Genomic DNA, 87,568 nt, shown 5'->3' with positions numbered 1-87,568 from the left:
ATGTGAGGGAGGGTCGGTGGGTGGGGCTCCGGATGTGAGGGAGGGTCGGTGGGTGGGGCTCCGGATGTGAGGGAGGGTCGGTGGGTGGGGCTCCGGATGTGAGGGAGGGTCGGTGGGTGGGGCTCCGGATGTGAGGGAGGGTCGGTGGGTGGGGCTCCGGATCTGAGGGAGCGTCCGTTTGGAAGCGGGGAAAGTTGCCGTTTCGTTACCGGGGTGGGCGGGAATTCCATTGACAGGCTGTGAGCCGCATCATAGGTTTGCCGTAATCTGAATCACCTTTCAGGTTCAGCTGCCCACTCCCTGCCGGATCTCCTGTTGAGATTCCGCGGACTCCCAACGAAAGGCATCCCGTGAAGGATACAAAGAAGTTCCTGATGGCCGCCGTGATGGCCTCGGGGCTCGCGCTCAGCGCCTGCGCGCCCACCGCCGGGTCGGCCGCGCCGGCAGGCTCAGGCGGTGCCGGCAACGCTGCCGAGCCCGTCAACGTCGGCATCATCTACTCCAAGACCGGACCGCTCGCGGCCTACGGCGAGACCTACTACGAGGGTCTCCAAGCCGGCATCGACTACGCCACCGGCGGCACCGGCGAAGTCAAGGGCGCCAAGATCAACCTCACCTACGCCGACGACGGCGGCGACCCGGACAAGGCCGTCACCGCCGCCAAGGACCTGATCGGCAAGGGCTACAAGGTCATCGGCGGCACGGCGTCGTCCGGCATCGCGCTCAAGCTCGCCGAACAGGCCCAGCAGAACAAGGTGCTGTACATCTCGGGCCCGGCCGCCACCGACGCGATCCAGGGCATCAACAAGTACACCTTCCGCTCCGGCCGGCAGAGCCTGCAGGACGTCGCCACCGCCGGCACCTTCATCGATATCAAGGGCAAGAAGGTCATGGTGTTCGCGCAGGACAACGCCTTCGGCCAGGGCAACGTCGCCGCGGTCAAGGCCGTCCTCGGTGCCAAGGGCGCCACGGTGGACTCCATCCTCGTCGCAGAGGGCCAGGAGCTCACCCCGTTCGCCCGCCAGCTCCTCGACGCGAAGCCGGACATGGTCTTCGTGGCATGGGCCGGCGCGACCACCGGCAGCATGTGGCAGGCGCTAAGCCAGCAGGGCGTATTCGACGCCGCCCCCGTCGTCACCGGCCTCGGTGACGCGGCCAGCTTCGGCGCCTACGGCGCGGCGAGCTCCAAGATCAGCTTCCTCAACCACTACTTCCCCGGCGCGGCCGGCAACGAGGTGGAAAAGAAGATGATTGCCGCCGTCGAGAAGGCGGGCCACAAGGCCGATCTCTTCACCCCGGACGGCTTCGTCGCCGGCCAGCTGATCGTCCAGGCCATCAAGGAGGGCGGCTCCGATCCCGATGCGATGGTCAAGGCCCTCGAGGGCTACAGCTTCGACGGCCCCAAGGGCAAGGAAACCGTCCGTGCCTCGGACCACGCCCTGATCCAGGACATGTACCAGGCCAAGCTCGTCCAGAAGGGCGGCACCTGGGCTCCCGAGCTCGTCAAGGTGGTTCCCGGCGACTCCGTCGCCCCGCCGGAAAAGAAGTAGCGGCCGGGCGCACTGGCGCCCGGCACCGCTTTCCGGACTAGACCGCGAGAAACGAAGGACCCGTATGAAAACCCCAGCCCTGCCCGCCCTTGCGGTGGACGGCCTAGGCCTGCAGATCGGCGGTGCGCGCATCCTCCAGGATGTGGGCTTCGCCGTCGACGCCGGTGAAATGATCGGCGTGATCGGCCCCAACGGAGCCGGCAAGACCACCTTGTTCAACCTGATTTCCGGCGTGCTGCGTCCCACCGCGGGCAGCATCACGCTGAACGGCAGGGAGATCACGGCCGCGCCCATCCACCGCCGGTCCCGGGCAGGGCTGGGACGGACCTTCCAGACCTCCAACCTGTTTCCACGGCTCAGCGTCCTGGAAAATGTCCGGCTCGCCGCCCAGGCGAAACTCGGCGGCAGCTTCAGCCTGCTGCGCTTTCCCTCGGCCTCGGACGAGGCCGCCCGGATCGCCCGCGGCACCATCGACGAGGTGGGGCTCACGGGCAAACTCATGACGCCGGCGGGGGACCTCTCGCACGGCGAGAAGCGCAAGGTGGAAATCGCGGTGCTGCTGGCGACGGATCCCGCCGTCGTCCTGCTCGATGAGCCGATGGCCGGGGTGGCGTCGGGGGACGTCCCGTCCCTCACTGCGATCATCGCAGGGCTGCACCGGGACCGCGGCTGCACCGTGATGATGGTGGAGCACCACATGGACGTCGTCCTGGGCCTGGTGGACCGCGTCGCGGTGATGCACCACGGCAGCCTGCTGGCCCTGGATAGCCCGGACGCCGTGATGGCCGACCCCACCGTGCAAAGCGCCTACCTTGGAGAGCCCGTATGAGCACCGCAGCGGACAACCGCGGCACAGAGACCCGCCCAATTCTGAAGGTCGAGTCCTTGTGCGCCTCGATCGCGGGCCAGCAGGTGGTGGAGGACGTGTCCTTCACCGTTCCGGCGACGGGGATCACCGCCCTGCTGGGCCGTAACGGCGTCGGGAAGACCAGCACCATCAAGGCCATCATCGGCCTGATCGAGCGCAGCGGGACCGTGGAACTCGACGGCGCGCGGATCGAGAAGGAAGCCACCTTCAAGATCATCCGCAGCGGCGTGGGCTACGTGCCGGAGGACCGCGAGGTCTTCTCGAAGCTCACCGTCGCGGAGAACCTCCGGCTCGCCGAACGCGACGCCGCGCCCCGCCGGCAGCTTGTCGAGGAGCTCTTCCCGGATCTGCTCGCCCGCGCCGGACAGATGGCCGGAACGCTTTCCGGCGGCCAGCAGCAGATGGTCTCGCTTGCCCGTGCGCTGCTGAATACCAACAAGATCCTGCTGGTCGACGAACCCACCAAGGGCCTCGCGCCCAAGATTGTCGGCGAGGTCGCCGAGACCCTGGCCGAGGCAGCCAGGAGTGTCCCGATCCTGCTCGTCGAACAAAACCTGCAAGTGGTCCGCCAACTGGCCGGGGACGCCGTCGTGCTCTCGGGCGGCCGCGTGGTCCACACCGGCCGCGCGCTCGACTTCCTCGATGACCCCGGGCTGATCCAGCGCCATCTTGGCGTCTCCACCGATGCCGCCGACGCCGCCAACGCGGCCCCGGCCGGGAGACCGGCTGGGAGATCGGCCGGGAGACCAGCCGGGGAACCAGCCGAGAAAGGCGCCGCCCTGTGAGCACCCTCGTCCTGTTGCTGTTCACCGGCCTCGGCCTCGGTGCACTGTACTTCCTGGTGGCCGCCGGCTTGTCCCTGATCTATGGCCTGATGGGCGTGCTGAACTTCGCCCACGGCGCATTCCTGACCCTGGGCGCGTTCACCGGCTGGGAAATCGCCCGCCGCACAGGCTCCGACAACTGGGGGACGTTCCTGCTGTCCCTAGTGATCGGGGCCGCCGCCGGCGCCGCCTTCGCCGCCTTCACGGAGTTCGTGCTGATCCGCCGCCTCTACCAGCGCCACATCGAGCAGGTCCTCGTCACGGTGGGCCTCTCACTCGCCGCAGTGGCACTCTTCGACGGCATCTGGGGCACCGACCCGGTCTTCATCAAAGGCCCGGCCTGGTTCAAGGACACTACCGAGATCCTCGGCGCCCGGATCCCCAATGACCGTTTCATCTGCATCATCGCCGCCGGCCTCGTGTTGCTGGCCCTGGTGTTCTTCCTGAAGAAAACCCGCTACGGCATGATCATCCGCGCCGGCGTGGAAAACCGCTCCATGGTCACAGCCCTGGGCATCGACGTCCGCAAGGCCTTCACCCTCGTCTTCACGATCGGCGGGGCGGCGGCCGGCCTCGGCGGGGTGCTCGCCTCGCACTACTTCGGCTACGTCTCGCCCATGCTCGGCGGCTCGCTGCTGATCTTCGCTTTCATCGTCACGGTGATCGGCGGGCTCGGCTCGCTGACCGGAGCGGCGATCGCCGCCGTCGCCGTCGCCGTCCTGCAGCAGTTCGCGAACTTCTACCTTGGCGGCACCGGCGACTTCGTCGTCGTGCTGGCCCTGGCGCTCGTGCTGCTGTTCCGTCCCACCGGCCTGCTTGGGAGAACCGCATGAGCACCGAGACCGACACCTCCAGCACCGACGGCACGCGCGCTGGCGGCCCCGGCACCGACGGACCCCTCACCGGGCAAACGGCGCCCGACGGCGGCCCCGCCGGCCGCCGTCGGGCCAACACCGGGGGAGGCCCCGCCGCCCCGGACGGCGGCCGCCGCGGCCGGGCACCGCGGCGGCTCGCGGCGTTGGCAGCGGGCGCGGCCGGCGTGCTGCTCCTGGTGCTGCTGCCGCTGCTGAACATCTCCCTGCCCGGCGTGCTGCCGGGTCCCAGCTACACGCCCGGGTCCTTGCAACTGCTGGCCATGTGCATGCTGATGGCAGCCGCGGCCTTGACCTACCACCTGCTCCTGGGCGTGGCGGGCCTGCTGTCCTTCGGGCACGCCCTCTACTTCGGCGCCGGCGTCTACGGGCTCGCGATCATCCTGCAGAACTTCGACATTCCGCTGCTACCGGCGATGGGGCTGACCCTGCTGATCGTGATCGTGCTGGCCCATGTGGTGGGCAGCATCAGCCTGCGCGTCAGCGGCATCCCGTTCGCCATGGTCACGCTCGCCTTTGCGCAGGCCGGGTCGGTGATCGTGGGCCGCAATCCCGAGGGCAAGACCGGCGGCGACGAGGGCCTGACGCTGCGCACCGACAACCTGCCCGATTTCCTCGTGGGCGTGGTCAACACCCGCAACCTCTACTGGCTGGCCCTGGCCGTCCTCGTCGCGGTCTTCGTCATCGTCACCTGGGTGCAGTCCTCACGGGCCGGCCACGCTGCGGCGGCCGTGCGCGAGAACGAACTGCGGGTCCGCGTCCTGGGCCTGCAGCCCTACCTCGTGAAGCTGCTCATCTTCGTGGTCGCCGCCGTGCTCGTCTGCATCATCGGCATGGCCTTCCTGCTGCTGCAGAGCGGCGCCGTGCCCCGGGCGGCATCCGCGGACTTCACCATCACGCTGCTCGTGATGGTGGTACTGGGCGGTGTCGGATCGCGCTGGGGTGCCGTGATCGGCGGCGTTTTCTACACCATCCTCGACCAGCGGCTCACCACGCTGGCGAACTCCGACGCGGTCAGGTCACTCCCGGACGTGCTGCGTGTACCGTTGTCCGAACCGTTGTTCATCCTCGGCACGCTCTTCGTCCTGGTGGTGCTGTTCCTGCCGGGCGGAATCACCGGAGCCGCCGAGCGGCTGGGGCAGCGCCGGAACCGGGGCTCCCGGCGCGGTGGTGGCCACGGTACTTCGACGTCGCGCGAAATCCTGGAGGAAGCCGCATGAGCAATCCGATCGGGCCGAATCCGGCCGACGGCCTGCACACCCTGGGCCGCTGGACCACCGACCGCAGCCTGTCCACCCCGCACCGGGTCGCCATCGACGACCGCGGCTGCACCCTGCTGTACAGCGAACTGGAACGCCGCGCCTCGGCCCTGGCCGACGGGTTCCGCGCCGCGGGCTACCGAATCGGGGACCGAATCGCCAGCCTGACCGGCAACAGCTCGGACCATGTGGTGGCCTTCTTCGCCTGCGCCAAGGCCGGGCTGGTCCTGGTCCCGCTGTCCTGGCGGCTCTCGCCCCGGGAGCTCGCTGCCCAGCTTGAACTCGCCGAGCCCCAGCTGCTGCTGGTGGAGGGTGAGCTGGACGCCCTCGCCGCCGCAGCCTGCGCGCTGCTGCCGCACCGGCCGCGGACCGCGGCCCTAGGGCCCGGCGGCGTCGAGCGGTCCGTGCCGCCGCCCTCCCGCGTGCGGCCGGCCGCGTCCGTCGCCGCCAACCCGGCCCGCCGTGAGGTGCGCGACGACGACGCGCTGCTGATGATTTTCACCTCCGGCACGGAGGGCGCCAGCAAGGCCGCCGTCCTGACCCACGCCAACTGCTTCTGGAACAATCTCTCGCTTTCCCGGACCCTGGATATGGGCAGCAACGACGTCGTGCTGGCCGTGCTCCCGCAGTTCCACGTGGGCGGCTGGAACATCCAGCCGCTGCTGGCCTGGTGGGTCGGCGCCACCGTGGTGCTGGAACGCGGCTTCGACCCGGGCCGCGTGCTGCAGCTCATCGCGGAGCGGGGCGTGACCATGCTGATGGGGGTGCCCACCCAGTACCTGATGCTGGCCGAACACCCGGACTTTGCCCATGCCGAACTGGGCAGCCTGCGCCACGCCGTGGTGGGTGGCGCCCCGATGCCGGCCCCGCTGCTGCGGATCTGGCACCGCCGCGGCGTTGCCCTGAGCCAGGGCTACGGCCTGACCGAGGCCTCGCCCAACGTGCTGTGCCTGCCGAACGAGGACGCCGAACGGATGCTGGGCTACTCTGGCAAACCGTACCCGCACGTCGCCGTCGCCGTGGCGGATCCGGTCACCGGTGAAATCCTCGACGGCGCCGCCAGCGGCGAGCTGCTGGTGGGCGGGCCGGGCGTGTTCGCCGGCTACTTCCGCGACCCGGCCGCCACGGCAGCCGTCCTCGCCGGCGGCTGGCTGCGCACCGGCGACCTGGTGGAGCGCGACGCCGAGGGGTACATCAAGGTTGTGGACCGGCTCAAGGACATTTACATCTCCGGCGGTGAAAACGTGGCCCCGGCCGAGGTCGAGGCCGCCCTGCTGACCCATCCCGCCGTGGCGCAGGCCGCCGTCGTCGGGGTGGAGGACGAACGCTGGGGCGAGAGCGGCAGGGGATTCGTGGTGGTCCGTCCCGGCATGGCCACCGACGAGCAGGAACTGCTGGAACACTGCGCCTCCCAGCTCGCCCGGTTCAAGGTGCCGTCGACGATCGAGTTGGTCCCCGCGCTGCCGCGCACGGCCCTGAACAAGGTGCTTCGCGCCAAGCTGCGCCAGGAACTGGCCGGGCGTCCTACGGCAGGGCGTACTTCCGCCGGGCGGGGTTCCGATGCACGCAGCTCCGCCGCAGGGGGCCGGGCATGAGCGCCGCGCCCCGCACCGCCCGGGGCACCCGCACCCGGGCCAAGCTGCTCGAGGCGGCGGAATCGGTCTTCGCCTCGGTGGGCTACCACGAGGCCTCGATCGTCAAGATCACCGAGGCCGCCGGCGTCGGCCTCGGCACGTTCTACCTGTACTTCGACGGCAAACAGGCCATCTTCGACGAGGTGGTCGAGGACCTGAACCGGCGGGTCAGGCACGCGATGACCGACGCTGCCAAGAGCGCCGGCACCCGGCTCGAGGCGGAACGGGCCGGCTTCCGGGCCTTCTTCCGCTTCACCGCGCAGCACCCGGCCCTGTACCGGATCATCCGGCAGGCCGAGTTCGTCTCGCCCGGCGCGCTGAGGCTCCACTACACGCGGATCGTCAACGGCTACATCGAAGGCCTCAAGGCTGCCCAGCTCAGCGGCGAAGTCCAGGAGATGGATCCCACCGTCGCCGCCTGGGCCCTGATGGGCATCGGCGAGCTGATCGGCATGCGCTGGGTCCTCTGGGATGAGGAAGGCGCCGAACCCGCGGCCGGCGCCCGGCCCGACGTGCCAGAAGAAGTCTTCGAGGAAATGATGCAGTTCATCGAACGGGCCCTTGCGCCCACGCCCGGTTCCGCCACAGGAACGGACGCGAACACCACCCCGCCCCAGGAAGGGACAGCCCCATGACCCAGACAGCCAGCAAGGACACCTACCGCACCGCCGAGGTGGAGGTCCGCGGAGGCACGCTGCACACCGCTATCTGGGGCCCGGACGACCCCGACGCCCCGACCATCCTCGCCGTGCACGGCGTCACCGCCTCGCACAAGGCGTGGCCCTACCTGGCCGAGGCGCTGCCGGACGTCCGGATCATCGCCCCGGACCTGCGCGGACGCGGCCGCAGCAATTCCTTGCCTGCACCGTACGGCATGCCCTCGCACGCCGAAGACCTCGCGGCCGTGCTGGCGGCGCTGGCACCGGGACCGGTCGTCGTCGTGGGGCACTCGATGGGCGCCTTCGCCTCGGTCGTGCTGGCGAACCTGTACCCGGAACGCGTCCGCTCGCTCGTGCTGGTTGACGGCGGGCTGCCGCTCCAGGTCCCGGAGGGAATCTCGGACGAGGAGCTCATCTCCTCGGTGCTGGGCCCGGCCGCCGAACGCCTCAACGCCACGTTCCCGAGCCGCGAAGTCTACCGCTCCTTCTGGCGGCAGCACCCGGCGTTCAGCGCCGGCTGGGGCCCGCTGGTAGAGGCCTACGTGGACTACGACCTCACCGGCGAAGAGCCGGAACTGCGGCCCGCCACGCGCTACCAGGCCATGGCCGAGGACACCGCGGAACTGCACCGCGGCGCCTCGCTGCTCAAGGCGCTGGACGAACTCACCGTGGACGCGGTCGTGCTCCGGGCCCCGCGCGGACTGCTCGACGAGCCCGCCGCGCTCTACGCCCCCGGCTACCTCGACGACTGGGCAGCGAAACTTCCGTCCCTGCGGGTCCGCGAGGTGCCGGACGTGAACCACTACACGATCGTGATGGGCGAGGCCGGCGGCGCGGCCGTGGCGGAAAGCGTGCGGGAGGCGCTGGCGGGAAGTTAGGGGTCTCTAGCCGCCGGCGAAGGGCGGCAGCACGTCGACGACGTCGTCCTGACCCACGGCCGCCGCGGTGTTACGGACGGCCACCTCGTTGAGCAGGAAGCTGGAGCGGGACAGGATGCGGGCCAGCGGCGGGGTGCCGGCCGGCGGTTCGGGACGCTCGACGGCGAGCACCGCCTCAAGCAACTCGGCGAGGGTTGCACCCTCGGCCAGCTCGAACTTTTCTTCCTCCATGCCGGCGGCAGCGCGCGCGGCAGCGAAGTAGCGTACGTTCACGGGTGTCTCAGCCTCCGATGGCGCTCATGCTGCGGTCCGGCTGGACGAAGTCCGGGGCGTCCAGTCCAACGTGGTCCATGCCGTGCGCCTTGGGCTTGATCCACATGGCGTCCTGCCAACGCTCGGCGAGTTGCTCGTCGCTGGCGCCCTCGCGGAGCAGCCCCAGCAGGTCAATCTCTTCGCGCGAGAAGAGGCAGCTCATGATTTTGCCTTCCGCGGTGATCCGCGTCCGGCGGCAATCTGCGCAGAACGGCTCGGTGACCGAGGCGATAATCCCCACGGTGCCCAGCACGGGCCCGGTGGCCTGATCCGAGCCGGGCACGCGGGCGCGGACCTCGAACCGCTCGGCCGGTGCGCCGTCGCGTTCGCGCGGGTCGGCGCTGAGCACGTAGTCGACCGAGAGCAGCTCCCGGATCTCCGCGGCCGTGATCATGTTCCGGCGGGTCCAGCCATGGTCGGCGTCGAGGGGCATCTGCTCGATGAAGCGCAGCTCGTAACCGCGGTCCAGCGCCCAGGCCAGCAGCGAGGGGGACTCGGCGTCGTTGATCCCGCGCATCAGCACCGCGTTCAGCTTCACGGGTCCCAGCCCGGCGGCCCAGGCGGCGTCGACGCCGGCCAGGACGCGGTCCAGGAAGGGGCGCCGGGTCAGCTTGGTGAAGGTTTCCTCGTGCAGCGAATCCAGTGAGACGTTGATCCGGGTGAGGCCGGCCGCCTTCAGCCCGGCCGCCTTCTTATCCAGCCCGACGGCGTTGGTGGTCATCGAGATCGGCAGCTCCGGGTGCGCCTGGCGGAGGGCGGAGATGATGTCCAGCAGGTCGGCGCGGACCAGGGGTTCGCCGCCGGTGAGCCGGAGTTCGCGCACACCCAGTTGTTCGACGCCGATCCGCACGATCCGCACGATTTCCTCTGCGGACATCACGGCCTGCTTGGCCAGCCACTCCAGGCCCTCGGCCGGCATGCAGTAAGTGCAGCGCAGGTTGCATTTGTCCGTCAGGGACAGCCGCATATCGGTGGCGCGGCGGCCGTAGCGGTCCACCAGCCCGGCAGGCATCCCGGCCGGGCGCCCGGCCAGCTGCGGCGCCGGTTCGCCCGCGCCGGAGCCGCTTTCCGCGCGGGGCTGGGGCATGCCAAGCTGAACACTCATAAAGTCAGGCTACGCCACTGTGGCCCAGGCATCACGCCTGCGGGGTCTGCGAACTTATGCTGGAAGCGTGAACACCTCCCGGGACGTTCCACCTTCTGCTCCCAGCGGCACCCCGCAGGCCGCCCCGCGGCGCGAACTGTGGTGGTCGGCCGCTGCCGGCGTAGCGGCCGTCGGCGCCGGCGTCGTCCTCGGCGAACTGGCAGCCGGGCTGCTGAGCCCGTCGGTTTCGCCGGTGACGGCCGTCGGGGGAGCGGTAATCGACGCCGTCCCGCCGGGCGTCAAGGACTGGGCCATCTCGCTCTTCGGCACGGCGGACAAGCTGGCGCTGCTCAGCGGAATGGCCCTGGCAATCGCGGCCCTGGCGGCCTTGGCCGGAGTGCTCGAACGGCGCCGCCGCTTTGCCGGGCTGGCCGTGATCGCCGTCTTCGGCGGGGTGGGCGTCGCGGCGGTCCTGACCCGGGCCGAGGGGAGCGCCAACGCCGTCCCCGCCCCGCTGCTCGCCGCCGCGCTGGGTATGTCGCTGCTGCGCTGGCTGATTCGCCGCCTCACGGAGTGGTCCGACGCCGCACCGCCTGGCGAGCAGGCCGCCCTTGCCCGCCGCCGCTTCCTGCAATCTATTGCCGCTACCGCGGTCATCGCGGGCGTGGGCGGGGTGCTGGCGTCCACGCTGCGCGGCGCGGCGGCCGCCGTCGTTGAGCTGCGCGGCAAACTGGTGCTGCCCCGCCCGGCCTCGGCCGCGCAGCCGATACCGTCCGGAGCCGAGCTGTCCCTGCCCGGGCTGGACCCCCTCGTCACCCCGAACAAGGACTTCTACCGCATCGACACGGCCCTGCGTGTCCCGGTCGTCGATCCGGACCAATGGAAACTCAAAGTCACCGGCCTGGTGGACCACGAGGTGGAACTGGACTTCGCCAGCCTGCTCGCCAAGCCGCTGACCGAGCGGTACGTCACGATCGCCTGCGTCTCCAACGAGGTGGGCGGCGACCTCATTGGCAACGCGCGCTGGCTCGGCTGGCCGGTCCGGGAGTTGCTGGCCCAAGCCGGTCCGAAACCGGGAGCGGACATGGTGCTCTCGCGCAGCGCCGATGGCTGGACCGCCGGGACACCGCTGGAGGTACTCACGGACACCCGGGACGCGCTGCTGGCGGTGGGAATGAACGGCGAGCCGCTGCCGCTCGAACACGGCTTCCCGGTCCGGCTCGTGGTGCCCGGACTCTATGGATACGTCTCGGCGACCAAGTGGGTCACCGAGCTGAAGGTCACCCGGTTCGCCGATGACGTCGCCTACTGGACGCCGCGCGGCTGGAGCGAACGCGGACCGATCAAGACCTCGTCGCGGATCGACGTGCCGCGGGCCGGCCGGAGTGTGAACGCCGGGCCGGTGGACTTCGGCGGGGTGGCGTGGGCGCAGCACCGCGGCATCGGCCGGGTGGAAGTGCGCGTGAACCGCGGCGAGTGGAAGCAGGCCGAACTGGCCGCCGCGATCTCCACTGATACCTGGCGGCAGTGGAAGCTCACCCTGCCGCTGGACCCGGGGCGCTACGAGGTGCAGGTCCGGGCCGTCGACCTCGCCGGTGTACCGCAGGTTGAGGAGCGCGCGCCGGCAGCGCCCAGCGGCGCCACCGGCTACCACACGGTTACAGTGGACGTGAAGTCCTAGCCAGCCGAGCCAAAGGTCGAGAATCCATGCACCGCACCGCGAACAGGCCCGTCACCGTGGAAGCACACCGGGACAAGGTCCGCGCGCTGCTGGCGCCGCTTTCCGCCCGCGTTGACACAGTGCCGCTCCGCGAAGCGCTCGGCCGCGGACTGGCCGCCGACATTACGGCCCCGTTGGACCTTCCGCCCTTCGCCAACTCGCAGATGGACGGCTTCGCCATCCGCAGCGCCGACGTGCCCGCCGGCGGCACCGAACTGAGCGTCGCGGCCCCGGTCCCGGCCGGCGCCCGGCCCGCCGAACTGGCCCCCGGCAGCGCCGCGCCCATCATGACCGGCGCCATGATCCCGCCCGGGGCGGACGCCGTCGTCCCCATTGAACAGGCCGTCCCCGATTCCTTCCCCGTCCCCGGGGGAGCCGCCACCGTGCGCCTGCCCGCGACGCCGGCGGGGACTTTCGTCCGCGATGCCGGCAGCGACATTGCCGCCGGGGCGCAAGCCCTCGCCGCCGGGACCTTCCTCGGCCCCGGGCAGCTGGGGCTGCTGGCCGCGCTGGGCCTGAGCGAGGTGCCGGTGCACGCCGTGCCAAGGGTCCTGCTGGTCACCACCGGCGACGAAGTCGTGGAACCCGGCAGCCCGCTGCAGCCCGGCAAAATCTACGATGCCAACGGCACCCTGCTCGACTCGGCGCTGCGCCAGGCCGGCCTCCGCGTCACCCGCACCGGCATCTCGGCCGACAACCCCGAGGAGCTTGCGGCGCTGCTGCGCCGGCACGCGCCGGAGGTGGACCTGATCGTCACCACCGGGGGAGTCAGCAAGGGCGCCTACGAGGTGGTCCGGCAGGCGCTGGCCGGCCACGACGTCGAGTTCGGCGGCGTGGCGATGCAGCCGGGCGGCCCGCAGGGCATCGGCACCTTCGACGGCGTTCCCGTCCTTGGATTCCCGGGCAACCCGGTCAGCTGCCTCGTTTCCTTCGAAATGTTCCTTCGGCCCGTGCTGGCGGAACTGTTCGGCTCGCCCGCGCCGCGGACCGTGGTGCGGGCCCGGCTGGCCGAAGCACTGACTTCCCCCGAGGCCAAGCACCAGGTGCGGCGCGGCACCCTCGGCCCCGACGGTATCGTCCGGTTGGAAGGAGGCACGGGATCCCACCTGGTGCACGCCCTGGCGCATTCCAACGCGCTCGTGCACATCCCGTGGGGAACCGCGGCGCTCGCCGAGGGCGACGAGGTGGAAGTATGGATGCTGTGAACCCAGCAGATAACCCAGATAAGCCCGTGCTGACCCATCTCCGGCAGGACGGCACCGCCCAGATGGTCGACGTGTCGAATAAGGCCGAGACCACGCGGGAGGCCACCGCTACGGCCACGGTCAACAGCACCGCCGAGGTCCTGGCCCTGCTCGGTGCCGGCGAATTGCCGAAGGGGGACGCGCTGGCCGTCGCCCGGGTCGCCGGGATCCTCGCCGCCAAAAAGACCCCGGACCTGATTCCGCTCTGCCACCCGCTGCCGATCACCAAGGTGACCGTCGATTTCGAGCTCGACGCCGAGTCGGTCACCGTGTTCGCCACGGTCAAAACCCGCGGCGTGACCGGCGTGGAGATGGAAGCACTCACGGCTGTCTCCGTGGCTGCGCTGAGCGTGTACGACATGATCAAGGCCGTGGACAAGCACGCGGTCCTCACGGACATCAAGGTGCTGGCCAAGAGCGGCGGCAAGAGCGGGGACTGGACACTGTGAACACCACCGAACCGCACCGCCACGGCGAAGCCACCGGCCGGAAAGCCGGCATCGTGATCGCCTCCACGCGCGCGGCGGCCGGGGTCTACGAGGACCTCACCGGCCCCGTCATCGCGGACTGGCTGACCGAACACGGCTTCGAGCCGTTTCCCGCGATGGTGGTGCCCGACGGCGAACCCGTCGGCGCCGCCCTGCGCGCGTTGCTGACCCAGCACCCCGCCGTCATCATCACCAGCGGGGGCACCGGCCTCAGCCCAACCGACGCCACCCCGGAGCAGACGCTGCCGCTGCTGGACCGCGAGATCCCCGGGATCATGGAAGGCCTGCGGAGCGCGGGCACGGCCAAGACGCCGACCGCCATGCTGAGCCGGGGCCATGCTGGCGCCGCCGGCAGCACCTTCATCGTCAATCTCCCCGGGTCCCCGAAGGGCGTCATGGACGGCCTGGGCGTGCTGGACCCGATCATCGGACACCTCTGCGACCAGCTGGAAGGCAGCCATGGACACTGAATCCGGCTTTGAAATCGTGCACGCCGTCCTCAGCGCCCAGCCCATCTCGGTGGATCAGGCCATTGCCGCGGTCGAATCGGATACGGCCGGCGCCGTGGTGAGCTTCAGCGGCGTCGTCCGCAACCACGACGGCGGCAAGGCCGTGCAGCGGCTCAGCTACAGCGCCCATCCCACGGCGAACCAGGTGCTGGCAGACGTCGTCGCGCAACTGGTTGCCGAACATTCGGCAACCGGGGCCGAGGGGCTTGACCAGCCGGTCCGGATCTGGGCCGCGCACCGCATCGGGCCGCTGGAGATCGGAGATCCCGCCCTGGTCTGTGCCGTCTCCGCTGCCCACCGCGGCCAGGCCTTCGCGGTGTGCGCCGAGCTTGTGGACCGGATCAAGGAGCAGGTTCCGATCTGGAAGGAACAATTCTTCACCGACGGCACCGTCGAGTGGGTCGGCGCGGGCGGCTAGATTCGTCGGTGGGAGTGGTTGGAGCGAAGGTAACGCACCCGACCCGGTTCCAGCCGGGACCCACCCCGGCGGTAGGGTTGATGCCATGACCGAACAACTCGCCGTCGCCGTCCTGGGCGCCAACGGGCGCATGGGCGCCGAGGCCGTCAAGGCCGTGGATGCCGCCGAAGACCTGAAGCTCGTGGCGGCCCTGGGCCGGAACGATTCCCTCGACAAATTGGTGGACGCCGGCGCCCGCGTTGTGGTGGACCTGACCGTGCCCGAAAGCACGGAAGCAAACGTCCGCTTCGCCGTCGAACACGGCATGCACGCAGTGGTCGGCACCACCGGCTGGGACGCCGACCGGCTGGCCCGGCTCGAAGCCCTCCTGGCCGGCCAGTCCGGCGTCGGCGTCCTTATCTCCCCGAACTTCGCCCTTGGCTCGGTTCTGGCATCTGCCTTCGCAGCCAAAGCGTCCCGCTATTTCGAATCGGTCGAAATCATTGAACTGCACCACCCGGACAAGGTTGACGCCCCGTCCGGTACCGCCGTCCGCACCGCCCAGCTGATCGCCGCCGAGCGCGCCGACGCCGGTGTCGCGGCGAGCCCGGATGCCACCACGAGCGAACGCCCCGGGGCGCGCGGCTGCGAGGTCGACGGCGTCCGGGTCCACAGTGTCCGGCTGCGCGGCCTGGTGGCGCACCAGGAGGTCCTGCTGGGCGGGCCGGGGGAGCAGCTGACCTTCCGGCACGATTCCTTCGACCGTGCCTCCTTCATGCCCGGCGTGCTGCTGGGCGTCCGCAACGTTGCGGCGCACCCGGGGCTCACGGTGGGCCTGGACGGCTACCTGGACCTGGGCCTCTGATGGCCAACGTTCTGGCGACCTTCAAGGCCAACCGCACCAAGATCTGGGTGGGCGCGGTGACGCTCCTGCTGGTCTTCTATCTGGTGGTATCGCTGCAGCGTTCGGTGCTGCTGCTCTCCGATGCGAACCTCGTGGCCAAGGCCCTCGGCCTGGCCTACCTCGTGCTGCCGATTGTGGGGGCCTGGGCGCTGGTCAGGGAGCTCTTGTTCGGTGCCCGGACCGAACGGCTGGCCAAGATCCTCGAAGCGGAAGGCGGCCTGCCGGAGGACACCCTGCCGCGCACGCCCGCCGGCCGGATCATCCGCGAGGCCGCGGACCTGGAGTTCGAAAAGTACCGCGCGGAAGCCGAGGCTGCGCCGGAAGACTGGCGCTCCTGGTTCCGGCTGAGCTGCGCGTACGACGCCGCCGGGGACCGCAAGCGCGCCCGCGCCTCGATGCGCGACGCCGTACGGATCTTCCGCGCCGGTTCAACCAAGACCGGGGCCTAGCCCCTCAGCGTTGCCTTGCCCAGCGCCCATGGCCCAGCTGGTTCGCGCCGTGACCGAGCAATTCCAGCGGACCACGCCAGGACTGTGCCGCGAAGACTCCGCCAATGACCAGGGCGGCAACGGCCTGCGCCCAGTACACGCCTTCCACGGTCCAGCCGGCCGGAAGAGGGTGCCCGTGCAGGGACGCCATCACGCACACGTGCGCCGTATACAGGCTGAGGGTCATGGCACCGGCACCGCGGAACGGGAGCAGCAGGTCCAGCTGCACCCAGTCGGCGAGCCGTCCCAGCAACAGGCAGAAACCCACCACCGCGGCCGCGACGCCGGCAGTGTGCAACAGGTCCAGCGTGGTGCCCGAGTGCGGGGCGCTTGAGGCCAGCCACCAAACGGAACCGGACTGGTCGATGCCTGCCAGGTTCACCTGCAGCAGGCTTGCCAAGGGATAGTCAGGATCGCCAATCTGTTCCTGCAGCGCCGCCCGGCCGCCCCAGTCCTCCATCATCACTACGCTCAGCCATTTGGCGAGAACCGCGGCGACGCTGCCGGCGGCCAGCAGCAGCCAGGGAACAGCCGCCGTCGCCAGCGCCAGCCGGCCGATCGCCAGTCCGATAAGCAGGTAGGCAAGCCACTGCAGAACAGGGTAGTAGCCGGTCAGGAACAAGTCGCCGAGCAGCCGAGCCGGAGTGCCCAGATCCTCCCAGCCGGGGTTGTGGCCGAGCTGCAGGGGAGGCTCGGCGGCCAACAGCCACGGCCGCAAGAGATAGGCCAGGACGGGGGTTGCCAGCAGCCAGGCCGCCGCCAAGGCCCAGAGGCGTTTCGCGCGGAGCCCGATGAACGGCAGCACACAGAGAAACAGCAAGGCGTAGTTGACCAGGATGACCGCGATGTTGACTTCCAGCCCGCCGAGGGAGAGGCCGACGGCGGCTACGACCAGGGCCCGGAGTGCGATGCCGCGGCGGGCGGCCCATAATTCTGCGCCCTCGAGGGGGCGCTCCTTTCCGGTGGCCAGCGCCAGGCCGATTCCGGCGAGCACGGCGAAGAGGGCAGCCGCGCGGCCCGAGAACGCCAGGCCGACCCAGGTTGGGGTGAGCTGCGCGTCGGCCCCAAAGGTGGGGAGCACGTGGGTCGCCATCATGCCGAGCAGCGCCAGCCCCCGGGCTGCGTCAACGCCCGTCAGCCGCGGCGCTGCCGCCTTGGCCCTGGCGGTCCTTGAAGTCGTTGCCGTACCGCGCGAGGTCATCGTCTGATCGTCTCACGTCCGGCAGGTTAGGACCCATCGCCGGGCTGGCATAACCGTGACTGGACAGGGCCAAGACAGTGCCAAGACAGTGCCAACACCGGGCCAACATAGCCCTTGTGTTCGAATATATGTTCGAATAATATGGCAGGCATGAACACTCCATCAGAGCCGGCACCATCCTCTCCTCATAAGTCAACTGGAGCCCTGGACGCCAACGGCGTCCTCAAGGCGATGAGTCCGGGCGTCGTGGACTTCCTCTTCCGGCGCCTGGTCGCGGGGGAGTCGGCCGAAGACATCCAGTGGCATCGGGAGGGTACGGCGCTGTCCGCGCAGATGCCCGGCGCCGAACTGGCCCGCCGGCTCGCCGACACGGACCTCGAGTCACTGACCCCGACGGAGCTGTTCCACTATGTCCGGGCCGCGCAGCGGTTGTCGGCCTGGGCGGAGGGGCTGCGCGAGGAGGCGGTAAGCCGTTATTGCGCCGTTCCGCCGACGCGTTCCGAGGCCCCGGCAGACGCTGCGCAGGAGGGCCGAATTTGACGCGCATCACTCCGCCGTCATTGTCCTAACAAGGCGCGGACAGGGTAACGTTTTTCCTATGGCTGACTCTGACATTCGCTCTTACACGTTTGGAACCCTCGTGACCGCCATGGTCACTCCGTTCACTAACGACGGTGAGGTCGACTATCAGCAGTCCGCAGAGCTGGCCAACAAGCTCGTCGACGAGGGCAATGACGCCCTCGTAGTCTCCGGCACCACGGGCGAAACTTCCACGCTGGAAGACGACGAAAAAGAGAAGCTGTTCCGTGTGATCGTCGACGCCGTGGGGGACCGGGCAAAGGTCATCGCCGGGACCGGCACCAACCACACCTCGCACTCGATCGAGATGGCAAAACGGGCAGCCAAGGCGGGCGCCCACGGCCAGCTGATCGTCACCCCGTATTACAACAAGCCGAGCCAGGCCGGAATCCAGGCCCACATCGAAGCCGTTGCCGATGCCGCGGACCTGCCCGTCATGGTTTATGACATCCCGGGCCGGGCCGGTGTGCCCATCCTGCCGGAAACCATGATCCGGCTTGCCGACCACCCCCGCATCATTGCCCTCAAAGACGCCAAGGCCGACTTCGCCGCCGTCACCCGCGTGATGGCAAACACGGACCTGGACGTCTATTCCGGCGACGACGGACTGACCCTGCCGTGGATGGCGGCCGGCGCAGTCGGGCTGGTCAGCGTCTCGGCGCACGTGGCCACCAAGCAGTACCGTGCGATGATCGATGCCGCACTTGCAGGCGATTTTGCTACCGCCCGCACCATACATTTCGAACTGGACCCTGTGGTCCGTGCAGTGATGACCCATATCCAGGGTGCTGTTGCTGCAAAGCAAGTTCTTAAGTGGCAGGGAGTCCTGTCCAACTCGGTTGTCCGTTTGCCCCTCGTGGAGCCGGGCGAAGCCGAGATCGAAACAATCCGCGAGGACTTGGCGGAAGCCGGGCTCGTCTTCTCCTGATCCGGCAACCTTGCCTGATCAGGCGCAGACACCCTGCTCCGCCTGGAAAGTAGTGCACTATGACCCAAACCGCCCTTCCCGGCCTTGTCACGCCGCCGAAACTGCCCAAGAACACCCTGCGGATCGTCCCGCTCGGCGGCCTCGGGGAGATCGGCCGCAACATGACGGTCTTCGAAATCGACGGCAAGCTGCTGATCGTTGACTGTGGCGTCCTCTTCCCCGAGGAAACCCAGCCCGGCGTCGACCTGATCCTGCCCGATTTCTCCTACATCGAGAACCGCATGGACGACATCGTCGCCGTCATCCTCACCCACGGCCACGAGGACCACATCGGCGCCGTCCCCTACCTGCTGCGCCTGCGCAACGACATCCCCATCGTCGGCTCCCAGTTGACCCTGGCCCTGATCGAAGCCAAGCTCCAGGAACACCGGATCAGGCCGAACACCCAGATCGTCACCGAGGGCCAGGTCCAGCAGCTCGGCCCCTTCGAATGCGAATTCGTGGCCGTCAACCACTCGATCCCGGATGCCCTCGCCGTCTTCCTGCGCACCTCCGGCGGCACCGTGCTGCATACCGGCGACTTCAAGATGGACCAGCTTCCCCTCGACGGCCGCATCACCGACCTGCGACACTTCGCCAAGCTCGGCGAAGAGGGCGTGGATCTGTTCATGTCCGACTCCACGAACGCCGACGTCCCCGGCTTCACCACCGCGGAGAAGGAGATCGGCCCCACCCTGGACCGGCTCTTCGGCCAGGCTTCCAAGCGCATCATCGTGGCCTCCTTCTCCTCGCACGTGCACCGCGTCCAGCAGGTCCTCGACGCCGCCGCGAACCACAACCGCAAGGTGGCCTTCGTCGGCCGTTCCATGGTCCGCAACATGGCCATCGCCGCGAAGCTCGGTTACCTCGAGGTCCCGGCCGGCATCCTCGTCGACATCAAGAACATCGACAACCTGCCGGACAACCGCGTGGTCCTCATGTCCACCGGTTCCCAGGGCGAGCCGATGGCCGCGCTGTCCCGCATGGCCAACGGCGACCACCGCGTCGTCGTCGGCCAGGGCGACACCGTGATCCTCGCCTCCAGCCTCATCCCGGGCAACGAGAACGCCGTCTTCCGCATCATCAACGGCCTGCTCAAGCTCGGCGCCGACGTCATCCACAAGGGCAACGCCAAGGTGCACGTCTCCGGCCACGCCGCCGCAGGCGAGCTCCTGTACTGCTACAACATCCTGGAACCGCTGAACGCGATGCCGGTGCACGGCGAAACGCGCCACCTGATCGCCAACGGCAAGATCGCCCTCGAATCGGGAGTCCCGGAGGAAAGCATCCTCCTGGCCGACAACGGCACCGTGATCGACCTCCGCGACCACCAGGCAGACATCGTCGGCCAGGTCGAGGTCGGCTTCGTCTACGTTGACGGCTCCAGCGTCGGCGAGGTCACCGAAGCGGACCTCAAGGACCGCCAGACCCTGGGCGACGAGGGCTTCATCTCGATCATCACGGTCATCCACCGCGCCACCGGCAAGGTCGTCTCCGGCCCGGAAATCCACGCCCGCGGCGTAGCCGAGGACGATTCGGTCTTCGACGAGATCATCCCCAAGATCAACGCCGCCCTGGAAGAAGCCGTCCAGAACCGCGACCACACCACGCAGCAGCTGCAGCAGGTCGTCCGCCGCGTCATCGGCACCTGGGTCAACCGCAAGCTGCGCCGCAAGCCGATGATCATCCCGGTGGTCCTCGAAGCGTAAGCGCCCGGGCCGCTCCGGCAAAAGGGCGCGGCATCAGAGCATCAGAGCATCACAGCAACGGCCTTCCCCGCCGGCGCCGCCCTCCGGCGGCGCCGGCGGGGAGGGCCGTTTTCGTTGCTTCGCTGCCTCCGGAAGAGCGGCTGCCGCGGGGGAGGGCAGCGGCCCCGGCGGTTCAACATGATCCCGCCCGCCCCGGAAATCCGCGGTTTTCGGCCAGGCGTCGGGTACCGTTGCGGGTATGGCGACACGCACCTCCTCCGCGCCTAGAGGCAACTCCAGCGGCAACTCACGCGGCACTTCCAAGAGCAACACCGGCGGCTCTTCGGGCCGCGGCTCCGGCGCAGCTGCGTCCAAAACCAGCCGTTCGCAGGGAACCGCGCGCACCCGGCAGCTTGCCGCCGTCGAACCGCATCAGCCCTGGCTCGTGCGGATCGTGGCCGGGGCCTGGCTGGGAATCGGCCACGTGGTGGGCGCCGGTATCCGCCGGATCGGCCACGACGTCAGCGACCTTGACCCGGCCGACCGCCGCGACGGTGCCGCGCTCTTCAACCTCGCGCTGGGCGTCTTCATTGCCACCTTCGCCTGGTGGGGTTTCCAGGGCTGGTTCCCGGATATGGTCTACGGGATTGTCAACGGAACCTTCGGCTGGATGTCCCTGCTGTTGCCGCTCATGCTTTTCGTCTGCGCGTTTCGCCTGTTCCGCCAGCCGGTCGACGGCCGCGGCAACAACCGGATCGGCATCGGCTTCCTAATCATGGCCCTGGCCGGCAGCGGACTGGCCCACATTATCGGCGGCCAGCCCACTGTCGCCGACGGCTTCGACGGGCTCCGCCGTGCCGGCGGCATGCTCGGCTACCTCGCCGCCGCGCCGCTGGCCACCATCCACCCGGCCGTACCGGTCGCGCTGTACAGCCTGCTCGCGTTCACCTCGCTGCTGATCGTCACGGCCACTCCCTTCGGTGCCATCCCGTCCCGGCTTCGCGGGGCCTACGAGCACCTGATGGGCATCGACCTGCAGGATTACGAAGAGACCGATGCCCACGACCGTAGCTACCTCTACGAAAACGACGCGCCCGCGCCTAAGAAGAAGCGCAAGCGCCTCTTTGGCAAGGACGACGACGGCGACGCCCGGCTGGAGGGCTACGTCGGCGACGAAGCTTTCGAGCACGCCGTCGTCGACGACGATGACGACGCTGCCCCTCCTGCCAAGGGAACGAAGGCAGGCAGCGCGGCCGCCAACAGCGTGGCCCCCGGGGTGCGACGCCCCACCCAGGCCGAAATCGCCGTCGAGAAGATCAAAGCGGCCCAAGGCCTTGGCAGCGCCGCGGCCGGCGGCGCAGCGGAGGGAGCCACCGAGGCGATCCCGCTCGTCACCCCCGGCATGGTGGCCGCAGGGTCCCTGAACCCAGCCGCCGGTGCCGTCGCGGGAGCGGGCACTGCCAAGGTCCCGTCGAACCCGGTCGCCCCGGCGCCGCCGCCCACCCCAATCCCGCAGCGCACCGAGCAGCTCTCGCTCGCCGGAGACGTCACCTACACGCTGCCGGCGTCGGACATGCTGACCCCGGGCTCCATCCCCAAGGAACGCACCGAGGCCAACGACGCGATCGTCGCCTCGTTGACCGAGACGCTGACCCAGTTCAACGTCGATGCGCAGGTCACCGGCTTCAGCCGCGGACCCACAGTCACCCGTTACGAGATCGAGCTGAATCCCGGCACCAAGGTGGAGCGCGTCACGGCGCTGTCCAAGAACATCTCCTACGCCGTCGCCAGCTCCGACGTCCGGATCCTCAGCCCCATCCCGGGCAAGTCCGCGATCGGCATCGAGATCCCCAACACGGACCGCGAGACTGTGTCCCTCGGAGACGTGCTGCGGAGCCAAAATGCCCGACGCACCGACCACCCGATGGTCATGGGCGTGGGCAAGGATGTCGAAGGCGGCTACGTCGTCGCCAACCTCGCGAAAATGCCGCACCTGCTCGTGGCCGGTGCCACCGGTGCCGGTAAGTCCTCCTTCGTGAACTCGATGATCACCTCCATCCTGATGCGCGCCACCCCGGATGAGGTGCGCATGGTCATGGTGGACCCGAAGCGCGTGGAACTGACCGCCTACGAGGGCGTCCCGCACTTGATCACCCCGATCATCACCAACCCCAAGAAGGCCGCCGAGGCGCTGCAGTGGGTGGTCCGCGAAATGGACGCCCGCTACGACGACCTCGCCAACTACGGCTTCAAGCACATCGACGACTTCAACAAGGCCGTCCGGGCCGGCAAGGTCCACCCGCCGGAGGGCTCCAAGCGCGTCATCCGCCCGTACCCGTACCTGCTGGTGATCGTGGACGAACTCGCCGACCTGATGATGGTGGCCCCGCGCGACGTCGAAGACTCGATCGTCCGCATCACCCAGCTGGCCCGCGCCGCCGGCATCCACCTGGTGCTCGCCACGCAGCGGCCCTCCGTCGACGTCGTGACGGGCCTCATCAAGGCCAACGTCCCGTCCCGGATGGCGTTCGCCACCTCCTCCGTGACGGACTCCCGCGTGGTCCTGGACCAGCCCGGCGCCGAGAAGCTGATCGGCCAGGGCGACGCGCTCTTCCTGCCGATGGGAGCCTCGAAAGCGATGCGTGTGCAGGGCGCCTGGGTCACCGAATCCGAGATCCACAAGGTCGTCGAACACGTCAAGGGCCAGCTCAAGGCCGTGTACCGCGACGATGTTGCTCCCGAAGCGCAGAAGAAACAGATCGACGACGACATCGGGGACGACCTCGAGGTCCTGCTGCAAGCCACGGAGCTCGTCGTCACGACGCAATTCGGCTCGACGTCGATGCTGCAGCGCAAGCTCCGCGTCGGCTTCGCCAAGGCCGGCCGCCTGATGGACCTGCTGGAATCCAGGGGAGTGGTGGGACCCTCGGAGGGCTCCAAGGCCCGCGACGTCCTGGTCAAGCCGGACGACCTCGCCGCGGTCCTGGCCGCCATGAAGGGCCAGGACGGCCCTGTTGCCGCGGATTCGCATACGGCCGCACTGAGCGAGAACGCAAACGCCAACATCGCCCAGGGCGGCTACGCCGAGGACCTGGTGGCAGCCGACCTGGACAACCGCACCCAAAGCGTCGACTACTACGACGGCGCGGACGGCCCGGGGGACGACGACGAGGGTTCCGAGGACGCCTGGTCGCTCACCGGACGGTAGCCGGCAGCGAGACGGTAGCCTAGGAAGGTGACTAGCGCCGAAACCAACGCCGGGTCCGCCCCGCGGATCTGGAACCTGCCCAACATCCTCACGATGCTGCGGATCGCGCTGGTGCCCTTTTTCGTCTGGTTCCTCGTTGCCGACGCCCCCGGCCTGGACGCGCAGAACGGGCCGTGGCGTTGGGCCGCCGTCGTCGTCTTCGCGCTGGCAATATACACGGACAAGCTCGACGGCGACATCGCGCGCAGCCGCGGGCTGATCACCGACTTCGGCAAGATCGCCGACCCGATCGCGGACAAATTGCTGATCGGCTCGGCCCTGGTGATGCTTTCCCTGCTCGGCGAACTGCCCTGGTGGGTGACGGTCCTGATCCTCGTCCGCGAATGGGGCGTCACGGCGCTGCGCTTCTTCGTCATCCGCTACGGCGTCATCCCGGCGTCCCGCGGCGGAAAACTCAAAACCGTCATCCAGACCGCCGCGATCTTCCTCTATGTCATGCCACTTGCCTCGATCGCGCCCTGGTTGGGAATCCTGGCCTTCGTGGTCATGATGGCCGCCCTGGCCATCACCGTCTGGACCGGCGTCGAATATGTCGTTGAGGCCCTGAAGCTGCGCGCCAGCGGAATCCGGGCCCGGAATGAGCAGGTCCAGGAGGGGACGCCATGAGCAGCCAGCAGCCCGACACCCACCCGGGACCCCACCCGAACCTGCACCGCCTTGCGGAGCAGGCGGTGGGCCGGGCGATTGAGCTCGGGCTGACGGTGGCCACGGCGGAGTCGCTCACGGCCGGCATGGTGGCCGCGGTGCTGGCCGACACCCCCGGCGCGTCCGCCATGCTGAACGGCGGCGTGGTCGCCTACGCGAATTCCGTCAAGGCCGACATCCTGGGCGTGTCCCGCGAACTCCTCGACGCCGCCGGCTCGGTGGACGGCCAGGTCGCCGCGGCGATGGCCTCCGGCGCGCGGACCGCGTGCCGGGCCGACGTCGCCGTGGCCACTACCGGTGTGGCGGGACCGGAACCGCACGACGGCAAGGCTGTGGGGACGGTTTTCATCGGCCTCGCCACGGCGGAAGGCGCGACGTCGTTCGCCTACCACTTCGAGGGGAGCCGCCAGGAAATCCGGGCGCTGGCCTGCGGAGCCGCCCTGGAACGCCTGCTCGAAGCCCTGTCGCCGGCAAGCTACCGCAGGTAAAGTTGCCGGGAACAAAAGTTGATTCCGAATAGTTGTTACATTGTGTCGCCCCGGAATAAGGGTGGCGCCTAGGATGAAATCATCACGACGTTCGCACTCAACCGCGAACTTCACAAACGAGGGAGCAAGGCGATACAGATGGTAAAGCAGCCCGTATCCGTAAACGGCGTTGTCCGCTGGAAGGATGTGGGCCTCGCCGATCAGGCAAAGAGCGAACAGAAGGAGCGCAAGATGGTTGTACTTCGTCACGAAATCGGTGATGTCCTGCGCGATGTCCGCCAGCGCCAAGGCCGTACCCTCCGCGAAGTCTCGCACAGTGCCCGTGTATCCCTGGGCTACTTGAGTGAAGTGGAACGCGGCCAGAAGGAAGCCTCTTCGGAGCTGCTCTCCTCGATCTGCTCGGCCCTCGACGTCCCGCTGTCCAGCATGCTCCGCGAAGTCAGCGACCGCGTCGCCGTGGCCGAGGGCGTAGCAGTTCCGGACACCGTGCCGCAGGAGTTCTCGCAGCGCTACGGCCGCGACCTGGACCGGGAACTCAACAGCGAGCTGAACGACGAGCTGGCCACCGGCCTGCTCTCCGGGGCCCGCTAGCCCCCAAACGATCAAAAAGAAAGGTCCCCGGCGGTGTGCCGGGGACCTTTTCCGTGTCCGGGTTCTTCGGTGCCCGTGCCGTCCGTGCCTGAGCTGCCCGTGGGTCTTGAGGCGACGCTTACCGGGACGCGGCTACGCGCCGTCGTCCCGCGGGAAGCCGTCGCGTTCGTAGCTGGCGTTGAGCTTCGCCATGTACCCGGCGAAGGCCTCTAGTTCGCCGGCAGGCCATTCCGCCAGCCGTTCGCGGAAGACCTCGCGCCGCGCATCCTGGACCAGGTGCATCTTCTCCTCGCCCTTGGCCGTCAGGCTGATGGCCTGGGCGCGGCCGTCGAGCGGGTCCGCTGCCTTTGATACCAGGCCGAGGCCCTCAAGGAAGGCGACCTGCCGGCTCACCGAGGGCTTGCCGACGCCGATGCACGAGGCCAGTTCGGTCAACCGGATGGGACCCTTCGTCCGAAGGACCGACAAGAGCCCGTAGGCCGCAGGCTCCATCTCAGGATGCACCTGGCGGGAGAGCTGCTGCGACATGGAACGGGCACGCCGCCACAGCAGGCTCAGTTGGCGTTCGACGGCGGCCAGCGCCGCCTCCGTAGCGGGTTCGCTAGTCCCGGAATCTGGCGCCGGCTCCGGGGCGGCGTCGCTAGGGTTGCTCATAGCAACCATTCTAGGGTCCGCGAACGTGAGAGACTTTATCGGTGAGGATCAGCGACTTTTGGCGGCTAATGGACGACGAGTTCGGGGCGGGATATTCCCGCGTCCTCAGCGGCTCCCTGGTGCTGGCGGGTGTCGGCGGACGCACCGCTGACCAGGCCCTGAGCGCCGGTGTGCCGCCCAAGCAGGTTTGGCTGGCGGTCTGTGATGTCCAGGATGTGCCTGCCGAGCGACGGCTGGGCCGGGACATCAAGCCGCGCTGACGGATGCCTGCCCGGGCCGCGATACGCAACGACCGGGTCCAAGTGGCGAGGCCTGACACGCCGCCGGATTGTTCGAATATCTGTTCGGGTCGGGCTATGCTTTTTTCAGAGCGTTTTCCACATACGCGACGGCGGCGGCAACTTTGTCAGTGCCTGCCACTAGCGTCAGGAATGACATAACAACGGCCGCGACGGCCACTCTCCAGCGAGAAAGTATTAGAGGTGTGAATCATGGCCGCAGCCCCGGATCGCCAGAAGGCGCTCGACGCAGCGCTAGCCCAGATTGACAAGCAGTTCGGCAAGGGCTCGGTCATGCGCCTGGGCGACGAAGTCCGCGCGCCCATCGAAGTCATCCCCACCGGCTCCATCGCACTGGACGTGGCCCTCGGAATTGGCGGCCTGCCCCGCGGCCGCGTCGTGGAGATCTACGGTCCTGAATCCTCCGGTAAGACCACTGTCGCCTTGCACGCCGTGGCCAACGCCCAGCGCCAGGGTGGCATCGCGGCCTTCATCGACGCCGAGCACGCCCTCGATCCTGAATACGCCGCCAAGCTCGGCGTCGACACGGATGCGCTTTTGGTTTCCCAGCCGGACACCGGCGAGCAGGCGCTCGAAATCATGGACATGCTGGTCGGCTCCGGCTCCCTGGACATCGTGGTCATTGACTCCGTCGCCGCACTGGTGCCGCGCGCCGAAATTGAAGGCGACATGGGCGACAGCCACGTCGGCCTGCAGGCGCGCCTGATGAGCCAGGCGCTGCGTAAGATCACCGGCCGGTTGAGCCAGACCAAGACCACCGCCATCTTCATCAACCAGCTGCGCGAGAAGATCGGCGTGTTCTTCGGCTCCCCGGAAACCACCACGGGTGGTAAGGCGCTGAAGTTCTACGCCTCGATCCGCATCGACGTCCGCCGCATCCAGACCCTGAAGGAGGGTGCGGACTCGGTCGGCAACCGGACCAAGGCGAAGATCGTCAAGAACAAGATGGCTCCGCCCTTCAAGATCGCCGAGTTCGACATCATCTACGGCCAGGGCATCTCCCGCGAGGGCGGCATCATCGACATGGGCGTCGAGCACGGCCTGATCAAGAAGTCCGGCTCCTGGTTCACCTATGACGGAGACCAGCTCGGCCAGGGCATGGAGAACTCCCGCCGCTTCCTGCGCGACAACCCTGAACTCGCCGCGGAACTCGAGCGCCTGATCAAGGAGAAGCTCGGCGTCGGCGTCAAGGCAGCCGACCCGGAGGAATCACCGAAGCTGAAGGCCGTTGACGGCTTCTAACAGCCGGGCCTCCGCTAAAGGACGGCGCAAGGGGTCAGGATTCTCTTCCACGAATCCTGGCCCCGGCGTCGTTGACGGCTTCGGCGGCCAGCAGCGGACCGGGCCTCCCGCTCCGGAGCAGGACGCCGACGCCGATCCCGCGGCCGTGGCCCGCGCGGTCGTGCTGCGGCAGTTGACCAACTCGCCGAAAAGCCGGTTGCAGCTCACCCGCAAACTTGCCGAGCGCAATATCCCGGAAGACGTGGCGGAGGCCGTGCTCGACCGCTTTGAAGAGGTCCGTCTGGTCGACGACGCCGAGTTCGCCGAGATGTGGGTGCGGAGCCGTTCCCAGACCCGGAAACTGGCCAAGGGCGCGCTGCGCCGGGAATTGGTCGAAAAGGGCATTGCCCAGGAGACCGCGGCGGTGGCCCTTGAGCAGCTCAGCGACGAAGACGAGGAAACCGCGGCCCGGGAACTCGTGGAACGTAAGCTGCGCAACGCGCGCGGGCTGGAAGACCGTGCGGAGCGGGACAAGGTGGTCCGCCGGCTGGCGTCCATGCTCGCGCGCAAGGGCTACCAGCCGTCGCAGGCTTTCCGGATCGTGGGGGAGGCCGTAGACGCGGCCATCGAGGAGCGGGACGCCGAGGCCTGACGCGGCCCCCGGCAGCTGGCGCGCGCGAATGCCGCCACGCCGAACCGGTACCCTTAACAGGTGAGTTTGACCATCCCTTCCCCCGCCGCCGGCGGAGCCCCCTTCCCGGCTGAGACTGCCCCGGCCCGTACCTACCAGGTGCGGACGTTTGGCTGCCAGATGAACGTGCACGACTCCGAGCGCATGTCCGGAATGCTCGAAGCGGCCGGCTACGTCCGCTCCGACGGCAAACTGGCGGACGTCGTCGTCTTCAACACCTGCGCGGTCCGGGAGAACGCCGACAACAAGCTCTACGGCAACCTCGGCATCCTGCGCCCCGTGAAGGAGGCCAACCCGGGCATGCAGATCGCCGTCGGCGGCTGCCTGGCGCAGAAGGACCGGGAAACCATCCTGAAGAAGGCGCCCTGGGTCGACGCGGTGTTCGGAACCCACAACGTCGGCGCCCTGCCCGCACTGCTGGATCGTGCACGCCACAACGACGAGGCGCAGCTGGAGATCCTGGAATCGCTCGATGTATTCCCCTCGACGCTGCCGACCAAGCGCGACTCCGTCTACTCGGGCTGGGTCTCCATCTCGGTCGGCTGCAACAACACCTGCACGTTCTGCATCGTTCCCGCACTCCGCGGCAAGGAAAAGGACCGCCGGCCCGGGGACATCCTCGCCGAGATCCAGGCCCTCGTTGACGACGGCGCCATCGAGGTGACCCTGCTGGGCCAGAACGTGAACTCTTACGGCGTCGAGTTCGGCGACCGGCAGGCCTTCTCCAAGCTGTTGCGCGCCTGCGGCGAGATCCCCGGCCTGGAGCGCGTCCGGTTCACCAGCCCGCACCCGGCAGCCTTCACCGACGACGTCATCGATGCCATGGCCGAGACCCCGAACGTCATGCCGCAGCTGCACATGCCGCTGCAGTCCGGCTCGGACAAGGTGCTCCGGGAAATGAAGCGGTCCTACCGGTCCACTAAGTTCCTCGGCATCCTGGACAAGGTCCGGGAGAAGATTCCGCACGCCGCCATCTCCACCGACATCATCGTCGGATTCCCCGGCGAGACCGAGGAGGACTTCCAGGCCACGCTCGACGTCGTCGAAAAGTCCCGCTTCGCCACCGCCTTCACCTTCCAGTACTCCAAGCGGCCCGGCACCCCCGCCGCGGAGCTCCCGGAGCAGCTGCCCAAGGCCGTGGTGCAGGAGCGCTTCGAAAGGCTCACCGCCCTGCAGGACCGGATCGCCGCCGAGGAGAACGCCCGCCAGCTCGGCCGGCGCGTGGAGGTCATGGTGACCGCCCAGCAGGGCCGTAAGGCCGGGGAAACCCACCGCCTCTCCGGGCGCGCCCAGGACCAGCGGCTGGTGCACTTCTCCGTCCCGAACGGCGCCGAAACACCCCGCCCCGGCGATCTCGTCACGGTGACGGTCACGGAGGCGGCAGCGTTCCACCTCATCGCCGACCCGGCAACCGTGGACGATTACAGCCTCCGCCGCTCACGCGCCGGGGACGCCTGGGACCGGTCCCAGGCTGATTCCTGCGGCGCTCCGGCCCCCGGCGCAGCCGGTGCCAGGACCGGAGCCAAGTCCGGCGTGTCACTTGGCATGCCGAGCCTCCCCATCCGTACCCGCTAACGCCGTGGCCGCCTCCGTGCCCGGCGCCGCCGGAAGCCCGGGATCCACGCCGCCGGTCATCGCCGTCGTCGGGCCCACCGGATCCGGAAAGTCCGATCTTGCCGTGTCCCTGGCCCTGGCCCTCGACGGCGAGGTCGTCAACGCAGATGCCATGCAGTTCTACCGCGGCATGGATATCGGCACGGCCAAGATCACCATGGCCGAGCGCAGGGGAGTGCCCCACCATCTGCTGGACCTCATGGATGTGACCGAGGAGGCCAGCGTCTCGGACTTCCAGCAGCGGGCGCGGGCCGTGATTGCGGACATCCACGCCCGCGGCAAACGGGCGATCCTCGCGGGCGGCTCGGGCCTGTACGTCCGCGCCGCCCTGGACGTGCTCGAATTCCCCGGCACCGACCCCGCCATCCGGCGCCGCCTCGAAGCCGAAGAAGCAGCAACAGGACTCGCCCCGCTGCGGGCGAAGCTGGAACTCGTCGACCCGGTCTCCGCCGGTCGGCTGGGGGATGCCCGCCGTGTCATCCGCGCCCTCGAGGTCTACGAATTGACCGGGCGGCCCTTCAGCTCCTTCATGCCCACCCGGGAGTACTTCCAGTCGGCCGTGCAGATCGGGCTCGAGGTGGACCGCGAACAGCTGCGGGCACGCCTCGCCGACCGCGTCCACGCGATGGTGCAGCAGGGATTGCTGGCGGAGGTAAGGCGGCTCGACGGCCAGGGGCTGCGCCGCGGCAAGACCGCCTCGCGTGCCTTGGGCTATGCCCAGTTCCTCAAAGTCGTTGACGGGGAATCGGACCCGGAGCAGGCCGCGGAGGAGACAATCGTCGCGACCCGGCAGTTCGCCCGGCGCCAGCTCACCTGGTTCCGCGCCGACCCGCGGATCAGCTGGCTTGACTGGAAGGATCCCGAACTGCTGGAGAAGGCTACCGCCCTGTCCCGCTAAAGGGGGCACCGCCCCAACGCTGGGCGCCGCTCCGCCCGCCGCCGGCCCAGTGTCACGGTTCTGTCCCGCCCCGGCCGGAACGGTAACCTTGGAGCATGGACGAAACCCTGGCCCCGGCCGCTGACCACCCCGCTGCCGCAGACACGGCTGCCCTCCGCGGCCTGAAGTTCTCGAAGGGCCACGGAACCGGCAACGACTTCGTCCTGATTGCGGACCCCAACGGCGCCCTCTCCGTCACCCCGGAGCAGGTCGCGGCCCTGTGCGACCGCCATCGGGGGATAGGCGCCGACGGACTCATCCGCGCCGTACCCTCCCGGCTGCTCGCCGAAGGCCGGGAGCTGCTGGCCGACCACCCCGGCGCCGAATGGTTCATGGACTATCGCAACGGTGACGGCTCGCTTTCGGAGATGTGCGGCAACGGCGTCCGCGTCTTCGTTCACTTCCTGATCAACGAGGGGCTCGTCGACCTGCCTGCCGGCGAATCGCTCATCATCGGAACCCGCGGCGGCGTGAAGACCGTGGTCCGCACCGCCTCCGGCTACGCCGTGGACATGGGCCCCTGGGAGTTCATCTTCCCGGGCGAAGCCACCGCGCGGGCCATGGATTCGCTGGTCAGCGCCGTCGGACTGGAAGTCGCCAGGCCCGCGCTCTCCGTCAGCATGGGAAACCCGCACACCGTCGTCGCGCTGGCGGAACTCGCCGAGCTGGACGCCACCGAGCTGTTCAGGGCACCCCGGGTCGATCCGGTGCCGCCGCACGGAACCAACGTCGAGTTCGTCGTGCCGTCCGAGCCGCTCGTTCACGACGGCGTCGGGGCCATCACCATGCGCGTGCACGAACGGGGAGTGGGGGAGACCCTGTCCTGCGGGACCGGCGCCTGCGCCGCCGCAGTAGCGATCCGGCACTGGGCCGGCCAGGGCGCCCCGGACACCTGGAACGTCATGGTTCCCGGCGGCGTCGTCGGCGTGAAGTTCTTCCTCGCCGCGGACGGCCACGAGCACGTGGAGCTCAGCGGCCCCGCCGTGATTGTCGCTAGTGGGACGCTTTCCTGACGCGCAGGATGCGGAAGGACTTTGACGTGCTCTCGCGCGTGACCGTGAAGCTGCTGTCCAGCTCCGCCGCGAGCCAGCGCTGAAGCGAATCCGAACCAAGGTTCTTTTGCACCACCAGCCAGGCCGAGCCGCCCGGGGCAAGCCGCGGCAGCCAGAGCAGCAGCAGGGCGTGGAGTTCGTCCTTGCCAATCCTGATCGGCGGGTTGGACCAGATCGTGTCGAAACGCAATTCCGGGTCGACGTCCCCGGGTGCGCTGGCGGTGACATTCTGCAGCCCCAACAGGGCCGCATTCTCATTCGTCAACGCCAGGCAGCGCTCGTTCACGTCCACCGCGTAGACCCGGGCATGGGGCGCCTTCAGGGCCATGGTCAGCGCGATCGGCCCCCAGCCGCAACCGATGTCCAGCAGGTTCCCCTGCGGTGACGGTGCCGGGACGTCCGCAAGCAGGACGGCGGTTCCCTTGTCGATGCCGTCCGGGCTGAAGATTCCGGAGGAAGTCTGCAGTTGCCGCTGCTCGCCGGCAAGCTCCACGGTCAGTGGCTTGCGGGTGAACGGCCCGGCGGGCTGGGCGCTGAAATAGTGTGCAGACTCCATAACTGGCCAGATTAGTTGGCGGTCCGGCGGTATGGGAAACCGGCCGTGGCGCGCCGAGCCACGCCGAGGGCGCCGATGGGCGACCACACCGCCGCCACACCGCGATGCCGCGCCGGGGGCGCTGACAGGTCTGCTAACCTTAAATGCATGATCTTGAACTTCAAGTAGCCGGCGCGGGCCTTCGAATGCCCGTCCCCGCAGCGACGCAGGTAGTTACCTTCCGCTCAGTGCGCCCCCTCTGTGATGCAGTGCATCACCTGCCGGCGCTCGACCCGCTTGAAGTCAATCCGCAGAGGCCCAACAGTCCCGGGCTTGGCTAAGTGCTCAACGCCAGCAGGTGCAAGCGCTGAACGGACCGTAACTCCCCGCCAAACGGCGCCATCCAGCGCCATTTCCGTCCCTTAGCCATCGCTTCGCTCCCTTGTTCAGCGCATCTCCTAAAAGCGCTTCGCCAAGGGGACCCGTCCCGCCAGCGGCACCGCAGCCGCCAGGCATCCCAGGAGGCCCGGATGACCCAAAGTCGTCAGCCCAGCGCGAATACCGCGCCGCGAAACACCGAACAGCACTATCCTGAAGTTGCAGACCCTTCAAAGGAGACCATGACCAGTCAGCCCAACACCGGACCCGATTCAGCCGCCCAGGACATGAGTCCTGCGGAAATCCAAGCTGTCATCGACCGGATCCTCTCCAAAGACGCCCCTGCGACCAAGACCGGACGCAACGCCGACGCCGGACACCCCGGCGAGTCGAAGGCGGTGTTCGGCAAGGCCCAGGCGATTTCGCGGCTGGACGAGGAACACAGCAGCTACGACGGCGACCAGCAGGATCTGGAGGAGCGCCACGCGCTGCGTAGGACCGCCGGCTTGTCGACGGAACTCGAAGACGTCACCGAGGTCGAATACCGGCAGCTGCGCCTTGAACGCGTCGTGCTTGCCGGGCTTTGGACCGAAGGCACCCTGGCCGACGCCGAGAACTCCCTGCGGGAGTTGGCAGCCCTCGCCGAAACTGCCGGGTCAGAGGTCCTCGACGGACTCGTGCAGCGCCGGGCCAAGCCAGACCCGGGAACGTTCCTGGGCTCTGGCAAGGCCCAGGAGCTCAAGGACATCGTGATGTCCACCGGCGCCGACACGGTGGTGGTCGACGCCGAGCTCGCCCCGTCGCAGCGGCGCGGCCTCGAAGACATCGTCAAGGTCAAGGTCATCGACCGGACGGCCCTGATTCTGGACATCTTCGCGCAGCACGCCAAGAGCCGCGAGGGCAAGGCCCATGTGGAACTGGCGCAGCTCGAATACCTGCTCCCGCGCCTGCGCGGCTGGGGTGAGTCGATGTCCCGTCAGGCCGGTGGCCAGGTGGGCGGTGCCGGAGCCGGCATGGGTTCGCGCGGCCCCGGTGAAACCAAGATCGAGCTGGACCGGCGCCGGATCCGTACCCGGATGGCCAAGCTGCGGCGCGAAATTTCCGCGATGAAGCCGGCCCGGGAAACCAAGCGGGCCAACCGCCGTCGTAATGCCGTGCCGTCGGTGGCGATCGCCGGCTACACCAACGCCGGCAAGTCCTCGCTCCTGAACCGCCTGACCGACGCCGGCGTCCTGGTGGAGAACGCCCTGTTCGCCACGCTGGACCCGACGGTCCGTAAGGCCGAAACCTCGGACGGCCTGGGTTACACCCTCGCCGACACCGTGGGCTTTGTCCGCTCGCTGCCGACCCAGCTCGTGGAGGCCTTCCGCTCCACCCTGGAGGAGGTCGCCGACTCGGACCTGATCCTGCACGTGGTCGACGTCTCGCACTCCGACCCGGAGGGCCAGATCGCGGCCGTGCGCACGGTGTTCAGCGAAGTCGACGCCCGCAAGGTGCCGGAGATCATCGTCCTGAACAAGGCCGACGCCGCCGACCCGTTCGTGGTCGAACGGCTCAAGCAGCGCGAACCGCGCCACGTGGTGGTCTCTGCGCGCACCGGGGAAGGCATCCCGGAGCTGCTCAAGGCCATCAGCGAGGGCATCCCGCGGCCAAGCGTGAAGCTGGAGCTGATGATCCCGTACAACCGCGGGGACCTGCTTAGCAAGCTGCACGAGGCCGATGCGGAGATCATCAGCCTGGACCACGAGGAGACCGGCACCCGTGCCGTGGTGATGGTGCGCGAGGGACTCGCGGCCGAGCTGGATTCCTTCGTCAGCAATGACTGAACCAGCGGTGGCCGAAGAAGCCGCGCCGTCCAAGGGGAAGCCGCTTGGAAGCAGCCCGTCCGGCGAGCAGTTCGTAGTTGAACTGCTCGACCGGGCGGTCGCCGGCATGGGCGGCCAGAGCCGGGACGGCCAGCACGAAATGGCCCGCCAAGTGGCTCGCGCCATCGAAACGGGCGACCATTTGCTGGTCCAGGCCGGCACCGGCACGGGCAAGTCCTTGGCGTACCTGATTCCGTTGATCGCCCACTCGCTCGTCAGCGACAAGCCCACTCTGGTCTCCACCGCCACACTGGCGCTCCAGACCCAGATTGTCGGCCGGGACTTGCCGCGGCTGCTCAAAACCATCACTCCGGCCCTTGAACGACCGGTGAAGGTCGCACTGGTCAAGGGCCGCTCCAACTATGTCTGCCTGCATAAGCTCGAAGGCGGCTTCCCCTCCGAAGAACCGTCCGAAGGCCAGTTGTTCTCCCTCGGTGAGGACACTTCGGTGCCGCACTTCGCCGCCGCGATGGGAGGTCCGTCTTCGCAGCTTGGCAAGGAAATCGTCAGGCTCCGCGAATGGGCCGAAAACACCCAGACCGGGGACCGGGACGAGCTGATGCCGGGCGTTACCGACCGCGCTTGGCGGCAGGTCTCCGTCACCTCGATGGAGTGCCTCGGCGCGCAGAAGTGCCCGCTCGCCGCCGAATGCTTCAGTGAGCTCGCCCGCCAGAATGCTGCCGACGCCGATGTGGTGGTCACCAACCACGCCATGCTTGCGGTCAGCGCGTTCGAGGGCCTTGCCGTGTTGCCCGAGTACGACGTCGTGGTGGTGGACGAGGCCCACGAACTGCAGGACCGGGTCACCGGTGCCGTCTCCGGCCAGCTCTCGGTGGCCATGGTGCACGCCGCCGCCTCCGGTGCCCGCAAACACACCGGGATCACCGTGGATGCGCTCAACAATGCCGCCGCCAACCTTGAACTTGCCATTGAGGGCGTCCCCAGCGGCCTGATGCCGAACGGGCTGAACAGCGAACAGCTCGACTGTGTGGACCAACTGCGCGACGCCTGCCGCGCCGCGCTCTCCGATTCCAAGGGTGACAGCGCCAACACGGCCGACGGCGGCCGCCAGCTCGCGCGGTCGCGGCTGATGGTGATCCTGGAACTGTGCGAACGGCTCCTGGCCGCCAAAGAGAACCGCGAAGTGGTCTGGTTCTCCCGCAACAGCAGCTTCGACCCGCAACAGGGCTACTCGCAGCCTGATGACTCGGCGCCTGCCCTGATCAACATCGCCCCGCTCAGCGTGGCCGGCCGGCTCCGCGAGGGCCTGTTCGCCGACCACACGGTGGTGCTGACGTCCGCAACGCTGGCGATCGGTTCGGCCTTCGAGCCCGCGGCCGGGGGACTCGGCCTCGTGGGCCCCGGGGCCCCGAGCTGGACCGGCGTCGACGTCGGTTCCCCCTTCGAATATCCGAAACAAGGCATCCTCTACGTTGCCAAGCACCTGCCCAAGCCCGGACGCGGGACCTCCCCGGAAGCGCTCGATGAGCTCGAGAAGCTGATCCGCGCCTCCGGCGGCGGGGCGCTCTGCCTCTTCTCTTCCCGGCGGGCCGCCGAGGAGGCTGCCGAGGCGATGCGTCCCCGGCTGGGGCTCAGCATTCTCTGCCAGGGCGAATCGACCATGACCGCGCTCGTGAAGCAGTTCGCGGACGAGCCGGACACCTGCCTGTTTGGCACCATGTCGCTCTGGCAAGGCGTCGACGTGCCCGGGAACTCCTGCCGCCTCGTCGTGATCGACAGGATCCCGTTCCCGCGGCCCGACGATCCGCTGATGACTGCCCGCTCCCGCGCCGTGGCTCAGTCCGGCGGCAACGGCTTCATGAGCGTCTCGGCGACCCACGCGGCGATCCGCCTCGCCCAGGGCGCGGGCAGGCTGATCCGTTCGACGTCGGACAAGGGCGTTGTGGCCGTTCTGGACTCCAGGCTGTCCACCGAACGGTACGGCGCCTTCCTCCGGGCCGCGCTGCCGCCCTTCTGGCCCACTACCGACCCCTCGGTAGCCCTGGCCGCCCTCGACCGACTGGCCAAGGAAAGCCCCGCCAAGCAGTCCGCCAAGTAGGCGCCCGCATGCGGCCCGCAAGTAGCCCGCGCCAAGAGCCGTCCTGCACGCGTGAACGCGAGAGGCCCCGTCCGTAAATGGGACGGGGCCTCTTCGATGCAGGCTGGCGATTGGCCGGCGATTGGCCCGGGGTTGCCGGGGGAGGGCTACAGGGAGCGCAGCACCGATACGACCTTGCCCATAATGACGGCATGGTCGCCCAGAATCGGCTCGTACTGGGTGTTCTGTGGCAGTAGCCAGGTGTGGCCGTCGCGCTGGCGGAAGGTCTTCACCGTGGCCTCGTCATCGAGCAGCGCCGCCACGATGTCACCGTTGACGGCGTCGTTCTGGCGCCGGACGACCACCCAGTCGCCGTCGCAGATGGCGGCGTCGATCATCGAGTCACCCGCAACCTTGAGCATGAACAGTTCGCCGTGGCCCACCAGCTGGCGCGGCAGGGGCATCACGTCCTCCACCACCTGGTCGGCCAGGATCGGACCGCCGGCAGCGATCCGGCCCACGAAGGGCACCATCGCGGTGTCCGTAGCGCTGGCGAGTTCCGAGACGGCAAGGCCGCCGACAGCCCGCAGGCCGCTGGATTTTTCCACGCCTGAAATCTTCGTCGCGCCCTCGTCCAGCGTCAGCGGCATAAGAACTTCCATGGCGCGCGGCCGCTTGGGGTCCCGCCGCAGGTAGCCGAGCTTTTCCAGCTGCGAGAGCTGATGGGTGACGCTGGAAAGGCTGGCGAGCCCCACGGTGTCGCCGATCTCGCGCATCGAGGGCGGGTAGCCGTTGTCCGTCACGGAACGCTGGATGGTCTCCAGGATCTTCTTCTGCCGGACGGTAAGGCTCTTCGGCGCCCGGCCGGTCTGGGTGCCCCGCTGGGTGGCCCTCCCGCCGGCGGCTTGTGCTGCCATGTTCGCCATGCCTTTCATTTCGCCCGGCCGCTGAGGCTGCCGGGACCCTCCGAGCTGAAAATGTCAGACCCCGTTGATCAACTGCTATTCACCAGCACAAGTGGTTGTCCTGTGATTCAAAAATAGGCCAGCCATCAGGGTTTTTCAAACATTTGTTCTAGCGAGTCTCGACAAGGTTCGTTCATAGGTGCTAAAAATGAACAGGCAAGGTTCGAATATGTGTTCGAACACGAGGGTTCGAAGTCCGATGGGGTTTTCGGCTCAGTGTTCGAAGATTCATGCTTCGCGGTTTGGGTTCGAAGGTAAGGCCGGTTGGCGGCAGGTACGTGGAGTACGCCGAGCGGCACATGTATTTCCAGCAACACAGGTATTTCCAGCGACACAGATAAGTCCAGGAGGGCTCAGCTCATGTCAGCAGTAAGCGCTATTTCCGGTTCGTTCGATTCCGTTCCTGCGAAGGCGGCCCCGGCCGCTGCAGCCGGCAAGCAGGCTCCGTTGCGCCTGACCCGCCGCGGCCGATTTGTCTTCTTTGGGCTGCCGCTGCTGCTGTTGGCCGTACTCGTCCTCTCCCTGTCCGGCTTCATGAACTCCCCGGCGAAGGCCGCGGACTCGAACGCGGAGCTCTCGCTCACGCCGACCGTCACCGTCACCGTCCAGCCGGGCGAGTCGCTTTGGGCTATCGCCGGCGCCGTGGCGCCGGAGCGCGATCCCCGTGACGTGGTGGCCGACATCGTTCAGCTCAACAACCTCGGCGCTGCCCGCGTCCTCCCCGGCCAACAGCTGTACGTACCTTCAAAGTAGGCCGTCTGCAGGGGACTGGCGTGTCATGCCGCCGGACCGCCGGCCGACTTTTGGCAGTCACGGTTTCGGGGCCGGGCCGGGTCTCACTTAAACTGGGCAAGTGACTGACCAGCTAGAGCGCCTCAACCGACTGCCCCTCCGGACCAACCTGCGGGGACTGCGCCCCTACGGTGCTCCCCAGCTTGATGTCCCCATCCTGCTGAATGTCAACGAGAACACCCACGGGGTCCCGGCGGACGTCCGCGCCGCCATCGCCGAAGCCGTGACCGAGGCCGCTGCAGGACTGAACCGGTACCCGGACCGCGAGTTCACGGAGCTGCGCGAAGCACTCGCCGAGTATCTCGGCCACGGACTGGATGCGGCGAACATTTGGGCCGCCAACGGCTCGAACGAAGTCCTGCAGCAAATCCTCCAGGCCTTCGGCGGCCCGGGGCGCACCGCCCTCGGCTTCCCTCCCACCTACTCGATGTACCCGCTGCTCGCCGCCGGCACGGACACGGAATACATCGTCGGAGTTCGCGCCGACGACTACGGTTTGAGTGCCGAATCGGCCGCCCGCCAGGTCCGGGAGCTCAAACCCAATGTGGTCTTCCTTTGCTCGCCGAACAACCCCACCGGCACCGGGCTGGGCCTCGACGTCGTCGAGGCGGTCTATGAGGCCGGAGAAGCAAGCCAGACCATCGTCATCGTGGACGAGGCGTACCACGAGTTCGCGCACGACGGCACGCCCAGCGCGCTGACCCTGCTTCCCGGTCGTGAGCGGCTGATCGTCTCGCGCACCATGAGCAAGGCCTTCGCCCTGGCCGGCGCCCGGCTTGGCTACATGGCGGCGGCCCCCGAGGTCACTGACGCCCTGCGCCTGGTCCGCCTTCCGTATCACCTGTCAGCCATTACCCAGGCGACGGCGCTGGCCGCCCTGCGCCACCGCGTTGCCCTGATGGCCGATGTTGAAGACATCAAACGGCAGCGCGACCGGATTGTGACGGAGCTGACCCGAATGGGCCTCAAACCCGCCGCCTCCGATTCGAACTATGTCTTCTTCGGCGGGATCGAGAACCCGCACGAGACCTGGCAGGGGCTACTGGACGCCGGTGTGCTCATCCGCGACGTCGGCATTCCCGGCCACCTGCGCGTGACGGCCGGCACTGAGACGGAAACCACAGCGTTTCTGGAGGCCCTGGAACGGATCCTGACCGGCCACGAAGTGCAGTCCGCCTAGACTTAAGCCAGGACCTACGCACACCGCCCTGTTTGCCGGGCGCCCGCCTCATCCAAAGGACACCAACATGAGCAACACCGGATCAGCCGCTGCCCGGACCGCACGCCTGGAGCGGACCACCAGCGAATCTTCCGTCCTGGTCGAGATCGACCTGGACGGCACCGGCGTCTCGGACATCAGCACCTCTGTGCCGTTCTACGACCACATGCTCACGGCACTGAGCAAGCACTCGCTGATTGATATTACGGTCAAAGCCACCGGCGACACCCACATCGACGTCCACCACACCGTGGAAGACGTCGCCATTACCTTCGGCGAGGTGCTGCGCACGGCGCTCGGCAACAAAGCCGGCATCCGCCGCTTCGGCGAGGCCACGGTCCCGCTGGACGAAGCGCTCGCGCACGCCGTCGTGGACGTCTCCGGCCGGCCCTACCTCGTGCACGCCGGCGAACCCGCCGGCCAGGAGTACCACCTCATTGGCGGACACTTCACCGGATCCCTGACCCGGCACGTCTTCGAGGCCATCACCCTGCACGCCGGAATCTGCCTGCACATGAACGTCACCGCCGGCCGGGACCCCCACCACATCGTGGAGGCCCAGTTCAAGGCCTTCGCCCGTGCCCTCCGGGCCGCCGTGGAGCCGGACCCGCGCGTCGAGGGCATTCCGTCCACCAAGGGCGCACTGTGACCGGCAAGGTGCTCCGGGACGGCGCCATCATCAACCCCGATGCCGCCAAGAAGCCGGCCTCGCCGGAGGGCAAACCCACCGTCACCGTCCTCGACTACGGTTCCGGCAACGTCCGCTCCGCAGTCCGCGCCCTCGAACGCGCCGGAGCCGAGGTCATCCTCAGCTCCAAGCCCGAGGACGTGCTCAACGCCGACGGGCTCGTTGTCCCCGGTGTTGGTGCTTTCGAAACCGTCATGAACGAACTGAAGGCCGTTGACGCTGTGCGCATGATCGGCCGCCGCGTCGCCGGCGGCCGGCCCGTGCTCGCGATCTGCGTCGGGCTGCAGGTGTTGTTCGAAGCCGGCGTCGAACACGGCACCGTCGCCGAGGGCATGGGGGAGTGGCCGGGCAAGGTCGAACTCCTGCCCGCCGAAGTCGTGCCGCACATGGGCTGGAACACGGTCACCGTGCCGGAGGGCTCCCGGCTCTTCGCCGGCGTTGAAAACGAGCGCTTCTACTTCGTCCACTCCTACGGCGTGCAGCACTGGGACTTCGACGTGATCCAGCCACGGATGGCGGCCCCGCTCGTCACCTGGTCCGAGCACGGCGCCCCATTCATCGCCGCCGTGGAAAACGGGCCGCTGTGCGCCACCCAGTTCCACCCGGAAAAATCCGGCGACGCCGGCGCGCGCCTGCTGCGCAACTGGGTGGACAGCCTGCGCGGCGGGAATAAGCCGGGCGCCGAAGCCGGCAACGAATCCGGCGCCGTCCAGGCCGGCATGCCGGAACAGACCGCCTAGATGTGGTCCATAGTCCTGATGGGCCTAGCCGGTCTGCTGGTCGGCGGCGCCCTGTCCTTCCGGCAGCAGAAAAGCCCGCTCTGGGTTCAGATCGTCTTCTATATCCTGGCCGGGATGTCGCTGCTGGCCGCCTGGCTCCTGACCCTGCCGGCTAACTGACCCCTGCCGTGCAACCCACTCCAACACCGTGAGGACCCTACGATGACCACCGAATCCGCACTGCCGGTACTCGAACTGCTCCCCGCCGTCGACGTCGTCAACGGCCAGGCCGTGCGCCTGGTCCAGGGCGAGGCCGGCAGCGAAACCAGCTACGGGACGCCGCTGGAGGCCGCGCTCAACTGGCAGGAACAGGGCGCCGAATGGGTCCACCTCGTGGACCTCGACGCGGCGTTCGGCCGGGGCTCCAACGCCGAGCTGCTTCGCGAGGTCGTCGGCCGGTTGGACGTCAAGGTTGAGCTCTCCGGCGGCCTGCGCGACGACGAATCCCTCGAGAAGGCCCTGGACCTTGGCGTCGCCCGGGTCAACCTGGGCACCGCAGCGCTGGAGAACCCCGAGTGGACGGAACGGGTGATCGAGCGCTTCGGCGACAAGATCGCCGTCGGCCTCGACGTGCGCGGCACCACCCTCGCCGGCCGCGGCTGGACCAAGGAAGGCGGCGACCTCTGGGAGGTCCTCGGCCGCCTCGAAGAAGCCGGCTGCGCCCGCTACGTCGTCACCGACGTCACCAAGGACGGCACCCTGCAGGGCCCCAATGTCGAGCTGCTGCGCCAGATGGTCGAAAAGACCGGCAAGCCCGTCGTGGCCTCCGGCGGCATCTCCAGCCTCGAGGACCTCAAAGTCCTGCGCTCCCTCGTCCCCCTCGGCGTCGAGGGCGCCATCGTCGGCAAGGCCCTGTACAACGGCAACTTCACCTTGCCCGAAGCGCTCGACGTCGCCGGCCGCCGCTAGGCACCCGGCCATGGAACACAGCTCCCAGCCCGCCGGGCGCCAGTTGCCCGGCCATATCGCTGCCGCCCTCGCCGGCGCCGGCGGGGCGACGGACTCGGCCGGGCAACCCTGGGCCGGCCGCAGCCTGAGCGGTGACGACGCCAAGATCCACAACTTCGAGGATGACGACGGCGCCGCCGACGCCGGGTACCTCACGGCGCTGGCGGCCCTCGCCGCCGGCACGGACGGCGAGGCCTCCGTGGTGGCATCCCTGGCGACCGCCCGCGTCTTCGTGCCGATCCTCGCCCAGCTCGCCGAGGAAGGTGAGGCTGTAGCGGATGCACACGGCGGGGAGCTGCACGGGGACAAGCAGGCGGACATGGCGCTGGTAACGCTCAAGGCACCTGACGGCCGGACCGCGCTGCCGGTCTTCACCTCGGCCGCGGCGCTGGCCACCTGGCACCGCGAGGCCCGGCCCGTGGCGGTCTACGCGGCCCGCGCCGCGCTCTCCGCCGTCGCCGAGGGAGCCGAGCTGCTTGTGCTGGACCCCGGCTCCGCCACCACCTTCGTGGTGCGCCGACCGGCCGTCTGGGCGCTTGCGCGGCAGCACGCCTGGACGCCCAGTTACAGCGACCCGGCCGTCGCGGAAGCAGTCGAAGCGGCCGCGGCCGGTGTGCCGGCGCTCCGCCGGGTGGAAATACACCCCGGCGGCGGCGTCGCGTCCGCCCAGGCCGGCGGCAGGGAACTTCCCGGCGGCGGCGCCGGCCCGGAACTGCGGGTGGTGCTGTACCTTGAAGACGGGCTCGACGCCGGTGCGGTGCAGACCCTCGTGGCCGGTCTCAACGACGCCTGGGCCCGGAATGAAACGTTTGCTGAACGGGTTGACTCGATCGAAATCAAGTTGCAGCGCGCAGCTCAATAGCCGACGGCCAGTGCGGAGACTTCCGGGGGCTGCCGAAGGCAGTACTCAAAGGAATGCAGTTTCGTGAATTTCGCGCTTTACCGGGACCTGCTGGCCGTGAGGCCCATCAGGAACCTCCTGCTGGTGGGCATGGTCGCCCGCATCCCGCACTCCGCAGCGGGTGTGCTGCTGACCCTGCACATTGTCCTCACCCTGGGACAGGGCTATGCCGCGGCCGGAGCCGCTGCCGCCGTCATGACGATAGGCATTGCCGTCGGCGCCCCGTGGCGCGGCCGCCGGGTCGATACCGTCGGCCTGCGCAGGGCGCTGATCCCGTCCGTCGTCTCCGAGACCGTCATCTGGTCGATCGTGCCGCACGTCGGCTACCAGCTGCTCCTCCCGCTGGTTTTTGTCGGCGGCCTGTTGACGCTGCCGATCTTCAGCGTCGTGCGCCAATCGCTGGGAATCCTTGCCAGCGGAGAGCAACGCCGCACCGCCTTTGCCCTGGATGCGATCAGCACAGAGCTGGTGTTCATGATCGGCCCCGCCGCAGGTGCCCTCGTCGCCACCGCGGGCTTCTCCGTGCTCGGCCTGACCGTGGTTGGTGTCGCCACCTCCCTGTCAGGACTGTTCCTGATGTGGATCAACCCGCCCACGCGCAGTGCCGTGCCCGACCTGGAACCGGACACGGCGTTTGAGGCCGGCCAGCAGGAGGGGGCAGAGACCGCCCTCGTCGCCGCGGCGCCCGCCCACCTGCAGGAGGCCGCCGCCGAACTGGCGCCGCTGGCCGCCGCGGAACAGCGGCGGCAGGGGCGCGTTGGCCTCCGGCACAAGGTCATTCACAACTTCGCCTGGTTCACGGCCGCCGTGGCGGCGGTCTTTGCCGTCGCAGCCGGCGCGGGCATGGTGCTCAGCGGCACCGACGTCGGCATTGTTGCTGCCCTCCAGACGGGCGGCCACCAGGCTCAAATCGGCATCGTGTTCCTGTTCTGGTGCGCGGCGTCGGTGCTGGGCGGCCTGGTGTACGGCGCCATGCACCGGCCGGTCTCGCCGGTCCTGCTGCTGCTGGGCATGTCCGCGCTGACCCTGCCGATGGCGTTCGCTCAGGACACCTGGACGCTCGCACTGCTCTCGCTGCTGCCCGGCCTGCTCTGCGCGCCGGTGCTCTCTGCCGCTTCTGAAAAAGTCGCGGACCTGGTCGAAGAGGGCCGCCGCGGCGAGGCAATCGGCTGGTACGGCTCGGCCCTCACCGGCGGGGTGGCACTCGGCGCCCCGCTGGCCGGGCTCTTCATCGACGGCGTGGGCCCGGGCGCGGGCTTCGTATCGGTGGGGGTGGCCGGCGTCCTGCTGTGCCTGGTGGGACTGGTGCTTCAACACCGCCGCAGGCGGCGGCTCGGCGCAGCCTGACCAGCTTCACGCGCTGTACTGGCCTAGGCAATTAACGACGACGGCGGCGGGTGGACCGTTCTGGTCCGCCCGCCGCCGTCGTCGTTGGCCGCTGCTTCGGCGGCCGGGTTACCTAGTTGACGGGGCCGGTGTACTTCTCGCCCGGACCCTTGCCCGGTGCGTCCGGAATGGCGGATTCCTCGCGGAAGGCCAGCTGCAGGGAACGCAGGCCATCGCGCAACGGTCCGGCGTGCTGGGAGCCGATCTCGGGAGCCGCGGACGTGACCAGTCCGGCCAATGCCGTGATCAGCTTGCGCGCCTCGTCCAGATCCTTGAGCTCCTCGGCGTTTTCCTCGGCGGCCAAACCGAGTTTCACGGCGGCGGCGCTCATGAGGTGGACCGCGGCGGTGGTGATGACTTCGATCGCGGGCACCTCGGAGATGTCGCGGATCTGCTGGGATACATCGCTCTGGTCGCCGGCCTGGGCGTTGGCAGGCTGGTAAACGTGGGAATTACTGTCTGAAGTGCTCATGCGGTAAGCTTGTCACAGACCGACTGATTGTCGTTATTTTGCAGAAGGCCCACCGTTTGAAGTTGAACGGGACGGTGACACCCGGGCGCGCATGTGCGTTGAACGGGTATTTTTCTGTAGAATTGCTTTTCAGTTTGCAAGCGGAGTTCTCTCCCACCCGCGTCAACCGCGAGTATTCCCCAGGAATCAAGGTTGCCGGGTACCTGGTCGGGCATTCTCCCTAGGCTTAGGCCTGGCGGGAACGCATGCCGCCTCCCCGCGAGGTACGGCAGTTCCGATCTTCGAGGCCTTCGATTGCTCCGGCAATTGAGGGCCTTCTTCATTTGCCGGCGGAGTACCCCTCACGAACACAGGAGCTTTAACATTAGCGAGCCAAGAATCAATGAGCGTATCCGCGTCCCCGAGGTGCGGCTGGTCGGCCCTGCAGGTGAACAGGTAGGAGTCGTCCGTATTGAGGATGCCCTGCGTTTGGCTGCCGAGTCCGACCTTGATCTCGTTGAAGTTGCACCGCAGGCCAAGCCTCCGGTGTGCAAGCTGATGGACTTCGGCAAGTACAAGTACGAAGCTGCGGTCAAGGCACGCGAGGCACGGAAGAATCAGACCAACACGGTCCTGAAGGAAATCCGTTTCCGGCTCAAGATCGACACCCACGACTACGAGACCAAGCGCGGCCACGCCCTCCGCTTCCTCGGCGCCGGTGACAAGGTCAAGGCCATGATCCAGTTCCGCGGCCGTGAGCAGCAGCGCCCCGAAATGGGCATCCGCCTGCTGCAGCGTTTCGCTGACGACGTCGCCGAAGTTGGCGTTGTGGAGTCCAGCCCGCGTATCGATGGCCGCAACATGGTCATGGTGGTGGGCCCGCTGAAGAACAAGGCAGAAGCAAAGGCAGAGGCCCGCCGCGCAACGCAGCGCGCAGAAGCCAAGGCTGAGAACGAAGCCAAGGCAGCCGGCGGCGGCCGCGTTGACACGTCCGCCCCCGAAGCGCCCCTGACGCAGTCCCTGGCCGACCTGCTGCCGGAGGGCTACCAGGTCCGGACCGAGGCCCCCAAGGCTGAGGAAGCCCCGGAAACGGCAGCTCCCGCCGCGGCCGAAGAGGCACCGGCCGAAGCGGCGCCCGCCAAGGAAGAGCCGAAGCAGGAGGCCCCCAAGGCCGCCGAGGCGGCCGCTCCGAAGCAGGCGGCTCCCAAGGCCGCAGCGAAGCCGGCAGCGGCCAAGGCGCCCGCAGCTCCCAAGGCCGCGGCACCGAAGGCACCCGCTGCTCCCAAGGCTGCCGCTCCCAAGGCTGCAGCACCGAAGGCTGAGGCTCCGAAGGCGGCGGCCGCCGAGGCAACTCCGGCTGCCGAGAAGCCTGCTCCGAAGCCTGCTGCGGCACCCAAGCCGGTTGCCCGGCCTGCGGCACCGAAGCCTGCGGCACGGCCGGCGGCCCCCAAGGCCGCTCCGAAGCCGGGCAGCAAGAAGACCAACTAGTTCACGGCTGCCGGACAGCAATGTCCGGCAGCAAGCAACCAGCATGCCGCCCGCAGGGGCGGCTGCACGAAAGACTGCAGACCCCGTCTGCGGATACGTAAGGAGATCGGTTCCCATGCCGAAGATGAAGACCCACAGCGGTGCTAAGAAGCGCTTCAAGCTGACCGGTAGCGGCAAGCTGCGTCGCCAGCAGGCCAACCGCCGCCACTACCTCGAGCACAAGTCCTCCAGGCTGACCCGCCGCCTCGCCGGCGACAAGATCGTCTTCAAGGGCGACGCAAAGGTCATCCGGAAGATGCTCGGCATCTAAGTTCCAAGTTCTCGGATCGATTGCCACCTGGCAGCGGTCCACTACCAAAAAGGCTTCTCAGGCCAGCCGGGTTTTCCGGCAGTAGACGCTTGGGATCAGAATTCTGAAGGAGTACGCACGTGGCACGTGTGAAGAGGGCGGTCAACGCCCACAAGAAGCGCCGGGTTATCCTCGAACGCGCAAAGGGCTACCGTGGACAGCGTTCACGCCTGTACCGCAAGGCCAAAGAGCAGCTGCTGCACTCGTTTGTGTACAGCTACGGCGACCGCAAGAAGAAGAAGGGCGACTTCCGCCGCCTGTGGATCCAGCGCATCAACGCTGCATCCCGCGCCAACGGCCTGACCTACAACCGTCTGATCCAGGGCCTCAAGGCCGCTGAGGTCGAGGTTGACCGCCGCATGCTGGCCGAGCTGGCTGTCTCCGACGCCAACGCTTTCGCCGCGCTGGTGAAGGTCGCCAAGGACTCGCTGCCTGCTGACACCTCCGCTCCGGCCGTCCAGGCCGAGGCTGCTGCGGCTCCCAAGGCTGCGAAGAAGCCTGCCGCCAAGAAGCCTGCTGCCAAGAAGGCTGACGCCGAGGCCGCAAAGTAGTTCCTCCCGCCGTCGCAAGACAGCACCGTTCTAGAACCGGCTGCGAAAGCAACTAAGGTTCTTATATGAACGAAACCGGGCGCCCGCAAGACTTTACCCTTTCCAACCCTCGAGCTGATCGAGTGAGGAAGGTGGCACAGCTTGCCGGGCGCCCGGCCCGTTTAAAGCGCCGCGAGTTCCTCGCAGAGGGCCCGCAGGCCGTCCGGGAAGCCCTGGCCCTGCACCAGAAGCGGATTGCCGCGGGGGAGCCCGGGGTCGTCTATGAGGTGTACGCGAGCGAGGCCTGCCTTGACCGTCATCCCGAGCTGGAGGCCCTCGCGGACGGTACCGCCGCCTACCTCGCCACCGACGAGGTGTTGGCGGCAATGTCGGACACCGTCACCCCCCAGGGCATCCTCGCAGTCTGCGGATTCCTGGACGTCAGCCTCGACCAGGTGCTGGACGCCGGCCCGCAGCTGCTGGCGGTCCTGTGCCAGGTCCGCGACCCCGGCAATGCCGGAACCGTGCTCCGGGCCGCCGATGCGGCCGGTGCCGACGCCGTGGTGCTGACCGCATCCAGCGTTGACATCTACAACCCCAAGGCCGTGCGCTCGACGGCCGGATCGCTCTTCCACCTGCCCGTCGTCCTGGGCGCCGATGTTGAGGAACTGGTGGCCCGCTGCAAGGAACGGGGCATCGGAATCCTCGCGGCGGACGGCCAGGGCCAGCTGAACCTGGACCGGCTCCAGGACGAGAACGCGGCACGGCGCCTTGGTGCGTCCGAGGCCGAATCCGGGTACGCCCTGGAGCAGCCCACCGCGTGGCTCTTCGGCAACGAGGCCCAGGGTCTTTCCGAGGAGGAACTGGCCCTCGCGGACCACCGGGTCGCCGTACCGGTCTACGGAGCAGCGGAAAGCCTCAACCTCGGCACCGCGGCAACGGTGTGCCTTTACGCCAGCGCCCGCTCGCAGCAGCGAACCGCCTAGCCGGCAGGAACTTCGGGAAAACGAACGACGGCGGGGGCCCACCGTTAGGTGAGCCCCCGCCGTCGTTCGTTTTCCGCTGCGGCACTGAAGCCGGGGCGGTACTTGAGAATTCTTATGTGGTCCGGTTGCGTCCGGTGATGGCACCGTAGATGCCGGCTACGACGAGGCCGCCGACAATGGCCAGGATCCAGGAGCCGAGGTTCCAGAATTCCATCTTGCCGCCGCCGAACAGCAGGTCGCCGATCCAGCCGCCGACAATGGCTCCGACGACGCCGAGCACGAGGCTGGTGACCCAGCCGCCGCCGACCCTGCCAGGCATGATTGCCTTAACGATTGCACCTACAATGAGTCCGAGAATGATCCAGCCTAGAAAGCCCATGTCTCCTCCTACATATTCGTCGGCATTCACCTTAGGAATCCCGATTATGGCTTCAAGCTAACACAGCCGTGAACGCGTGTCAGCAACATCACACCCAATCGTTACGTACCGCTGACGGGCCCGCCACGGTGCGGGAGCGGGCCCCGAACGGGTACGGTGTTCCTTGCGGCTTCGGGCCAAAAGCGCTCCCCGCACGTCCCCCTGAAAAACCTCCTGAGGAGAAGCTCTCTTGGCTGCAAACGGCGGTACCAAGGCGATTGTCGCGGCGTTGGCCGCAAACCTGACGATCGCCGTCCTTAAGTTCATCGCGTTCATCCTGACGCTGTCCTCGTCGATGCTCGCGGAGGCCATCCACTCGCTCGCGGATTCAGGGAACCAGCTGCTCCTGCTGGTCGGCGGCAAGCGCGCCAAGAAGGAAGCGAGCCCCGAGCACCCGTTCGGCTACGGCCGGGAACGCTACATCTACGCGTTCATCGTTTCGATCGTGCTCTTTTCCGTCGGCGGCCTGTTTGCGCTCTACGAGGCCTGGGGCAAGATCCAGCACCCGCACGGCATTGAGGGTGACTTCTGGTGGGTCCCGCTGGCCGTACTCGTCGGCGCCATCATCGCCGAGTCCTTCTCCTTCCGAACCGCCATCCGCGAATCCAACCCGCTGCGCGGCAAGCAGAGCTGGGTCCACTTCATCCGGAACGCCAAGCAGCCGGAGCTGCCCGTGATCCTGCTGGAGGATTTCGGCGCCCTGCTGGGCCTGGTCTTCGCGCTCTTTGGCGTCAGCCTGACGCTGATCACCGGTAACGGTATCTGGGATGCCCTCGGAACCGCGATGATCGGCCTGCTGCTGGTGGCGATCGCGGCCATCCTGGCGGTGGAAACGAAGTCCCTGCTGCTGGGCGAGTCCGCCACCAAGGCGGACGTCGCAAAGATCCGCGGTGCCATCGAAGCCGACGGCACCACCATCATCCACATCAAGACCATGCACCTGGGCCCGGAGGAACTCCTGGTCGCGGCCAAGATCGGGATTGGCGCGGCCGAGTCGGGCCGGGACATCGCGGCGGCCATCGACGCCACCGAAGTCCGTATCCGGGAAGCCGTGCCCACTGCGCGGGTGATCTACCTGGAACCGGACGTGCAGCGAGTCAGCGCCAACTAGCTCACCCGCTCCACCCGTTTCACCCGTTTCGCCCTGGGGCCGCTGGCCCGGAACCGCATCGCGCGGCTACCGGACCAGCGGCTTCCTGCGTTCCACCGCACCACTGAGGACTGCGACGCCGAGGCCCAGGATGGCCAGTACCGCGCCGACGAGGGCGGGTGCCACATAGCCCCAGCCCCAGGCGATGACGAGGCCGCCGAGAAACGCGCCCAGGGCGTTCGCCACGTTGAGGGCCGCGTGGTTAAGCGAGGACGCCAGCGACGGCGCGTCGGGGGAGGCGTCGAGGAGCCGGGTCTGCAGTGCCGGAACGAGCATGGAGCCGGCGGCGCCCACGACGAAGACCATCACGTACGCGGACCAGGGCCAGTGCACGGCCACGGCGTAGACCACGAGCGCCACGGCGACGCCGGGCAGCACCCAGTAGATGGTGCCCATCACGGACTTGTCAGCGATCCGTCCGCCGACGATGTTGCCGGCCACCATGCCCACCCCGTACAGCGCGACGACGAGCGGCAGCCACTCGGAGGGTATGCCGGCCACCGACGTCATGGTGTGGGCGATGTAGGTGTACGTGGCGAAGAATCCGCCGAAGCCGACCACGCCGATCAGGACGGCAAGCCAGACCTGCAGCCGTTTGAGCGCTCCGAGTTCGCGGCGGATGCTCGCGTCGGCATGGGGTTCCTGGAACGGCACGAACTTCCAGAGCATGGCCATGGTCAGGATGCCGATCAGGCCGACCAGCAGGAAGAGCAGCCGCCAGCCGAAGTTCTGGCCCAGCCAGGTCCCGAACGGCACGCCGATGACGTTGGAAACGGTGAGGCCCGCCATCACCATGGAGATAGCCCAGCCGCGCCGGGTCGGGGCCACGAGGGATGAGGCGATTACCGCGGCGACGCCGAAGAAAGCGCCGTGCGGCAGCCCGGCGGCGAAGCGGGACACCAGCATGGTGCCGTAGTCCGGGGCAATGAAGGAACTGAGGTTGGCGAGGCTGAAGAAGAGCATCAGCCCCAGCGCGAGGTACTTGCGCGGAAGCTTGGCCCCGACCGCGGCCAGGACCGGCGCGCCGACCACCACGCCCAGGGCGTAGGCGGAAATCAGGTGTCCGGCCTCCGGAGTCCCGATGCCCAGGCCATGCTCCACCTCCTTGAGCAGGCCCATCATGGTGAACTCGGTGGTGCCGATGCCGAATCCGCCCATCGCCAGGGAAATGATGGCGAGGGCGAGGTGGCGGGTGCCGGCTTTAGGCATTGCGGGGGCGTCTTTGGTGGTTGTCATCCGTCTGCTTCTCGGGGAACGATCCCGGCGCTGGCCGGGAGAATGCGGCGTAGTGGTTCGGCATGGAGCCGCTGTGCAGGTAACGCGGGGCCCAGGCTCCGGTATTCCGACGCTGTACGCCAGGTCTCCCATCATTCTCTCCCGGAGGCCGACGGCGCCGCGCCCCTAGACTGGTGGACGTGACTGAACTCATCAACGTCGTCGGCGGCGCAGTAGTGGATTCCCTGGCCGCCCCCCGGTCCCTCCTGGTGGCAAGGCGGACCGCGCCGCCCCAGTTCGCCGGCATGTGGGAGTTCCCCGGCGGCAAGGTGGACCCCGGCGAAGCTCCGGAGCGTGCGCTGCACCGGGAATTGCTGGAGGAACTCGGCGTGGAGGTCCGGCTGGGGCCGGAGCTGGCCGCCGAGGCGCCGGCCGGCTGGCCGCTCAACGGCAAGGCTGTTATGCGGGTGTGGTTTGCCGAGCTTGCTGCCGGCACGCCGCAGCCGCTGGAGGACCACGACGAACTGCGCTGGGTGGCACTGACGGACCGGCAGGAAGTCCTCCGCTTGCCGTGGATCCCGGCTGACCTGCCGATCGTGGAGGCGCTCCTGGCAGCCGTCGCGGCAGAACCCTCGCCAAACTAAGGGCTCTGTGGCTACGCTGGGGCGAACCGAGAGGAGCCGGGCGTGCAGGTGGGGGTCAGACGGGAACAACGTGCGGGGGAGCGCCGGGTTGCGGCCACCCCCGAGACGGTGCAGCAGCTCACCGGCCTGGGCCTGTCGGTGCTGGTGGAATGCGGTGCAGGCGTCGAGTCCGGCTACGGTGACGCCGATTACGAGGCCGCCGGCGCCAGCCTCACCCCGGATCTTCCGCTGGACGGCGTGGATGTCCTGCTGCACGTCCGGCCGCTCAGCCCTGATGTGGCCGCCATCCTGCGGCCCGGCACCGTCACCATCGGGTTTGCCTCACCGGCCTCGGAGCTGCCAACCGTGGGCGCCCTCGCCGCCGCCGGGGTGACGTCTTTCGCACTGGAACTCGTGCCCCGGATCTCCCGCGCCCAGTCCATGGACGCGCTCAGCTCCCAGTCCCTGGTCGCCGGCTACCGCGCCGTACTGGAAGCGGCGCTGCGCTACCCGAGGTTCTTCCCGCTCTATATGACCGCCGCCGGGACCATCCCGCCGGCCAGGGTGCTGGTCCTCGGCGCCGGCGTCGCCGGCCTGCAGGCGATCGGCACCGCGAAACGGCTCGGCGCCCGGGTCTCGGCGAACGACATCCGCGCCGCCTCCGCCGACGAGGTCGCCTCGATGGGCGGGACCTTCATCAATCTGGAGCTCGATACCCGGGCTGCAGACACGGCCGCTGAAGGCAGCGGCGGCTACGCCAGGGAACTCGGCGAGGACCGGGCGGCTCGGCAGCGTGCCCTGCTGGCGCCACACGTAGCCTCGGCGGACGTGCTCATCACGACGGCGGCGATCCCGGGCCGGGCCGCCCCGCTGCTCGTCACCGCGGACATGGTGGCCGGGATGCGGGCAGGATCCGTCGTCGTGGACCTTGCCGCCGAGTCCGGCGGCAACGTCGAGGGGGTGATCGCCGGCCGGGACGTCCTGGTTCCGGTCCCGGGCGGCGCCGTGACGCTGGTGGGGATGCAGGACGCGGCGTCGGCCGTTGCCTCCGACGCCTCCCGGCTGTACGCCAAGAATGTCGCCAACCTCCTCGCCCTGATGACCCTGGACGGCAAGGTGATCCCGGACTTCGACGATGACGTCATCTCCGGGGCGTGCCTGACGCACGACGGCGCCGTCCGGCACGCCGGCACGGCGGCAGCGATGGAGGCGCACAACTGATGAATGCAGTCACGTTACTCACGGTGGTGGTCCTCGCCGTCTTCGTCGGCTTCGAAGTCGTTTCCAAGGTCACCAGCAAGCTGCACACCCCGCTGATGTCCGGCGCGAATGCCATCCACGGCATCATCCTGGTCGGCGCAGTCATCGTGGCGGGCCAGGCCGGCGATCCCTGGCTGCTGGCCGTCGCACTGCTCGCTGTGGTCCTCGCGACCGCCAACCTGGTCGGCGGATTCGTCGTCACCGACCGGATGCTGGAGATGTTCGGCCCGCGGAAGGCCGCACGCCGGGGCGATGCGGCCGGAGCGGGCACCGGCCGCACGGGGGAGGACGGCAAATGAGCATCCTTGCCCCGGCGTGGACCGCACTTTTCTACCTGGTGGCGGCGGTCTGTTTCATTCTCGCGCTGAAGGGCCTCAGCTCGCCCCGGACCGCCCGGCGCGGCAACGCCATCGGCGCCGCCGGGGCCGCGGTGGCCCTGGCAACCGTGTTCCTCTCCGCCCGGCTGGACAACATTCCGCTGATCCTGGCCGCGATCGCCGTCGGCGCCGCCCTCGCCGTCCCGGTCGCCCGGCGCGTGCAGATGACCCAGATGCCGCAATTGGTCGCCCTGTTCAACGGGGTCGGCGGCGGCGCGGCCGCGTTGGTCGCGGTGCTGGAACTTGGCCACAGCGAGGAGCCCTGGGTGCGGCTGGCCGTGGTCTTCACCATGCTGGTCGGAGCGGTGTCCTTCGCGGGCTCGGCCGTCACGATGGGGAAACTGCAGGAGCTGATCAGCACCCGGCCGTTGCTCTTCCGGGGCATGCCCGCCGTGATGCTGGTGGTCCTTGCGGGCGCCCTGGCCGCCGGCGGGCTGGTTGTGCTTTCGGGTTCGCCGGCCTGGGCCGGGGCGTTGCTGGTGCTGGGCCTTGCCGCGGGGCTGCTGCTGGTGCTCCCGGTGGGCGGCGCCGACGTGCCGATCGTGATCTCGCTGCTCAACGCCTTCACCGGCCTCGCCGTCGCCGCGTCCGGGATCGTCCTCGGCAACGTGCTGCTGCTCGTGGCCGGGACACTCGTGGGGGCCAGCGGCACCATCCTCACCAAGGTGATGGCCTCGGCCATGGGCCGCGGCGTGGCCGGCATCATGTTCGGCGCCTTCCGGGGCGGATCCACTGCGGGTTCGACCACCGTCAGCGACCGTCCGGTGCGCTCCTCCTCGGCCGAGGACGTCGCCGTGCAGCTCGGCTACGCCCAACGCGTCGTGATTGTGCCGGGCTACGGCCTCGCCGTCGCCCAGGGCCAGCACACCGTCGCCGAGCTCGCCACCGCGCTCACAGCCAGGGGAGTGGACGTCGTTTTCGCCATCCACCCCGTGGCCGGACGGATGCCCGGGCACATGAACGTGCTGCTGGCGGAGGCGAACGTGCCGTACGAGTCGCTCCGGGAACTCGACGAGGTCAATCCGGAGTTCGCCAACACCGACATCGCCCTGGTGGTGGGCGCCAACGACGTCGTCAACCCCGCCGCTAAGTCGTCCCCCGGCTCGCCGATCTACGGGATGCCGATCCTCGAGGTGGTCCAGGCCCAACAGGTGGTGTTCCTGAAGCGATCGATGCGCCCGGGCTTCGCCGGAATCGAGAACGAGCTCCTGCATGATCCCAGAACCACCCTGCTGTTCGGTGACGCCAAGGATTCGCTCTCGAAGGTCCTCGGCGCGGTAAAGGTCCTCTAGGCCGCCGCACGGGTCGGCTATCGGATCCGTCAAACAGGTCCGTCAGAAGAGCGTCGGTTGCGCCGCCCGTGGCCCTGCTCCGGCGCCGGCAGCGGCAGCCCGCTGGGCGGCCGGGTCGGGGATGCTGCCGGCCGGGTACTGGGCTTCCTCTTCCCGGGGATCATCGTCGAGATCCCGGTGGCTGAAGCCCGAGGAGCCGAGGAAGCCGTGCCGGGACCTGAAGTACCTGATCCGGCCGGACAGCCAGGCGCGGTATTCCTTGGAGGCGTAGGATCCGCTGCCGTAGAGCCGGCGATACTTTCCGGCGAGCTGCGGGTGTTCCCGGGCGATCCATTGCATGAACCATTCGCGGGTGCCCGGTTTCAGGTAGAGGGCGCCGGCCGTGACACCGGTGGCGCCCGCGGCGGCGAGTGAGCCGAAGAGGGAATCGAGGGCTTCGTCGGAATCCGAGAGCCAAGGCAGGATGGGCATCGCCATCACGCCGCAGGGGAGCCCCGCCTCGCGCAATCGGGAGACCAGCTTCAGCCGGGCACGCGGGCCTGGCGTGCCGGGTTCCACGGCCTCGGAGAGCCGCTCGTCGGTCATGGCGAGGGAGATCCCCACGCCCACCGGGACCTGGGCGGCGGCGTGCTTGAGCAGCGGGATGTCCCGGGCCAGAAGCGTGCCCTTGGTCAGGATGGACAGGGGGGTACCGGAGTCCGCCAGGGCGCCGATGATGCCGGGCATCAGCTGGTACCGTCCCTCGGCGCGCTGGTAAGGGTCCGTGTTGGTGCCCAGGGCCACGTGCTGGCGCTGCCACGAGGGCTTGGCGAGTTCCTTGCGCAGCACCTCGGCCGCATTGATCTTGACCACCACCTGGCTGTCGAAGTCCAGGCCGGCGTCGAAGTCCAGATAGGTGTGGGTCTTGCGGGCGAAGCAGTACACGCAGGCGTGGCTGCAGCCACGGTACGGGTTTACCGTCCACTCGAAGGGCATCCGGGAACCGGCGGCCACCTTGTTGAGCACCGATTTGGCAGTGACCTCATGGAAAGTGACCCCGGCAAACTCAGGGGTGGAGACGGTCCGGACCAAACCGGCCAGCGGCAGCAATGCCGGAGCGGCCGGTCGCGCGGCGGCAACGGCGTCGGGATCGACGGCGAGGGTTTCACCGCTCGGCCTCAGTGCTTGCGCGTCCCATCTCATGGATACATTCGAATATATGTTCGATCTTAAGTCAAGGACCACGGGCCGGCTCCTTCGCTTCCTGCCCACGCGCACCGGTGCACGTTTCGAGGAGGCGGATCACTCATCCCTGCGGGGGAACTTCCTCCTCATCGGGTAGGAACTCAGCCGAATTGCGGCACTGGGCTGCGGGAGCCCGGGCGCCGCCGGCTTCCACTCGGTGATCAAGAACGCGGCGTTGCTAGGCTGGGCCCATGATTCTCCTGACCGGCTTCGAACCCTTCGGCGGCGAAACTACGAATCCGTCCTGGACCGCCGCGCGCGGGGCGGCCGCCCTGCTTCAAGCCGAGGGCCACGAGGTCGCGGCGGTGGAGCTGCCCTGCGTCTTTGGCGACGCCATCGCCGCCCTGCGCGCCGCCTTGGCCGAGCACCGTCCGGACGTCGTGGTCTGCGCCGGCCAGGCCGGCGGCCGGCCCCGCATCTCGCTGGAACGGATCGCGATCAACTGCGACGACGCGCGGATCCCGGACAATGCGGGCAACGCCCCGGTTGATGAGCCCGTGGTGCCCGGGGGCCCGGCGGCCTACTTCAGCACCCTGCCGGTGAAGGCGGCCCTGGCGGCGCTGGGCGCGGCAGGGATCCCGGCCGAGGTGTCCCAGACAGCCGGAACGTACGTCTGCAACCACGTCTTCTACGGCCTGATGCACGCCCTGGCGTCCACCCCGGCGGTACGCGGCGGCTTTGTCCACGTCCCGTTCGGGCCGGATCAGGTTGCCCCGGGCAGCGGGCTCGTATCGCTGCCGCTGGAACAGATGACGCAGGCGCTCGCCGTCGTCGTCCGCACCGCGCTGGCGACGACGGCGGACCTCAAGCTCGCCGGGGGCGCCACCCACTAGGGCGACCCGGAAGCAACGCCAGGCCGGGCGGGTGAGCTGAGACGGTCAGTCCAGGAGTTCCCAGACCACGTCGACGGCGGCCGTGACGCTGGCGCCGCCGGCTTCGACGGTTAGTGGCTCGGAGGCCGCAACGCGCTGCATCTTGGCCAGCGGGATGGGCGCAGCCGTCCCGGGCTGCTGGGTGACGGAGAGGGTCCTGCCGAGCCGGGCGCCCGCCAGCGAGGCGAAGTGCTCGGCCGCTGTGCGGGCATCGTTCCATGCAGCCTCCCGGGCGCGCACCTCCAGCAAGGCTGGGTCCGCAAATCCGAGCTCCAGGCCGTTGAGCCGCACATCGTCGCCGCCGGCCGCGACCGCCGCGGCAATGACGGACGAGGCGGACGCCAGCTCGCGGAGCCGGACACTCAGCGTGCTGGAGGCGAGATAGCCCGAGACGAGCTGCCCGCGGCCCTCCTGCCAGCTGACCTCGGCCCGCACGTTCAGCCCCGATGTCGTGATGTCCGTGTTCGCCACGCCATGGCCCCGCAGCGCGGCCGTGATCGCGGACGAGGCGTGCGCGGCGTCCCCGTACGCCGCGTCGACATCGGCGCGGCGGCATTCGACGCCGATGGAGAGGGTCAGCAGGTCCGGCGCGGCTTCGGCCGTGCCGGATCCGGTGACCGAGATGGACCGGGGAGTTTCCGTCATGTCATGCCTCGTTCTCTTTGGGTGCCGTGCCGCGAGTGGCCGCGGGGGAGTGTCCGGGCGACTTCCCGGGGAGCGGCGGGTAGCCGCCGGCCTGGAGTCCGGCGTGCCGCTCGAAGAAATTGGCGGATCCGGGGTTGCCTGTCCGGAGCAGGGACCAGGCTGCCGCCAGGAAGTACAGCGGCAGGAACGGGACGCCCAGGCACCAGGCATACTGGGTGCTGTGGCGCTCTTCGTGCCCCAGCAGCACCGGGTTTGCGAGGGCCTCCTCCGGCCCGCTCCGGTACAGCACCACGTTGCCCACGGTGAACGCCGCCGCGAACGGCAGGCGCCAGCGGTAGCCGGTGGCGAGGAGCAGGCCCCGGGGCCCGCGGTGAACTCGGGTCCCGGCGCAGGCGGCCAGCAGCAGCCCCAGCGGGGTCGACGCATTCAACACATTGGCAAGCTGCCGCAGCCGCTGTCCGGAGGTCATGAGGCCATGGTAGCCGGAGGAGCCGCGGTGCCCGGAGGGCCCCGTCCGTCACGTTCGGGCGCCCGGACGCGTTCAACTAGACTGGACGGGAGTGCCCGCCGGGAAGGTTCGGTGGGCCCTGACCTTGGTCCTTGCCCTTGTCGATGACGGGTGCGCGCCGGCGGATACCGCCCGCGGGTGCGCCCGCCGTTGGCACCACCCGACTCGTAGCTAAGAACAGTAGATGACTGAAACTTTGCCGGGCGCCGCCGTCCCGAACCCGCTGGACGAAGCCGCCATCACCGCCGCCGTAGACCAGGCCGTCGCCGCCATTGCCGCCGCGTCGACTCTCGACGAACTCAAGGCCGTGCGACTGGCCCACACCGGGGAGAAATCCGCGCTGAGCCTGGCCAACCGTGAAATCGGTGCCCTGCCCAAGGACCAGAAGGCCGCCGCCGGCAAGCTCATGGGAGCCTCCCGCGGACGCGTCAACAAGGCGCTCGCGGACCGCACCGTGGAGCTCGAGGCGGAGAACGACGCGCGCATCCTGGTCGAAGAGACCGTGGACGTCACGGCGGCTCCCCGCCGTCGTCGAGCCGGCGCACGCCACCCGCTGTCCACGCTGCAGGACCGCGTCGCGGACATCTTCGTCGGCATGGGCTGGGAGATCGCCGAGGGCCCCGAGGTTGAATCTGAGTGGTTCAACTTCGACGCACTGAACTTCAAGCCGGACCACCCGGCCCGCGAGATGCAGGACACCTTCTTCGTGGAGCCGCCCGAGGCCCACCTGCTGATGCGCACCCACACCTCCCCGGTGCAGGTCCGCTCCATGCTGGAGCGAGAGGTGCCGATCTACGTGCTGTGCCCGGGCAAGGTCTTCCGCACCGACGAACTGGACGCCACGCACACCCCGGTCTTCCACCAGTTTGAGGGCCTCGCGATCGACAAGGGCCTGTCCATGGCGGACCTGCGCGGCACCCTGGAGCACTTCGCCCGCCAGATGTTCGGCGAGGAGGCCCAGATCCGGCTGCGCCCGAACTACTTCCCGTTCACCGAGCCGTCCGCGGAGCTGGACATCTGGCACCCCGGGGCCAAGGGCGGTCCGCGCTGGATCGAGTGGGGCGGCTGCGGCATGGTCAACCCCAACGTGCTGCGCGCCGCCGGCATCGATCCGGACGTTTATTCAGGTTTTGCCTTCGGCATGGGCATCGAGCGCACCCTCATGTTCCGCAATGAGGTCGGCGACATGCGCGACATGATCGAAGGCGATGTACGTTTCAGCGAGCACTTCGGGATGGAGATCTAACAGTGCGTATCCCACTTTCCTGGTTGCGTGAGTTCGCAGCCGTACCGGCCGGAGCGACGGCCGAAGACGTCATGGCTGACCTCGTCAAGGTCGGTTTCGAAGAAGAAGCGGTCCACCGCCCCACGGACACCCTCCAGGGACCCATCGTGGTGGGCCAGGTCCTGAGCCTCGTCAAGGAGCCGCAGTCCAACGGCAAGACGATCAACTGGTGCCAGGTCCGGGTCGTCCCCGAAGGCCAGCAGCAGACCCTCACGGGCGACGGCATCGACCCCTCCGGCGTACAGGGCATCATCTGCGGTGCGCACAACTTCGTGGAGGGCGACAAGGTGGTGGTCACCCTTCCGGGCGCCGTGCTGCCCGGCGACTTCCGCATCTCCGCCCGCAAGACCTACGGCCACCTCTCCGCCGGCATGATCGCCTCCGTGCGGGAACTCGGTATCGGTGAGGACCACGACGGCATCCTGGTGCTCTCCCGCATCGGCCTGGACCCGGAAATCGGCACCGACGCCATGGAGCTGCTGGGCCTCTACGACCAGGCCGCGGAAATCAACGTCACCCCGGACCGGGGCTACGCCTTCTCGATCCGTGGCGTCGCCCGGGAGTACGCCCACGCCACCGGCACGTCCTTCACCGACCCGGCGTCTAAGGTGCAGGCCCCCGCGGACCTGGCCGGCGGCTACGGCGTCAAGCTCAATGACGATGCGCCGATCTACGGCAAGCCCGGATGCGACCGCTTCGTGGCCCGGACCGTCCGCGGCGTCGACGCCACGAAGCCGACCCCGCCGTGGATGACCTCGCGGCTCCGGCTCGCCGGCATCCGGTCCATCTCGCTGCCGGTGGACATCTCGAACTACGTCATGCTGGAACTCGGCCAGCCCACCCACTGCTACGACCTCGACACGCTCTCCGGCGACATCGTGGTCCGGCGGGCGGCGGCAGGGGAGAAGATCACCACCCTGGACGCCAAGGAACGCACGCTCGACGCCGAGGACCTCCTCATCACCGACGGTTCCGGTGCGATCGGCATTGCCGGTGTGATGGGCGGCGCCGCCACCGAGGTGTCCGACTCCACCAGCAACGTCCTGGTCGAGGCCGCGCACTTCGACGAGGTGTCGATTGCCCGGTCCCGCCGTCGCCACAAGCTCCCGTCCGAAGCCTCCAAGCGCTTCGAACGCGGCGTTGACTGGCACATCGCCGGCGTGGCCGCCCAGCGGGTCGTCGACCTCTTGATTGAGCTCGCCGGCGGCACCGCCGATGAGGCCGGGACCGACGTCGGCACCGCGCCCGACGCCGTCGCCGTCGACCTGCCCGCCGCCTTCGCCGCGGAACGGATCGGCATCGACTTCACCGAGGAACAGATCCTGACCTCGCTCCAGGACCTCGGCGCGGTCGTCGAAAAGACAGGCACCGGCTACCGTGTCACGTCCCCGAGCTGGCGCAATGACCTGGAAACCAAGGAAGACCTCTCCGAGGAAATCGCCCGGCTGGTCGGCTACGACAAGATCCCCGCGACCCTGCCGGTGGCACCCCCGGGCCGCGGCCTGACCCGCGTGCAGCAACAGCGCCGCCGACTCATCCAGGCCCTGGCCGATGCGGGCCTTACCGAGGTGCTCGCGTACCCGTTCGTCTCCAAGGCCGCCAACGACACCTTCGGGGCCCCGGTTGCCGGCGCGGAACGGAAGGCGCTCAAGCTGGCCAACCCGATCAGCGAGGAGCAAGGCTACCTGCGGACCTCCATCCTGCCGGGCCTGATCGAGGTCGCTAAGCGCAACCACTCCCGCGGTTTCCGCGACCTGGCGCTGTTCGAGTCCGGGCTGGTCTTCCTGCCCGGCGACACGCTGGGTACGGCTTCGATTCCGCCGCTGGGCGCCAAGCCTGCCGATGAGGTGCTGGACGGCCTGTACGACGGCGTCCCGGACCAGCCGCTGCACCTCGCCGCAGTGCTGACCGGCCACGATTCCCCGGCCGCGCCGGCGCACGCGCCGCGGGCCTGGGACTGGGCCGACGCGCTGGACATTGCCCGGCTCGCCGGCGACGTCCTCGGCGTCGAACTCGTGGTCAGCAAGGGCCAGCACCAGGCCTTCCACCCCGGGCGGGCCGCACAGCTGGCGCTCCGCAGCGGCGAAGTGGTGGGCTACGCCGGCGAACTGCACCCGAAGCTGCTTGCGGCGCAGGACATGCCGGCCCGCTCGGTGGCGCTGGAACTGAATGCCGACGCGCTCTTCGAAGCCGCTGCCGACGTGATTGTCGCCCGGCACATCTCCACCTACCCCGTGGCGACCCAGGACGTCGCCCTCGTGGTGGCAGCCGATGTCGCGGCGGACGAAGTGCTGGCCGCCCTGCGCGAGGGTGCGGGGGAGCTGCTCGAGGAGGTGTCCCTGTTCGACGTCTACGCCGGCAAGGGCATCGAGGATGGCAAGAAATCGCTCGCCTTCAACCTGCGCTTCCGGGCCGATGACCGGACGCTGACCGCGGATGAGGCCTCGGCCGCCCGCGACACCGCGGTTGCCGCCGCGCACGAGCGGTTCGGCGCCGTTCAGCGATAACCGGTGCAGCGCTAGCAGCCAACTCCGGAAGGGCGGGACCATGACATCGCAGCTGGTGGTGCGCTCGGTCCCGCCCTTCCGCGTACCCGGAGTACCTTCACCGTCCGGCGCAGCTCCCGCCGCGGCCGGATTCGGCGCCGCCGTGGACGACGCGGCAGCTGGGCTGCTGGACAACGTCGAGCTCGGGCGCGCCGCGGAGATGCAGCCCGGCCCGCGGGCGGCGTTCCTGGCCGGCAGGCTGGCCCAGCGACGGTTCGCGGCGGAGCTGCTGGACGTGCCGCTGGCCTCGCTCACCGCCGTCTACGACTGTCCGCAGTGCGGCCCCGGAAGTCCGCACGGCCGGCCCGGCTACACCCGGAACGGGGCACCGGTGCCGCTGCTGCTCAGCCTGTCCCGCAGCGCAGGCTGGACCCTGCTGGCCGCCGTGCCTGATCCGGAACCCGGGCTGCGCCTCGGCGTCGACGTCCAGGACCCGGCGGGCGCCGACTTTGACGGCTTCGACCGGGTGGCGCTCAGCCCGGCGGAACGCCGGAGCCTGCGCGGCCTGGCCGGGGCGGGCTTGCTGTCCGCCCGTGCCCGGCTGTGGGCACGCAAGGAGGCCTGGCTCAAGCTGTGCGGCACCGGGTTGCTGACAGCGCCGGACACCGTGGAGGTGCTGGACCGGCCCGGCATCCGTGACCTGGCCCCGGCGGAATCCGGGCTGCCCGCGCGGTTTGCCGCTGCTCTGGCCCTGTCTTCGGGCCCGTAGCGAGGGGATCCTGCGTTCGGCGGTTCAGCCGTTCAGCCGTTCGGCAGCGGCGGCAGCGCCTCTTCGTAGAGCCACGGGTGCAGCACGGCCTCGGCGTCCATTCCGGTGACGCGGCCAGCGGCCAGGATGAAATCCTCCGTGGTGACGGAGCCATGCCGGTGGGTGCTGGCCCAGTCGTGCAGGAGGGTGAAGAAGGCAAGATCGCCGCAGCTCAGGCGAACCGAGTGCAGGGCAAGGGCGCCGCGTTTGTAGACTCGGTCATCGAACATCAGTTCCGGCCCCGGATCCCCGACCAGCAGTTCCTGGTCCTCCCGGCTAAGCATCCGCCAGGCCGCCTCGGCGCGGTCGGCCACGCTCATGATGCCGGCCTCCTCGGACCAGATCCACTCCGCGTAGCAAGCGAAACCTTCGTGCAGCCAGATGTCCTTCCACGATGCCGCGGTGAGCGAATTCCCGAACCACTGGTGGGAGAGCTCGTGGGCGATCAGTCGTTGGGATTCCCAGTCGGATGCCAGATGGTTTCGCCCAAAGATGGACAGTGACTGCGCCTCCAGCGGGATCTCCAGGGGATCCTCGGTCACCACCACGGTGTAGCCGGCGAACGGGTACGGCCCAAAGCAGTTGATGAAGGTGCGCATCATCTGCGGCTGGCGGGCAAGTCCGGCGCGGGCCGCCGCTGACAGCTCGGCCGGCACCGCGGCGGTCTGGGCGACGTCCCCGGCCGCCCGGTCCGGGTTGAGCGGCAGCAGCCCGTACCGGCCGATCTGGACTGTGGCGAGGTAGCTGGCCATCGGTTCGGACTGCTCATAGACCCACGTTTCGCGGCTGGAACGGGCCTGGTGCGAGACCAGCACGCCGTTGCAGACGGCACGGTAGTTGGCGTCAGTGGTGACCGCGATGCGGTAGCTCGCCTTGTCCGCCGGGTGGTCGTTGCAGGGAAACCAGGACGCCGCGCCGTTGGGCTGCCCGGCAACCAGCACGCCGTCGCTCAGCTCCTCCCAGCCCACCTCTCCCCAGAGCCCGCGGCGGGGCGCCGGGTTGCCTTCATAGCGGATGTCCAGGGTGAACTCGTCGCCGGGCAGCAGGGCCGTGTCCGGCACGACCACCAGCTGTTCCGCCCGCTGGTTGAACTTGCGGACCTTCCGGCCGGGCATCAGCACCTTCGTGGCGCGGAGCCCGGTCAGGTCCAGGACGATCGCCGAGCTTTGCCGCCTGGCGACCGCGTGCAGCCTCGCCCGGCCGGCCAGATGGTTGCTGTTGATCCGGTAGTCGAGCTCCAGCTCGTAGCGGGTGACGCGGTAAACGTCGGTGCCGTGGCCCGGCATGTACGGATCCGGGGCGCCCGCAGGCAGCGCGGACGGCAATTCCCCGGGAAATTCCTCGGCGGCTGATGCGGTGGGACTCATGGCACGCTTTCGGTCGTTGCGGTGGGCGGGAGGCGTCTTCCGGGCGGTGGGCGGACGGTGGTGGCGGGCTACTTTGGCTTGGGCGCCGGGAGATCCGGGCCGCCCCAGGGGCTGACCGGATTTCCCATCCAGTACGTTCCGGCGGGGACCGTTTCACCCCGCATCACGAGGGACGCCGGCCCCACCGTGCCGCCCTTGCCGATCCGGGCCCGCGGCAGGATCACTCCGTGCGGACCCATCGTGGCCCCGTCGTCGAGCGTAACAGTGTCGATGCTCATGACCCGGTCGTGGAAGAGATGGGTTTGGACCACGCAGCCGCGGTTGACCGTGGCGCTGCGGCCCAGGGTGACGAGGTCGGCCTCCGGCAGCCAGTAGCTTTCGCACCAGGTCCCGGCACCGATCCTGGCGCCCAGGGCCCGCAGCCACCAGACGAGGGCTGGGGTGCCGGACGCCGCGCGCGCGAACCACGGGGCGCTGACCATCTCGATGAAGGTGTCCACCACCTCGTTCCGCCAGATGAAGGAGCTCCAGAGCGGATGCTCGCCGGGGCGGATACGGCCCACCAGGAGCCACTTCGCGACGACGGCGCTGCCGGCGGCAACCGCGCCGGCCAGCAGGACCACGACGCCGCCCAGCAGGGCTGCGACGGCGTAGTTGAAGCTGGTCGCCAGCCAGTCGAAGGCGACCAGCACGGCCGCCGCAATGGCGACCGTGAGCATCACCGGGACAAAGCGGCAGAGTTCCCACAAGGCGCGGGCCAGTTTGAGCCGCAGTGGCGGCTGGAACGTGCGGGTGTCATCGGAGGCGATGGCGGTCCGCCGCAACCGCACCGGCGGGCTGCCCAGCCATGAAGTACCGGATTTCGCCTTCGCCGGGGTCGCGGAGAGCACCGCCACGAGGGAGTTCTTGGGCACGCTGCGGCCGGCGGCGGTCATCCCGGAGTTGCCGAGGAAGGAGCGTTTGCCCACCTTCGCCGGCGCGATCTTCATCCAGCCGCCGCCGAGCTCGTAGGACGCGATCATGGTGTCGTCGGCCAGGAAGGCGCCCTCGCCCACGGTCGTCATTTTCGGGATCAGCAGCACCGTGGAAGCCTCCACATTGCGGCCCACCCGGGCGCCGAGCAGGCGCAGCCAGACGGGTGTGAACAGGCTGGCGTAGACAGGGAAGAGCAGGTCGCGGGCCAGGTCGAGGACCCGTTCCGTGGCCCAAACCTGCCAGCCGATCCGGCTGCGCACCCGGTAGTACCCGGTGCGCAGTCCGACGCCGAGGAGGCGTGTCGTGGCGAGGACCAGGACCAGATTGGTGCCAAACCAGGCGAGGGCGGCGAGCGGGAGCGAGAGCGCCAGTTCGGGCAGGGCCGAGAGCAGCGAGCTGCGGCCCTGGATGAAGAGGAACATCACCAGCCCGGCAGCGGCGGCGGAGAGGTACGGGATCAGGGCCAGGACGGCCGACGCCGAGGCGAAGCCGAGGAACCAGAGCCGGCCGATCAAGTGGTGCTCCGGCAGGGTGTCCGGCCAGTCCTGCTTCGCCTTGCCGCGGCGTTCGGCCGGGGAACCGGCCACCAGGTGGCCCGCCTTGACCCGGCCAAGGACGGCGGAGCCGGGTTCAACCTGCGCCCCGGCACCAATGCTGGCGCCCGGCATGAGCGTGCTGCGGGCGCCGACGACGGCCCCGGCGCCGATCCGGATCGCGCCGATGTGGACCGAGTCGCCGTCGATCCACCAGCCGGAGAGATCGACTTCGGGCTCGATGTTGCAGCCGTTGCCGAGTGAGAGCATTCCGGTCACCGGCGGCAGCGAATGAAGCTGGACGTCGTTGCCAATCGTGGCGCCCAGGGCCCGGGCGTAGTAGGGCACCCACGGGGCGCTGGCGAGGCTGATGGCGCCGGCGAGGTCCTGGATCTGTTCGGCCAGCCACAGGCGTAAATGCACCGGGCCGGAGCGCGGGTAGCTGCCCGGGGAGACGTTGCGCAGCAGCAGCCGTGCCGCGGCCACCGAGATGGCCATCCGGCCGGCCGGGCTGACGAACACCAGCCAGGACGCCCCGACCCACCACCAGGACAGCGTTGGGGCCGCGCTGAAACCGGCCAGGGACGAGAGCAAATTGTTCGCGGCCATCAGGTAGGTCAGCCAGCGCATCCCGACCAGGATGTGCAGCGGGACGCCGAGCAGCGTCTGGACCCATTGGGCGCGGCGGGATGTGGGGCGCACGGAACGCTCGGCGGCGGCCTGTGCGCCGCCCTCCGGGAGGGACTGGCGTGCCGCATCCACCAGGGCGCCGATCCTGGGCGTGGCGTAGATATCCGCCACCGTGATGGTGGGGTAGCGGACCCGCAGCGCCGACACGAGCTGGGCAGCGGCGAGCGAGCCGCCGCCAAAGGCAAAGAAGTCGGCGTCGAGGTCGGCAACGGTCCCGCCCAGGACGGCACTCCACTGCTCGACGATCCAGCCGGCGTCCTCCGGAAGGTTCAGCGGCGCCGCAGCGGCATCCGCAGCGCCCGCCCCGGCCAGCGGCCACGGCAGGGCATGCCGGTCCACCTTGCCGCTGGTCTTGGTCGGCAGGGCGTCCACGACGGTGAGCAGCGGGATCAGCGGCGCCGGCAGGGTCGAGGCGAGCAGCTGCCGGGCGGCGGCCAGGTCCAGCTCCGCGCCATCGGACGGGGCGAGGTAACCCACCAGCACCTGGTTTCCGGCCGCCGTCTTCCGTACCGCGGCCGCGGCGCCCGCGACGTCGGGCAGCGACTGGAGCGCTGCATCGATTTCGCCGAGTTCAATCCGGCGACCGCCCAGTTTCACTTGTTCGTCCGCGCGGCCGACGAAGATCAGGCCGGCCCGCTCGTAGCGGACAAGATCCCCGGAACGGTAGGCGCGGGACCAGCCCAGGGCCGGCAGCGGAGCGTACTTTTCCGCATCCTTGGCCGGGTCGAGATACCGGGCAAGGCCGACGCCGCCGATGATCAGCTCCCCGATTCCGCCCTCGGTGACCGGCACTCCGTCGGAGTCGACGACGGCGAGGTCCCAGCCGTCGAGCGGCAGCCCGATCCGGACCGGTCCCGGCCCGCCCAGCGGCGCGGCGCACGCCACGACCGTGGCCTCGGTGGGTCCGTAGGTGTTCCAGACCTCGCGTCCGTCCACCGCCAGCCGCTCGGCCAGTTCCGGCGGGCAGGCTTCGCCGCCGAAGATCAGCAGCCGCACGCTTTCGAGGGACTCGGCCGGCCACAGCGCCGCGAGCGTGGGCACGGTGGAGACAACCGTGATGCCGTGGTTGATGAGCCAGGGGCCCAGGTCCATGCCGGTCCGGACCAGGGCCCGCGGTGCCGGAACCAGGCACGCACCGTGCCGCCAGGCGAGCCACATCTCCTCGCAGGACGCATCGAAGGCCACCGAGAGCCCGGCCAGCACCCGGTCCTGCGGCCCGGCCGGATCGGCCTGCAGGAAGAGCCGCGCCTCGGCGTCGACGAAGGCGGCCGCGGCACTGTGGCGCACCGCGACGCCTTTGGGAGTGCCGGTGGAGCCGGAGGTGAAGATGACCCAGGCGTCGTCGGCGGGGACCGGCGGACGGGCCGCCGGAAAAGGCCGGGGGCGGGTGCCGTCAGTGACCACAGTGCCGCCGGCGCGCAGGATGCCGGCAACCCGGGCCTCGCCGAACACCAGTTTGGCCCTCTCGTCCGGGTCGTCCGCGTCCACCGGAACGTAGGCTGCCCCGACGAACAGCACCGCCAGGATGGCGATGTACAGCTCGTTGGTTCCTGACGGGATCCGCACGCCGATCTTGTCGCCCGCGCCCAGCCCGGCCAGGTGCAGCTTCCGCGCGGCAGCCCTGACCTCGTCCATCAGCTGGGCATAGCTCAGGGAGTGCCGGCCGTCGTCGAGCGCGGACGCGTCCGGGAAGCGGCCGGCGGTATCCTGCAGGACGTCGATCAGGGTCCGCTCCGGCGGCGCCGCGAAGGCGCCCGGCAGCTGCGGCGGAAAGACCGGCCCAGCCAGGGGGCCACTGCCTGCCGCGGCGTCCCTGCCGGCGGATGGTTGCTGCTCGCTCACGGGGTGATTATCCCTGCAGCAGATGAACGGAAGACATCGGTGCCGCTCCGGGCCAGATCAGGGGACCAGGATGACCTTGCCGGTGGTGCGGCGCTGCTCCAGGTCCGTGTGGGCGGCGGCGGCGTCGGCCAGGTCGTAGCGGGCACCGATCCGGACCTTCAGGCTGCCGTCCGCTACGGCGGCGAAGAGTTCGTCGGAGCGCCACCGGCGTTCCTGCGCGTCGCGGAGGAAGTGCGTGATGGTGGGCCGGGTCAGGTAGAGCGAACCGCCGGCATTGAGCCGCTGCGGGTCGAACGGCGGCACCGGGCCGGACGCCGCGCCGAACAGCACCAAGGTGCCGCGGATTCGCAAGGACGCCAGCGAGTCGTCGAAGGTGTCTTTCCCGACGCCGTCGTACACCACATGCGCGCCGGCGCCGTCGGTCAGCTCGCGTACCTTGGCTGCGAAGCCGTCGTAGCGGAGCACGTGGTCCGCGCCGGCGCCGCGGGCCAGCGCCTCCTTCTCATCGGTGGAGACGGTGGTGATGACGCGCGCGCCTTTTGCCTTGAGCAGTTGGATCAGCAGCAGGCCCACGCCGCCGGCGCCGGCGTGCAGCAGGACCGTGTGGCCGGCTTCCACCTTGAAGGAGGAGTTGATCAGGTAGTGCGCGGTGATGCCCTGCAGGGGGAGGGCGGCAGCGGTGAAATCGTCAACGCCGCGCGGCACCGGCAGGGCCTTGTCCGCGCCCACCAGGGCGTACCCGGCGTAGCAGTTGACCCCTTCCGCGGTGGCCACCCGGTCCCCGGCGGAGAAGCCGCTGACGCCGTCGCCGAGCTCCTCTACGGTTCCCGACGCCTCGGAACCGGGGGTAAAGGGGTACTGCACCTTGTAGACGCCGCTGCGCTTGTAGGTGTCGATGAAGTTCACGCCCGCGGCCGCCACCTTGATCAGGAGCTGGCCGGGCCCGGGAACCGGGCGGTCGACCTCTGCCAGCTCAAGAACCTCGGGTCCGCCGGCCTGGCGGGCGACAATTGCGTGCGTCATGGGTCTCCTCCTGAAGGGCCAGTGCCCTTTGTAGTATCAGCGCTCTCTGTACTATCAGCACTCCGGGGGACGAACCATCCGCATCCCGGATCCTGAGACCATCCTAGGGACAGCGGCACGGGCGTCCGGACACGGCAGGCTCATGCATAAATATCGGCATCTATGCATAGTCTTGCTGTATACTCGGTGTCATGACTATTTCTGTTGCCGTCTCCGGCGCAAGCGGCTACGCCGGTGGCGAGGTTCTGCGGCTCCTCGCCGGTCATCCCGACGTCTCAATCGGCGCCATCACCGCGCACAGCAACGCCGGTTCCAGACTAGGGGAATTGCAGCCCCATCTCCATGGCCTGTCCGGCCGCATCCTCGAAGACACCACGGTGGAAAACCTCGCCGGACACGACGTCGTGTTCCTCGCGCTGCCGCACGGTGCTTCCGCCGAGATCGCGGCGCAACTGCCCTCCGGAACAGTGGTGATCGACGCCGGCGCGGACCACCGGCTCGAGGACCCGGCGGCCTGGGAGAAGTTCTACGGCTCGCCGCACGCCGGCACCTGGCCCTACGGCCTGCCGGAGCTCCCGGGCCAGCGCGAGGCGCTGCGCGGCGCCACCCGGATCGCCGTTCCCGGCTGCTACCCGACCTCGGCCCTGCTGGCCCTCACGCCGGGCTTCAGCAACCACCTGCTCCAGGCCGACGACGTCGTGATCGTCTCCGCGTCCGGCACCTCCGGGGCCGGCAAAGCCGCAAAGGTGAACCTGATCGGCTCCGAGGTCATGGGTTCGATGAGCCCCTACGGCGTCGGCGGCGGACACCGCCACACCCCGGAAATCGAGCAGGGACTGTCCAAGGCACTTAACGCCCCGGTGACGGTCTCCTTCACGCCCACGCTGGCCCCGATGAGCCGCGGCATCCTCACCACCGCGACCGCGAAGATACGGCAGCAGCCGGGACACAGTGTTACGGCTGAAGAGCTGCGCCGCGCCTGGGCCGAGGCCTATGACGAGGAGCCGTTCGTGCACTTGCTCCCGGAAGGCCAGTGGCCCTCCACCAAGTCCGTGCAGGGCTCCAACCACGCCGTCATGCAGCTCGCCCTCGACGGGCACACCGGCCGCGTGATCGTAACGTGCGCCATCGACAACCTGACGAAGGGGACCGCCGGTGGCGCCGTGCAGTCCATGAACATTGCCCTCGGCCTGGCGGAAACCGCCGGCCTCGATCTGCAGGGAGTCGCACCGTGAGCATCACCGCCCCCAAGGGATTCCGCGCTGCCGGGGTCAAAGCCGGCCTCAAGGCCTCCGGCAACCCGGACCTGGCCCTCGTGGTCAACGACGGTCCGGCCAAGGCAGCCGCCGCCGTCTTCACCTCCAATCGCGTAGCTGCGGCGCCCGTGCACTGGTCCCGCGAGGTCATCAAGGACGGCCGGGTGGACGCCGTCATCCTCAACTCCGGCGGCGCCAACGCCTGCACCGGCCCGCAGGGCTTCCAGAACACCCACACCACCGCGGAAAAGACCGCCGAGGCACTGGGCGCCTCGGCGACGGACATTTTCGTCTGCTCCACCGGCCTGATCGGCGAGCAGCTTCCGATGGACAAGCTCGTCCCGGCGATCGGCGTCGCCGCCGCGGAGCTGGACGCCGACGGCGGCCCGGCGGCCGCTGCCGCGATCATGACCACTGACTCGGTGTCCAAGCAGGCGCTGTTCACGGGGACCGACGCCGAGGGCCGGGAATTCACCATCGGCGGCATGGCCAAGGGAGCTGGCATGCTCGCCCCCGGCCTGGCCACGATGCTCGTGGTCCTCACGACGGACGCGGAGGTCCAGCCGGAAATGCTCGACGTCGTGCTCCGTGACGCCACCCGGGTCACCTTCGACCGGGCAGACTCGGACGGCTGCATGTCCACCAACGACACCGTGGTGCTGCTCGCCTCCGGCGCCTCGGGTGCCGTGCCGTCCGCCGTCGAATTCGGCAAGGGCCTCACCCAGGTGTGCGCCGATCTGGCCCGCCAGCTGATCGGCGACGCCGAGGGCGCCAGCCACGACATCGCCATCCGCACCTTCAACGCCGCGAGCGAGAAGGACGCCGAAGTGGTCAGCCGGGCCGTGGCCCGCTCCAACCTCTTCAAGACCGCCGTCTTCGGCAAGGACCCGAACTGGGGCCGGGTGCTGTCCGCCGTGGGCACCACCGACGCCGTCTTCGAACCGGACCAGCTGAATGTCTCGATGAACGGCGTGCAGATCTGCCGCAACGGCAGCATCGGGGACGACCGGAACCTCGTTGACCTGGAGCCCCGCGAAGTCCTCGTCGAGATCGACCTGCAGGCCGGCGGGGCCGAGGCCACGATCTGGACCAACGACCTCACCCACGAGTACGTCCACGAGAACAGCGCCTACTCCAGCTAGAACGGCCCGGGAGGGACGACGATGAACACGCAGACCCGCGAGACCACCTCCATGGCCGATGCGCAGGACAAGGCCGGCACCCTGATCGAGGCGTTGCCCTGGATCCAGCGCTTCGCCGGGACCACCATGGTGATCAAGTACGGCGGAAACGCCATGGTCAACGAGGAGCTGCGCCGCGCCTTCGCGGAGGACGTGGTCTTCCTGCACCACGTCGGCATCCACCCGGTGGTGGTGCACGGCGGCGGCCCGCAAATCAACGCCATGCTCAGCCGGCTCGGCATCGAATCCGAGTTCAAGGGCGGCCTGCGCGTCACCACGCCTGAGGCCATGGACGTGGTACGGATGGTCCTCACCGGCCAGGTGGGCCGCGAACTCGTGGGCCTGATCAACTCGCACGGGCCCTACGCCGTCGGGATGTCCGGGGAAGACGGCGGCCTGCTGCGTGCCGTCCGCACCGGCACCGTCGTGGACGGCGAAGAAGTGGACCTGGGCCTCGTCGGCGAGGTCGTCGGGGTGAACCCGGAAGGCATCCTGGACATCGTGGCCGCGGGCCGGATCCCGGTCATTTCGACCGTTGCGCCGGAAACCACCGCCGACGGATCCACCACGGGCCAAGTGCTGAACGTCAATGCCGACACCGCCGCGGCCGCCCTCGCCGAGGCCCTGGGCGCCTCCAAACTCGTCATCCTGACCGACGTCGAAGGCCTCTACGCCAACTGGCCGGACAGGTCATCGCTCATCTCCTCGCTCACGGCCTCGGAACTGCGCGGAATGCTGCCGGGCCTGGAATCAGGCATGATCCCCAAAATGGAAGCGTGCCTCAAAGCCGTCGAGGGCGGCGTGGAACGCGCCCACATCGTCGACGGCCGGCTGGCGCACTCGATGCTGCTGGAAACCTTCACGACCGCGGGCATCGGAACCCAGGTCGTCCCGGATGAGGAAAGCAAATGAACCAGATGGAAACTGCACAGTCCACGGACCTCGAGCACTCGGCCGTCGGCGAGCTCGTCGCCTCGCACGCTACCGGCGCGCAGTGGCTGTCCCGCTACTCTTCCTCGTTGCTGGGCGTCTTCGGTACGCCGCAGCGCGTGCTGGTCCGCGGCGCCGGCTGCCTCGTCTGGGACGCCGACGGCAAGGAGTACGTTGACCTGCTCGGCGGCATCGCGGTCAACGCCCTGGGCCACGCCCACCCGTTCGTCACCTCGGTGATCGCCAGCCAGCTCGCCACCCTGGGCCACGTCTCCAACTTCTTCACGAGCCCCACGCAGATCGCCCTCGCCGAGAAACTGCTGGAACTTTCCAAGGCGCCGGCCGGTTCCAAGGTGTTCTTCGCCAACTCCGGCACCGAAGCCGTCGAGGCCGCGTTCAAGCTGGCCCGGCGCAACACGGGCGCCAGCCCGGACAGTGCCCAGAAGCCCCGCACCAAGATCATCGCCCTCGAAGGCGCCTTCCACGGCCGCACCATGGGCGCCCTGGCGCTGACGTCGAAGGAGGCCTACCGGGCGCCGTTCGCTCCGCTGCCCGGCGGCGTCGTGCACGTCCCCTTCGGTGACATCGACGCGCTGCGCGCCGAAATCGACGACTCCACCGCAGCCGTCTTCCTCGAACCGATCCAGGGCGAGGCAGGCGTCCGGCCGCTGCCCGCCGGCTACCTGAAGGCAGCGCGCGAGGCCACCAGCGCCGCCGGTGCCCTGCTGATCCTGGACGAGGTCCAGACCGGCATCGGCCGCACCGGCAAGTGGCTGGCCAGCGAGGACGCCGGGATTGTGCCCGACGCCGTGACCCTCGCCAAGGGCCTCGGCGGCGGCTTCCCGATCGGCGCGCTGCTCACCTTCGGCCCCGAGGTCTCTGCCCTGCTCTCCGCCGGCCAGCACGGGACGACCTTTGGCGGCAATCCGGTGGCCACCGCGGCGGCCCTGGCCACCCTGCACGTGCTCAAGAACCAGCACGTGCTCGCTCACGTCCGGGAGGTGGGGGAGCACCTGCGTTCCGGCCTCGGCGGGATCGACGGCGTCACCGAGGTCCGCGGCGAAGGCCTGCTGATCGGCTTCGACCTCGACGCCGACGTCGCCCCCGCCGTCGTCTCCGCCGGCCTGGACGCCGGATTCATCGTCAACAGCCCCGGCCCGCACACCATCCGGCTCGCCCCGCCGCTGATCCTGACTGCGGCGCAGGCGGACAGCTTCCTGGCCGCCCTGCCGGCCCTCCTCCAGACCGCAAAGGACGCCCAGTGACCACCCCTGAGACCACCGCAGTGCCTACCCGCCACTTCCTCAAGGACACGGACCTCACCCCGGCCGAGCAGGCCGAGGTCCTGGACCTCGCCGTCCGGATGAAGGCCGCGCCGTACAGCGTCCAGCCGTTTGCCGCCGAGGCCAGCGGACGCCAGACCGTGGCCGTGATCTTCGACAAGACCTCCACCCGCACCCGCGTCTCCTTCGCCACCGGCATCGCGGACATGGGCGGCAACGCGCTCATCATCAACCCGGGCGAGGCGCAGATCGGCCACAAGGAGTCCGTCGAGGACACCGCCAAGGTCCTCGAACGCATGGTCTCCACCATCGTGTGGCGGACCGGCGCGCACGCCGGCCTCGTCGCGATGGCCGAGAACTCCCGCGTCCCGGTTATCAACGCCTTGTGCGATGACTACCACCCCTGCCAGCTTCTCGCCGACCTGCTGACGGTCAAGGAGCACAAGGGCAGCCTGGCCGGCCTCACCATGAGCTACCTCGGCGACTCCGCCAACAACATGGCCAACTCCTACCTGTTGGCCGGGGTCACCGCCGGCATGCACGTGCGCATCGCCGGCCCGGAGGGCTACCTCCCGGCCGCGGAAATCATTGCCGCGGCCGAGGAACGCGCCGCCGAGACCGGCGGCTCGGTGCTGGTCACGGTCGACGCCGCCGAAGCCCTCCGCGGCGCCGACGTCGTCGCCACCGACACCTGGGTGTCGATGGGCCAGGAGGACGAGAAGGAAGCCCGGTTGCAGCTGTTCCGCGATTACTCCGTGGACGAGGACGCGATGACCCTCGCCGCGCCGGACGCCGTCGTACTGCATTGCCTTCCGGCCTACCGCGGCTACGAGATCTCCGCCGGCGTGATCGACGGCCCGCAGTCCGTGGTCTGGGACGAGGCCGAAAACCGGCTGCACGCGCAGAAGGCCCTGATGGCCTGGCTCATGCACCGCTCCGGACTGGCCATTGTTGATGGGCTCGCGCCGGTGGACGGGCTGGCGCCGGCGGAGGGGCTGGACTGATGTCCGTCCAGCCCGCCGCCCAGGGAGCCAGCCCGGCCACCAAGACGGCCCGGCAGGCGCGGATCACCGCCATCCTGACCGGAGAATCCGTCCGCTCGCAGGCCGAGCTTGCGGCCCTGCTCGCGGACGACGGCGTCCAGGTCACCCAGGCCACGCTGTCCCGCGACCTCGTCGAGCTCGGCGCGGTCCGCGTCCGCGGCAAGGAAGGCGTGCTCGTCTACGCGGTGCCGGGGGAGGGCGGGGAACGCGCCGCCAAGAGCGGTGTGACGCAGGAGATCCTCGACGCCCGGCTCGCCCGGCTTTGCGGCGAACTGCTGGTCACGGCCGAGGCCTCCGCGAACCTTGTGGTGCTCCGGACCCCGCCGGGCGCCGCGAACTTCCTGGCCCTCGCGATCGACCACTCGGTAATGCCCTCGATCCTCGGGACCATTGCGGGGGACGACACCGTCCTGCTGGTTACCCGCGACCCGGTCGGCGGCGCCGCCGTCGCCGCCCGCTTCCTCCAGCTGGCCGAAGAAGCCGGCCAATAATTTTGCACCAGACAATTAAGACCCCCAACAACTAAGGAGCATTTGAAGTGACTGAGCGTATTGTGCTGGCCTACTCCGGTGGCCTGGATACTTCCGTAGCCATCGGCTGGATCGGTGAAGCGACCGGCGCCGAGGTCATTGCCGTGGCGGTCGACGTCGGACAGGGCGGCGAGTCGCTGGAGACCATCCGCCAACGTGCCCTGGGCTGCGGCGCCGTCGAGGCCTACGTGGCCGACGCCTCCGACGAGTTCGCGAACGAATACTGCATGCCCACGCTGAAGGCCAACGCCCTCTACCAGGGCCACTACCCGCTGGTCTCCGCGATCTCCCGCCCGGTGATCGTCAAGCACCTGGTCAAGGCCGCCCGCGAATTCGGCGCCACCACCGTGGCCCACGGCTGCACCGGCAAGGGCAACGACCAGGTCCGCTTCGAGGTCGGCATCCAGACCCTCGGTCCGGACCTGAAGTGCATCGCCCCGGTCCGCGACCTCGCCCTGACCCGCGACAAGGCCATCGCCTTCGCCGAGGAAAAGGGACTGCCGATCGAGACCACCAAGAAGAACCCGTACTCGATCGACCAGAACGTCTGGGGCCGCGCCGTCGAGACCGGGTACCTTGAGGACATCTGGAACGCCCCCACCAAGGACATCTACGACTACACCGCCACCCCGGAATTCCCGCCGGCCCCGGACGAAGTCACCATCTCCTTCGAAGCCGGCGTCCCGGTCGCGATCGACGGCGTCAAGGTCACCCCGCTGCAGGCCATTAAGGAACTCAACCGCCGCGCCGGCGCCCAGGGCGTAGGCCGGATCGACGTCGTCGAGGACCGCCTCGTCGGCATCAAGTCCCGCGAAATCTACGAGGCCCCCGGTGCGATGGCACTGATCACCGCGCACAAGCACCTCGAGGACATCACCATCGAGCGCGAGCAGGCCCGGTTCAAGGCCACGGTCGGCCAGCGCTGGTCCGAGCTGGTCTACGACGGCCAGTGGTTCTCCCCGCTGAAGCGCTCCCTGGACGCCTTCATCGAAGACACCCAGAAGTACGTCTCCGGCGACATCCGCATGGTGCTGCACGGCGGCCAGGCGATCGTCAACGGCCGCCGTTCCGAGACCTCGCTCTACGACTTCGACCTCGCCACCTACGACACCGGCGACACCTTCGACCAGTCGATGGCACGCGGCTTCATCGAGCTGTGGGGCATGTCCGCCAAGGTTGCCTCCGGCCGCGACATCCGCGTCGCAGGAAAGTAGCCCCTGTGGCTGAGTCCGAAACCGCCAAGGCAGAGGCAACAAACACCGGTGCGCTGTGGGGCGGCCGGTTCGCCGGCGGCCCCGCGGACGCCCTCGCCGCGCTGAGCAAGTCCACGCACTTTGACTGGCGGCTGGCCCGCTACGACATTGCCGGATCCAAGGCGCACGCCCGCGTGCTGCACAAGGCCGGACTGCTGGACGACGCCGAGCTGGCGGGCATGCTGGCCGCCCTGGACCGGCTGGATGCCGACGTCGCCTCGGGCGCCTACACCCCGGCCGAGTCCGACGAGGACGTGCACGGTTCGCTGGAACGCGGCCTGATTGAGCGCGCCGGACCCCAGCTGGGCGGCAAGCTCCGCGCCGGCCGGTCCCGCAACGACCAGGTCGCCACCCTGGGTCGGATGTTCCTGCGCGACCACGCCCGGATCATCGCCCGCGGCGTGCTCGCCACGATCGACGCGCTGGTGGAGCAGGCCAAGGCACACCAGGGCGTGGCCATGCCGGGCCGCACCCACCTGCAGCACGCCCAGCCGGTCCTGCTCAGCCATCACCTGCTGGCCCACGCCTGGGCGCTGCTGCGCGATGTGCAGCGGCTGGCCGACTGGGACAAGCGCGCCGGGGTCTCGCCCTACGGCTCCGGCGCCCTGGCCGGGTCATCACTGGGCCTGGACCCCGAGGCCGTCGCGGCGGACCTGGGCTTCTTCTCCGCCACGCACAACTCGATCGACGGCACCGCCTCCCGCGATGTCTTTGCCGAGTTCGCGTGGGTGTCGGCGATGATCGGCGTGGACCTCTCCCGGGTGTCGGAGGAGGTGATCCTGTGGGCCACCAAGGAGTTCTCCTTCGTGACCCTGCACGATTCCTACTCCACCGGATCATCGATCATGCCGCAGAAGAAGAACCCGGATGTGGCCGAACTGGCCCGAGGCAAGGCAGGCCGGCTGATCGGCGACCTGACCGGGCTCCTGGCCACGCTCAAGGGCCTGCCGCTCGCGTACAACCGCGACCTGCAGGAAGACAAGGAACCGGTCTTCGACGCCGCCGATACCCTGGAGCTGCTGCTCCCGGCCGTGTCCGGCATGATCGCGACGCTGAAGTTCAACACCGAGCGGATGGAATCGCTGGCCCCGCAGGGCTTCGCGCTGGCCACGGACATCGCCGAATGGCTTGTCCGGCAGGGCGTTCCGTTCCGCGAGGCGCATGAACTCTCCGGTGCCGCGGTGAAGCAGGCCGAAAGCCGCGACGTCGAACTCTGGGACCTGACGGACGAGGAATACGCCGCCATATCGGAGCACCTGACCCCGGAGGTCCGCACCGTGCTGTCCACCGAGGGTTCGCTGAACAGCCGGAACTCGCAGGGCGGTACCGCACCGGCCGCCGTCGAGCGCCAGTTGTTGGCCCTCGAGGCCGAGCTCGAAGGCGTGCGCGCGTACGCCGGCTAGCCACCAGACGCTCCCTCAGGTCTGGTGGCGTTTTCGCCGACGCTCCCTCAGGTCTGGTGGCGTTTCTGCTGACGCTCCCTCAGGTCTGGTGGCGTTTCTGCTGACGCTCCCTCAGGTCCGGTGGCGTTTCTGCTGACGCTCCCTCAGGTCTGGTGGCGTTTCTGCTGACGCTCCCTCAGGTCTGGTGGCGTTTTCGCCGACGCTCCCTCAGGTCTGGTGGCGTTTTCGCCGACGCTCCCTCACCGATTGCGGGAGCGTCGGTGGATTTCTTGCCAAAGGTGAGGGAGCGTTGGTGGATTTCCCGCCATAAGTGAGGGAGCGTCGGTGGATTTCTTGCCAAAGGTGAGGGAGCGTCGGTGGATTTCCTGCCGAAAGTGAGGGAGCGTCGGTGGATTTCCTGCCGAAAGTGAGGGAGCGTTGTGCGTTTGCCGCAGCGCAAGTCCCGGCTAGCATGGCGGAATGAGCGAATCGTTCCGCGCTTTCCTGCGCGCGCTGCCCGATTTCCCGGCCGAGTTGCCGGACTTTGATCCGGCGCAGGCGCCCGAGGAGCCCGCAGAGCTCTTCCGGCAGTGGCTCACCGAAGCCCTGGCCGCCGGGGTGCCGCAGCCGAATGCCTGCAGCCTGGCCACGGCCGACGCACTCGGCCGCCCGTCCTCCCGGATGCTGATCCTCAAGGACATCGACGACGACGGCTGGCACTTCGCCACCTCCCGCGAGTCCCGCAAAGGGCAGGAGCTCACCGCCAACCCGAGCGCCGCGCTGAATTTCTTCTGGCAGCCACTGGGCCGCCAGGTCCGCGTGGCCGGCGACGTCGTCGAGCTCTCCGCGGAAGCTTCTGCCGCCGACTGGCAGGCCCGGCCCGGCTCCGACGGCAGCATCAACCCCGGTTGGCAGCTGTACGCCCTGCAGCCGCGCGAGCTCGAATTCTGGCAGGCCCGGCACGATCGCCGCCACATCCGGCACCGCTACGGGCCGCGCCCGGACGGGGCAGGGGATCCCCAGCCCAGTTAACCGTGGTTAATCCGGACGCTCCGTTAGGATGGGCGCCATGACTTCTATCACCCCTGAAAACCTGCTGGAGGAACTCCGCCGCGCCGCCGACGTCGTGACCGGAATTGCAGCAAATCTGAGCGACCAGGACATCGCTGCCGCCTCGGAGCTGCCCGGCTGGACCCGCGGGCATGTCCTGGCCCACGTGTGCGGAATCGCCAACGCGATGGCGCGCCAGGTCGAATACTCCGGCCGCGGCGAAAGCATCGAGCTCTACGACGGCGGCTATGAGGGCCGCAACCGGGCTATCGAGCTGGCCGCCGGCCATAGCGCTGAGCAGCACCGGACCGCCCTGGCCGCCGCCATCGAGCGGGCACTGGCTGCCTTCGGATCCCTGGACGAGGCAGGCTGGCAGGCTCACATCACCTTCCGTGACGGCGTCGTGTACGACGGCGGCCTCGCCCTCTGGCGCGAACTCACTATCCATGCCACAGACCTCGGTACCGGCCGCGGACCTGAAACGTGGAGCAGGACGTTCTGCGAACACCTCTTCGAGTTCCTGGCTGCCCGCGTGCCTGAGGGCGAGCGGTTTGTGCTGCAGCCGCTCGGGTTGCCCTCCATTGCGCTCGGCGCCCCCGGCGGTCACTCCACCGCGATCAACGGCATGCTCACCGACATCGCTGCGTGGCTGGCCGGACGCACGCCCACGCTGGGGAGCCTCCGCGCAACCGCCGCGGCCGACGGCGTCGAACTGCCTGCGCTGCTGCCGTGGCCGGCGGGCGTTCCGGCGACGAAGTAGCTGGCGAACCGGCTGGCGAACCAGTGGGAAAGCCAGCCGCAAAGTTTGCCGAATACCGGCCGAAAGTCTAGGCCTGCACCGCGAGGGCGAGCTGCCGCTCGCGGTCCAGCAGGCTCTCCTTGATGGCGAGCCCCCAGCGGAACCCGCCCAGGCTCCCGTCGGTGCGGACCACACGGTGGCACGGCACAAAGAGGGCGGCCGCGTTGAAAGCGCAGGCGCTGGCCGCCGCCCGGACGGCTTTGGCGTTGCCGGACAGCTCAGCGTATTCGGTGTAGGTCACGGGATGTCCCGGGGCCACCGTCCGGAGCATGTCCCAGGCATGGCTGCGGAAGGGTCCCGATTTCTGCAGCACCGGCACGGTCATCGCGGCGGCCGGGTTGCCGGCGTAGAAGTCCTCGACGGCGGCGGAGATGCTGCCCAGCTCCGAGACAGCTTCGTAGCCTGCCGGCAGCAGTTCGGCGTGGATCTGGCCGGTGAGTTCGCCGGGCACCGCGGTCCAGCCCGAGGCCAGCACCGCCCCGTCCCGGGCAATGATGGTGAAGGGGCCGTCCGGGGTGGACATGGTCAAAAGCTGGGCTTTCATTTCGTCACTTTCGTTGAGGCTGGTGGCTGTGGCCGGGCCTTTGTGGTCCGCACTGGCGGCCGGACCGCGGCCGCGCGCCAGAGATGCATGGTGGCGTAGGAGCGCCAGGGACTGACTTCCTGAAAATCGGGGGAGAGCGCGTCGCCAGCCGGATCCTGTGTCAGCGAGCGGATGCCGTTGCGGACTGCGGCGTCGTTGGCCAGGAAGACGTCGGGAGCACCGATCACGCGCATCGCGAGGTACCCCACCGTCCACGGCCCGACGCCGGCCAGCGGCAGGAGCTTGGCCTGCAGTCCGGCCAGATCGTCGCCATAGCCAAAGTCCAGGTCCCCGGAGGCCATTGAAGCGGCTGCGCCGCGGATGGAGTCGAGGCGGCGCTGCGGCCCGCGCAGCAGCCCGTAACCGGTGTCCGCGATCTCCGCCGCCGTCGGGAAAAGCCGGTGCAGGCCGTCGGCGGGAACGAGGCTTTCGCTGCCGCACTCCGAAAGCTGGACCAGGGCGGTCCGCGCCGCGGCCACGGTGATCTGCTGGCCGATCATGGCGCGGACCAGCAATTCCTGCGGATCCACGGCCCCGGGCATCCGGATGCCGGGGGCCGCGGTGACGCCGGCGGCCAGCCGGGGATCGGCAGCGAGCGACGTGTCGATCGCGACCGGGTCGGCGTCGAGGTCCAGCAGGCGCCGGACCCGGCTGAGCAGGGAAGCCAGATCCCGCAGGTCCACGGCCCCAATCGTCAGCCTCAGGGGCCGGCCCGCTGAACCGGCGTCGTAGTCCACCCGGAAACGGGCATCCCCGTGGGCCAGTCGCAGGGTCCGGGCGTACGAGGTGGAAGTCCCCTCTTCGATGCCCGGGATGGCGCGGACGGCCAGGAACCCGAACACCCCCGGGTCGAACGGCTCCCGGTATGGCAGGTTCAACGTCAGCGCCGTAGAGGCCACCGCGTTCCGGGCCGGAACGTGCTGGTGCCGCGCCGTGGCCCGGAGCGCCGATGGAGTCATCGCGAAGACCTCGGTGATGGTCTCGTTGAACTGGCGGACGCTGCTGAAACCGGCGGCAAACGCGATGTCCGCCGCCTTCATCGAGGTGGAAACCAGCAACGTCCGCGCGGTCTGGGCGCGGCTGGCCCGCGCCAGCGAGAGCGGACCGGCACCGAGTTCATGGCTGAGGATCCGGTTGAGCTGCCGCGAGGAGTAGCCAAGCCGGGCGGCCAGGCCTTCCACGCCGTCGCGGTTGATCACCCCGTCGTTGATCAGCCGCATGGCCCGGCCGGCGATATCCGAGCGGACATTCCACGCCGGGGTGCCCGGCACGGCCTCCGGGAGGCAGCGCTTGCACGCCCGGTAACCTGCGTCATGCGCCGCGGCGGAGGTCTCATAGAAGGTGACATTGCCGGCCTTGGGAGTGCGCGCGGGGCAGGACGGCCGACAGTAGATGCCGGTGGTGCGGACAGCGGTGTAGAACTGCCCGTCGAAACGGGGGTCCCGGGCATCGATTGCCCGGTAGCGCTGCCAGAAGTCCATGGCTCCATCCTGCCAGCTGCCGCCGCCCTCTGCTAGCGGAAATCGGACACCGCCGTGGTAGGCCGCTATGCCGCCATGGAGCGGTTTGTTAAAGTCGGAGGATGGATTCCAGCGTGACGCCCGAGGAGCTGCGCGCACTGCTGTCCGCCGACGCCCGGACCCTGGCCCCCCTCCTGCTCGGCGCAGTGCTGACGCATGAGAGCCATGGCGGAACGGTCGCAGTGCGGATCACCGAGGTTGAGGCCTACCTCGGGCCGGAGGACTCGCTCCACCCGGACCCCGGCTCGCACACCTTCCGCGGCCAGACCCGGCGGAATGCCCCGATGTTCGGCCCGGCGGGGCACCTCTACGTCTACTTCACCTACGGGATGCACCACTGCGCCAACATCGTCTGCGGTCCGGCGGGAGTCGCCTCCGCGCTGCTCCTGCGCGCCGGGGAAGTCGTGGCGGGGGAGGAACTGGCCCTCGCACGCCGGCCGGCGTCGAAAGCCCGGAAGGACCTCGCCAGCGGCCCGGCCCGGTTCGCCACCGCCCTGGGCCTGACGACGGCGGACAGCGGCCGTGACGTGCTCAGCCCTCCGTTCCGGCTCGAACTGCCGCCCGACCCGGCCGCCGAGATCAGCTCGGGGCCGAGGGTGGGCGTCTCGGGCGCCGGTGGCACCGACGACTACCCGTGGCGTTTCTGGCTCACCGGAGACCCCACCGTGTCACGCTACAAGGCGGCGAAGGTCCGCTCGGCATAGGCGGCACCCATGGGCGAAGGCAAACGCGGGAAACCGGGCAACGAGCTTGAGCGGCTGCTGATTTTCGAACAGCTGGCGGCCGAATACTTCCGCATGGTGGAGCTGTTCCAGGCCGATACCGAGCCGCCGCAGGCGCCCTCCATCGCGGCCGGGACCGAGGGGGAACGCCGACGTTGGATCGAGCTGTTCCGGGCCGCGTTGCTGCGCAAATTCATCGTCCGCGACGAGCACGTTTCACTCAAGCTCGTGGTGCGGGCCCTCCGTCTGTGCAACTACTCCGCAGACCACCACCTGGCCGTGGGCGCGGACCATGTGGTCGGTCTGTTCACCGCGGAAATGGTCCAGGGCCGCCAGCATGAATTGCCGGAGTCCGGCCCGGGTAACCAACCGTCCCCGGACACAGGGAAGGACCGCTTCGAGGACGTGCTCTATGGGCGGCTGCTGCACGGCGACGCTGACCGGTTCCACCGTTCCGGCTGGGCGAACGACCATGCCCGGCTGAGCGCCGCGGCGGCCATCCGGTTCGACGCCGAGCATGCGCTCGCCAAGGCGCTGGAACTGGTCCGGTACGGGTTCGCCCACGACCTCCTGCGGTCCCCGGAGGCTGGGGGCGGCGGGGCGGCCAACGGGACAAGGCCGCCTGCGCCCGGTCGGTAAGTCCGGCCGGTGGGTCCGCCCGCGCCCGGCCGGTAAGTCCGGCTGGTAGGCCCGGCCGGAAAGCGCGTTTGCTACCAGCCAGTACGATTGACGGGTGAAACAAAGCGAGCCGGACCTTCCCCAGACGAACAACGCGACCCCGGTGGATGAGCTGATCGCCAGCCTGTGCGCCACCGTCCCGGACTACCCCAAACCGGGGATCGTGTTCAAGGACCTGACGCCCGTCTTCGCCGACGGCGCCGCCCTTAAGGCAGTGGTCGACGCGCTGGTGGAACCCTTCCACGGCCAGTTCGACGCCGTCGCCGGCGTGGAGGCCCGCGGGTTCCTGCTGGCTGCGGCCGCCGCCTACGCCACGGACACCGGCGTCGTGACGGTCCGAAAAGCCGGCAAGCTGCCGCGCGAAGTGGTCTCCGAGGACTACTCGCTGGAATACGGCACCGCCACCCTGGAACTGCACACCTCGGACCTCGCTCCGGGCACCCGGGTGCTCATCCTCGACGACGTCCTCGCCACCGGCGGCACCCTTGGCGCGGCCGCCCGGCTGTTCGAGCGCTGCGGCGTCGAGGTGGCCGGCGTCGGCGTGGTGATGGAACTCGGCGAACTGAACGGACGCGCGGCCTTGGCCGGGCACCACGTCCATTCCCTGCTCGGCCTGTAGCCGGCCGGCAGGTGGCGCCGATGCAGCCGGCCGCCTCGGTACAATGCCTGAACAATGTCAGACCTGATGAAAACTGACATATTTCGGGGACGACCGCCGAAATGGTAGTAGAATGGTTGGTCTGTCTTTTTCGATAGGGGAACGTTCGATGCACGACGCTGATTTGGCCCATGAACGCGACTATGTGGCCGGACTGTATGCCCGGCTGGATGAGCTGCGGGCGGAGAAGCGCGCCCAGCTCGCCCAGGTCCGCCGTGCCGGGGCCGTGGGGACCATGCAGAACGTCTCCGAACGGGACGCGTTCGCCGCACTTTACGAGGACCGCCTCGCACAGCTCGACGCCGTCGACGACCGCCTCGTGTTCGGCCGCCTCGACCTCGACTCCGGGGAAGCCCAGTACATCGGCCGCATCGGCCTCACCACCGAGGATCTCCAGCGCCTTATGGTGGACTGGCGGGCGCCGGAAGCCGGCCACTTCTACCAGGCCACTGCCTTCGACCGGCAGGGTGTGCGCCGCCGCCGGCACCTGATCCTGCAGGGCCGCGAGGTCAAAGCGATCGAGGACGACGTGCTCGACGCCGACCTCCTGGCCGACAACGACTCCCTGCAGGGCGAGGGCGCGCTGCTCGCGGCGCTGAACTCCAAGCGCACCGGCCGGATGTCGGACATCGTCGGCACCATCCAGTCCGAGCAGGACCGGATTATCCGCTCCTCCATCTCCGGGGCACTCGTTGTCCAGGGCGGTCCCGGCACCGGCAAGACCGCCGTCGCCCTGCACCGCGCCGCCTACCTCCTCTACACCCACCGTGACCGGCTCAAGACCGCCGGTGTGCTGCTGGTGGGCCCGTCGTCGTCGTTCATGAACTACATCGAGCGCGTTCTGCCCTCCCTCGGTGAGACCGGCGTCGTGATGGCCAGTCTGGGCCGGCTGATGCCCGGCATCCACGCCGTCGCCGAGGACGATTCCGACGTCGCTGCCATCAAGGGCCGGCTCGACATGGCCGAGGTAGTAGCCAACGCGGTCGCCAACCGGCAGCGGATCCCTGCCGAAAACCGCATCCTCGAAGTGGACGGGCGCAAACTCGTGCTGACCCCGCGGCAGGTCCGCCGGGCCCGCGAGAAGGCGCGCGCCACCGGGAAGCCGCACAACGAGGCGAGGGTCTCCTTCGTCAAGATCCTGCTGCGCGAACTGACCGAGCAGATGACCGAACTGGTCGAGGCCGGCAGCATCGGCAACAACGCCGACCGCTCCTACCTGGCCGAGGACGTCCGTTCGGCGCGGGACGTCCGCGTGGCCCTAAACCTGTGCTGGATGCCGATGACGCCGGAGAAGCTGGTGGGAGAGCTGCTGAGCAAGCCCGCCATCCTCGAGGCGTGCACGCCGAACCTCACTGACGCCGAACGCGCACTGCTGCTCCGGCCGGCCGGTTCGCCGTGGACCGAGTCCGACGTGCCGCTGCTGGACGAGGCCGCCGAACTGCTCGGCGAACTGGATCCGGCTGCCGGCCGGAGCCTGGCCCAGCAGGAGCATGACCGCGCCCGGGACCTGGCCAACGCCAAGCAGACCCTGGTCAACATGGAGACAGCCGGCGTGGACGTGCTCATCTCGGCCGAAGAACTCGTGGACCAGAACCAGGAACGCGAGGCGCGGCTGACCGCGGCCGAGCGTGCCACGAGCGACCGCACCTGGGCCTTTGGCCACATTGTGGTGGACGAGGCGCAGGAGCTTTCGCCCATGCAGTGGCGTCTCCTGGTCCGCCGCTGCCCGCTGAAGTCCTTCACGATCGTCGGCGACATCGCCCAGACCAGTTCCGTGGCCGGGGCCAAATCCTGGCAGAGCGCCCTGGCCCCGATGTTCGGGGACCGCTGGCAGCTTGAGGAACTCACGGTCAACTACCGCACCCCGTCCCAGATCGCCGAGGCGGCAGCCCGGATGGCCAACGCCGCGGGCCTGGTTGTCTCCGCGCCCAAGGCGGTCCGCGAAGGTCGCTGGTCTCCGGTGATCGACCGCGTCGACTCCGGCGCGATCGTCGAAAGGCTGCTTGAGGTCCTTCCCGAAGAGCTGGACGCGCTCGACGGCGGCCTGCTGGCCGTGATCGCCGACGGCGGGCTCCTGCCGGAGGCCACCGCCGCGCTCCGCGCCGCGTACGGCCGCCGCGTCGGCACGGGCGCGGGCAGCTACGAGCAGGACATTGTGGTGATCAGCCCGCGCGAGGCCAAGGGCCTGGAGTTCGACGGCGTCGTGGTGCTGGAGCCGTCCGCCATGCTCAACCACGAGCACGGCAGGGTGGGCGATCTGTACGTCGCGATGACCCGTCCCACCCAGCGCCTGCGCCTCATCGCGGCCGCCCCGGTCCCCGCGGGCATAGAAGAGTAGGACGGCGGCCCGCGCCTGCTGCGCGGGCTGTCGCCGTCACGCGCCGGGCGGGGGCCGTCCGGCCGCGGCGATCCTGCTAACTTAGATTCCGTGTCCCAGCTAAATGATCTTCAGTCCCAGCAGAACGACCCCGGCTTCGCCAACATCTGGCAGGAGCTGAAATGGCGCGGCCTTGTCCACGTTTCCACGGACGAGGCGGAGCTGGAGAAGCTGCTCGCCGGCGCCCCCGCAACGTACTACTGCGGCTTCGACCCGACAGCCCCCAGCCTGCACCTTGGAAACCTCGTGCAGCTGCTGCTGATGCGCCGGCTCCAGCTGGCCGGACACAAGCCCCTGGGACTTGTGGGAGGCTCCACCGGATTGATCGGTGATCCCCGGCAGACCGCCGAGCGGGTGCTCAACACCCCCGAGACTGTCGCCGAGTGGGTGGGCCGGCTGCAGGGCCAGGTCCAGCGCTTCCTCAGCTTCGAGGGGGGAAACGCGGCCCGGATGGTGAACAACCTCGACTGGACCGCCCCGCTGAGCGCCATCGACTTCCTGCGCGGCATTGGCAAGCACTTCCGCGTGGGCACGATGATCAAGAAGGACATCGTGGCCACCCGGCTGAACTCCGACGAGGGGATCAGCTACACAGAATTCAGCTACCAGATCCTGCAGGGGATGGACTACCTGCAGCTGTTCCGCGACTACGGCTGCGTGCTGCAGACCGGCGGCTCGGACCAGTGGGGCAACCTGACCAGCGGCACCGACCTGATCCGCAAGGTCGAAGGCAAGCACGTCCACGCCCTGGGCACCCCGCTGATCACCAACTCGGACGGCACCAAATTCGGCAAGAGCGAGGGCAACGCGATCTGGCTGGACGCGGAGATGTGCAGCCCGTACGCCTTCTACCAGTTCTGGCTCAACACCGCCGACGCCGACGTGGCCGCCCGGCTCAAGGTCTTCACCTTCCTTAGCCGCGCCGAAATCGAAGCCCTCGAAGCTTCGGTGGCCGAGCGGCCTTTCGCTCGTGAAGGCCAGCGGAAGCTCGCCTACGAGGTGACCTCGCTGGTGCACGGCGTCGAGGCGACCGAAAAGGTCATCGCAGCCTCGGCAGCCGTGTTCGGTGGAGGCGACCTTACCGCGCTGGATGCGGAAAGCCTCCGGGCCGCGACGGCGGAACTGCCGTCCGCCACCGTGGGCGGCTCAGGACTCGGCATCATCGACCTGCTGGTGGCTACCGGCCTCTCCGAGAGCAAGTCCGCGGCCCGCCGGACCGTGGGGGAGGGCGGGGCCTACGTCAACAACACCAAGATCTCCGACCCCGACGCCGTCATTGCGGCCGGCGAGCTCCTGCACGGCCGCTACCTGCTGCTCCGCCGCGGCAAGAAGAACCTGGCGACCGTGGAGGTCTCAGGCGCCTAGCCGGCGTACTGCGTTTGGCTGCGGTTTGGCCTCCTGCACGCTTCCCTCCAGGCCGATTTGCGCGGCCGGAGGGGAGCGTGTAATGTTTTCTGAGTCGCCACCGATGAGCGGTGACAAACCCCCAACAAAAGAGAAGCAATTCTTCCTGCGCAAGACGCGGGAAATCGAAATTGCTTCGCATTTTGCTGGGCGGATTCGTCTCCACAGGGTGAATTCCGGGAAAACTTCCGGGTTTGCAAAGTGGAAATGAATGAAATAAGCTAAATACATCGCAGCGAAGAAATGCGAAACAAAAGAAATTCACTTGGTGAATTGTTTCGAGAAGTATTCGAATGTGTCTGTTGTTTGAGAACTCAATAGTGTGCCAAGTTTGTTGATACCAATTGTTTTATTGATTGGTTGTTTTGGCTGTGTTGTCCACCCCGTGGATGGCATGGTTTTTACAGCTGGTTTCAAATTTTGTGCAGCCTTCTTTCCTCGTT

At 68.8% G+C, this 87,568-nt stretch carries 84 protein-coding genes; 66 read left to right on the top strand and 18 right to left on the bottom strand.

Features of this window, described 5'->3' with window-relative positions:
• The first annotated feature begins 350 nt into the window (after positions 1–350).
• From AC1DNC_RS15815 to AC1DNC_RS15780, 8 genes are all read left to right on the top strand, one after another.
• Positions 351–1,550 carry a substrate-binding domain-containing protein gene (locus tag AC1DNC_RS15815; protein WP_476863485.1) on the top strand — a complete coding sequence of 400 codons (1,200 nt, stop codon included), beginning with the start codon at positions 351–353 and terminating at the stop codon, positions 1,548–1,550.
• Between the two features lie 64 nt (positions 1,551–1,614).
• Entirely contained in the window at positions 1,615–2,379 is a 765-nt protein-coding gene (locus AC1DNC_RS15810; RefSeq protein ID WP_476863484.1) for an ABC transporter ATP-binding protein, read from the top strand.
• Positions 2,376–3,203, top strand: coding sequence for an ABC transporter ATP-binding protein (locus tag AC1DNC_RS15805; RefSeq protein ID WP_476863483.1), 828 nt, complete (start codon positions 2,376–2,378; stop codon positions 3,201–3,203). Before AC1DNC_RS15810 ends, AC1DNC_RS15805 begins: the two co-directional genes overlap by 4 nt.
• The gene (locus AC1DNC_RS15800; RefSeq protein WP_476863482.1) at positions 3,200–4,075 is read left to right on the top strand and encodes a branched-chain amino acid ABC transporter permease; all 876 of its coding nucleotides are present in this window, start codon (positions 3,200–3,202) and stop codon (positions 4,073–4,075) included. Before AC1DNC_RS15805 ends, AC1DNC_RS15800 begins: the two co-directional genes overlap by 4 nt.
• On the top strand, positions 4,072–5,334 hold the full coding sequence (locus tag AC1DNC_RS15795; RefSeq protein WP_476863481.1) for a branched-chain amino acid ABC transporter permease: 1,263 nt from the start codon (positions 4,072–4,074) through the stop codon (positions 5,332–5,334). The genes AC1DNC_RS15800 and AC1DNC_RS15795 overlap by 4 nt, the downstream gene beginning before the upstream one ends.
• Positions 5,331–6,968, top strand: a complete 1,638-nt coding sequence (locus AC1DNC_RS15790; protein WP_476863480.1) for a class I adenylate-forming enzyme family protein — start codon at positions 5,331–5,333, stop codon at positions 6,966–6,968. Before AC1DNC_RS15795 ends, AC1DNC_RS15790 begins: the two co-directional genes overlap by 4 nt.
• Complete coding sequence (locus tag AC1DNC_RS15785) at positions 6,965–7,642, top strand: TetR/AcrR family transcriptional regulator (protein ID WP_476863479.1); 678 nt, start codon at positions 6,965–6,967, stop codon at positions 7,640–7,642. The genes AC1DNC_RS15790 and AC1DNC_RS15785 overlap by 4 nt, the downstream gene beginning before the upstream one ends.
• Positions 7,639–8,544: an alpha/beta hydrolase gene (locus AC1DNC_RS15780; protein WP_476863478.1), complete on the top strand. Its 906-nt coding sequence runs from the start codon at positions 7,639–7,641 to the stop codon at positions 8,542–8,544. The genes AC1DNC_RS15785 and AC1DNC_RS15780 overlap by 4 nt, the downstream gene beginning before the upstream one ends.
• Before the next feature lie 6 nt (positions 8,545–8,550).
• Here the strand turns inward: AC1DNC_RS15780 and AC1DNC_RS15775 are convergent, their stop codons facing one another.
• Together AC1DNC_RS15775 and moaA are read right to left on the bottom strand one after the other, a co-directional pair.
• On the bottom strand, positions 8,551–8,817 hold the full coding sequence (locus tag AC1DNC_RS15775; RefSeq protein ID WP_476863477.1) for a MoaD/ThiS family protein: 267 nt from the start codon (positions 8,815–8,817) through the stop codon (positions 8,551–8,553).
• A 7-nt stretch (positions 8,818–8,824) separates the two neighbouring features.
• A complete protein-coding gene (gene moaA / locus AC1DNC_RS15770; RefSeq protein ID WP_476863476.1) occupies positions 8,825–9,961 on the bottom strand; it encodes a GTP 3',8-cyclase MoaA in 1,137 nt (378 codons plus the stop codon).
• 136 nt (positions 9,962–10,097) lie between these two features.
• Between moaA and AC1DNC_RS15765 the strand changes: the two genes are divergently transcribed.
• The 7 genes from AC1DNC_RS15765 to AC1DNC_RS15735 all read left to right on the top strand — a co-directional run bounded on the left by AC1DNC_RS15765 (position 10,098) and on the right by AC1DNC_RS15735 (position 15,651).
• On the top strand, positions 10,098–11,621 hold the full coding sequence (locus tag AC1DNC_RS15765) for a molybdopterin-dependent oxidoreductase (RefSeq protein ID WP_476863488.1): 1,524 nt from the start codon (positions 10,098–10,100) through the stop codon (positions 11,619–11,621).
• Between the two features lie 26 nt (positions 11,622–11,647).
• Complete coding sequence (locus tag AC1DNC_RS15760; protein WP_476863475.1) at positions 11,648–12,865, top strand: molybdopterin molybdotransferase MoeA; 1,218 nt, start codon at positions 11,648–11,650, stop codon at positions 12,863–12,865.
• Positions 12,853–13,353, top strand: coding sequence for a cyclic pyranopterin monophosphate synthase MoaC (moaC, locus tag AC1DNC_RS15755; protein ID WP_476863474.1), 501 nt, complete (start codon positions 12,853–12,855; stop codon positions 13,351–13,353). Before AC1DNC_RS15760 ends, moaC begins: the two co-directional genes overlap by 13 nt.
• Positions 13,350–13,862, top strand: coding sequence for a MogA/MoaB family molybdenum cofactor biosynthesis protein (locus tag AC1DNC_RS15750; protein ID WP_476863473.1), 513 nt, complete (start codon positions 13,350–13,352; stop codon positions 13,860–13,862). Before moaC ends, AC1DNC_RS15750 begins: the two co-directional genes overlap by 4 nt.
• Positions 13,852–14,319 (top strand): molybdenum cofactor biosynthesis protein MoaE, encoded by a 468-nt coding sequence (locus AC1DNC_RS15745; RefSeq protein ID WP_476863472.1) that lies wholly within the window; start codon positions 13,852–13,854, stop codon positions 14,317–14,319. The genes AC1DNC_RS15750 and AC1DNC_RS15745 overlap by 11 nt, the downstream gene beginning before the upstream one ends.
• An 85-nt stretch (positions 14,320–14,404) precedes the next feature.
• Entirely contained in the window at positions 14,405–15,163 is a 759-nt protein-coding gene (gene dapB / locus AC1DNC_RS15740) for a 4-hydroxy-tetrahydrodipicolinate reductase (protein ID WP_476863471.1), read from the top strand.
• The gene (locus tag AC1DNC_RS15735) at positions 15,163–15,651 is read left to right on the top strand and encodes a hypothetical protein (RefSeq protein ID WP_476863470.1); all 489 of its coding nucleotides are present in this window, start codon (positions 15,163–15,165) and stop codon (positions 15,649–15,651) included. Before dapB ends, AC1DNC_RS15735 begins: the two co-directional genes overlap by 1 nt.
• Positions 15,652–15,655: 4 nt before the next feature.
• Here the strand turns inward: AC1DNC_RS15735 and AC1DNC_RS15730 are convergent, their stop codons facing one another.
• Entirely contained in the window at positions 15,656–16,891 is a 1,236-nt protein-coding gene (locus AC1DNC_RS15730) for a heparan-alpha-glucosaminide N-acetyltransferase domain-containing protein (protein ID WP_476863469.1), read from the bottom strand.
• Positions 16,892–17,041: 150 nt separating this feature from the next.
• On the opposite strand from AC1DNC_RS15730, the gene AC1DNC_RS15725 reads away from it, so the two are divergent.
• From AC1DNC_RS15725 to AC1DNC_RS15695, 7 genes are all read left to right on the top strand, one after another.
• Positions 17,042–17,431 (top strand): hypothetical protein, encoded by a 390-nt coding sequence (locus AC1DNC_RS15725; protein WP_476863468.1) that lies wholly within the window; start codon positions 17,042–17,044, stop codon positions 17,429–17,431.
• Positions 17,432–17,489: 58 nt separating this feature from the next.
• On the top strand, positions 17,490–18,398 hold the full coding sequence (gene dapA, locus AC1DNC_RS15720; RefSeq protein WP_476863467.1) for a 4-hydroxy-tetrahydrodipicolinate synthase: 909 nt from the start codon (positions 17,490–17,492) through the stop codon (positions 18,396–18,398).
• A gap of 59 nt (positions 18,399–18,457) precedes the next feature.
• A complete protein-coding gene (locus tag AC1DNC_RS15715) occupies positions 18,458–20,146 on the top strand; it encodes a ribonuclease J (protein WP_476863466.1) in 1,689 nt (562 codons plus the stop codon).
• Between the two features lie 238 nt (positions 20,147–20,384).
• A complete protein-coding gene (locus AC1DNC_RS15710) occupies positions 20,385–23,333 on the top strand; it encodes an FtsK/SpoIIIE family DNA translocase (protein ID WP_476863465.1) in 2,949 nt (982 codons plus the stop codon).
• A gap of 27 nt (positions 23,334–23,360) precedes the next feature.
• Positions 23,361–23,999, top strand: coding sequence for a CDP-diacylglycerol--glycerol-3-phosphate 3-phosphatidyltransferase (gene pgsA, locus AC1DNC_RS15705; protein ID WP_476863464.1), 639 nt, complete (start codon positions 23,361–23,363; stop codon positions 23,997–23,999).
• Positions 23,996–24,526 carry a CinA family protein gene (locus AC1DNC_RS15700; protein ID WP_476863463.1) on the top strand — a complete coding sequence of 177 codons (531 nt, stop codon included), beginning with the start codon at positions 23,996–23,998 and terminating at the stop codon, positions 24,524–24,526. Before pgsA ends, AC1DNC_RS15700 begins: the two co-directional genes overlap by 4 nt.
• Before the next feature lie 138 nt (positions 24,527–24,664).
• Complete coding sequence (locus AC1DNC_RS15695) at positions 24,665–25,117, top strand: helix-turn-helix domain-containing protein (protein ID WP_476863462.1); 453 nt, start codon at positions 24,665–24,667, stop codon at positions 25,115–25,117.
• Between the two features lie 132 nt (positions 25,118–25,249).
• On the opposite strand, the gene AC1DNC_RS15690 is transcribed toward AC1DNC_RS15695, so the two are convergent.
• Complete coding sequence (locus AC1DNC_RS15690; protein WP_476863461.1) at positions 25,250–25,771, bottom strand: MarR family winged helix-turn-helix transcriptional regulator; 522 nt, start codon at positions 25,769–25,771, stop codon at positions 25,250–25,252.
• Between the two features lie 41 nt (positions 25,772–25,812).
• On the opposite strand from AC1DNC_RS15690, the gene AC1DNC_RS15685 reads away from it, so the two are divergent.
• From AC1DNC_RS15685 to dapF, 6 genes are all read left to right on the top strand, one after another.
• Entirely contained in the window at positions 25,813–26,031 is a 219-nt protein-coding gene (locus tag AC1DNC_RS15685) for a DUF3046 domain-containing protein (RefSeq protein WP_476863460.1), read from the top strand.
• A gap of 231 nt (positions 26,032–26,262) precedes the next feature.
• A complete protein-coding gene (gene recA, locus AC1DNC_RS15680; RefSeq protein ID WP_476863459.1) occupies positions 26,263–27,312 on the top strand; it encodes a recombinase RecA in 1,050 nt (349 codons plus the stop codon).
• Positions 27,313–27,457: 145 nt separating this feature from the next.
• Entirely contained in the window at positions 27,458–27,943 is a 486-nt protein-coding gene (locus AC1DNC_RS15675; protein WP_476863487.1) for a regulatory protein RecX, read from the top strand.
• Positions 27,944–28,003: 60 nt separating this feature from the next.
• Complete coding sequence (gene miaB / locus AC1DNC_RS15670; RefSeq protein WP_476863458.1) at positions 28,004–29,557, top strand: tRNA (N6-isopentenyl adenosine(37)-C2)-methylthiotransferase MiaB; 1,554 nt, start codon at positions 28,004–28,006, stop codon at positions 29,555–29,557.
• A gap of 4 nt (positions 29,558–29,561) precedes the next feature.
• Positions 29,562–30,494, top strand: a complete 933-nt coding sequence (gene miaA, locus AC1DNC_RS15665) for a tRNA (adenosine(37)-N6)-dimethylallyltransferase MiaA (protein WP_476863457.1) — start codon at positions 29,562–29,564, stop codon at positions 30,492–30,494.
• Between the two features lie 95 nt (positions 30,495–30,589).
• On the top strand, positions 30,590–31,546 hold the full coding sequence (gene dapF, locus AC1DNC_RS15660) for a diaminopimelate epimerase (RefSeq protein ID WP_476863456.1): 957 nt from the start codon (positions 30,590–30,592) through the stop codon (positions 31,544–31,546).
• Here the strand turns inward: dapF and AC1DNC_RS15655 are convergent.
• Positions 31,527–32,141, bottom strand: a complete 615-nt coding sequence (locus AC1DNC_RS15655; RefSeq protein ID WP_476863455.1) for a class I SAM-dependent methyltransferase — start codon at positions 32,139–32,141, stop codon at positions 31,527–31,529. The genes dapF and AC1DNC_RS15655 overlap by 20 nt on opposite strands.
• A 599-nt stretch (positions 32,142–32,740) precedes the next feature.
• Here AC1DNC_RS15655 and hflX point away from each other — a divergent pair.
• Both hflX and AC1DNC_RS15645 read left to right on the top strand, forming a co-directional pair.
• A complete protein-coding gene (hflX, locus tag AC1DNC_RS15650) occupies positions 32,741–34,324 on the top strand; it encodes a GTPase HflX (RefSeq protein WP_476863454.1) in 1,584 nt (527 codons plus the stop codon).
• Positions 34,317–36,422 (top strand): ATP-dependent DNA helicase, encoded by a 2,106-nt coding sequence (locus AC1DNC_RS15645; RefSeq protein WP_476863453.1) that lies wholly within the window; start codon positions 34,317–34,319, stop codon positions 36,420–36,422. The genes hflX and AC1DNC_RS15645 overlap by 8 nt, the downstream gene beginning before the upstream one ends.
• A gap of 146 nt (positions 36,423–36,568) precedes the next feature.
• On the opposite strand, the gene lexA is transcribed toward AC1DNC_RS15645, so the two are convergent.
• The gene (lexA, locus tag AC1DNC_RS15640) at positions 36,569–37,318 is read right to left on the bottom strand and encodes a transcriptional repressor LexA (RefSeq protein ID WP_476863452.1); all 750 of its coding nucleotides are present in this window, start codon (positions 37,316–37,318) and stop codon (positions 36,569–36,571) included.
• A 408-nt stretch (positions 37,319–37,726) separates the two neighbouring features.
• Here lexA and AC1DNC_RS15635 point away from each other — a divergent pair, with 408 nt between their 5' ends.
• The 8 genes from AC1DNC_RS15635 (at position 37,727) to AC1DNC_RS15600 (ending at position 44,040) form a co-directional block, all read left to right on the top strand.
• Positions 37,727–38,119, top strand: coding sequence for a LysM peptidoglycan-binding domain-containing protein (locus AC1DNC_RS15635; protein ID WP_476863451.1), 393 nt, complete (start codon positions 37,727–37,729; stop codon positions 38,117–38,119).
• Between the two features lie 100 nt (positions 38,120–38,219).
• Positions 38,220–39,338: a histidinol-phosphate transaminase gene (locus tag AC1DNC_RS15630; RefSeq protein WP_476863450.1), complete on the top strand. Its 1,119-nt coding sequence runs from the start codon at positions 38,220–38,222 to the stop codon at positions 39,336–39,338.
• A gap of 67 nt (positions 39,339–39,405) precedes the next feature.
• Positions 39,406–40,026 carry an imidazoleglycerol-phosphate dehydratase HisB gene (hisB, locus tag AC1DNC_RS15625; RefSeq protein ID WP_476863449.1) on the top strand — a complete coding sequence of 207 codons (621 nt, stop codon included), beginning with the start codon at positions 39,406–39,408 and terminating at the stop codon, positions 40,024–40,026.
• Positions 40,023–40,805 carry an imidazole glycerol phosphate synthase subunit HisH gene (gene hisH, locus AC1DNC_RS15620; RefSeq protein WP_476863448.1) on the top strand — a complete coding sequence of 261 codons (783 nt, stop codon included), beginning with the start codon at positions 40,023–40,025 and terminating at the stop codon, positions 40,803–40,805. Before hisB ends, hisH begins: the two co-directional genes overlap by 4 nt.
• Positions 40,806–40,964: a hypothetical protein gene (locus AC1DNC_RS15615; protein WP_476863447.1), complete on the top strand. Its 159-nt coding sequence runs from the start codon at positions 40,806–40,808 to the stop codon at positions 40,962–40,964.
• A gap of 42 nt (positions 40,965–41,006) precedes the next feature.
• Entirely contained in the window at positions 41,007–41,753 is a 747-nt protein-coding gene (priA, locus tag AC1DNC_RS15610) for a bifunctional 1-(5-phosphoribosyl)-5-((5-phosphoribosylamino)methylideneamino)imidazole-4-carboxamide isomerase/phosphoribosylanthranilate isomerase PriA (protein WP_476863446.1), read from the top strand.
• Positions 41,754–41,763: 10 nt separating this feature from the next.
• Positions 41,764–42,654: an SseB family protein gene (locus AC1DNC_RS15605; protein ID WP_476863445.1), complete on the top strand. Its 891-nt coding sequence runs from the start codon at positions 41,764–41,766 to the stop codon at positions 42,652–42,654.
• 63 nt (positions 42,655–42,717) lie between these two features.
• Positions 42,718–44,040 carry an MFS transporter gene (locus tag AC1DNC_RS15600; RefSeq protein WP_476863444.1) on the top strand — a complete coding sequence of 441 codons (1,323 nt, stop codon included), beginning with the start codon at positions 42,718–42,720 and terminating at the stop codon, positions 44,038–44,040.
• A 112-nt stretch (positions 44,041–44,152) separates the two neighbouring features.
• Here the strand turns inward: AC1DNC_RS15600 and AC1DNC_RS15595 are convergent, their stop codons facing one another.
• Positions 44,153–44,551: a DUF1844 domain-containing protein gene (locus AC1DNC_RS15595; RefSeq protein WP_476863443.1), complete on the bottom strand. Its 399-nt coding sequence runs from the start codon at positions 44,549–44,551 to the stop codon at positions 44,153–44,155.
• Between the two features lie 405 nt (positions 44,552–44,956).
• Here AC1DNC_RS15595 and infC point away from each other — a divergent pair, with 405 nt between their 5' ends.
• The 4 genes from infC to AC1DNC_RS15575 all read left to right on the top strand — a co-directional run bounded on the left by infC (position 44,957) and on the right by AC1DNC_RS15575 (position 47,883).
• Positions 44,957–46,018 (top strand): translation initiation factor IF-3, encoded by a 1,062-nt coding sequence (gene infC / locus AC1DNC_RS15590; RefSeq protein ID WP_476863442.1) that lies wholly within the window; start codon positions 44,957–44,959, stop codon positions 46,016–46,018.
• 115 nt (positions 46,019–46,133) lie between these two features.
• Entirely contained in the window at positions 46,134–46,328 is a 195-nt protein-coding gene (gene rpmI / locus AC1DNC_RS15585; protein WP_009358635.1) for a 50S ribosomal protein L35, read from the top strand.
• Positions 46,329–46,447: 119 nt separating this feature from the next.
• The gene (rplT, locus tag AC1DNC_RS15580) at positions 46,448–46,918 is read left to right on the top strand and encodes a 50S ribosomal protein L20 (protein ID WP_476863441.1); all 471 of its coding nucleotides are present in this window, start codon (positions 46,448–46,450) and stop codon (positions 46,916–46,918) included.
• 65 nt (positions 46,919–46,983) lie between these two features.
• Complete coding sequence (locus AC1DNC_RS15575; protein WP_476863440.1) at positions 46,984–47,883, top strand: TrmH family RNA methyltransferase; 900 nt, start codon at positions 46,984–46,986, stop codon at positions 47,881–47,883.
• Between the two features lie 112 nt (positions 47,884–47,995).
• Here AC1DNC_RS15575 and AC1DNC_RS15570 read toward each other — a convergent pair whose 3' ends face one another.
• Positions 47,996–48,262 carry a GlsB/YeaQ/YmgE family stress response membrane protein gene (locus AC1DNC_RS15570; RefSeq protein WP_056740672.1) on the bottom strand — a complete coding sequence of 89 codons (267 nt, stop codon included), beginning with the start codon at positions 48,260–48,262 and terminating at the stop codon, positions 47,996–47,998.
• Between the two features lie 229 nt (positions 48,263–48,491).
• On the opposite strand from AC1DNC_RS15570, the gene AC1DNC_RS15565 reads away from it, so the two are divergent.
• The gene (locus AC1DNC_RS15565; RefSeq protein WP_476863439.1) at positions 48,492–49,412 is read left to right on the top strand and encodes a cation diffusion facilitator family transporter; all 921 of its coding nucleotides are present in this window, start codon (positions 48,492–48,494) and stop codon (positions 49,410–49,412) included.
• A gap of 66 nt (positions 49,413–49,478) precedes the next feature.
• On the opposite strand, the gene AC1DNC_RS15560 is transcribed toward AC1DNC_RS15565, so the two are convergent.
• Positions 49,479–50,687 (bottom strand): MFS transporter, encoded by a 1,209-nt coding sequence (locus tag AC1DNC_RS15560; protein ID WP_476863438.1) that lies wholly within the window; start codon positions 50,685–50,687, stop codon positions 49,479–49,481.
• A 179-nt stretch (positions 50,688–50,866) separates the two neighbouring features.
• Here AC1DNC_RS15560 and AC1DNC_RS15555 point away from each other — a divergent pair, with 179 nt between their 5' ends.
• The 4 genes from AC1DNC_RS15555 to AC1DNC_RS15540 are packed head-to-tail and all read left to right on the top strand — an operon-like array spanning position 50,867 to position 54,218.
• Positions 50,867–51,310, top strand: a complete 444-nt coding sequence (locus AC1DNC_RS15555) for a (deoxy)nucleoside triphosphate pyrophosphohydrolase (RefSeq protein WP_476863437.1) — start codon at positions 50,867–50,869, stop codon at positions 51,308–51,310.
• A 42-nt stretch (positions 51,311–51,352) separates the two neighbouring features.
• Positions 51,353–52,510, top strand: a complete 1,158-nt coding sequence (locus AC1DNC_RS15550) for a Re/Si-specific NAD(P)(+) transhydrogenase subunit alpha (protein WP_476863436.1) — start codon at positions 51,353–51,355, stop codon at positions 52,508–52,510.
• The gene (locus AC1DNC_RS15545) at positions 52,510–52,848 is read left to right on the top strand and encodes an NAD(P) transhydrogenase subunit alpha part 2 (protein ID WP_476863435.1); all 339 of its coding nucleotides are present in this window, start codon (positions 52,510–52,512) and stop codon (positions 52,846–52,848) included. Before AC1DNC_RS15550 ends, AC1DNC_RS15545 begins: the two co-directional genes overlap by 1 nt.
• Positions 52,845–54,218 (top strand): NAD(P)(+) transhydrogenase (Re/Si-specific) subunit beta, encoded by a 1,374-nt coding sequence (locus AC1DNC_RS15540; protein ID WP_476863434.1) that lies wholly within the window; start codon positions 52,845–52,847, stop codon positions 54,216–54,218. Before AC1DNC_RS15545 ends, AC1DNC_RS15540 begins: the two co-directional genes overlap by 4 nt.
• Positions 54,219–54,260: 42 nt before the next feature.
• Here the strand turns inward: AC1DNC_RS15540 and AC1DNC_RS15535 are convergent, their stop codons facing one another.
• Positions 54,261–55,400 (bottom strand): Rv2578c family radical SAM protein, encoded by a 1,140-nt coding sequence (locus AC1DNC_RS15535; RefSeq protein ID WP_476863433.1) that lies wholly within the window; start codon positions 55,398–55,400, stop codon positions 54,261–54,263.
• A gap of 233 nt (positions 55,401–55,633) precedes the next feature.
• Here AC1DNC_RS15535 and pcp point away from each other — a divergent pair, with 233 nt between their 5' ends.
• On the top strand, positions 55,634–56,275 hold the full coding sequence (gene pcp / locus AC1DNC_RS15530; protein ID WP_476863432.1) for a pyroglutamyl-peptidase I: 642 nt from the start codon (positions 55,634–55,636) through the stop codon (positions 56,273–56,275).
• Positions 56,276–56,320: 45 nt separating this feature from the next.
• Here pcp and AC1DNC_RS15525 read toward each other — a convergent pair whose 3' ends face one another.
• Positions 56,321–56,959 (bottom strand): SIMPL domain-containing protein, encoded by a 639-nt coding sequence (locus tag AC1DNC_RS15525; RefSeq protein WP_476863431.1) that lies wholly within the window; start codon positions 56,957–56,959, stop codon positions 56,321–56,323.
• Between the two features lies 1 nt (position 56,960).
• Positions 56,961–57,428: a hypothetical protein gene (locus AC1DNC_RS15520; protein WP_476863430.1), complete on the bottom strand. Its 468-nt coding sequence runs from the start codon at positions 57,426–57,428 to the stop codon at positions 56,961–56,963.
• Positions 57,429–57,651: 223 nt separating this feature from the next.
• Here AC1DNC_RS15520 and pheS point away from each other — a divergent pair, with 223 nt between their 5' ends.
• The 3 genes from pheS to AC1DNC_RS15505 are packed head-to-tail and all read left to right on the top strand — an operon-like array spanning position 57,652 to position 62,007.
• On the top strand, positions 57,652–58,713 hold the full coding sequence (pheS, locus tag AC1DNC_RS15515) for a phenylalanine--tRNA ligase subunit alpha (RefSeq protein ID WP_476863429.1): 1,062 nt from the start codon (positions 57,652–57,654) through the stop codon (positions 58,711–58,713).
• A 2-nt stretch (positions 58,714–58,715) separates the two neighbouring features.
• Positions 58,716–61,259, top strand: a complete 2,544-nt coding sequence (gene pheT, locus AC1DNC_RS15510; RefSeq protein WP_476863428.1) for a phenylalanine--tRNA ligase subunit beta — start codon at positions 58,716–58,718, stop codon at positions 61,257–61,259.
• Positions 61,260–61,299: 40 nt separating this feature from the next.
• A complete protein-coding gene (locus AC1DNC_RS15505; protein ID WP_476863427.1) occupies positions 61,300–62,007 on the top strand; it encodes a 4'-phosphopantetheinyl transferase family protein in 708 nt (235 codons plus the stop codon).
• 32 nt (positions 62,008–62,039) lie between these two features.
• Here the strand turns inward: AC1DNC_RS15505 and AC1DNC_RS15500 are convergent, their stop codons facing one another.
• From AC1DNC_RS15500 to AC1DNC_RS15490, 3 genes are all read right to left on the bottom strand, one after another.
• Positions 62,040–63,413 carry a M1 family metallopeptidase gene (locus AC1DNC_RS15500; RefSeq protein ID WP_476863426.1) on the bottom strand — a complete coding sequence of 458 codons (1,374 nt, stop codon included), beginning with the start codon at positions 63,411–63,413 and terminating at the stop codon, positions 62,040–62,042.
• Between the two features lie 68 nt (positions 63,414–63,481).
• Positions 63,482–67,399, bottom strand: coding sequence for a Pls/PosA family non-ribosomal peptide synthetase (locus AC1DNC_RS15495; protein ID WP_476863486.1), 3,918 nt, complete (start codon positions 67,397–67,399; stop codon positions 63,482–63,484).
• Between the two features lie 111 nt (positions 67,400–67,510).
• Positions 67,511–68,476 carry a quinone oxidoreductase family protein gene (locus AC1DNC_RS15490; RefSeq protein ID WP_476863425.1) on the bottom strand — a complete coding sequence of 322 codons (966 nt, stop codon included), beginning with the start codon at positions 68,474–68,476 and terminating at the stop codon, positions 67,511–67,513.
• A gap of 191 nt (positions 68,477–68,667) precedes the next feature.
• On the opposite strand from AC1DNC_RS15490, the gene argC reads away from it, so the two are divergent.
• The 10 genes from argC to AC1DNC_RS15440 all read left to right on the top strand — a co-directional run bounded on the left by argC (position 68,668) and on the right by AC1DNC_RS15440 (position 79,144).
• Positions 68,668–69,711, top strand: a complete 1,044-nt coding sequence (argC, locus tag AC1DNC_RS15485) for an N-acetyl-gamma-glutamyl-phosphate reductase (RefSeq protein ID WP_476863424.1) — start codon at positions 68,668–68,670, stop codon at positions 69,709–69,711.
• Complete coding sequence (gene argJ, locus AC1DNC_RS15480; protein WP_476863423.1) at positions 69,708–70,874, top strand: bifunctional glutamate N-acetyltransferase/amino-acid acetyltransferase ArgJ; 1,167 nt, start codon at positions 69,708–69,710, stop codon at positions 70,872–70,874. Before argC ends, argJ begins: the two co-directional genes overlap by 4 nt.
• 21 nt (positions 70,875–70,895) lie before the next feature.
• Positions 70,896–71,825 carry an acetylglutamate kinase gene (gene argB, locus AC1DNC_RS15475; RefSeq protein WP_476863422.1) on the top strand — a complete coding sequence of 310 codons (930 nt, stop codon included), beginning with the start codon at positions 70,896–70,898 and terminating at the stop codon, positions 71,823–71,825.
• Positions 71,822–73,108 (top strand): acetylornithine transaminase, encoded by a 1,287-nt coding sequence (locus AC1DNC_RS15470; RefSeq protein ID WP_476863421.1) that lies wholly within the window; start codon positions 71,822–71,824, stop codon positions 73,106–73,108. Before argB ends, AC1DNC_RS15470 begins: the two co-directional genes overlap by 4 nt.
• Positions 73,105–74,130 carry an ornithine carbamoyltransferase gene (gene argF, locus AC1DNC_RS15465; RefSeq protein WP_476863420.1) on the top strand — a complete coding sequence of 342 codons (1,026 nt, stop codon included), beginning with the start codon at positions 73,105–73,107 and terminating at the stop codon, positions 74,128–74,130. The genes AC1DNC_RS15470 and argF overlap by 4 nt, the downstream gene beginning before the upstream one ends.
• Positions 74,130–74,660 carry an arginine repressor gene (locus AC1DNC_RS15460; protein ID WP_476863419.1) on the top strand — a complete coding sequence of 177 codons (531 nt, stop codon included), beginning with the start codon at positions 74,130–74,132 and terminating at the stop codon, positions 74,658–74,660. The genes argF and AC1DNC_RS15460 overlap by 1 nt, the downstream gene beginning before the upstream one ends.
• Positions 74,661–74,707: 47 nt before the next feature.
• Positions 74,708–75,913, top strand: coding sequence for an argininosuccinate synthase (locus tag AC1DNC_RS15455; protein WP_305940451.1), 1,206 nt, complete (start codon positions 74,708–74,710; stop codon positions 75,911–75,913).
• 5 nt (positions 75,914–75,918) lie between these two features.
• Positions 75,919–77,355 (top strand): argininosuccinate lyase, encoded by a 1,437-nt coding sequence (argH, locus tag AC1DNC_RS15450; protein WP_476863418.1) that lies wholly within the window; start codon positions 75,919–75,921, stop codon positions 77,353–77,355.
• Positions 77,356–77,814: 459 nt separating this feature from the next.
• Complete coding sequence (locus AC1DNC_RS15445; RefSeq protein ID WP_476863417.1) at positions 77,815–78,366, top strand: pyridoxine/pyridoxamine 5'-phosphate oxidase; 552 nt, start codon at positions 77,815–77,817, stop codon at positions 78,364–78,366.
• 37 nt (positions 78,367–78,403) lie between these two features.
• A complete protein-coding gene (locus AC1DNC_RS15440; protein WP_476863416.1) occupies positions 78,404–79,144 on the top strand; it encodes a maleylpyruvate isomerase family mycothiol-dependent enzyme in 741 nt (246 codons plus the stop codon).
• 67 nt (positions 79,145–79,211) lie between these two features.
• Here AC1DNC_RS15440 and AC1DNC_RS15435 read toward each other — a convergent pair whose 3' ends face one another.
• Together AC1DNC_RS15435 and AC1DNC_RS15430 are read right to left on the bottom strand one after the other, a co-directional pair.
• Positions 79,212–79,727, bottom strand: a complete 516-nt coding sequence (locus AC1DNC_RS15435; protein ID WP_476863415.1) for a methylated-DNA--[protein]-cysteine S-methyltransferase — start codon at positions 79,725–79,727, stop codon at positions 79,212–79,214.
• Positions 79,724–81,247 (bottom strand): DNA-3-methyladenine glycosylase 2 family protein, encoded by a 1,524-nt coding sequence (locus tag AC1DNC_RS15430; RefSeq protein ID WP_476863414.1) that lies wholly within the window; start codon positions 81,245–81,247, stop codon positions 79,724–79,726. The genes AC1DNC_RS15435 and AC1DNC_RS15430 overlap by 4 nt, the downstream gene beginning before the upstream one ends.
• A gap of 101 nt (positions 81,248–81,348) precedes the next feature.
• Between AC1DNC_RS15430 and AC1DNC_RS15425 the strand changes: the two genes are divergently transcribed.
• The 5 genes from AC1DNC_RS15425 (at position 81,349) to tyrS (ending at position 87,086) form a co-directional block, all read left to right on the top strand.
• Complete coding sequence (locus AC1DNC_RS15425; RefSeq protein WP_476863413.1) at positions 81,349–81,990, top strand: DNA-3-methyladenine glycosylase; 642 nt, start codon at positions 81,349–81,351, stop codon at positions 81,988–81,990.
• A 9-nt stretch (positions 81,991–81,999) separates the two neighbouring features.
• The gene (locus AC1DNC_RS15420) at positions 82,000–82,647 is read left to right on the top strand and encodes a hypothetical protein (RefSeq protein ID WP_476863412.1); all 648 of its coding nucleotides are present in this window, start codon (positions 82,000–82,002) and stop codon (positions 82,645–82,647) included.
• Positions 82,648–82,741: 94 nt separating this feature from the next.
• Positions 82,742–83,305 carry an adenine phosphoribosyltransferase gene (locus tag AC1DNC_RS15415; protein ID WP_476863411.1) on the top strand — a complete coding sequence of 188 codons (564 nt, stop codon included), beginning with the start codon at positions 82,742–82,744 and terminating at the stop codon, positions 83,303–83,305.
• Positions 83,306–83,453: 148 nt separating this feature from the next.
• Entirely contained in the window at positions 83,454–85,682 is a 2,229-nt protein-coding gene (locus tag AC1DNC_RS15410; protein WP_476863410.1) for a HelD family protein, read from the top strand.
• Positions 85,683–85,772: 90 nt separating this feature from the next.
• The gene (gene tyrS / locus AC1DNC_RS15405; protein WP_476863409.1) at positions 85,773–87,086 is read left to right on the top strand and encodes a tyrosine--tRNA ligase; all 1,314 of its coding nucleotides are present in this window, start codon (positions 85,773–85,775) and stop codon (positions 87,084–87,086) included.
• A 300-nt stretch (positions 87,087–87,386) separates the two neighbouring features.
• Here tyrS and AC1DNC_RS15400 read toward each other — a convergent pair.
• The coding region (locus tag AC1DNC_RS15400; RefSeq protein ID WP_476863408.1) for a hypothetical protein at positions 87,387–87,568 on the bottom strand (182 nt) is incomplete at its 5' end.

The organism is Arthrobacter sp. 01N442, from assembly GCF_056399345.1.
This window is presented reverse-complemented; position numbering and strand designations above follow the sequence as displayed.

Coding starts and splice junctions, on each gene's coding strand:
- AC1DNC_RS15435 (WP_476863415.1), bottom strand. CDS start 79,727: ATGAAAGCCCAGCTTTTGACCATGTCCACCCCGGACGGCCCCTTCACC.
- AC1DNC_RS15715 (WP_476863466.1), top strand. CDS start 18,458: ATGACCCAAACCGCCCTTCCCGGCCTTGTCACGCCGCCGAAACTGCCC.
- AC1DNC_RS15695 (WP_476863462.1), top strand. CDS start 24,665: ATGGTAAAGCAGCCCGTATCCGTAAACGGCGTTGTCCGCTGGAAGGAT.
- AC1DNC_RS15615 (WP_476863447.1), top strand. CDS start 40,806: ATGTGGTCCATAGTCCTGATGGGCCTAGCCGGTCTGCTGGTCGGCGGC.
- AC1DNC_RS15700 (WP_476863463.1), top strand. CDS start 23,996: ATGAGCAGCCAGCAGCCCGACACCCACCCGGGACCCCACCCGAACCTG.
- pcp (WP_476863432.1), top strand. CDS start 55,634: ATGATTCTCCTGACCGGCTTCGAACCCTTCGGCGGCGAAACTACGAAT.
- AC1DNC_RS15575 (WP_476863440.1), top strand. CDS start 46,984: ATGAACGAAACCGGGCGCCCGCAAGACTTTACCCTTTCCAACCCTCGA.
- AC1DNC_RS15470 (WP_476863421.1), top strand. CDS start 71,822: ATGAACCAGATGGAAACTGCACAGTCCACGGACCTCGAGCACTCGGCC.
- hisB (WP_476863449.1), top strand. CDS start 39,406: ATGAGCAACACCGGATCAGCCGCTGCCCGGACCGCACGCCTGGAGCGG.
- argC (WP_476863424.1), top strand. CDS start 68,668: ATGACTATTTCTGTTGCCGTCTCCGGCGCAAGCGGCTACGCCGGTGGC.
- AC1DNC_RS15785 (WP_476863479.1), top strand. CDS start 6,965: ATGAGCGCCGCGCCCCGCACCGCCCGGGGCACCCGCACCCGGGCCAAG.
- dapB (WP_476863471.1), top strand. CDS start 14,405: ATGACCGAACAACTCGCCGTCGCCGTCCTGGGCGCCAACGGGCGCATG.
- AC1DNC_RS15605 (WP_476863445.1), top strand. CDS start 41,764: ATGGAACACAGCTCCCAGCCCGCCGGGCGCCAGTTGCCCGGCCATATC.
- AC1DNC_RS15730 (WP_476863469.1), bottom strand. CDS start 16,891: ATGACCTCGCGCGGTACGGCAACGACTTCAAGGACCGCCAGGGCCAAG.
- AC1DNC_RS15710 (WP_476863465.1), top strand. CDS start 20,385: ATGGCGACACGCACCTCCTCCGCGCCTAGAGGCAACTCCAGCGGCAAC.
- recA (WP_476863459.1), top strand. CDS start 26,263: ATGGCCGCAGCCCCGGATCGCCAGAAGGCGCTCGACGCAGCGCTAGCC.
- AC1DNC_RS15525 (WP_476863431.1), bottom strand. CDS start 56,959: ATGACGGAAACTCCCCGGTCCATCTCGGTCACCGGATCCGGCACGGCC.
- dapF (WP_476863456.1), top strand. CDS start 30,590: ATGGACGAAACCCTGGCCCCGGCCGCTGACCACCCCGCTGCCGCAGAC.
- AC1DNC_RS15725 (WP_476863468.1), top strand. CDS start 17,042: ATGAACACTCCATCAGAGCCGGCACCATCCTCTCCTCATAAGTCAACT.
- AC1DNC_RS15805 (WP_476863483.1), top strand. CDS start 2,376: ATGAGCACCGCAGCGGACAACCGCGGCACAGAGACCCGCCCAATTCTG.
- AC1DNC_RS15430 (WP_476863414.1), bottom strand. CDS start 81,247: ATGGACTTCTGGCAGCGCTACCGGGCAATCGATGCCCGGGACCCCCGT.
- AC1DNC_RS15440 (WP_476863416.1), top strand. CDS start 78,404: ATGACTTCTATCACCCCTGAAAACCTGCTGGAGGAACTCCGCCGCGCC.
- AC1DNC_RS15790 (WP_476863480.1), top strand. CDS start 5,331: ATGAGCAATCCGATCGGGCCGAATCCGGCCGACGGCCTGCACACCCTG.
- AC1DNC_RS15655 (WP_476863455.1), bottom strand. CDS start 32,141: ATGGAGTCTGCACACTATTTCAGCGCCCAGCCCGCCGGGCCGTTCACC.
- AC1DNC_RS15780 (WP_476863478.1), top strand. CDS start 7,639: ATGACCCAGACAGCCAGCAAGGACACCTACCGCACCGCCGAGGTGGAG.
- priA (WP_476863446.1), top strand. CDS start 41,007: ATGACCACCGAATCCGCACTGCCGGTACTCGAACTGCTCCCCGCCGTC.
- AC1DNC_RS15570 (WP_056740672.1), bottom strand. CDS start 48,262: ATGGGCTTTCTAGGCTGGATCATTCTCGGACTCATTGTAGGTGCAATC.
- AC1DNC_RS15460 (WP_476863419.1), top strand. CDS start 74,130: ATGTCCGTCCAGCCCGCCGCCCAGGGAGCCAGCCCGGCCACCAAGACG.
- lexA (WP_476863452.1), bottom strand. CDS start 37,318: ATGGCAGCACAAGCCGCCGGCGGGAGGGCCACCCAGCGGGGCACCCAG.
- dapA (WP_476863467.1), top strand. CDS start 17,490: ATGGCTGACTCTGACATTCGCTCTTACACGTTTGGAACCCTCGTGACC.
- AC1DNC_RS15540 (WP_476863434.1), top strand. CDS start 52,845: ATGAGCATCCTTGCCCCGGCGTGGACCGCACTTTTCTACCTGGTGGCG.
- AC1DNC_RS15690 (WP_476863461.1), bottom strand. CDS start 25,771: ATGAGCAACCCTAGCGACGCCGCCCCGGAGCCGGCGCCAGATTCCGGG.
- AC1DNC_RS15760 (WP_476863475.1), top strand. CDS start 11,648: ATGCACCGCACCGCGAACAGGCCCGTCACCGTGGAAGCACACCGGGAC.
- AC1DNC_RS15490 (WP_476863425.1), bottom strand. CDS start 68,476: ATGACGCACGCAATTGTCGCCCGCCAGGCCGGCGGACCCGAGGTTCTT.
- AC1DNC_RS15560 (WP_476863438.1), bottom strand. CDS start 50,687: ATGACAACCACCAAAGACGCCCCCGCAATGCCTAAAGCCGGCACCCGC.
- AC1DNC_RS15500 (WP_476863426.1), bottom strand. CDS start 63,413: ATGAGTCCCACCGCATCAGCCGCCGAGGAATTTCCCGGGGAATTGCCG.
- AC1DNC_RS15635 (WP_476863451.1), top strand. CDS start 37,727: ATGTCAGCAGTAAGCGCTATTTCCGGTTCGTTCGATTCCGTTCCTGCG.
- AC1DNC_RS15445 (WP_476863417.1), top strand. CDS start 77,815: ATGAGCGAATCGTTCCGCGCTTTCCTGCGCGCGCTGCCCGATTTCCCG.
- AC1DNC_RS15505 (WP_476863427.1), top strand. CDS start 61,300: ATGACATCGCAGCTGGTGGTGCGCTCGGTCCCGCCCTTCCGCGTACCC.
- AC1DNC_RS15535 (WP_476863433.1), bottom strand. CDS start 55,400: ATGAGATGGGACGCGCAAGCACTGAGGCCGAGCGGTGAAACCCTCGCC.
- AC1DNC_RS15810 (WP_476863484.1), top strand. CDS start 1,615: ATGAAAACCCCAGCCCTGCCCGCCCTTGCGGTGGACGGCCTAGGCCTG.
- rpmI (WP_009358635.1), top strand. CDS start 46,134: ATGCCGAAGATGAAGACCCACAGCGGTGCTAAGAAGCGCTTCAAGCTG.
- AC1DNC_RS15420 (WP_476863412.1), top strand. CDS start 82,000: ATGGGCGAAGGCAAACGCGGGAAACCGGGCAACGAGCTTGAGCGGCTG.
- AC1DNC_RS15425 (WP_476863413.1), top strand. CDS start 81,349: ATGGATTCCAGCGTGACGCCCGAGGAGCTGCGCGCACTGCTGTCCGCC.
- AC1DNC_RS15595 (WP_476863443.1), bottom strand. CDS start 44,551: ATGAGCACTTCAGACAGTAATTCCCACGTTTACCAGCCTGCCAACGCC.
- AC1DNC_RS15645 (WP_476863453.1), top strand. CDS start 34,317: ATGACTGAACCAGCGGTGGCCGAAGAAGCCGCGCCGTCCAAGGGGAAG.
- pheS (WP_476863429.1), top strand. CDS start 57,652: ATGACTGAAACTTTGCCGGGCGCCGCCGTCCCGAACCCGCTGGACGAA.
- AC1DNC_RS15745 (WP_476863472.1), top strand. CDS start 13,852: ATGGACACTGAATCCGGCTTTGAAATCGTGCACGCCGTCCTCAGCGCC.
- argB (WP_476863422.1), top strand. CDS start 70,896: ATGAACACGCAGACCCGCGAGACCACCTCCATGGCCGATGCGCAGGAC.
- hflX (WP_476863454.1), top strand. CDS start 32,741: ATGACCAGTCAGCCCAACACCGGACCCGATTCAGCCGCCCAGGACATG.
- AC1DNC_RS15735 (WP_476863470.1), top strand. CDS start 15,163: ATGGCCAACGTTCTGGCGACCTTCAAGGCCAACCGCACCAAGATCTGG.
- AC1DNC_RS15410 (WP_476863410.1), top strand. CDS start 83,454: ATGCACGACGCTGATTTGGCCCATGAACGCGACTATGTGGCCGGACTG.
- AC1DNC_RS15545 (WP_476863435.1), top strand. CDS start 52,510: ATGAATGCAGTCACGTTACTCACGGTGGTGGTCCTCGCCGTCTTCGTC.
- moaC (WP_476863474.1), top strand. CDS start 12,853: ATGGATGCTGTGAACCCAGCAGATAACCCAGATAAGCCCGTGCTGACC.
- AC1DNC_RS15795 (WP_476863481.1), top strand. CDS start 4,072: ATGAGCACCGAGACCGACACCTCCAGCACCGACGGCACGCGCGCTGGC.
- AC1DNC_RS15520 (WP_476863430.1), bottom strand. CDS start 57,428: ATGACCTCCGGACAGCGGCTGCGGCAGCTTGCCAATGTGTTGAATGCG.
- moaA (WP_476863476.1), bottom strand. CDS start 9,961: ATGAGTGTTCAGCTTGGCATGCCCCAGCCCCGCGCGGAAAGCGGCTCC.